A 111662-nucleotide genomic window follows, 5' to 3' on the forward strand; every position below is an offset into this window, starting at 1 on the left:
TCTATCGGCGGTGGACCGCGCGGCAGCGGGGTTACCGGCGGGTTGTGGACAACTCGCCGGTCTGTGGATGGTGGTTGACGGGGTTTGAGGACAGGCCCTAGCGCAGGGTGTCCAGGGCGAAGGCGGCGTAGGCGGTGACGCCGTGGGGGAAGGCGGACTCGTCGAACACGACGCGGTTGGAGTGGTTGGGGGCGGCGTCGGCTGGGGTGGTGCCAGGGGTGCAGGCGCCGAGGAAGGCCATGGCGCCCGGGACGCGCTCCAGTACGTAGGACCAGTCCTCGGCGCCCATCAGGGGGTTGGGCATGGGGGAGGAGTAGTGGGGGCCCAGGACGGCTGCGGCCAAGTCCAGGACGCGGTCGGCCACGGTGTCGTCGTTGACCGAGACGGGGTAGCCGGGTGGGAAGTCGAAGGTGACCGTGCAGCCGTGGGCGGCGGCGATGTGCTCGCAGACGCGCGGGATTTCAGTGAGCATCGTCTTGCGGGTCTGCTCTGACAGCGTCCGCAGGGTGCCTTCCAGTTCGGCGGTCTCGGGGATGATGTTCGACGTGGTCCCCGCCGTGATCCGGGCGATGGTGAGGACGGCGGGCTCGAAGACGCTGATCCGCCGGGTGAGCACGGTCTGCATCGCGCCCACCATCGCCGCCGCCGCGGGGATCGGGTCCACCGCGTCGGAGGGCATGGAGGCGTGGCCGCCCCGGCCGGTGACCCGGATGGTGAACATGTTGGCGCTGGCCATCAGCGGGCCGCGCCTGCACCGCAGGATGCCGGACTCCTCCTTGGACGTGATGTGCAGCGCGAACGCCCGGGTGACCGGGGAGTCCGCCGCATCGAGCACGCCCTCTTCCAACATGTGCCGCGCGCCGTGGTGGCCTTCCTCGCCGGGCTGGAACATGAACACCACCTGGCCCGCCAAATCCGCGCGGCGCTCGTGCAGGAGGCGGGCGGCGGAGGCCAGCATCGCGGTGTGGGAGTCGTGCCCGCACGCGTGCATGGAACCGTCCACTTCGGAGGCGAACGGCAGGCCGGTGTCCTCCTGAAGGGGGAGCGCGTCCATGTCGCCGCGCAGCAGGACCGCGGGACCGGGCCTGGCGCCATCGAGGACCGCGACGACCGAGCCCACCGCCGTGCCCGTGGTCACGCGCAGGTCGAGGCCGCTGAGGGCGTCGAGGACGGCCCGCTGGGTGCGCGGGAGGGCGAGCCCCTGCTCGGGGTGGCGGTGCAGCTGCCTGCGCAGCGCCACGGTCCGCGGCTGGAGGGCGTGGGCGGCTTTTCGCAGGCCGGTGAACCTGGGATCATCCGTCAGCGGTGTCGTCATTCCTCGATACTGGCACCGAATCCCCTGGCGGAATACCGTGTGCACATGGCCGAGCAGGTGTCGGGGTTCGGGGTGGCCGTGGTCCGCGAGGACGGGCGGTGGCGCTGCGCGGCGATGGACGCCTCCGCGCTGACCGAACTGGACTCGGCGATCACGGAGTTGCGCCGGATCAGGTCCACCGGGGCGGTCTTCGGGCTGCTCGCCGTGGACGACGAGTTCTTCATCGTGCTGCGCCCCAGCCCCGGCGGCATCGCGCTGCTGCTCTCCGACTCCGCCGCCGCCCTGGACTACGACATCGCCGCCGACACCCTGGACGTGCTGCGCGTCGACCCGCCCGAGGACGTCGACGAGGTGTGGCCGGAGGGCTCCCTCGACGTCCTCGCCGACCTGGGCCTGCCCGCCGCCGAGCTGCGGGTGATCGTCGGCGAGGTGGACCTCTACCCGGACGAGCAGCTGCAGATGATCGCCCAGCGGCTCGGTTTCGCCGACGAGTACGCCAAGCACCTGGACACCATCCTCCAGTGACGCCCGAGGACATGATCCGCCTGGCGCTGGGGGCCGCCCGGCGCGCACCGGCCACCGGCGACGTGCCGATCGGGGCCGTCGTGCTCGCCCCGGACGGCCGCGTGCTGGCCGAGGCGTGCAACGCCCGGGAGGCGACCGGGGACCCGACCGCGCACGCCGAGGTGCTGGCGCTGCGGGCGGCGGCGTCGGCGTACGGGGACGGGTGGCGGCTGGCGGGCTGCACGCTGGCGGTCACGGTCGAGCCGTGCACGATGTGCGCGGGCGCGCTGGTGCTGGCCCGGGTGTCGCGGGTGGTCTTCGGGGCGTGGGAGCCCAAGACGGGCGCGGTCGGCTCGCTGTGGGACGTGGTGCGCGACCGGCGGCTCACGCACCGACCGCAGGTCACAGGGGGTGTGCTCGCTCCGGAGTGCGCGGCGCTGCTGGTCGACTTCTTCGCATCCATGTGACCCTTGTCACAGAAATGTTGGGTGTAGGCCATCCGCTGGACACCCCTTCGGCGAGGGGAACAACCCTTAGCGGGAGGAGCGTCACATGAGCATGATGGACAAGGCCAAGGACAAGGCCGAGCAGGCTCTCGGCCAGGCCAAGGAGAAGATGGGCAAGGCCACCGACAACGAGGACATGGAAGCCTCCGGCAAGGCCGACCAGACTCGCGGCGAGGTCAAGGAGACGGGCCACGACCTGCGTGACCGCGCCCAGGGCTCCGTCCAGGACATCAAGGACAAGTTCGACAAGCGCTGACCCGCCCACATCCACGGACACGCCGCTCTGTACCCTCATCGGCGGTGGCGTGTCCGAGCGGCCGAAGGAGCGCGCCTCGAAAGCGCGTGACGGGCAACCCCCGTCCGTGGGTTCAAATCCCACCGCCACCGCCATGAACTGCCAGAACGCCGGTTGCCTGATGATCAGGCAACCGGCGTTCTGTCGTCGGTCCAGCCAAGGTGGTCCTGTACGGGCGATGTCACCGGATCATTTGGTCGGCAGTCCCTGAGCCCCCTCGATTACTGCCCCGGTCAGGTCCGCCCTGCCCAGGTCCGCCCCGGTCAGGTCCGCCCAGCGCAGGTCCGCCCCGAACAGGTTCGCCCGGCTCAGGTTCGCCTCGAACAGGTTCGTCTCACGCAGGTCGATGCGGGTGTTGTTGTCTTGGTCGGGGTTGCGGCGGCCGAGGACGGTGAGTGCGGCTTGGGTGTCGTCGGTGATGGGGCGTGGCTTGTCGGGGTTGGTGTTGGGGCTGGTGGTGCGGATGAAGGCGGCGAGGACTTCGATGATGGTGGGTTGGTCGCGGGGGGAGTCGCGGGCGAGGCGTTCGAGGGCGTAGATGCCGCCGAAGCGGGCCTGGAGGTATTCGGGGCCGGTGTGGTCGAGTAGTTCGACGGCCTTGGTGAACCGGTCGGTGTACTGGCCTTGCTCGGTGAGCTGGTGTTGTTGCTGTGCCACCGCGTTCTGTTGTTGGGCGACGGTGACTTGGTCGCGGGTGGCGCTGAGGGACAGGCCGGTGAACATGGTGGCGCCCGCGACGGCCAGGGCGGTGAGGATGGCGGCCACGGCCGTCCAGTCGGTTTTCCTGCCCGCGCGGGCGCGTGCACGCGAGGCTGCGCGGAGCCCAGGTCGGGCGTGGCGTGACCCGGCCACGGGTGAGCGCACGACGACGGCGGCGGGGGCGATCCTTCGACGGTTACCGGTCACTTTCCCAAGATCGTCAGGGCGTCCGGATCGTGTCAACAGATCCGGCAGGCGTGGGCTCCCAAGATCCCGCGCCTGTGGTGGGGGTCTTTTGTGCGGACCCAACGGCACACCCTTCTACAGTGCGGGGGTGTCCCGACCAGGTGAGGAGTGGGTATGAGCGACCGCCCAGCTCGACGTGATCCGTCGAATTTGGTGGCAGCGCCGGGGTTTCGCGACTTCGTGCGGGACGACTGGGGGCCTGCCGACCGGCGGGTGCGGGTCGTCGAGGGGGCGGCGGAGGCCGCGGCGGCGCACCGGGAGCGGCTGTCGCGGGCGTTTCCCGGCAAGCGGATCGCGGTGGCGGCCGGGCGGGCGCCGGTGCGGGCCAACGACACCGACTACGCCTTCCGCGCCGACAGTGACTTCGCCTGGCTGACCGGGTGCTACGCCGAGGGCGCCGTCCTGGTCATGCACCCGGTGGGTGACGGGCACGACGCGGTGCTGCACCTGCGGGAGCCCGCGGGACCGGACGAGGCGGACTTCTTCGCCAACGCCCGCGACGGGGAGCTGTGGATCGGCGCGGCGCCGGGGCTGGCCGAGTGGTCGGCGGCGCTGGGGCTGGTGTGCCTGCCGCTGGAGGGGTTGGCGCGGTCGCTGCGCGGTCGACTGCCCGAGGTGCTGGCCGCCAAGGGCGTCGAACCCGTCCTGGACTCGCTCGTGGACGGCCACAGCGCCGAGCTGCGGACCACGCTGGCCGAGCTGCGCCGGATCAAGGACGACTGGGAGGTCGGCCAGCTGCGCGCCGCGGTCGACGCGACCGTGCTCGGGTTCGCCGACGTCGCGCGCGAGCTCGACACCGCGGTGCGCGGCGGCGGGGAGCGGTGGCTGCAGGGCACCTTCGACCGGCGGGCGCGCACCGCGGGCAACGGCCCGGGCTACGCCTCGATCGTCGCCGCCGGGCCGCACGCGCCGGTGCTGCACTGGACCCGCTGCGACGGGCCGGTGCCCGAGGACGGCCTGCTGCTGCTGGACGCGGGCGTTGAGCTGGACACTCTCTACACCGCTGACGTCACCCGGACCTTCCCGGTGGGCGGGGAGTTCAGCCCGGCCCAGCGCCAGGTGTACGAGCTGGTCCACGACGCCCACGTCAAGGCGATGGCCGAGGTCCGGCCGGGCGCGGACTACCGCGCCTTCCACCACACCGCCATGCGCGTGCTCGCCGAGGGCCTGCACGACTGGGGCCTGCTGCCCGCCTCCGTGGAGAAGTCCCTGGACCCTGACGGACAGCACCACCGCCGCTACATCGTCTGCGGCGTCGGCCACTTCCTCGGCCTGGACGTGCACGACTGCGCGGCCTCGCGCGCAGAGGCCTACCACGAGGCGAAGCTGGAGCCGGGAATGGCGCTGACCGTCGAGCCCGGCCTGTACTTCCACCCCAACGACCTCACCGTGCCGCCGGAGCTGCGCGGCATCGGCGTGCGCATTGAGGACGACCTGATCGTCACCGCAGGCGGGCACGAGGTCATCTCCGATGCGTTGCCCATCACTGTCGACGGAATCACCGAGTTTGTGCGGGGCCACCGCGGGTAGCCTCCGCCTGACCGGACTCGGGGGAGGCCGGCTGGAGTGTGGAGGACGACGTGTCGAACGACGACCGGCCGGGCAAGCACCGTGCCCCGGAGGGCGCCGAGGTGCACCCCCTGATCGACCTGGCCCGCGACCCGAACCCGGGCAAGCCGGACCACGCCGCCGACGAGGACTGATCGCGGCTCTCGACGACGCCCGCCGCCCCTGACCGGGGCGGCGGGCGTTTTTCATCGAACGGGTGGTCGATAAATGTCGGTCGCCCCGGGCATGATGTCGCCATGCGAACACATGATCGAGCGGACCGGGTCTCCGCGGCGCTGTTGGCCGCCCGCCTCGGCGCGGCCGCCCTGGCCAGGGCCCGCGGCGGCCCGGTCCATGTGCGCGACGTGGCCGACCACGGCCCGGCCGCCGTCGGGGCGGCGGTGGCCGCGGCGTTGACCAGGGCGCTGGGCGAGCTGTGGGACCGCGGCTGGACGCCCGCCGACGTCGCCGCCGCGGTGCCCCGCCACGTCGCCGACCTCGCGTTGGACGCCGTCGCCGCCGACACCGCCCGCCACCCCGCGGCGCACCTGCACCCGCGCTGGCTGGCCGAGTCCCGCGAGCTGGCGTCGGTGTGGTGGCGCCGGGGGGAGCCGCACCTGCCGCAGTGGGCCGCGCGCGCCCGGGTGCCGCTGGCCGAGGCGGTGGACCGGGTGGTCGACGTGCTCGCGGTGTTCGCGGGCCTGCCCGCGCTGCCCGCCCTGCTGCCGCCGCCGGGCCGTCCCGGGCCGTCGGAGATCGCGGGCGTGGAACCCCGCGTGCTGGCGCGGGTCCGGGCGCTGCTGGCCAAGGCCGAGTCGACGGCGTACCCGCAGGAGGCGGAGGCGCTCTCGGGCAAGGCGCAGGAGCTGATGGCCCGGCACGCCTTCGCCGAGGCCGCCCTGGACGAGCGCCCGCAGCGCGCCGCCGCGAGCCGGATCTGGCTGGAGCAGCCGTACCTCTCGGCCAAGGCGCAATTGGTCGACGCCGTGGCCTGCGCCAACCGCTGCCGCGCGGTGTTCTACCCCAAGCTGGGCTGCGTCGTGCTGGTCGGGCACGAGACCGACCTGGAGATCGTCGCCGTCCTGTCGGCGTCGCTGACCGTCCAGGCCACCCGCGCGCTCGCCGCCGCCCCCGGCCGCACCCGCGCCTACCGCAACGCCTTCCTGACCGGCTACGCCCACCGCATCCGCACCCGCCTCGACCTGGCGACCGCGACTGTCACCGACGCCCGCGCGCTGCCGGTCCTGGCCCGCCGCCACCACGTCGTGGAGGAGACCTACGCCGCCCTGTTCCCGGGCATCCGCACCAGGCGCGGCACCGTCAGCAGCCCCAGCGGCTGGGGCGCGGGCCAGGCCGCCGCCGACCACGCCGACCTGCTCCCCGACCGCCGCCGCGTCGCGGGCTGAGAAAAGACAAGACGCCGGTCGGGCCCGACCGGCGTCTTGGTGGCGGAGGATGCGGGATTTGAACCCGCGAGGGCTTTTACACCCAACACGATTTCCAATCGTGCGCACTAGGCCACTATGCGAATCCTCCGCCGGAGAGGGTACCCGACGGCGGGACGGCGGCTCAGCACGGGGGCCCGAAGCGCGGCCCTGAGCCCTGCCCGGCGCCCCCGGGAAACGAGACCGGGAATACATCCGGTCTTCACGCCCGGATTGTCCAAACCCCTGGTAAACCCGGGCGTCGTCTTGCAGACTGTCCCCGACTCCGCGGCCGACGCATCGGGGGCCTTCCGGCCGCGAGCCATTCGATCTGGGGAAAGGAACCAACACACACATGCTCATCAGAGGATCCCGCGCGCTCGGCGCTGCCCTGCTGACCGCCGTCCTGGCGTGTGGCGCGTTCACCGCCACCACGACCGTCGCGGCCGCCGAGGCCCCGAAGACCTTCACCGCGGCGCAGGCCGACGAGCTCAGCGACCTGGTCAAGGCCGCCCGCCTCCACAGCGAGAAGCCGGGCCAGCGCAGGCTGGCGCGGCAGTCGATGGCCGTCCCGCCGCAGGACTGCCTCTACAGCCGGGAGAACGCCGACGTCACCGCGTTCCGGTACGCGGGCGGGAACCGTTACGAGACCGCGGTTTGCGCCTCCTACTGGTCTTGGGGCGCGCACAACAACAACGCGGGCCTGGCGAAGGCGAACGCCGTCGTCCTGGCCCGCGGCGACGCCTTCCCCGACGCGCTCGCCGGTGGTCCGCTCGCCACGCACGTCAACGGCCCCCTGCTGCTGACCAGCCCGACGGCCCTGCTGCCGAACGTCAAGGCCGAGATCCAGCGCGTGCTGGCCCCCGGCGGGACCGTCCACCTGCTCGGCGGCACCGGCTCCCTGTCCGCGGGCGTCAACACCGCGCTCACCTCGGCGGGCTTCAAGACCACCCGCATCGCGGGCGCCAACCGCTTCGAGACGGCGATCAAGGTCGCCCAGGCGCTGCCCGCGACGAGCAACTTCTTCGTCACCACGGGCATGGGCTTCCCCGACGCGCTGGCCGCAGGCGGTGCCGCCGCGACCCTGACGCTGGGGGCGCGGGTGGACAACGACCCGGCGACCCTGCCGTACGTGCTGCTGTTCACCAACAACACGACGATGCCCGCGATCACGGAGAACTTCGTCTACGACCGGGCCGCGCAGCTCGGCGGCGCGGTCGTGTTCACCGCGGGCGGCGCGGCCGACCAGGCGGCGGCCAACGCCTTCGGCGCCGACAACCTCGCGCTGCGCTTCGCCGGGGCCAACCGGTTCGAGACGGCCCGGATGATCGCCCAGGAGATCTACACCGACGAGATCGGCCTCGTCGGCGCGGGCGCGGGCCTGGCCAACGGGATGGACTTCCCCGACGCGCTGGCCGGGACCGCCATGCTCGCCCGCTTCGCCCAGCCGCTGCTGCTCACGCAGGCCACCGTCCTGAGCGCGCCCACCCGCCAGTTCCTGCAGGCCCACGCGGGCACGGTCACCGACGCCGAGGGCAACCCCGCCATGGCCTACCTCGACATCCTCGGTGGCACCGGAGTGATCTCCACCCCGGTCGCGGACGCCGCCTTCACGGCCTTCACGCCGGTTTCGTAAGTTCTCGCGAGAGCGCCGGGCGGGGTCGGAACCGGGCCCCGCCCGGCGCTTTGTCTTCCGTACCAAGGATTGAGAGGCACCATGCTCAGCCGACGTCGCCCCCGTGGCCGGGCAGGCGCCACCGTGCTGGCCGCGGTCATCGCCGTCGGCGGCCTGGCGGTCGGCGCGCCGACCGCGTCGGCCGACACCCCGGCGACCTGCCGGGGCGCGGACAAGGGCGCCGTGGTCCAGGCACTGCGGTACGCGGGCGCGAACCGGTACGACACCGCCGTGTGCGCGTCGCTGAGCACGTGGGCGAGCGCGGGCGACCCCGACGTGAAGCCGGAGTTCCTCGCGGGCGCGGTCGTGCTGGCCCGCGGTGACGCCTTCCCCGACGCGCTCGCGGGCGGGCCGTTCGCCACGCACGTCAACGCGCCGCTGCTGCTGACCTCCCCGACCGTCCTGCTGCCGAGCGTGCAGGCGGAGATCGAGCGGGTACTGGCCAAGGGCGCGACGGTCTACCTGCTCGGCGGGACGGGTTCGCTGTCCGCGGGCGTCGAGACCAGGCTCAGGTCGCTGGGCTACGCGCCCCAGCGCCTCGCCGGGGCGAACCGCTTCGAGACGGCCATCAGGATCGCCGAGGCGATGCCCGCCACGAGCGACTTCTTCGTCACCACCGGGATGGACTTCCCCGACGCCCTCGCCGCGGGCAGCACCGCCGCCTACCTCAACCGCGGGACGGGCACGTCGGTCCTGCTGTTCACCAACAACACCACCATGCCCGCGGTCACCCGGGACTTCGCCGTCGCGCGCCGCGCGCAGTTCGGGCGGTGGAACCTGGTCACCGCGGGCGGCGCCGCCGACCGCGCGGCCGTCACGGCCTTCGGCGCCACCAGCCTGGCCGAGCGCTTCGTCGGCCGGAACCGGTTCGAGACCGCGACGCTGCTCGCGCGGAGGTACTACGTCGAGGGCGGCTCGCTGGTCGGCGCGGGCGCCGCGATCGCCAACGGGATGGACTTCCCCGACGCCCTGGCCGCCACCAGCACCCTCGCCATCTACGGCGAGCCGCTGCTGCTGGCCCAGAGCGCCACGCTGAGCGCGGAGACCCGCCAGTTCCTCGACGACCACGCGGGCACGACCGCCACCGCGCCCGCGGTCCTCGACCTGTTCGGCGGAACCGGCGTGCTTTCCGACGTAGTCAAGAACGCGGCCGTGGCGGCGTTCACCCCGTAGCAAGGGCGCGGCTGTCGGCCTGCGCTAGGCCGCCTCGGCGTGGGCCTTCACCGCGGCGAGGGTGTGCTCGATGGACTCGGTGTTGAACCCCGGCCGGTCGGCGCGGCCGGTCACCCGGGGACCCATGAACCGGCGGATGAACCAGCTGCCGACGCGGAACCAGTGCTCGGTCAGCACGCAGCCGGTGTCGGTCGGGGTGATCTCGTAGGACCAGCGCGACACCCGCACCCCGAACGGCGTGCGCACGTCGAAGGTGAAGCGGCGGGTCGGCTCGCACTCCACGACCAGCACCCTGGTCCACCACTCCCGCGCGCCGTTGCGGTTGGTGCCGCGGAAGCGGGCGCCCACCGCGGGCCCGGTGGCGCCGTCGACCCACTGCCCGCCGACGTTCTCCGGGCTGAATCGGGCCATCCCGGGCAGGTCGGTGACCAGCGACCAGACCAGGTCGGCGTCGGCTGCCACGGCGGTGCTGCGCGAGATCGTCGGCTCCACCCGCCAACCGTGCATGGAACGGGTTCACCTGGGCAACACATGCAAAGGAATCCGGCACTGTGGGAGAACGGCTGTCGGAGTGGTCCAATAGAGTTCGCACAGTCACTGCTCGACGCGAAGGATGAAAACGTGGCAACTGGAACGGTCAAGTGGTTCAACTCCGAAAAGGGCTTCGGGTTCATCCAACAGGACGACGGTCCGGACGTGTTCGCGCACTTCTCCGCCATCGAGGCGACCGGGTACCGCTCCCTTGAGGAGAACCAGCGCGTCGAGTTCGACGTCGTGCAGGGCCCCAAGGGCCCGCAGGCGGACAAGATCCGCGTCATCGCCAGCTAGGCGGTCGCGCCGCACGACCCAGGTCACATTGCGGGGCGACGGCGCGTGGTGGACAGTTCGGGCACTTGCCGACACCGTCAGTGGAGTGCCTGTGGCCGAACTGGTCTACCCGCCCGTCGTCCTCGCCGCGAAGACGGCGTTCCGCCTGCTGGATGTGCGACTCGACATCCGGGGAGCCGAGCACATCCCGGCCACCGGCGGCGCGGTGATCGCCTGCAACCACGTCAGCTACCTGGACTTCCTCTTCTGCGGGATGGGCGCCCAGCCCGCCAGGCGCCTCGTGCGCTTCATGGCGAAACGGCAGATCTTCGCCAACCGCGTCGCCGGGCCGCTGATGCGCGGGATGCACCACATCTCCGTCGACCGCGGCGCGGGCGCGCAGTCCTACCAGGCAGCGCTCGACGCCCTGCGCTCCGGTGAGGTCGTCGGGGTGTTCCCCGAGGCCACGATCAGCCGCTCGTTCACCGTCAAGGACATTAAGACCGGCGCCGTGCGGATGGCCGCCGAGGCGGGCGTCCCGCTCGTGCCGATGGCGCTGTGGGGGACGCAGCGCCTGTGGACCAAGGGCCGCAAGCGCGAGCTGACGAAGCGGCACGTGCCCGTCACCATCCTTGCGGGCGAGCCGACGCGCCCCACGGTGGACGACGACCACGACATGCTCACGAAAGACTTGCGGACCAGGATGTCCGCCCTCCTGGACACCGTCCAGCGCGCCTACCCGGACGAGCCCGCGGGCGATGGCGACCGCTGGTGGCTGCCCGCCCACCTGGGTGGGACGGCGCCGACGCCGGAGGAAGCCACCGAGCTGGACAAGCGTAAGCCCGAGTAGTTCCGGAAGCGCTCCCAATTGGTTATCATGACCCAGGTTTCGACAATTGGTGGAAGTTATCGAAACTGTGGGATGGGACCAGCCGGCCAGGGCGATGGGCGGCTCCACGCTCCGCTGACAATGTCGTTCGTGCGGAACAGGAGAAACCCGTGTCTTTCCGGAAGTTATTCACCCGGCGCTGGGCAGCCGCCACTGCTGCGTCCAGCGTCGCGGCCACGACCGCCGCCCTGCTGGCCCTGGCCGCGCCGGGAACGAGTGCCGCAGCCACCGGCCTCGGCGGCATCGCCGAGGCCAAGGGCAGGTATGTCGGAACCGCCGTGGACCCCAATAGGGTCAGCGATGGCAGTTACGGCACGATCCTCGACACCGAATTCAATTCGGTGACGGCCGAGAATGCGATGAAGTGGGAAGCCCTGCAGCCCACGCGCGGGCAGTACAACTGGGCGGCCGCCGACGCGGTGATGCGGCGCGCCGAGGCGAACGGCCAAATGGTGCGCGGCCACACCCTGGTCTGGCACAGCCAGACGCCGACGTGGGTGCAGAACCTCTCGGCCACCGAACTGCGCCAGGTCATGATCGACCACATCACCACGGTGATGACCCGCTACAAGGGCCGCATCGCGCACTGGGACGTGGTGAACGAGGCGTTCGAGGACAACGGCAGCCGCCGCCAGTCGTTCTGGCAGCTGAAGCTCGGCGACGGCTACATCGCCGACGCCTTCCGCGCGGCCCGCGCCGCGGACCCCTCGGCCAAGCTGTACATCAACGACTACAGCACCGACGCGGTCAACAGCAAGAGCACCGCGATCTTCAACCTGGTGCAGCAGTTCAAGCAGCAGGGCGTGCCGATCGACGGGGTCGGCTTCCAGGCTCACCTGATCATCAACCAGGTGCCGGGCACCTTCCAGCAGAACCTGGAGCGCTTCGCCAACCTCGGGGTGGACGTCGCGATCACCGAGCTGGACATCCGGATGCAGACCCCGTCCGACGCGGCGAAGCTGGCCACCCAGCGCGCCGACTACCAGAAGGTGTTCGCCGCCTGCTTCGCCGTGACCCGGTGCGTCGGCGTGACGATCTGGGGCATCACCGACAAGTTCTCCTGGATTCCGGACGTGTTCCCCGGCCAGGGGGCCGCCCTGGTGTGGAACGAGAGCTACCAGCGCAAGCCCGCCTACGACGGCAGCGTCGCGGGGATGGGCGGCACGGTGCCGACATCCACGACGACGACCACCACCACTACGACCACCGGTCCGCCGCCGCCCGGCGGCTGCACGGCCGACTACCGGGTCATCAACCAGTGGTCCGGCGGGTTCCAGGTCGAGGTGCGGGTGACCGCGGGCGCCAGCGCCATCAGCCGGTGGACCGTCGCCTGGACCTTCGGCGGCGGCGAGCGCATCTCCCAGTCGTGGAACGCCGCGGTGACCACCAGCGGCAGCCAGGTCACCGCCAGGAACCTGACCTACAACGGCGCCCTGGGCGCGGGCGCGTCGACCACGTTCGGCTTCACCGGCACGGGCACGCCGGGCACGCCGACCGCCTCGTGCGGCGTCGCCTGATCCCATCGGTACACTGACATCGGACCCCGCGCGGTGCGCATCCCATGAACCTCCCCAGGGCCGGAAGGCAGCAAGGATAAGTGGGCTCTGGCAGGTGCGCGGGGTCCCCTTTATGCCCTGGTCACCAGGGACTCCGCGGTTTTCTTGATCCGCGCGACGTGCTCATAGCTGCGGACGCGGTCGCCGTGGTCGTAGACGTTGGTCGTGATCATCAGCTCGTCGGCGGCGGTCGCGCGCAGGAGGTCGGCGATGCCCGCCTCGACGGTCTCGGGCCCGCCGACGATCTGGGTGGACATGCGGTCCTCGATGAAGATCCGGTCGACGTCGGTGTAGGGGTAGGCGTCGGTCTCGGCGGGCGAGGGCATCCGGCCGGGAGTTCCCTTGCGCAGCTGCAGGAACTGCAGCGCGGCGGGCCGGGCCAGCTCGTGGGCGGTGGCGTCGTCGTCGGCGCAGATGACCGAGGCGGCGACCATGGCGTATGGCTCCCGCAGGACGGCGGAGGGGCGGAACCGCTCGCGGTAGAGCCGCAGCGCGGGCAGGGTGTTCTCGGCGCTGAAGTGGTGGGCGAAGGCGAAGGGCAGCCCGAGCATCCCGGCGACCTGGGCGCTGTAGCCGCTGGAGCCGAGCAGCCAGATCGCGGGCTGGTTGCCCAGCGCGGGGACGGCGGTGACGCCCCGGTCGTCGCGGCCGGTGAAGTAGTTGGCCAGCTCGGCGAGCTGCTCGGGGAAGTCGTCGGCCGACAGCGGCCCGGTGGTCCGCCGCAGCGCCCGCGCCGTCACCGGGTCGGTGCCCGGCGCCCGCCCGATCCCCAGGTCGACCCGCCCGGGGTGCAGCGCCTCCAGCATCCCGAACTGCTCGGCGACGATCAACGGCGGATGGTTCGGCAACATCACCCCGCCACTGCCCACCCGCAACGTCGTGGTCGCCATCGCGATGTGCGCGAGCAGCACCGCGGGCGCCGAACTGGCGATCCCGGGCATGTTGTGGTGCTCGGCCACCCAGTACCGGTGGAAGCCCAGCCGCTCGGTCACCCGGGCGAGGTCGAGGCTGTTGCGCAGAGCGGCGGTCTCACTGGACCCGCTGGCGACGGGCGCGAGATCGAGAACGGACAGCGGCACGGAAATTCCAGACACACCAGAGCCAACACCTCAGCACCCGCGGTCGTTCCCGCGGTGAGAGGATTCGGGGTCATGCGGGCGGTGTGCGTGATCGGACTGGGCCTCATCGGCGGATCGGTGCTGCGGGCGGTCGCCGCCACCGGGAGGCGGGCCTGGGGGGCCACGGCCTCGGAGGCCGACAGCAGCGCCGCCGTCGCCGACGGCTTCACCGTCACCGACGTCGACATGGCCCTGCGCCGCGCGGCGGAGGAGGACGCGCTGATCGTCCTGGCCGTCCCCCTTCCCGCCCTGGACGAGGTCCTGCGCCGGGTGGTCGCCCTGGCCCCGGCCTGCCCCCTCACCGACGTGACCAGCGTCAAGGGACCGGTGGCCGCCGCGGTGGCCCGCCTGGCCCCGGACTCCCCCTTCGTCGGCGGCCACCCGATGGCGGGCAAGTCGGTCTCCGGCTGGTCGGCGGGCTCGGCCGAGCTGTTCGCCAACGCCGCCTGGGTGGTGACCGTCGACGACGACACCGACCTGGCCCTGTGGCGCGAGGTCGCCGAACTGGCCCTGTCCTGCGGCGCCCACGTCGTCCCCACCACCTCCGCCGCCCACGACGACGCGGTGGGCCGCATCTCCCACCTCCCCCACGTGCTGGCCTCGATCCTGGCCGCCTGCGGCAACGACGGCGGCCCACTCGCCCTGGCTCTGGCCGCGGGCAGCTTCACCGACGGCACCCGCGTGGCGGGCACCCGCCCGGAGCTGGTCCTGGCCATGTGCGAGGGCAACCGCCACGCCCTCCTCGACGCCGTCGACGACGCCCTGGGCCGCCTGGGCGCCGCCCGGGGCGCCCTGGCCTCGACCGGCTCGCTGCGCGCCACCATCATGGCGGGCAACAGCTCCCGAGCCGCCCTGGACAGCCACCGCACGTCCCCCACCTGCCCGGTCACCATCTCCCTCACCGCCCCCGACGCGGTGGAAGACCTCCGCGACCTGGGCACCGCGGGCGGCCGCATCACCGCCCTGGAAGCCGACACCGCCCAAGGCGAACTCCCGGACCCCTGACCCGCAGACCCCGACCAGCAACCGCGCGATCAAGACCGCATCGGCCCTGCTTCCTGCTCACGGTCGACAGCGGCGCTGTTCACGGTCGACCAGTGGCCGCCAGGCAGGCGTTGGGCAGCACGGCATTCTTGGCTCCCGGCGCGGGCGAGGTCGTCGGCGAGCAGCCGGCCGCGCAGGCCCCTCGGCGAGCGCCCCGCTGGTCCTCAGGCCCCCGGGCGGGCCGAAAACCCCAGCTCACACCCACGTCGGCGCAGGTCTCGGCTCGGCAACACCATTGTGACCCACACCGCACTGCATTTACCGTGGCCCGGTGGATCACCCCCCCGCCCCGCCCCCCACCCCCCGGCCCCGTCGCTTAGCCGTCGCGGGCGCCTCCGTGGTGGTGATCGGCGCGGCCGTGGTCCTGCTCCGCACGCCCGCGGACACCAGCACCAGCCCCGCACCGGTCCCCGCCCCCCAGACCACGGTCGCCGACTACGCCCGCGAAGGCGTGGTCGTCCCCGGCCCGGACCGCGCGCCGACGCAGCCCGACAGCCTCACCGTCACCCCTGGGCCGAGCAGGCTCAACCTCACCTGGGGCACGGTCTCCGACGCCGCGGGCTACGAGGTCCGCTGGAACGACCAGGTCCGGCTCGTCGCCCTGCCCACGACCCAGCTCGACGGCCTGGAGAACGGCAGGCAGTACGCCGTGGAAGTCCGCAGCGTCGGCAAGTACGGCCAGCGCTCCCTGGCCACCGTCAACCAGGGCACCCCCGAACCGCGCCCGGCCGACGACTGGACCTTCGCCGACGAGTTCGACGACAACGCCCCCCACCCGACCCGCTGGCGCTTCACCAGCACGTCCAGGTGTGGCACCGCCTCTCCCGGCACCGGCGCGGACGCCCGGCGCCTGGTCGTCACCGCCCAGTGCGGCAGTGAACCGGTCTCTTTGTCAGCACGCACTCCTCTCAAGCTCACCAACGGCCCCGGCGAACTGGGCCGCTTCGTCATCGACACCGACCAGCCCGGCCTCGCGGGCGAACTGCTGATCGACCTCGTCCCCGGCCAGGTCGACCAGGTCGGCGGCTCGGCAGCCACCGCCAAGACGGGCACCCCGGGCAAAGCCCAGGATGACCAGTCCCTGCCCCCCGGCACGATCCGCGTCCGGATCGCCACCCACGCGGGCGCGGAGCCGACCACGGTCCAGGTCCTCGTCGGCCCGCGCACCCCGCGCAGGGGCACGCCGGTGCGGATCGCGCCGGCGCCCTCCGCCGGGATCGGCGTCACCGTGCGCTGGGAGGTCGTGCTGCACACCGACGGCGTCCGGGTGCTGCGCGAGGGGTCCGTCGTCGGCGCGGGCGACGTCGTGCCCGCCTGGCGGGAGGCGACCGCGGTCGTCGGCATGACCGCGGGCCGCGCGGAGGTGCGCGCCGCCGTCGACTTCGTCGGCTACCAGGGCGCGCCCACGGCCACTCCTCCCCTGATGCCCGCACCCGCCCTGGACCCCGGCCAGGTCGTCGCCCCCAGCCATACCGCGCACACGCCCTCCGGCGGGGCCAGGGTGGCCGACGTGACCGGCGCCCGCCTGCTGCTGACCCTCGTCCCGCAGAACCGCCCCGACGACCCCGCCGACGACGTCTACTCCGTGGAGATCGGCGGCAGACAGTACCCCACCGTCCCCGCGGTCGCGGGCCAGCGGCTCGCCCGCGGCGTGCGCTACCCCCTGGTCGCGGAGCTGCCCGCGGACGCCCTCGTCCTGCGCGCCGACGGGCGCACCCTGCCCCTGCGCGTGCGCGGGCCCCAGCACCCGGGGCGCGCGCCGACCCGGGTGCTGGCCGCGACCCTGGAGCTGGTCCCCCGCCCAGGCGCGGCCCTGCCCGCGCCGCCACGGCAGGACAGCCCGCAAGACCGCACCCGACCGGCGCTGGCCCGCCCGAGCGCGGTGCTGCTGGACGCCGCGGGCAGAGCGCTCACCGAGGGGACCCGGGTCCCGCGCGGACGGCTGGTGTTGGAGGTGACCCTCGACGGCATGGGCGGCCAGCTGCTGGGCGGCGAACTCGCGGGGGTGGCCGGGGTGGAGGTGTGGTTGGACCGCAACCGGCTGGCGGGCATCCCGACAGTGGCCGACGGGCCGGGCGTGGGCGGGACGTGGCGGATCGCGGTGGACACCACCGAGCTGCCCCCGGGCAGGCACAGTGTCGAGGTGCGGGCGGTCGGGGTGGACCCGCGCTCGGCGTTCGCGGTGTCGTACACGCCGTTCGAGGTCGGGTGAATCCCGCGGTGCGCATCGTCGCCTCCCGGCAATCGGAGTCTTCGTTCCGATTTTGACGATACTCGAACGCGCGTTCGATGGCCGCTGGATTTTCGGGGGTTCACTCAGGGCGAAACCGATCGCCGCCAAACAGGGAAAAGCCGGCCCGGCGCAGGAGGACCCGCGCCGGGCCGGCACTTCCCGAATCGAGCCGGACTAGCCGAAGTTCACGTCACTGCACCACATGTAGGCCTGGTCCAGGTGCGACGCCTGCCAAATCGTGAACACCACGTGGTGGCCCCGGTAGGAGCCATTGGTCTGGATGTTGAACGAGATGTTCTGCGCCGGGGCGTACCGGCCGGTCTGCGTGATGAAGTCGAGGTTGCCCCAACCAAGGCGCTGGGTGGCGGGGTTGAACCCGTTCTTGCTGACGTAGACCCGGAAATAGTCGGCACCGTGGCTGGCCTGGTCGAACAGCCGCATCGTGAAGTTGCTGCCGACGTTGGTCATCCGCCACTGGCCGGGGGTGTTCAGGGCGTTGTTGCGCGAGAGGTTGTTGCTGCACAGCGTTCCGTCGGGGGTGGCCCCCTGGAAGTTGCCGCGAAGCCCGTCCCGCAGCGCGCTCATCCAGTTCCACATGGTGTCGGAGTTGGACTGCCACGCCTGCCAGCACATGGGGTCTTGCTGCTGCATGATGGGGTTCATGTGCTGGCTGCCCCAAGCCTGGTGGCACTGGTAGGCGCGGGTGGCGGGACTGACGATGGTCCCGTGCGCCGAGGCCGTGGGGGTCCAGAGGAACATGCTGGCCAGCAGGGTGAGGACCAGGGCGGTGATGCCCCGCCTGGTGGCCGACCTGGAGGTACTGCGCATACGCATGGAGGGGTTCCGTTCTCCCGATGATTGAGCGGTGGTGATCAACAGGGAGCGCTCCCAGAGCAACCATCAGACTATACGTCACCCTCCGAAACTTCAACGAAACAGCGCGTACTCGTCAGAGTCGCCGGGCGACACCCGGGTAGTCGACCACGATGCCGTCGTTGTCGATGCGGATCTCCGTGGTCGCGCCGCCGCGGGTGAGGGCGATCGTGGCGCCGTCGTCATCGAGGGCCACCGTGCGGTAGAGGTGCCGCACGACGGTCACGGACAGGTCAGGCAGCGACACCGACACCACCGGGATCTCGAACTCCCCCGCCGAGCGGTGCAGGCCGAGGTGGCGCACCGGCAGCGTGGCGAAGGTGACCGCGCCGAGGACGTCCACGGTGACCGCGCCGTCGAAATCCGCGCGCTGGGAGCTGTTGCCCTGGTCGAGGAGCCAGAGGCCGTCCTCGCTGCGGCTGAGCGACATCTGCCGCTCGTGCTCGGCGGTCGTGGTGCGCAGCAGCACCCGTCCGGCGGCGTCGCCCTTGTCGACCGACGCCTCGAACGAGGCGCTGTAGGCCTCCGCCCCGATCTGCGGGTCCGCGGCCGCGACGAGCCTGCCGTAGGCGCGCAGCCGCGCACCGCCGATGAGCACGCGCACCGACTCCAGCCGCGGCGGGTCGGCGCCCTGCCAGGTGTGCACGACAGCGGAGCGGGCAGCCTCGACCGCCCGCTCCGGCGTGATCGGTTCCGAACTCACGCCTGGTTACCTGGCTTGTCCGGGATCATGTCCTGGATCTTGTCCACCACCTGGTCGACCTTCTCGTCGTGGCCGAACTTGCCCTTGGCGAACTCCCCGGCCTTCTCCACGCCCTGCTCGATCTTGTCGCCGTGCTCCTCGACGAGCCCCTCGGCCTTCTTCTTCAGCTCGTTGAAGTCAATGCCCATCGTCAAACTCCTCCGCACTCCGGCGAGCCCTTGGGCAGGGTACCCAACCGCGCTCGCGCAGCCCATGCCGCGCGGCCCAACCTACTCATTCCCCAGGAACGCGCGAGTCGGCGAGCCCGGGCCCGCGCAGCACGGCCCGCACCGCGGAGATCTCGGCGGAAACCCTGGTCAGCGGCGGTTCAGCGGGTAATTCACCCTCTAGGGGCTTGCGCTGCGCGCGCACCGACGCGGCGGTGTCGCGGACCGCGGCGGCCAGGGCCGCGACGGCGGCGGGATCGGCCCGCCCATCGCGGGCCGCGGCCAGCACCGCCCCGGTGACCGCGTCGGTCAGCCGCTCCATCGTCATGATCACCGGCCACCACGCCGCCGCCTGGCGGCCCGCGCGGAAGGGCTCGACGAGCGACTGCTGGAACACCGTGCGCAGGTCGGCCAGCGCCCGGTAGCAGGCCCGGCGCAGCGTCGAGCGCTCCCGCGGCTCGGGCCCCAGGGCGTCGCCGAGGTAGTCGGCGAGCAGGTCGAGGGCGTCGGCGAGGTCCGCGCCGACCCGGGGCCTGCGCGCGCCCGGCCACAGCAGGTAGCCGAAGACCAGCACGATCACGCAGCCCAGCGCGGTGTCCAGCAGCCGGGCGCCGACCAGGCCCCACTCGCCCGCGTTGGCCAGGTCGAGCTGCACGATCACCAGCGGGGTGACGAACGTGCTGAACATGCCGTAGTTGCGCACCTGCCCGATCGGCAGCCCGATGGCCACCACGGCGACGATGAGGACCAGCAGCCACGGGCTCGGATCGATGGCCAGCACCGCGGCGCCCAGCAGCACCCCCGCGACCGTGCCCAGCCCGCGCAGCACCGCCCGCCCGAACACCGACCCGAAGTCCGGCTTGAGCACGATCGCCACGGTCAGCGGCACCCAGAACGAGTGCTCCAGCGGCAACAGCTCCCCCGCCAGCACAGCCAGCCCGACGCAGAGCGCCAGGCGCAGCACCAAAGACCACGTGACCGCGCCCAGCGCGACGGTGTCCCACCACTGTCGGACCCGCTCGCCCAGCGGACGGGCGTCGGCGCGGTGGTCGGTGTCGTCGTCGCCGCGGCGGAACTCCGCGACCGCGCGCAGGCCCGCGTGCAGTTGGCGCACGGCGGGACCGGCGTCCGCCGGGGCCTCGGGCGGCTCGGCCAGCGGCTCGCGGACCCGGATGCGCAGGGCGGCGTCGAACAGGTACGAGGCGACCGCGGGCGGCGCGGGGCGGCTCGCGTTGACCAGGGCGACGGCGGCCTCGATGGCCGGCGTGGTCTCGGTCAGCAGGACGAACAGCCGCCGGTACGAGCGGTCGCGGCCCGCCAGCCGGGAACGGGCCTCCAGCAGGGCGTCGTAGGCGCGGTCGAGGGCGCTGGTGAGGCCGCGGCGGGCCTCGCGGGCCTGCTCGGTGCCACTGGCGGCGAGCATCGCGGCCAGCTCCTCGTAGACCGCGGCGACGGCGTCGCGTTCCACCGCGGCTCCGCTCACCGGCCACGCCGCCAGGGCGAGCGCGGCGGCCAGCAGGGCGCCCGCGGCGAAGCAGCCGGTGGCCAACCAGGGGTCGGCGGCCTGCCCGGTCCCGACGACGGCGAACACGAGCAGTTGCAGCCCCGCCATGGACGCGGTGCTGCCCGCCGCGCTGATGAACGCCGAGACCGCCGCGATCACGACCAGCAGCAGCCACGCGGGCTCGACGAGCGTGCCCAGCAGGTAGCCGAGCGTGCCCAGCAGCGCGGCGGCGCCTATGCGCTGCGCTCGGTAGCCGTAGGGCCCATCGGCGTCGGCGAAGGTCACGCACAGCGCGCCGATGGAGACGAGCACGCCGATCTGCCCGTGTCCCAGCGCCAGCCCGACCGCGATCGGCCCGGCAAGCGCTATCGCGGCGCGGATGGCGCGCTTCCAGGGAATGGGGACCGGGTTCTGCGTCAGCAGTTCGCGGAGCCAGTGCGGGGCGGCCACATCGGTCACGGTCCGACCGTAAACGCCCGAGTCCCCGCCCGGATGACCGGACGGGGACTCGGGGACGCGATTGGCTACGCGGCGGACTTGCGGCGGCGCTGGTAGATCAGCGCGCCCGCACCCGCGCCCAGCAGGCCGAGGCCCACCAGGATCGGCACCAGGATGCTGGCGCCGGTGTTGGGCAGCTCGTCACTCGGGACCGGCGCCGGGGCCACCGAGGTGGTCGTCGGCGGCGCGGTGGTGACCGGCGCGGTGGTCGTCGTCGGCACGGTGGTGGCCGTGGTGGTGGTCGGCGGCACGGTCCGCGCGACGGACCAGACGCCCTTGGCCATGGCCTCGACCTTGGTCTCGGCGGACTGGGCGACGATCAGCGACTGCGCGGGGTGCTTGGCGTAGTCCTCGCCGACGAACAGGCGTCCGACGTCCACCTTGGACAGCGTGGTCAGCCCGAAGGTGCCGTTGCCCGCCTCGGCGTCAGCCGGGATCTTGAGGAACAGCTTGGTGCCGTCGTCGATGTCGGTGACCTTGACCTCGTTGCCGTCGGCGTCGGTCAGCTGGACACCCTCGGGCAGCTCGCCCAGGATCTTGGTGATCTGGCCGTTGGTGGTGACGGTGAACGGGCCCACCAGCTCACCGGTCTCGCCCTCGACGGTCTCGGGGTTGATCTCCAGCACCGGGGTCGGCTGCATGCCCTGGTCGACGGCCTCGGTGGTCAGGTACTCGTAGAGCGCCCAGATGTCCTGGTTGGCGTCGTCGCGATCGGACGGGTCGTCCTTGTCCAGCTCGACGCCGTCGCTGAAGTGCCAGATCGCGGCCTGGGTGGCGGAGACTGCCTCGTGCTGCTCAAGGCCGTCCTGGCTCCACCCGAGGTCCAGCTTGTTCAGCTCCGCGATGTTCTTGACCGGGAAGCCGTGGTGCAGCACCCAGTTGAGCTTGCCGCGGTTGACGTGGAACGGGGAGTTGGCGTTGGGGTAGCCGTCCCACGGGACCTCGACCATGTCCTGCTGGTCGGTCGCGCCCACGTTGATCTCTACACAGTAGACCTTCAGGTGGCCGCCACCGTGCATGTCCAAATGGAGCAGCGATGCCTGGTAGGCGCCATCGCGCCCGACGATGTTCAGGCCGACGCCCTCGACCTTGTTGTCCTTGTCCAGGCGCCCCTTGGCGGCCTCGGCCACCGCGGGCAGCGCGGCCGTCCCCACCAGCAGCGCGGTCGCCGCGAGCGCGGCCCCCACACGACCCAGCTTGCCCATCGACTGTCCTCTCAAGTCACTTGGCCATCAATTGATCAGCTCACCCTGTGATCAACTCTGTGATCAACTCTCTGCGGGGAATGATCAATCGTTCCGGCGAGGCGCACTCTACTGAGCGGACAATTAGTCACTTCTCCGGGGTCTGCTTCATCGGAATTGAAACAGGACGCTCACTCGAATGGACCACGCGACACCATGGGGCATCGGCGGGAAGTGTCCCCGCGACCTGCGCTCGGCGGCTAAGGTCGCCTCGTGCAGGGGTGGCAGGAGGAACCGATCTGGCACGGCGAGGAGAGCCCGCCGGATCGAGACCCAACCGTGACGGATACCCCCTCGACGCTGCCCGCGATCATCGGCATCACGGCGATCATCGCAATTGTCGGCGCGGTCATCGCAATAGTGGTTCTCCACGGCGGCGGCGAGTCCGGTGTCGCCGTTCCCGCACCTCAGCAGACGACCGCGCCTCCGGGCGCCATCGACATCGACAACCAGGCCGCGCGTCTGTCCTACCGAGTCCCGCAGTCCTGGACGCCGATGCCCGACGCCGCTCCCGAGGTCCTGGGCGTGGAGTTCACCGGGGCGGCGAGCTTCGGGCTCTACCCGTGCGGCGGCGCGGAATACAGTCGTGCTTTCGCTGTCAGCGCGGCCGTGCAGAGCAGCGGTAATGCCGAACTGTCCCCGCGCGCCACCGCGGAGCGCTTCGCCGCCGAATTCGCCGCCACCTATTTCACCGGGGCCCGCCCCGGGACCGTTGAGGCCGGGACCGCCGAGATCGACGGCCACGCGGCCGTCCTGGTCACCCTGCCGCTGGAGATCGACGCCGAGGACCCGCTGTGCCAGGCGACCGGTGGACTCATCTCCGTGGTGGCCGTCGACCTGGACAACGCCGCCTCGGCCGACAAGCCCGGGGTGGCCATGCTGGTGATCGTCAGCGACAGCGAGGGCGGGCCCGACGAGCCCGCCCCGCTGCCCGAGGACGACATCCGCTCGGTCATCGCGAGCGTGCGGGTTCGTTAGGACCAGGCGCTGACCACGTCATCGAGCACCGACAGCGGGAGCATCCCGTTGCACAGGACGACGTCGTGGAAGGCGCGGATGTCGAAGTCCGCGCCCAACCGCGCCTCGGCGGCGCGCCGGATGCGCTGGATCTCCAAGCGGCCCACCATGTACGACAGCGCCTGGCCCGGGTACGCGATGTAGCGGTCGACCTCGGAGTTGATGTCCAGCGCCGCGAGCGGGGTGTTCTCCCGCAGGTAGGCGACAGCGCGCGAGCGGCTCCAGCCCTTGGCGTGCAGTCCGGTGTCCACGACCAGCCTGCCCGCGCGCATCGAGTCCATGGCGAGCATGCCGATGCGGGCCAGGTCGTCGGAGTACAGGCCCATCTCGTCGGCGAGGCGCTCGGTGTAGAGGCCCCAGCCCTCGGAGTAGGCGTTGACGTCGGCGATGCGCCTCAGCAGCGGCAGGTCGGTCAGCTCAAGGGCCAGAGTGAGCTGGAAGTGGTGACCGGGCACGGCCTCGTGGAACGCGGTCACCTCCGACAGGAAGCGGTCACGCTCCTCGGCGCGGTCGGTGTTGGCGTAGTAGACGCCCGGGCGCAGCCCGTCCAGCGACGGGGCCATGTAGTACGCGGCGGGCGCTCCCGCGGCCTCGGTCGCGGGCACCGGCTCGACCTGGCAGCGCTGGCTGGGCAGCCTGCCGAACCACTTCGGCGCCTCGCCCTCGGCGCGCTTGATGGCGGCGCGGGCGTCGTCGAGCAGCTCGTCGCCGTCGCGCCAGCGCAGCGCGGGGTCCTCGATCAGGCGCTGGAAGATCGCGGCCTGGTCGCGGGTGCCGAACAGGCGCTCGCCCAGCTCGGCGTACTCCTCGCGCAGCGCGGCGATGAGGTCGAGGCCGGTCTGGTGCAGCTCCTCGGGGGTGCGGTCCGTGGTGGTGTGCACGCGGGAGAGCGCGGCGTAGGCGGCCTCGCCGTCGGGCAGCGCGCACAGGCCGGGGCGGTCCTCGGGCCTGCCGTGCGGGGCGATCTCCTCGACCAGGGCCTGGCGGTAGCGGGCGAAGGCGGGGCGCACGACCTCGGCGACCACGCGCTCGCGCTCGGCGGCGAAGCCCTTGTCCTCGCCGGTGAGGGCCTGGGACAGCAGCGGGTCCGGGGCGCCCGCGGCGAGGTAGCGGTCGACGTGCGCGGCGGCGTTGTCGACCAGCCGCCGCACGGGCACGCGGCCCGCCGTGATGCCCTCGCGGTGGCGCGCGGCGACGGCGTCGAGGTAGGCGGGGATGGCGCGCAGCCGGGCCAGGTAGGACGCGGCGCGGTCGGCGTCGGGGAGGGCGACCATCGGCAGGAACGACAGCAACCCGGAGGCGGGCCCGACGAACAGGTCGGTGACGGTGTACTCGGTCATCCTCGAGTCGATCCGGTCGATCACCGACCCGGCCTGCTGGGCGACGACCTTGGCGGTGATCGCGGACTGCCCGCTGAGGCCGGTGAGGGCCGCGGCCCGCGCGGCGATGTCGACGGCCAGCGCGCGTGCCCTGGCCTCGGCTTCGGCGGAGGGGTCGCCGAGGCGGTCGTCGTAGCCGGGCACGCCGATCAGGGTCGCGTTGAGCGGCTCGGTGTCGAAGACCAGCGCGGTCAGCTCGTCAGCCAGGGCCGTGGCCGGGTCATCCGCAGATGTCATGCGGCGACATTACGTAGTTGGTCGTCACACGGCGACAAAGGGCCCTACGAACGCGCCTCCTCTTGGGCGCGCCAGCGATCCATCACCTGGCCCAGTTCCTTCTGGATGAAGATGAAGAACCGGCGGGTCGTGGCCAGCCGCTCGGCGGCCGGACCGCTCTCGCCGAGCGCGTCGATGCCCTCGCTCAAGGCGGCCGACCAGTTCTCCAGGAGCTTGTCGCGGTTGGTGAAGGCCTCCATCCAGGTGTGGTCGCTGACCATGTAGTGATCGCGGCGCTCGCCGGGCTCGCGGCCCCTGGCCACCAGACCGACCTGCTCCAGGTAGCGCACGGCCCCGGAGACCGCCGCCGGGCTCACTGTCAGGGCCGCGCTCAACTCCGTCGCGGTCATCCGGCCGGAGTCGGTGGCCATCAGGCAGGCGAAGACGCGGGCGGGCATGCGGGCCATCCCGCCGTCAGCGAGCAGCAGGGCGAAGCGTTCCACGAAGCGCGCGATCGCCTGCGGGTCCTTCTCGGTCACAGCCACCTCCGCCGACGATATTAACGCTTTCCTAACGTTCACAACTTTGTGAACGCAGAGTAAGTTCTGAACATGACCACCGCAATCTCGGTGTCCGGCCTCGTCAAGACGTTCGGCCCGACCCGCGCGCTCGACGGTCTGGACCTGACCGTGCGAACCGGTGAGGTCCACGGCTTCCTCGGCCCGAACGGCTCCGGGAAGTCCACCGCCATCCGGGTCCTCCTCGGCCTGCTGCGCGCCGACTCCGGGCAGGCGAGCCTGCTCGGTGGCGACCCGTGGCGCGACGCCACCGCCCTGCACAGCAGGCTGGCCTACGTCCCGGGCGACGTCTCGCTCTGGCCCACCCTCTCCGGCGGCGAGGTGATCGACCTGCTCGGCCGCCTGCGCGGCGGCCTGGACAACCGCAGGCGCGACGAGCTGCTGGAGCGCTTCGACCTCGACCCCCGCAAGAAGGGCCGCACCTACTCCAAGGGCAACCGGCAGAAGGTCGCCTTGGTCGCCGCGCTCGCCTCCGACGTCGAGCTGCTGATCATGGACGAGCCCACCTCCGGACTCGACCCGCTGATGGAGTCGGTCTTCCAGGAGTGCGTGCTGGAGGAGCGCGACCGCGGGCGGACCGTCCTGCTGTCCAGCCACATCCTCGCCGAGGTGGAATCGCTGTGTGACCGGGTGAGCATCATCCGCCTCGGCCGCACGGTCGAGACCGGCACGCTGTCCGAGCTGCGCCACCTCACCCGCACGACCATCAGCGCCGAGCTGGCCGGGCCGCCGAACGGGCTGGCGGGACTGGCGGGCGTCCACGACCTGGAGGTCCGGGGCAACCACGTGTCCTTCGACGTGGAGACCGCCGCGCTCGACGACGCCCTGCGCGCCTTGTCCGAATCCGGCGTGCGGGCCCTCACCAGCCAGCCGCCGACCCTGGAGGAGCTGTTCCTCAGGCACTACCAGGACGTGCGGTCATGAAAGGCACCCTCGCGCTCGTCCGCCTCGCCCTGCGGCGCGACCGGGTCATCCTGCCCATCTGGATCGCGCTGCTGGGCCTCGTGCCCGCCTCGACCATCGCCGCCTACGACCAGCTCTACCCCGACGCCGCCTCCCGCGCGGCGCTGGACATGAGCGCGGGCAGCAACCCGTCCATCGCCGTGCTGTACGGCAAGGCGTACGACCTGAGCACCGCGGGCGGCTTCACCGCGTGGCGGTACGGGCTGTTCCTGGCCCTGTTCACCGCGCTCATGGCGATCTTCACCGTCACCCGGCACACCCGCGCCGAGGAGGACAGCGGGCGCCTGGAGCTGCTCGGCTCCGCGGTCGTGGGCCGCTACGCCGCGCTGAGCGCGGGCTTCGGGGTCGCGGCCGGGGCCAGCCTGGTCATCGGCGTGCTCATGGCCGCGGGCCTGACCAGGGCGGGGCTGCCCGGCGGGCCGTCGTTCCTGCTCGGCCTCGGGGTGGCGGGCACGGGCACGGTCTTCGCGGCGGTGTCGGCGACGACCGCGCAGCTCACCGAGTACGCCCGCTCGGCCAACGGGCTGGCCACGACCGCGCTCGGCGTGGCGTTCCTGCTGCGCGGGGTCGGCGACTCCACCGTGTCCCTCGGATGGCTGTCCTGGCTGTCCCCGCTGGGCTGGCCGCAGCTGGCCCAGCCGTACGTCGAGGACCGCTGGTGGGTGCTGGTGCTGCCGGTGGGCGCGACGCTGGTCTTCGGCGCGCTGGCGTACTCGCTGGTCGTGCGGCGGGACCTGGGCGCGGGCCTGCTGCCGCAGCGGCCGGGTCCGGCGCGGGCCCCGGCGTCGCTCAACGGGCCGCTCGGGCTGGCCTGGCGCCTGCAGCGCGGCGGCCTGCTCGGCTGGACCGTGGGGATGGCGCTGGTGGGCGCGGTCTTCGGGTCGATCGCCAGCGGGGTCACCGACCTGGTGGGCACCAGCGAGCAGGTGCGCGAGATCTTCACCAGGATGGGCGGCTCGCAGGCCCTCGTCGACACCTTCCTCGCCGCGATGGCGAGCGTGTTCGGGGTGCTGGCCGCGGTGTACGGCGTGCAGGCCGTGCTGCGGATGCGCGCCGAGGAGGTCGCCGTGCGGGCCGAGCCGGTGCTGGCCGCGGGCGCGGGACGGCTGTCCTGGCTGGGCTCGCACCTGGTGTTCGCCCTGGGCGGGCCCGCCGTGCTCCTGGCCGTGTCCGGTCTGGCGATGGGGCTCGGGCACGGGCTGCGCGCCGGTGATGTCCCGCTGCAGGTCGGCCATGCCTTGCAGGGCACGCTGGCGCAGGTGGCCGCGGTGTGGATCGTCGTCGGGGTGGCCGCGCTGCTGTTCGGCGTGCTGCCGAGGGTGTCGGTGCCCGCCGCGTGGGCGGTGCTCGCCGCCGTGGTCCTGCTGACGCTGTTCGGGCCCGCGTTGCGGCTCGACCAGTGGGTGATGGACGTCTCCCCGTTCACCCACGTGCCGAAGATCCCCGGCGCCGAGCTGACCGTGGCGCCGCTTCTGTGGCTGGCCGCGGTGGCCACGGCGCTGCTGGCCGCGGCGCTGACGGCGTTCCGGCGGCGCGACATCGGCTGAGCGCGCGGAGAACCGCGGAGTCCTGGGGGCTCCGCGGTTCTCCCCTGTGCGGGAATGCGCGGTCCGGCTTCTCAGTTGACCCGAACGGGTGGCGACGGCCTATAGTTTGCCTAGCTAACAATCCTTGGGGGGTCCTTCGGGTGAGCGCGGTGTCCACGGTGTCCAAACCACCCACGCTTCCCCACGAGGTGTGGGTGATCATCGCCGCGAACTTCGTGATCGCGGTCGGGTTCGGCCTCGTCGCCCCGGCGCTGCCCACCTTCGCCCGCGGTTTCGACGTCAGCGTCACGGCCGCGTCCATCGTGATCAGCGCGTTCGCCGTGGCCCGTCTGGTGTTCGCGCCGGCGGCGGGTCGGCTGGTGACGGTGCTCGGCGAGCGCTGGGTGTACATCGTCGGCCTGCTCGTCGTCGCGGTCACCACGGGGGCGTGCGCGTTCGCCACGGAGTACTGGCACCTGCTCGCCCTCCGCACGCTGGCGGGCACCGGGTCGACGATGTTCACCGTCTCCGGCATCGCGCTGATGATCCGGCTGACCCCGGCGCCGCTGCGCGGGCGGGCCTCCGGGCTCTGGGGCACGAGCTTCCTGCTGGGCAACGTCGCGGGTCCCATGGTCGGCGGCGGGCTCATCGCCATCTCCCTGCGCGCGCCGTTCCTGGTCTACGCGGCGTCGTTGCTGCTCGCGGTGCTCATCGTGTGGTTCTCGCTGCGCAAGTCGACCCTCATGGCGCCCGCGGGCGATGACGCCGTACCCGCCATGTCGCTGCGCGCGGCCCTGCGGGACAGCGGGTACCGAGCGTCGCTGATGTCCAGCTTCGCCAACGGGTGGGCGGTGTTCGGCGTCCGCACCGCGCTCATTCCGCTGTTCATCACCGAAGTGTTGCGGCGCGAGGACTCCTTCGCGGGCACGGCGCTGGCGCTGTTCGCGGCGGGCAACGTCGCGATGCTGCTGGTGTCCGGGCGGCTCTCGGACCGGATCGGGCGCAAGCCCCTGCTCATCGTCGGGCTACTGGTGGCCGGGGCCTCGACGGTGTGGGTCGGGTTCACCGACTCGACGCTGGAGTTCATCCTGGCCACGATCGTCGCCGGGTTGGGGACGGGGGTGTACGCGCCGTCGCAGCAGGCCGCGGTGGCCGACGTCCTGGGCAAGGCGCGCGGCGGCCAGGTGCTCGCGGTGTTCCAGATGAGCGCCGACGTGGGCGCCATCCTCGGTCCGATCATCACCGGACTGCTCGCCGACAAACTCTCCTTCACCGCCGCGTTCGGTGTCACCGGCGCAATGCTGCTGGTCGCGGCACTGGTGTGGTTGCCTGCCAGAGAGACCATGCCGCGGCCGTCGGATCATCCGCACCCGACGCCGGAAGAGGCGGTCGGAGTGGAAATGCCTGCCAAGCCCGCGGAGTAAACCGCCGAACGTTTCCATCGCCGGTGTGGATCACTACTCCATTGGTGCGCATTCACCGCGCTCTGCCAGGATTGGTCTGCGGAGCGGGGAATGCGGTGAGACCCTTGGGGGTACCTGCTGGGCACACGGGCAGGTAGGCGGGTGACCTCTATGGCGACCACGATGCTCTGGATCGCGGCGGGCGTGCTCATCGTCCTGTTCGCGGCATGGCGGCTGCGCCGCGCGAACCACGCAGTGGAGACAATCCTGCGCGAGGAACGCGAGCGCGCCGACCTGGAGCCCGCCGCGGTTCCCGACCCCGAGCCCCAGCGGGCGGGCAGGAACCGCAAGTACCGCTGAGCGATTTGTGGACAACTCCACCCCCTGTGGACAACTTCTCCGGCGGTCCGGCGATCCGCCCTAGCGTGGCGGCATGGCATTCACCTTGGAACACACCGCGACCCACCGGACCACGACCTACACCCTGACCGTCACGGCGCACGACGACGGCCACGTCTCCCTCGACCTGCTCGGCCTGACCGACGCGGACGGCATCGTCGCCAAGGGCGATCTGAGCCTGCCGCCCGGCGGCGCCGCGCAGGCGTCGAAGCTGCTCACCAGGGCGTTGACCGCGATCAGCGCCCTGGAGGGCAGGCGCCGCGTCGGCTCGGCCCCGAACGCCCACGCCCCGTGGGACCACGACCAGGACGCCGCCCTGCGCGGCGCCTGGCAGAGCTACCCGGAGACGACCCCGGCCACGTCGGCGATCCGGGAACTGGCCACCGCGCGACAACGCTCCCCCGGCGGCATCCGCGCCCGCCTGTCCCGCCTCGGCTGCGATCCGGACGTGCCCGGCCGGATGCTCAGTCCCGAATCGGCGAGCCTGCTCGGCCGGACCACCACCTGAATGGAGTACATCCATCCCCAGGCGATCCACAGCTTTCTGTGGATCGTCTGGGATTCCCCTCCGCCGGACCGCTGGGAGCCTCCACAACGCCAATAAAAGTTCACCCGAGCACCCTCGACACCGCGGTGGCCGAGATCAGCGCCGCCGCCTCGCGGTTAATCAGTGGCTGACGGTTGCAACCCTCCGCTATCGTCAGCCCCATGACCGCAGTCGAGTTCCCCATCCTCGGCACCGAGCCGCTCCCGGTGGAGTTCGCCAACACCCTCTACGGCAGCGGCGACACCCTGACCGACTTCCTGCGCACCCCCGAGTGGACGTCCCTCTGGTTCGCCGAGGCCACCCCCGACCCGCCCCCCGTCAGCGACGCCCGCGCCCGAGCCCTGCGCGACTGCGTCCACCGCCTGCTCACCGCCAAAGCCGACGCCCACCCGCTGAACCCAGCCACGGTCGCGACGTTGAACACCTTCGCCGCGGCAGCCCCCACCACCCTCGCCCTGCACCAAGACGGCGCAGGCGATTGGAGCCCCACCTGGACCGACACCGTCACCGGTGAGCCCGCCCTCCTGGGCCGGATCGCCACCTGCGCCATCGAACTGCTGACCGGCGCCGACGCCACCAACCTGCGCCGCTGCCCGGCCCCCGACTGCGGCCTGCTGTTCGTCAAGAACCACTCCCGCCGCCGCTTCTGCCACCCCTCCTGCGGCCACCGCGACCGCCAAGCCCGCTATTACCGCCGACACTCCCGGGACAACCGATGATCACCTGGCGCACACTCACCCCCGCCGACTTCCCCATGCTCGCCCAATGGCTGGCCGCCCCCCACGTCCACCGCTGGTGGCACCACGAATTCACCCCGGAAGCCGTGGAACGCGACTTCGGCCCCACCTACCGCGGCGAAGACCCCTGCGAGGACCTGGTGGTCCACCTCGACAACACCCCGGTCGGCCTACTCCAACGCTCCCGAATCGCCGACTACCCCGAGGACTTCGCCGAACTCTCCACCGCCGTCCCCGTGCCCCCCGACGCCATGTCCATCGACTACTTCATCGCCGACCCCGCCCTCACCGGCAAGGGCCTGGGCACCCAGATCATCCGCACAGCCGTAGAACACACCTGGCAAGACCACCCCAGAACCCCAGCCATCATCGTCCCCGTAGTAGCCGCCAACCCAGCCTCCTGGCGAGCCCTGGAAAAAGCAGGCGCCACCAGAATCGCCACCGCCAACCTGGCACCCGACAACCCCATCGACGACCCCAAACACCACATCTACCAATTCGACCGGCCGTCATAGCGTGGCCAGCATCGTCATGGGAGACGACCTTGCCTTAACAAGAATAAACCGCAGTCAGACCGAGGTCCGACTGCGGTATCCGTATGGCGCGCCCGAAGGGATTCGAACCCCTAACCTTCTGATCCGTAGTTCCGGTTACCTGGTGCTGGCCAGTCCGCGCCAGTCCCGCCAATCCGGATAAGTCCAGGTCAGAGGCAATGAGAGTCCGCGCCAGTCCAATCCGTACCGGCTGGTTCCGGAACGTTCGGGCACCCTTCGGGCACCCACAGAGAGACCTCTCAGTCCGAAAAGGACATCCGATCAACCAGCACACCGGCCCGGTCGAGCGCCACTCCCGGGTCGGGCATCGGACTTCTGAGAGGTACCCAAGTTGACCGACCGCCCACCTACCCTGGACGTGCACGCGGCGCTGGACAGCGCCGACGAGACGCAGCTCCGCGCCGTGATCGACGCCCACGGCGACCGAGCCATGTGGGAACGTGAAGCCCGCATCGCCACCAACCCGCAGAGCGCCGCGGTCGCCAAGGCGGCTCTGGCAGAGGTCCCCGCCGTGACCGCCATGGAGGCGCTGGCCGCGACCACCCGCCTACTGACCCTGATGACCGGCCGCCGGTGGATCACGATCCTGCACGCCCGCGAAGACGGAGCCACCTGGGCCGAAGTCGGCGAAGCAATGGGCACCGACGCCGAAACAGCACGTTCCTGGAACGCCGACAACATTGCGGCCCAGCGACGACACCTGCCCGACTGGCACGACTCGTCGCGAGCGGAGGCCGTCCTGTGAGCCCCGGAACGTTTAGCGGCACACCCCTGGCCCGCGGCCCGATGGGCGGCGACAGCTACACCCAGGTCCACCGAGGCGTCTTCCGCGACCCGCGCCTGTCCGCCAAGGCCAAGGGCATCTTCGGCCTCCTATCAACCCACACCGACGGCTGGCAGGTCTCCATCGAAACCCTGGCCGCCGACATGCGCGACGGCCGCGACGCCATCCGCACCGCCCTCCGCGAGCTGGAGACCCACCACTACCTGATCCGCGCCCAGGAGCGCCGCGAAGGCGGTGCCTTCGGCGGCGGCGCCTGGTTCTACACCGACCTACCCGCCCAGATCCGTGCCCTGGGCATCACCGACGACGCACTGATCGCCGAAAAGGTCACGGAGGCGTTCACCGAGTGGCAAAACACCAGATCACGGCCGACGACGAATAACCCGTCATCGGTTCTGACCAGCGAAAACCTCAACTTGCCCACAGGCTCTGTGGACAAGCGGCCCGTTCGATCACGTTGGCCCAGGTCGGGACCGACGACGGGTTTCCCGCCGACGGACAACCCGCCAGCGGTTCAGCCGCCAGCGGCAAATCCGCCCTATAAGAAGAGAATTGATCAGAAGACCATCAGCAGGCAGTCAGACGCCTCCGCCGAACACACCGCCGCTGTCTGCCTGCCTGACGAACCTCCGGCCGGACAGACCCCACCAGACACCCCCGGCTCACGCGTCCTGCGGACCTTGCGGCTAGCACGCCCGGTCACGACACAGATCGTCCGGCAGCACCATGCCGCAGTGACGGCACTCCTGGAGACCTCGCCCGAAGCCGAGCTGATCGCCCACCTGGAGCGCGAGACCACCGGAGACCAAGTAACCAACCCACTCGGCTTGCTCGTCGCGGTGATCCGCAGCACCGGCCCCTACCTTCGCAACGACCGTCCCGGCACGGACGCCCACCGTCCGCCGCTGCCCCCGCCATGCGGGCGATGCGATGCTCGCCCAACCGACCACCCCGCCGCCCGCATGATCACCACCCAGTCGCGGCCACCACGTCCATGCCCTCGCTGTCACCCATCGACCTTCAAGGCGGCCCACCGTGGCTGACGCAACCATGACCAACGGAACTCTGGTCGACGCAGTCCGCACCCGAGTAGCCGACGACCTGGCCCGCACCGGCGTTCGCCCCGGCCGCCGCCGACTCGCCCGCGACCTCGGCGTCACCGAGCACGCAGTCCGCCAAGCCCTCGACGCACTCGCCGCCGAGCAGAAGTCCCGGCACCAGCCTTCCGACGTTCTCCGCTCGGGCGCCACCCCATCCGACGCCCCAGCAGGCGAGGACACACCCGCCCACCTGACGCCCAACCCGCCCGGGCGGCCGACGGGCGAACCCGAGCCGTCCCACGCCCACCCGCCGGTTGTTGTTGATCACACACCGGGCGAGCCGATCACGGAGACCGCAGCCGCCCGCGCCCGTCCGGGCGGCCGAGTGCACCCGGCACGGCGCTGGCCGCTCTTGCTGATCGCCCTCCCGGCATTCGTAGCGATTTGGGGCGGTTGGGTCGGTCTCGGCCGGATGGCTGGCTTCGGCCCAGTCGAGCCGCTGCCTGGCATCGCCACCTTCACGATCGACCTGGCGATCACGCTTCCGATTAGTGTCGAGGTGTACTCGGCCTTCGCACTCTCGGTGTGGCTCAGCGGTCGAGCCCACGGCCAGGCCGCCCGCCAGTTCGCCTCCTGGTCGGCGCTGTCGTCCCTACTGGTTGGTGCCGCCGGTCAAGTGGCGTACCACCTGATGGAGGCCGCCGGGACCACCGTGGCTCCGTGGTGGGTAACCGCTGTGGTCGCAACCCTGCCGGTCGGCACTCTCGGCATGGCCGCAGCTCTGCATCACTTGATCGCCGAGGGCTCCCGCATCGACGAGGCTGGTCAATAGCGGTCCGATGGCGGTGCTCTGGACGACGGACCGGGGCACCGCTACGGCGATCGCGGTGAGCGCGTCTCGACCGGTCCGTTTGTCACTTCACCTGGGACTTGGGGTGGCTAACTGGCCGCTGTCTTGGACCAGCGAATACATCGGATGCCGTGGTGATCAGTCCTCCACCCGTCTGCCGAACACGCATACGGTGTCGGCCTCCGTCAACGCGGTTCGACCACATTTGCTTGCGCTTGAGACTGTGCTCGCAACTCCTCCGCCCAGGCCCATGCCTTGCTGGGGTTGCGTAGGTAGAACCGGTGCCGGGAATCGCCATGGGGGATCGGTGTCAACAAGCCGAGGGTGACGAGAGCACGGAGCGATCCCTGGAGGTTGCTGATGGTGACGTCGAGGCGGTTTGCAAGATCGGTGAGGGAGACGAAGCCGTCGTCGGTGTCGAGCACCGCAAGCATGACCTCAAGGCGGTAGCGCTGCCCGAAGGCGGCCTGCGACATCTCCCGCAGATGGACCCGATCTAGTGAAGCCATGCGATCGAGCTTACGACATTTTCTTACGAGCTTCTCGTAAGATCAGCCTGCAGGCAGACTGTGGCGCTGAACAGGAGTGTGTGATGGCTGGTCGTTCGACGATCGAGTGGACCGAGGTCACCTGGAACCCAACGACGGGCTGCGATCGGATCTCTGCGGGTTGCGACAACTGCTACGCGTTGGCGCTGGCAAAGCGCCTTAAGGCGATGGGGACCGAGAAGTACCAAACGGACGGCGATCCAAGAACGTCAGGGCCTGGTTTCGGAGTCGCGCTGCATCCGGACACACTCGACCAGCCCTACCACTGGCGGAGTCCGCGGGTGGTCTTCGTTAACTCGATGAGCGACTTGTTCCACGCCAAGGTGCCGTTGACCTTCGTCCGGCAGGTGTTCCAGGTGATGGCGAACACTCCGCAGCACACCTACCAAGTTCTGACCAAGCGATCAGCCCGCCTTCGCAAGCTCGCCGGTAAACTGGACTGGCCGCCGAACGTGTGGATGGGCGTCAGCGTGGAGGACTCGACCAAGGTAAGCCGCGTCGACGATCTCAGGGAAGTACCGGCAGCAGTACGCTTCCTGTCGTGCGAGCCGCTCTTGGGCCCGTTGCCGAACCTCAACCTGAACGGCATCGCGTGGGTCATCACCGGTGGCGAATCTGGGCCCAACGCTCGTCCGGTTGATTCGGCCTGGGTACGAGAGATTCGGGACGCGTGCTTGAATTCTGAAGTCGCCTTCTTCCACAAACAATGGGGCGGACGCACACCGAAGGCAGGCGGCAGGGAACTCGACGGCCGAGTGTGGGACGAGATGCCCCAATTGGTGGAAGCTGGCCGAACCTCTGGATGACCGGGCCCAATGTCACGCCCGCCAAATGGACTGCTTCTCGATCACGACCTTGGTGTCCCGCGGCCTCACAAGTCCGTGCTTCGAAAGCCGTTCCCAAGCCTTCTTGAGGTGCTTGCCCTCGGCGAGACCTAGGGTGGCCCCGAAGATCAATGCCATGTCATCACACACGTTTACGTGGCCACGAGTTCGAACGAGCTGTTCAAGGTTGGCTTCGATCTGGCCGGTCCATTCCTCGTGCCGCTGCCGCTCAATCCGCTCGTACTCGCCCTGGGTGATCTCCGGTATCAGCGCTCCACCGAAGAGGTCCCCCTGATCGCCTTGCGCTTCCAGTGCCAAGCGCTTGCTCAGTGCGATTTGGTGGTTGTTCTCACGCCAAGTCGCGTTGGCCTTGGCCGCAGCTTCGGCTATACACCACCTCCCGTGCGGATGGAAGGTGAAGTGCACCAACCAGTACACCGGTATGTCTTGCTCTGGAGTGTTCCTTACCGGAATCAATGTAGCCTGACACTTTCCCTTAGAAACTGCGCGTATCCGTTCGTTGACCACAGCACAAAGTCGTTGTGCGTACCCGTTGACGAGCTCTTCCACAGCTCGCCCTCCGGAGGAGTGCTTCAAGTAAACCTGACGCCACCAAGGACCACCTAAGACCGCGTCTAGCCGATCGAGGGTGGTTTGCTGCTGTCCGGTGGGCGACTCTGTATTTAGGAAACCTCCTGCCCGGGAGAACGCCATCGAGATAAAGTTCAGCAGGATCTCGGTCTTGCTGCCCCATCCCTTACGGGGACGGGTAAGAACTCTTACAACTTCGTCAAAGCTGGGACCCAAGCCATAAGGGTCGATGAACATGAACAGCGGATCGTCACCTGCGAACTTCAACGCTTCGCCCAAGTGGGCACTTGCCTTGCCCCGTTGAGCTCGCCACTCCGCTCCCTCCGGCATGTTGGCTCGTAGCACAGCTTCAAGTCGCAAGTGGCTGTCAGGTCGCGCCTCAACGAACACGGACGCAATATTCCTGTGCGCAGCACCAGAGGCACCGAGCATCCCCGATACGTTCCGAGCGATCAGGAGTGGACTGCCTGGCGTCCCATCCTCGTACAGGCCCGGACCCGCATGGGTGTCGACATAGACGAGACGCTTGCTGGTTTCCGTCGAGGCAGTCTTCCCAGCGAACTTCGGAAAGTAGTTCTTTAGCAGCGCATGCTTAAACACTGCGGCCGACTTCTTGGAAACGAAGAACGGGTCCCCTACCGCTTCGTTCGCTGAACCGGTCTCGCCACCGAGTTCGTAGTCGACCAACTCCTCGACGGTCAGACCGTCCGTCGAGGCACCGTCCCCTATCTCAGCTCCACGCTCGTCCGCGCCCATCTAGCCCACCCTTCACAGGGTTCGTGACCGACGTATGACTCTCCGCACCCGCCACGCTACGCACATGTGTTCCCGATTCGCCAGAATGGAACGCACTCCGTGCGCAGTCAGCGGCCTATCGAGTGACAGGCGTCGGCCCTATTGCCTACTTCTGCGTCTCGCGCTGCCGACGACCAGCAGCTCGTGCGGCAAGACTCGACCATGGTGGCTGCTACGCGTAACAGGAACCTAGATAAGCCGGGTTATCAGTAGCAAGCACCTGCAATCTAGTCTGCGTCCTCGTACTCTCCGGGTGGACGGAAGACTGACCGTGGAGGTGTGCTGTGGAGAACGCGGCGCCTACGTTGACGTTGCAGGACGTCGCGGATCTTGCTCGTGTCCGTCGTCCGGTCGTGAGCATGTGGCGCAACCGGCCGCGCGTCCGCGGTCTGCATGTGCCCTTCCCCGAACCTGTCGAGGTCTCGGGTGGGACAGAGCGGTTCCGTCGCGAAGACATCGTCGAGTGGCTGGAGCGCACAGGCCGGGGTAACAACCCCGAGGCGAATCTCGACGCACCAGCGTTAAGCGTGCCCGATGACGTGCCCCTGGATGAACTCGTCACGTGGCTCTGCCTCGCAGTATTGACGGGGGAGGAACTGGCGGAGACGACAGCGGAGAACCGCATCACCCTGGCGCGCGGTGTCGATCCCGACGACCGAGTGCTGTTCCGCGAGGTGGAGGCTTCCGTGCCGGCCGTCTGCACGCTGCGGTTCATCAACGACCTGGTTGAGGCGTCGTACGGCCCGCGCGAGGCACTCGACCGGCTGGACCAAGGAAGGGCCGCGCGGACGCTGGGCACTCGTGATCTCACCTCCGACGCAGTCGACCTCATCCACGCCGTCGCCGAAGCCTGTGCCCTCCACCTCGGCTCCGAGGGCGTGCCGCTCGTGCACGTCGGCCCGGCGTCGAGCGTGACGCTCGCGCTTGCCGACACCTTCACCCATCTCGTGGTGCCCGGCGGCACTCCGGAGTTGCGGGACATCAGACGTAGGGCGGCGATTCGCGAGATCGAGACCGTCGACGACGCGGCAGGCCCTGGCGTCCGAGTGCTGTCGGCTATCGGCAGGCCCGTTGACGAGGTGCTCGACCTGGTCGACAACCTCGTGCTCGATCTCGGCGAGGGTGAACTCGCGGTCGTCGTCGGCCCGGCTGGCGTTCTGTGTGACGAGCTACAGGGAGAGCAGGAGCGGCACCGAGCGCAGACTCTCCGCTCGGAGAGCCTCGCCGTCGCGCTGCGCCTTCCTCGGGGCATGTGGCGTGAGGCGCACCGGCAGGCGCTAGGCCTGTGGGTCTGCGCGACTGGAGGGGCAATGCAACGGCCGTTGGTCGCCGACTTGGCCGCGTTCACCCGAGAGGAGCTGGACCTCGGCGACCTCGCCTCCGACGTGACCGGCGTGCTGGCTTCCGCGCGAGGTCGTGCCTTCCGCTATCTTCGCCCGCACGACCTCCCGCCGATCCTGAGTGCCCGCACTGTCGTCGTGCCCCGTGGGGTGCGAGCACTGCGGCTCGCGACGACGGAGATCGAGCGGCACCTCGCCGTCATTAACACGGCCACCCTGGTGACGAGCGAGCCGATCCAGCCTTTCGACGTGCTGGCCGAACGCGCCTCCGGCGCGATGCTGCTGCGCAGGCGGTCACTGGGCGAACTGAAATACCTGGGACACGTGCGGGTGCTCCGCGGCAGCCGGATCGACCACGGTCACGACAATCCTGCTGGTTCCGTCGCGGTCCTGTCCGCGACCGAGCCACATGGCACTGCGCGCCTCGACCCGTTCGATGCGGCGCGGCTGTACCCGCGTGCCGTCCGAACAGATCCAGGGGACGTGGTGTTCGCGGAACGGCCACGCCCCATCGCGAGGGTCGACGACCACGGCGGATCGCTGGTGGCCTCTCCGTCGAAGATCCTCCGGATCGATTCGCAAGCTGGGATCGGCCCCCACGCGGTGGCGGCGATCATCAACCGGCTGCCGAACGAGCCCACAGAGTGGCAGACCTGGAGCGTGCCGATCCTCGACACCTCCGAGGTGGAGCAGTTAGAAGAGGCGCTTCTCGCCGCGGCGAACCACGAGACCACCCTCCGGCGGCACCTGGACGCGACGCGGGATCTCGTCACGGCCATGATCGGCGGAGTCGCCGCAGGCGCAGTGACTCTCACGACGCGAACAACACAGTAGGAAGGACGGGCAGCATGCCCCCCCGCACGAAGAAGGAACCGTCGGCACCGTCGACCTTGAAGGAGCTGAAGGACACCCTCTGGAAGGCTGCCGACCGGCTCCGCGGCTCGCTGTCCGCGAACCAGTACAAGGACGTCATCCTCGGCTTGGTGTTCCTCAAGTACGTCTCGGATTCCTATGACGAACGCCGCGAGGCCATCCGCGCGGACCTGGCGGCCGAGGGCTACGACGAGGAGCAGATCGCCGACCTGATCGACGACCCTGAGGAGTACCAGGGATACGGGGTGTTCGTCGTACCGGAGGCCGCACGCTGGTCCTATCTGGCCGAACACGCCAAGGGCCTGCCCGCTTCCGGCGCCGAGCAGGCCAGGACGATCGGCTGGCTCATCGACAACGCGATGGACATCGTCATGCGCGCGAACCCGACGCTGCAAGGGACGCTGCCCCGCCTGTACAACAAGGACAACATCGACCAGCGACGCCTCGGCGAGCTGATCGACCTGTTCAACAGCACCAGGTTCAGCCGCCAGGGCGAGCACCGCGCCCGTGACCTTATGGGCGAGGTCTACGAGTACTTCCTCGGCAACTTCGCCCGCTCGGAAGGCAAGCGCGGTGGCGAGTTCTTCACCCCGCCCAGCGTCGTCCGGGTGATCGTTGAGGTGCTGGAGCCTTCGCGGGGCCGTGTGTACGACCCGTGCTGCGGCTCGGGCGGAATGTTCGTGCAGACGGAGAAGTTCATCTACGAACACAATGGCGACCCGAAGGACATCGCCATCTACGGCCAGGAGAGCCTGGAGGAGACTTGGCGGATGGCGAAGATGAACCTCGCCATCCACGGCATCGACAACAAGGGCCTCGGGGCCCGGTGGGGCGACACGTTCGCCCGTGACCAGCACGCGGACGTCCAGATGGACTACGTGATGGCCAACCCGCCGTTCAACATCAAGCACTGGTCACGCAACACCGAAGACCCACGCTGGAAGTTCGGCGTCCCACCCACCAACAACGCCAACTACGCCTGGATTCAGCACATCCTGTACAAGCTCGCCCCAGGCGGCAGCGCTGGCGTGGTTATGGCCAACGGCTCGATGTCGTCGAACTCCAACGGCGAAGGCACCATCCGCGCCCAGATCGTCGAGGCCGACCTCGTCTCATGCATGGTCGCGTTGCCGACACAACTTTTCCGTAGCACCGGCATCCCGGTCTGCGTCTGGTTCTTCACCAAGGACAAGGGCGCCGGCAAGCATGGCGCGGTTGACCGATCCGGTCAGGTGCTGTTCATCGACGCCCGCGAACTCGGCTACATGGTCGACCGCGCCGAACGCGCCCTGTCTAACGAGGACATCGCCAAGATCGCTGGCACCTACCACGCCTGGCGCGGTACCCGCTCCGCCGCGCAGAAGAACCTGATCTACGAGGACATCCCTGGCTTCTGTAAGTCGGTGGGCATCCCCGACATCAAGGCCGCCGACTATGCGCTTACTCCGGGCCGCTACGTCGGTGCCGCTGAGATCGAGGACGACGGCGAGGCCATCGACGATAAGATCCAACGCCTCACTAAGGAACTGCTGGGTGCCTTTGATGAGGCGGCCCACACGGAGAAGACCGCCCGTCGGCAGTTGGAGCGTCTGTCGTGACACAAAAGAAGGTTAGCGATTTGGTCGCCCAGCGAGTACTGCTCGTGGAAGACGGAAACCACGGCGAATACCGGCCCCGCCCGGACGAATTCGTCGAAATCGGGGTGCCCTTCATTCGGGCCGCCGACATGTCGAGTGGCACTATCGACTTCGTCGGTGCTGGCAAAATCAACGCAGTCGCCCGGATGCGAATCCGCAAGGGTATCGGGAAGCCGGGAGACGTAATTCTCTCCCACAAGGGAACCGTTGGGCGCGTCGCAGTGGCGCCCATGAATTCACCTGGCTTCGTGTGTTCACCGCAGACCACGTTCTGGCGTTCGCTCGACCCCACGGCGCTCGATCAGCACTATCTCCGGTACGCCATGCAGTCCCCGAGCTTTGCACGCCAACTTGAGGTGCTGAAAGGTCAGACTGACATGGCACCCTACGTGAGTCTCACCGATCAGCGGTCCATCAACCTCGAATTGCCGTCGATCAGGGAGCAACGGGCCGTCGGAGAGGTCTTGGGAGCACTCGACGACAAGATCGCAGCCAACGACCGGGTTCTACACCTATGCGTGGAGCTCTGTGATGCCAAGTTCGCACACGCGGTCAACGGTATTCTACCTAGCGATAAGACCTTTGACGAAATAGCTAGCGTAAGCGGAGGCGGAACACCAAAGACCGCGGTCGAGGATTACTGGAATGGTGACATCTTGTGGGCAACCCCGACTGATGTGACCAGCCTCCCCGGCCCTTACCTATTTTCTACAGGCCGGATGATCACTCAGGCGGGGCTAGACTCGTGCGCCTCGACCCTATACCCCCGAGGTTCAATCTTGATGACGTCGCGAGCGACTATTGGCGCTTTCGCCATCGCGCAGTCACCGATCGCAGTAAATCAGGGCTTCATCGTCGTCAATGCCAAAGATTCCAGGTACCAACTTTGGCTCTTTCATGAGATGCGCGCACGCGTCGCCGAGTTTGTCAGTCACGCCAACGGTGCAACTTTCCTCGAACTCAGCAGGGGCAGGTTCAAGCAGTTCCGGGTTCGGACCCCTGATGTGGGGATTGCGCTTAGCTTCTCGCAAGAAGTTGAACCACTTCATGCGCACGCCTCGCAGATTATTAGGGAGTCGAAGAAGATTGCGAATGTGCGCGATGAGCTACTACCCCTACTGATGTCTGGAAAAGTCCGTGTACAGGACGCAGAGAAAGTCGTGAAGGGGGTCGTGTGATGGAGGGGCGATCGGGGTTCAGTGAGGCGGACTGGGAAGGCATTGCGCTGGAGGCGCTAGCTGAGCAGGAGTGGCGGTCGCTCCCTGGGACCTCCATCGCGCCGGGCGCTGAGAACGGTCGGGCGTCATGGGACGACATCGTGCTTCCTGGGCGGATGCTGGCCAAGATGCGGGAGTTGAACCCGCAGGTGCCGGCGGAATACCTGGAGCAGGCGATGGCGGAGATCGTCCAGCCGACCTCACAGGACGCGATCGCCGAGAACGACCGGCTGCACCAGATCTGTACCCAGGGCTACCGCGGGATCAGCTACATCGACGCCGACGGCGTCGAGCAGAATCCGACCATCCGGCTGGTCAGTCACCAGGTCGGTGACAACGAGTTGCTCGCGGTCAACCAGGTCACCGTCCGCACGGCGGAGGTCGAGCGCCGCTTCGATGTCGTGCTCTATCTCAACGGCATGCCGGTCGCGATCTTCGAGCTGAAGCAGGCGGGCGCGGCCAAGGCTGACCTGGACGCGGCGCATGCCCAGTTGGCAACGTACCTGCGTGAGTTCTCAATGGCGTTCCGGTTCGCTGTGGCGACCGTGATCAGCGACGGGATCACCGCTCGCTACGGCACGCCGTTCACACCCCTGAACCACTACTCGCCGTGGAACGTCGATGATGACGGCAAGCAGGTGAAGCTCGGCGAACCGCTCGATGACGTGCACCTCGGCACCGAGTTGGAATTCCTGATTGAGGGCGTGTTCAATCCGGAGCGGTTCCTCCAGTTACAACGGAACTTCACCGCATTCGACGGCGGGGCAGAGGGGTACGCGAAGCGGATCGCCAAGCCTCACCAGTACTTCGCGGTCACCAAAGCGGTGGGCTCGACCGTCGCCGCCGTGGAGAGCAACGGCAAGGCCGGGGTCGTGTGGCACACCCAGGGGTCGGGCAAGTCGATGGAGATGGAGCTGTACGCCCACCTTGTGGCCGCACAGCCCAAGCTCAAGAACCCGACCATCATCGTGGTGACCGACCGCAAGGAGTTGGACGGGCAACTGTTCGAAACCTTCAACCGGTCCTGCCTGCTGAGCGAGTCCCCGATCAAGGTGACGACCCGCGCGCAACTACGCGACGAGCTGGCCAACCGGGCGACGGGCGGCATCTACTTCACCACGCTCCAGAAGTTCGGTCTCAGCAAGGCCGAGAAGGACGCCGGGCTGGATCATCCGCTGCTGTCGGACCGCCGCAACATCATTGTCATCGCCGACGAAGCCCACCGCAGCCACTACGACGACCTTGACGGCTACGCCCGCCACCTCAAGGACGCCCTGCCCAACGCCGCGCTGATCGCGTTCACCGGAACGCCGATCTCCTTCGACGACCGCAACACCCGAGAGGTGTTCGGCGACTACATCGACATCTACGACCTCACCCGTGCGGTCGACGACGGCGCCACCGTCCCGGTCTACTTCGAGCCACGCCTGATCAAGGTCGGGTTGACCAAGGACGTCAGCGAAGAGGATCTCGACCGGGCCGCGGATGAGGCCACTCTCGGGCTTGACGAGGTGGAACGCGCCAAGATCGAGAAGTCCGTTGCCGTGATCAACGCCGTGTACGGGGCACCCGCACGGCTGGAGGCATTGGCCGCCGACATCGTCCAGCACTGGGAGACCCGCTCGGAGCAGATGCGCAAGTTCATCGGCTCCCCCGGCAAGGCGTTCATCGTCGGCGCGACCCGGGAGATCTGCGCCCACCTCTACGACGAGATCATCAAGCTCAAGCCGGACTGGCACCACGATGCCGTCGATAAGGGCGTGATCAAGGTCGTCTACTCCGGCTCGGCTCAGGACGTCATGCCGGTGGCCAAGCACATCCGACGTGATGGGCAGAACAAGGTCATCCAGAAGCGGCTCCGCGACGCTGACGACGAGCTCCAGATCGTCATCGTCAAGGACATGATGCTCACCGGCTTCGACGCGCCACCGCTGCACACGCTGTACCTCGACCGCCCTCTCAAGGGCGCGCTGCTGATGCAGACCCTGGCCCGGGTGAACCGCACCTTCCGCGGCAAGCCGGACGGCCTGCTCGTCGCCTACGCGCCGCTGGCGGACAACTTGAGCAGGGCACTCTCCGAGTACACCGATACCGACAGGGCCAAGAAACCAATCGGCAAGCACGTCGACGAGGCCGTCGACCTCACCACTACGCTCATCGCCTCCCTCGACGGGCTGTGCGCCGGCTACCCGTGGCGGGAGAAGCTGGATGGAGGCCCGAAGAGCTGGGTCAAGGCCGCCTACGGGCTCACCAACTACCTGCGCTCACCCACCACCCCCGGCAACCAAGTGCCAGAAGGCGAGGAGACGCTCGGCGACCGCTTCCGCAAGCTGGCCAACCAACTGGCTCGTGCGTGGGCGCTGTGTTCGGGCAACCAGACCCTCGAACACCTCCGGGTCACGGCAAGGTTCTACGAAGAAGTCCGCGTGTGGATGGGCAAGTTCGACGCCCAACAGCGGCAGGCCGAGGGCAAGCCTGTGCCGGAGGAGATCCAGCGGATGCTCTCCGCGCTGGTGGCCACCTCGACCGCTTCTGGTGAGATCATCGACATCTACAGCGCCGCCGGCTTGCCGAAGCCGTCGCTGTCCGACCTGGGCCCGGAGTTTCAGCTCAAGGCCCAATCGGCGTCGAACCCGCACCTCGCCATCGAGGCGTTGCGCGCCCTGCTGGTTGAGGAGTCGGATCACGTCACGCGGCACAACCTCGTGCGTCAGCGGGCGTTCTCCGAGCGAATCGCCGAGCTGATGCGCAAGTACACCAACCAGCAGCTCACCTCAGCTGAGGTGATCGCCGAGCTCATCGAACTGGCCAAGGAAGTCGCCGCGGAGGGCAACCGCGGCCAGCACTTCGATCCGCCCCTGTCCCACGACGAGCTGGCGTTCTACGACGCGGTCAGCACCAACGAGTCCGCCGTTGAACTCCAGGGCGACGACGTGCTTGCCCAGATCGCACGCGAACTGGTGGCGGTCATGCAACGCGACGTCAAGACCGACTGGACGGTGCGAGACGACGTCCGGGCCAAGCTCCGATCGTCGATCAAACGGCTGCTCGTGAAGTATAAGTACCCGCCGGACAAGCAGCCTGAAGCCATCAGGCTCGTGATCGAGCAGATGGAGGCAATGGCGCCCCGCTATGTCTCGAAGGGCAACGGAACCCGAGCCAACGCGTCCTCAGACTGAGAACGTGCGCACGATGGCGGACACGGTTGGCAACAGCGCGGCGTCGAGTAATCAGATTGCTTCCAGCCGTACGCTCGAGGGAGTGACAGCACGGTCCAAGATGACGGTGACAGTGGGACAACGTGCGCCACGGGCTTTGATCGACGACCTCGGCCGATCGGTATCGATCAACGGATCAAGTCAGGGCAGGCGCCTTACTGAACCGCGCCCGGCGGCGGTGACGAGGACACCGAGGCCTTGGTGAAGGGGCTCTGTACCGGGAGCTGGCGGAGAAACTGGCTGCGAAGGCCACGGATGCGTCTCAGGTGTTCCTATTCATTTCGCCGTCTGACGGTGGGGCCGCTGTGCAGCACTTCTTTGTGGCTCCGCTGGCCAACTTGGACGAGTCGCCCCGGAGCGGCCCGGAGCTCAGCGACCCGTCGCGCGGCGGGTATGACCTGGACCGAGCCGACTCCGGGAGACGATCTCCGTCGATTGACCGATGTGATGTGACGCCGCCAGTGCCAAGCCCGATATTGGTCGAACCGGGTTCCGAACGGTTCTGTGAGATTCAGGGCGACAGCACGAGGCAGCTATCCTGCTTATCAATGAACATTCCGGTGTGCGGCGCGGTAACCAGGGCGCCAGCGGAGTAGGCGTCGATGCGTGGCTGGTGAAAGCGGTCGCGATCCCACACGGTGATCTGACTGCTGAACCGCTCGGCAAGGTGCTGAGCGGCGGGACCGTGGCCGATCGCGCCGAGTTCGGAAAGCCGTTCGGGCCCATCGAGACGGCGGTGGGTCATGTAGGCGATGCTGGTGCCGTCGGTGATTGCGGGGGTGCGGATGGGGATCACCGGGGTGCATAGGCCGCTCGTGACGGCTTCCTTGTCGGCGGCGATGCGGCAGGTTCCGGGGTCGATCGCGGTGAGGTTGAGCCACAGACCGTCGAACGGGTCCTGAGGGCCGACGGTGACACCGGACCACACGGTTGTCTTGGGCTGCTCCAGCACACCGCGCAGGGCGGCGGGGTCGATGTCCTGGTCGACGTCGAAGTAGAGGCTGACCAGCCCGTCGGTGTCGATGGTGCCACTGTGTTCGCCTTCCTGGCCGATCATGGGGACGAACCCGCAGAGGTCGATGCGGTCGGAGATGAGGCGGTCGCCGTCGCGGACGAACGCGACGCTGCGGGTCTGTCCGCGCCAGCGCAGGGGCACGACCAGGCGCCCGCCGGGGACGAGCTGTTCGCACCACGCAGCGGGCAGGTCCCAGGCGCCGACAGTGATGATGATCCGGTCGTAGAGGCCGTTCTCGGGTGCGCCGAGCGCGCCGTCGCGGGTGATGACCTGGACGTGGTGGTTGCCGGTGGCGTCGAGGCCGCGGCGGGCTCCGGCGGTGACCTCGTCGTCGATGTCGACGGTGGTGACGCGGCCGTTCGGGCCGGTGAGCTCGGCGAGGAGGGCAGCGTTGTAGCCGGTGCCCGCACCGATCTCAAGGATGTTGTGGCCGGGGTGGACGTCGAGTTGGTCGAGCATCATCGCGACCACCGTGGGCACCGAGGCGCAGCTGAGGGCCGAGCCGTCGGCAGCGCGTTTGGTTATGACCGCGATGTCGGCGTAGGCGTCAGCGACGGTGGCCTCGGGCACGAACTCGTGGCGGGGCACGGTGCGCATCACGGCTTCGACCGCACGACTGCGGGCGTATCCGGCCTGCTTGATGTTGTCGACCATGGCATCCCGCAGCGTCTCCGGTGCGCTGTCGGTGGTGGTGTTCATCAGGCCCTTCCGGTTGGTTGGTGTGATTGTGCAGGTTTGGGGGGTGCTCATCCGGGCAGCAGCAGGCATAGGTCCCATCGGGTGGTGTCGGACCGGCTGGTGTCGAGGGTGTGTTGGACCAGCCGCATCCCGGCTTCGCCTTCCAGCAGTCCACCGCTGCGGGGTGGGCCGTCGTGGTGCAGGCGCCGGTCGAATTGAGCACGCAGGGGTGGCAGTTCGGTGGCGAGGCCGCTGCCGGGGACAGCGTCGGCGGCGGCCCTCCACGTGGTGAGGATGAATCCGGCGAAGCCGTGGCAGAGCGTGTTGTCGTGCAGGAGTACGAGTTGCTGGTTGTCGGTGACGCACCCGACCAACGCCTCCTCCACTTGGTGTTGTCGTTGATGGTCGCCGAGGGCAAGTGCGGCGAGTTGCTGGGCGCGGGCCTGCCCTGGTGTGCCGTAGCACCAGGACGGGCGCTGCGGGCCGTGCTGGGTAATGGCTCCGGTTCGCTGCTCGTGCAGGGTGATCCTGCCCGGCCACCAAGCGGTACGCCCGGTGCCGACCCGGCAGCGGTCGAACCAGTCCCTGATCGTGGTCATTGCCGCCTCCTGGCCGGGCACGGTGATGCCGTGGCGCATGGCGGTGGCCAGCAGGGCGAGCGGCCCGGCCGCGCCGTGCGCGAGTCCCAGGTTGCCGTGCCCGCCCAACCAGGCGTCCGCAGGTCGATCGTTGGGAGGTTCGGCGGACCACCAGCCGGGCAGAGTGTCACCGTCGACGCAGATCGGTTCCGTCAGCCTGACGAGGTAGGCGAGCACGTCGCAGAGCAGGTCGGGGTGTCGGTCGCGGTGCAGCAGGTAGGTGCCGAGTCCGGTCAGGCCGCTGATCAGGTCGAACTCTCGGATCGCGGGCAAGCCACCAGTGTCGATGCGATCATGCGCGGTTTGAAGGCGTTGGCGGGTGAGCGCAACGGTGTGATCGTCGAGGGATTCGAGTGCTCGGGTGTAGGCGGGTTGACGGGCTGTGTGCAGGGCGAACGCGACCGCCGGTGTGCCCCGATACAGGCTGGCGACGTCGGGGTGCGCGCTCACGGTCGTGCGGGTCATCCGCTTCGCCCACTGGTGTGCGACCGCTGGAGAGGTGGTTCCGGCGAGTGCCTGCGCGAAAGGAAGCAGCGCCATCCCAGCCGCGCCGTCTCCGAGTGAGTCCGGGTGAACGGTGTTCATCAGCCGGTCCTGTGTCGGGCAGTCCAGGCCAGCGCAGCGTGGCGGGCCAGTCGCCTGCACCGGTCCTCCCGGTCGCGGTCGAGGCCGATCAAGCGGTTGTGGTGCATGTGCAGCAGCGCCTCCACCGCGACATCGACCGCCTCGCCGACGGCCAGGTGGGGACGGTATGCGTTGAGTGCGGCCGTCCTGGACTGCCAGGTTGCGGTGAGTTCGCCATCCCATCCCGCGGGCGACTCGGCTGCGTCCTCACCCAGCAGGGTGGTGGCCTGGGCCACGACAGCCCTGTCGATCGCCGGGCCGGGTGGGGCAGGGCGTCCGGTCAACCACCGCATCGCGGCCGCAGTGTCGCCGAGCAGCCCTGCGACGGTCGCGGTCATGTTGAGCGCCGCGAGTGCGTCGTGGGACAGCGTCTTGTCGGGCAGGTGCCGCAGTTGGGCGGCGACAGCGCGGGAATCGGCAACGAACACCGCCTCGGCCGCGGCCAGCGCTGGGCCGTGACCGTAGCGGCCGATCTCTGGGTAGTACGTGTCGATCACCATCCGCCCGATGACCTTGTCGGCCCGGAGCTGGTGCGCCCAAGCCCCGAGCGCGGGCAGCACAGCCGCATAGGTCTGCGGTTCGGAGGTGCTTAGCCGAAGCCGTAGGTGGTCGGTCTCGGCTGGGCTGCGGTAGCGGATGAACCACCACTCTGGGCTGTCCAGCTCGGCGAGGAGACGGGGCAGGTGCTCGGTGATGAGCTCGTCGATCCGGTGCGGGTGGGTGTGGAGCTTCGCGTTGAGCCAGGTCGTGCCCGGCGCTGCCGGGAACTGGCCGTGCCCGGTCAGCGGAGGCCGCGAGACGGCCGCCGGTGCGGGCGCGGGCGGCTGGGTGGTGGCCAGTGGGATCACGATCTCGTGAGCGTGACCGTCGCTCCACCCGTAGTCGGCCGGGCCGGTGGCGGTCTCTGTGAGGGACGCGTCGTCGTGGCGGGAGAGATGGGCGCGCAGGATCGCCGCGTGCGCGGCAACGGCGAGATCCAGCCGCAGGGCCCGGTCGTCGTCGGCGAGTTCGACCAAAGCCGGACACCGCCATCGTTGGCGCCACTTCTCCAGCGCGGTTGTGAACTCGTCGAGGTCCGCTCCGATGGGCAGGTCGGTGACGGTGAGCCGCCATCGGGCCGGGGCAAGGATGGCCCGGCCGAACCGCACTCGGGGCAGGTAGGGCAGCCGATACGCGGCTGGTCCCCAGTCGAACCGGTGCCACGACGCGCCCAGGCCGCGTGCGAGGTGGATAAGGAACCGGGCCAACGGGGGTGGTTGCCTGGCCAACGCAAGCCCGTGGAACACCTGCGGTTCCACGACGCGCTGCCGGGACATGCTGACCAGGTGCAGACCGTCCCGCGTGGCGGTGACCGCCAGGTCCTGCACTCCGATCAACTGCTCCTCGGGACGGCGGTGCTCGCCGAGAGACAGCACATGCGGCAGGTAGGCGGGGACGCGGCAGATGTTCTCCGCGTGCGCGTAAGCGGGTGGGAACGACAGCTGAACCGGCAGTGCCCCATCCACGCCGGTCGGCGTGGCGGCGAACACCTCGCGCAGCCGCGAACCGGCGGTGATTGCGGCGAAGCGGGAAGTGAAGGTGCCGAATCCGCGAGCCGGTCCCACGGTGAGCAGATAATCGCCCTGGTCGATTGCCTCCGCGCTGGTGGCGTGGATGCGCGCGGCGATCTCCACGTGAGGCGCGAAACGCGGCTCGCGAAGCGCGGGATCACCTACGGTCAGTGAGGCGATCGCATCGTCGTCGAGAACGACTTCACTGCTGCCATCGGCCAGCGTGGTCCATGCCAGTGCCAGAAGCGCATAGTCACGAGGGGAACCGGTGGCAGTGCGGGCAGGGAAGACGCTGCCGGGGTACCCGGCCGGGTAGCCGAGCCCGCTGTCCGGGTCGACGACCTCGGCAAGCGGTACCAGCGTTCCTGTTCCGTACCGGTCGCAGAACGCGGTGTGGTAGTCGCGCCACGCGGGCTCCCCGGTCGGTTGCGTGCTGAGCCGGGCCAGCGCGCTGGCAGCGGCCTCCATCTCCCGGACAAGGTGGTCAGGGACGCGCACATCGCAATCCAGTTGTAGATCCACTGCCAGCGGGGTGCGCCCGCCGCTGGCCAGCGCTCGCATCCGGGTAGCGAGTTCGGCCCTGATCCTGGGCCGATCATCTGCGGCGGTGGTGGAGTGGTTGTGGCGGAACAGGGCCGTCTCGATCGCTCGTAGCTCTGCGATGGTTGGAGCAACCGCGGGCAGGTCCTCCGCGCCCGCTTCGTGAAGCCGGTCCAGCAGGTACTCCAGCGGGTCTGGGCAGGTCAGAGGTGCCCTCAGGCTGCTGATCAGGAATCCCTGGCGAACCAGCTCAGCGAGCAACATGACCGTCGCCGCCTGCGTAGCGGCCGGGAACATCTCGGCCAGCCTGCTCATCAACCCGCTGAACCCGATCGGGGCGGCGGCTGCCTCGCGGACGGCGGCGACCGCCCGGGTGTGCCGAATGCTGACTGTGCCAGCCCCTGCCGGTGCTTCCAGGCGGGAGCCCCGCCGATGCGCGAGGTCGGAGAACACGACGTCCACCCGCTCCAGCAGCTCGGTGTCTACCGAGAGCTGGTCGATCACCTCAGCTAGCCACTGTGCGTCCACGCGGGCGACAGGCCGGTGCACAGCCCTCCAGCGGGCCGAGGCAGTACCACCGATGGTTGCCGGGGCAACCCCGGCGAACAGTCCGAACGGCGTGTGCCTGCTCCCGGCCCGCAGCAGGTAGCGCACCACCGATGTGGTGGCCCGCCGGATCTGTCTCGCGGACAAGGTATCCAGGGAGTCCAGCCGAGCGGCCAACCCGACGCTGGCGACCCGGACGGCCTCGGCGAACTCCGGCCGTCCCCACACACGGTCCAGCCAGTCCCGGCACGAACGCGTGTCGGGCAGGTCAGGCCAGTCATCGGCGGGACCGTCCAGTGGAAAGGCGGCGGCCCGCAGCAACGCCGCGCCACTGTGCCGGTAGAGCCGCGAACGTCCGGTGTGCACAGGGTCCTCCCGTCTTGCCAGTGAGAGTTGAGTTGCCGCCGGGCCGAGCTAGCTCGGCAGCACAAGTCAGGTCAGACCGTGCTGGTGCACGCCGATGCGCACGTGCTGCCGCAACCGTCGTCGGTGGCGCACGGCGCGTCCGGGTTGCCGGGGACCAGGTCGGTGGCGATGGTGACGTCGAGGTCGAAGTCGTCCAGCGTGGTGCTCATGAAGGGTCCTTTTCGTCGGTTCTCGTCGATCTGTTCCCACCGGCCCGCGCAGCGCGCGAGCCGGAAGTCGTATCGGACGCACCGCGCCGCCCCGGGCGTCTCGTCGGTCTGGTTCCTGGCAGGGAAGGAAACGGTCAGCTCGGTCGCTCGGAAACCCAGGTGCCTGGAGGCCCTGCGATCGGCTGTTGCGGTATCGGTGAGGCGGGGAACAGCGCGCAGAAGGTCGCGACGCAGCAGTCCGGGCAGAGCAGTTCGGGCACCAGCGGCCGGTGCAGCCACACCTCGCCGATCGGCAGTCCGCACATCGCCAGTGGCGGCCCGACCGGCCACACGGCGTGGACGCGGCCCGCGTAGAAGGTCCCGCCGGGCCGGTTGGTGCCCCACAGCAGCGCCGGAGTGCTCGACATGCTCGCTCCACTCGTCAGGTACGAGACACCGGACTCGCGATCGCTGCCTGGCCTGGCCAGGCCCCATGCGGTTCGCGGCCGTGGACCTGCCGGAACCGGGTGAGCATCTGCATACCGGCCACGGTCAGCCGGGCTGGGCAGTCCCTCACCACGACGGGGTTCCCCGTTCGGGGAAGCTGGACTTCGATGTAGCCCGCCCTGCACAGGCGCAGCAGCGCCGCGAACACGCCAGGCGTGAGGTCGGCACCGTCGGCACGGCGCGGGACCGTGTCAGCTGAGACGATCTGATCAGAGTTGACCAGGTGCAGGGCGGTGTGCCGATCGGCGCTGTAGCTGGCGGTACCCGCAGCAAGTCGTGGCATCCTCTTTCCGTCCTCTCGTCGACGTTCGGCCCGGCCCGGCGCTGGGATCACCCCCGGTCGTGCTGGCAGGCGCACGATGGCTGTTGACCTGGCGTAATGACCTCTACGAGTTCACCAGTCGGCTGGGGTGGAAAGCGACCACAGCAGGTATCCACTGTTGGGTCAGACCAGGGACATTGGAGGGACATCTCTGATCTGCCGCTGCAATAGGCCCTACCGTGGTCCTGTGGCACCCGACGAGCCTCGTGTACAGAACTCCGTGCTGATTGCCTTGCGCGAGCGGGCCGGGCTGTCCCAGCAGGATCTGACCGACGAACTGACCAGCCTCGCCGCCACCCGGTACGGCAAGCACCCGCAGATCACCCGCAAGACGATCGGCCGATGGGAACGCGGCGAGGTCGCCTGGCCACAACCCTTCTACCGCCGGCTACTGGCCGAGTTCTTCAGCTGCGCGGGAGACGAACTCGGCTTCCGCAGGCCGCGCCCAGTACGACCCGAGCACGACCCGGCCGAAGCGATCGTCGCGCCGCCGACATTCGCCACCGCGCCCATGGACGCGGAGCCGCATGTAACGCGTAACCAGGACGAATGGCGACAGGTTCGCGCGGCCTTAGGCAGGCACCGCCGCAACCTCGCCGTGCTCGCCGAGTCGCTCTACCAAGACCACCGCATCCCAGGGATGAAGAACACCGGTGTCATCAGCTCACCTGCCTGGATACCCGACACCCCTGTGCCACTGGATGAAATCACCCTGACGTTGGACTCCCTCGTGGCAGATCCAACGATCAGCGGGGATGAACCGGAAAGTGCCTCGGTGCGCCCGCTGGCCCATGCTGACGCCCGGTATCGGCGATACCACCGAGCCATCCGCGACCTCGCCCCGCCACGCCTGTTCGAGAACCGGCTGTGCTTTCGACTGGTCGGACTCGACTGGGCCTATCCCGAACCCCGGATGAGCTTCGGCGAGATGTGCTTCTTCGACGCGGTCGACACCAACGAGGCCTTGGCCCATGAGTTCGCCGCCCACCACCTCGCGCTCGACGGCGACAGCGAAGCCGTCATGTCCCGCGCCTCCATACGCCGTCTGCCCTTCCGCAAGCTGATCGCAGACCCCTTCGACCTGAGCCGCCGTCCGCTCATGGGAGCCATCGGCACCCTGACCATCCGAGGCGGCGAAAGCCCGAGCGTCGTACTCCACCAACGGGACTCCGTCAGCGTCGCGGGCGGCGGCGGGATGGCACACCTGCTGCCCGCAGGCATCTTCCAGCCCTCCTCCGTCATCCCCGCCGCCATCGCGGCCGACTTCTCGATCTGGCGCAACATCCAGCGCGAGTACGCCGAAGAACTGCTCGGCCACGACGAGTACGACGGCTGCGGGAAGCCGATCCGGTACGACAAGCTGGAACCGTTCACCACGATGGACCAGGCCCTGCGAGACGGTCGTATCCGCGTGTTCTGCCTCGGCGTCACGCTCGACGCGCTCACTCTCGCTGGAGACATCCTCACCGTCGCGGTCATCGCCCCGGACACCTACGACGAACTGTTCGCCAACGCTGTCGCAACCAACTCGGAAGGGTCGATGCCCACACGAGCCTTCCCCTTCGAGGAGAACACGCTGACATGGCTCACGGAGTCCAAGCGGCTGTCTCCCGGTGCGGCAGCGGCACTACACCTCGCTTGGACCCACCGGAAGCATCTGCTCGATTAGCCGCGGCTCTGCAGAGCGCACCGGCTCCCGTGCGCCGTTGGCCTGCCGCTTCAGCCCAGGCAGCAAGCTAGAGAACAGGCCGCCTGATGGCCGCCGAGCCGACACCGCGGCTGCGGCACCGACATGGCCGCCGTGCACCTCATGGGTCGTCGCTGACAGCCAGCGACTCACCCTGGCGAAGGGGATGGCTATCGACCCCGGCGGGGCGGAGCGGCGGGGCTGGTCGGGGGCCGCCAAGTCCGCGTCCCATCGGGCGCCCTTCGCGGTGGTCTCATCGCAGGTTGATGGGAAGGCTGCGGCTCGGGTTCATGGGCAGGTGAGGTTCGTGCGGGGTGGTGTTCGAGCAGGTACGCGGCAGTGTTGATCTGTTCGCAGGCAGCAGCGCGGATGTTGCGTCGGTCGGCGGAGTCGCGCAGCGCGGTGACGACTAGGAGCACGACGGCGATGCCGAGCGCGAGCATCGCCGCACCGGAGTGTTCGGTGCGTGCGGCGGCTCGTGCGAAGTTCGTGAGCGCGCGGACCGCTTGGAGGTGACGGGTTTCGGCGAGCGGAGGGCGGCGTGCTGGCAGTTGCGCGGCGCGCGCGAGGTAGGTGTGGGTCTCGACGAGAACGACTGTGGTGTCGTGCGGTGCAAAGGCGAGAGCGATGTCGGCGGCACGCTCGGCGATTCGGTGCCAGGTGTGCGCGTCCGCGTCGTCGAGGGTTGCGGTCACCTTGCGGATGGCGGTCTGGCCCAGTTTGGTGAGCGTCCTGAGGTCATCGGCAGGTTCAACCGTCAGAGAGACATAGCGGTGTTCGCGCCACACCATGTGCTGTAGGCCAGTCAGCAGGTCGCTGTTCCAGCGCTCACGCAGCCGTGGCAACGACAGGTCGCGACGCAACGTACTGCCGCCGAACCACACCGGCTCCTGCTCATCGACCGCAGGGACGAGCGCGACCTTGTAGCCGGTGACGGCAGAGGCGCTGTCGAGTGGGTGCGCGGCCAGCAGTACGCCACGGCCGCGCAGCGACTGCACGAACTCGATCTCCGACCGCGTCGTCGCCGCTGCGGCGGCGACAAGTTCGCGCAGCTGCTCACGCTCGGTGGGTATGCCGGTGTCGGTGGCGCGAGCGAGTTCGCGGCGGCTGGTGGCGCTGATCGCCCCCTGCCCAGCGGGAGCGGTCGCGGTCCAGTCGTGTTGGTCTTCGACAATGCGGCACCAGTCTCGCCAGCGGAGGAAGTCGCGATGGAGGTTCGCGGTGTCGCCGTTTGCGCGAACGATGTTGACTACCAAGTGGACGTGATCATTGCCGTTGGCGGACGGTCCGTGGTGCACGGCGACCCATCGGCATCCGTTTCGGCCGTGGTCGTCGGCGGCCAGTCCCAGGGCGGCGATGCCGGATTCGGCCAGGTCTCGCCACTGCTCATCTGGCAGGCGCGAGCGTTCACCCGTGGCGGGGTCGACAGGTAGATCGGCGGGTGGCAGGGACAACACGACGTGGTAGACGTGGCCATTGTCGACGTTGACGCCATGACCGGTCATCAAGCCGTCGAGCTGCGAAGCCAAACGGGAGCGTCCTGTCGGTGTGCTGGCAGAGTCAGCCAGGTCTCCGCCCAGCGGATGGTCACGCACCCACTCCGGCGCCCAGGCGGCCACGACGTGCGGGTCTGTGTGCTCGTTGGCACGTCCGGGGCCGAACAGGTAGCGCAGCAAACCCTTGGTGTCACTGCCACGACGGCCGCGCCTGGTCACCTCCGCGATCACGGTGATCCAGTCGGATCAGCGGGACGTCAGCAGGGCAGCGCGCAGAAGGGTCGCGGTCTCCTGCACGTAGGCCAGTGCCGCGGTCAGCTGAGGATCGGTCGGTGGGCGGCCGGAGTGCATTCCGGCCGCGAGCTGGTTAAGCAAACCGCCGACTCGACCCAACCGGGCCTGGGCCGTCTCCGCGTGCTCCAGCCATAGCCGCCGGTCATGCAGTGAACCACCATCCTGGTGGCGCAAGCCGCACTCCACCAGGTACCGCGGCACCGACAGTCCTACCAACTTGGCCCGCCACACCAACTCTTGGTGCACCTGCGTGGTCACCCGCACGTACACCCTTTGCGGAGCACCCCCTGGCACCCGTCGTTGTCTACGCGGCCCGTCCTTCTTTCCCATCTGCGGTCCCCCCGAACCGGCACGCGGACGAGAAGCTGAAAGCAGGAAGCACGCGGCGGCGATGTCGCTGCCGTGATGAGAACAGAAAGGATCTGGGCGCGGCGTGTCCAAAGCTGTCCCAGCGCTCACATGGCGCTTGGCAGCTCCGTCAGGAACTCGCGCCAACACCCGAAGGTCGACGACGCACCTTTCGGCGGCCCGGCTACGCCACGCAGGCTGCCGCGCAGGCCGACCTCGACAAGGTCCGAGCTCTACTGGCCCTGGGTGAGGACGAGGACGACGCCGAAGCTGTCTCGGCGATGTTGGACGAACTCGCCAAGGACGAGGCGCCGCCAGACGTGGATACCGTTCGCCGGAAGCTGCGGGCAGGCCAAGCCCTCGCCGAGCGGATGACGGTCGGCGAATGGCTCGACCGGTGGACGGCGCAAGAGGCGGGCACGCACCGCAAAGCCACCGACATCTCCTACGAGTCGCACATCCGCCTCTACCTCAAGCCCAAGATCGGCGATGTGCGGATCGACCGCCTGACCGTCGGCCAAGTCAAAGAGATGTTCAACAAGATCTGCGACGACAACGACGCGATCGAGGCGAACAACGCCGACCGGCGCGCGCTGCTCGCCCACGCGAAGCAGGCGAGCGGCCGGGCGGAGAAGCGGCGGCTACGCGCCGCCGTGGCTGAGCTGCCGCCATTCAGGCGGGCGGTCAGCCCGTCCAGTCGAAAGCGCATCCAGGCCACCCTGCGTGCCGCGCTCAACGACGCGATCACCCAGCAGGTGATCACCTTCAACCCAGCCGAGCACGTCCACATCCCGTCGAAGACACCCAAGCGCTGCCGTGGACCGCCGAACGGGTGGCCGAGTGGCGGCGCACCGGTCAGCGGCCTGGCCCGGTGATGGTGTGGACCCCGACTCAGACCGGCGCGTTCCTCGACCACGTCGCCCAGCACGACCCGGAGTTCGAGGCGCTGTGGCACGTGGCCGTGACGCGCGGCCCGCGCCGAGGCGAACTGGCGGGCCTGGCCTGGACCGAAGTCGACCTCGATGCGGCCACCGTGCAGATCAGCACGCAGCTCACCGAGGTCGCCTACGAGGTGGCCAAGGGCGACCCGAAGTCGGCGGCTGGGGAGCGCACGATCCCGCTCGACGGCGAGGCGGTGCGGCTGCTGCGGGCACACCACGCGAGGCAGAACGAGGCACGACTACGCATTGGCTCAGCCTGGGCAGGCTCCGGACGAGTGTGGACCCGCCTGGACGGCGCGGATCTGCGACCGAGCTGGCTTGGCGACCGGTTCGCCGCGCACATCGTCGCGTCAGGACTGCCGCCGATCCGCTTCCATGACCTGCGTCACGTGGCCGCGACGATGATGCTCGCCGCCAGGGTCGACCTGAAGGTCATCCAGGAGACGCTCGGCCACGAACGCCTCCAGACGACCAGCGACCTCTACACGTCGGTCCTACCCGAGCTGGCCCGCGACGCCGCCGAAGCGACCGTCGCGCTCATCCCGCGGGCACCCAGGCAAACGCTCGGGCACCCTTCGGGCACCCAAGGAGTCCGACAGTCAGAGCAATTGGAGGCAACATGACCCAGGAATAGACAAAACCGCAGCTAGACGAGGTCTCTCTGCAGTTTCGTGTGGCGCGCCCGAAGGGATTCGAACCCCTAACCTTCTGATCCGTAGTCAGATGCTCTATCCGTTGAGCTACGGGCGCTTGTTCAGTTGTCACCCGGCGGACCGAGTGTCAGCGGAGGCTCCGGGATTTGAACCCGGGAGGGGCGATGAACCCCAACCGCATTAGCAGTGCGGCGCCATAGACCAGACTAGGCGAAGCCTCCCGGGGCCCCAGGCCGCTTGGCGGTAAGACTACACAGGAGGTCTCCTGGCAGGCAAAACACCCCCCTGTCCAGAGCGACGCCGCAGGTCAGGCGGGGGTGGGAGGGGCACACCGGCCATCGCGAGGATATGGGGAGCGCGGACACACCGCACCCGCTGTGGCCGCCGCTAGAGTCGCGACTGCCACACCCAGAAGGAGGGGCAACAAGATGGACAAAGTCGTCCGCAGCGCTGCCGAGGCGGTCGCCGACATCGCGGACAGCGCGAGCCTGGCGGTGGGCGGGTTCGGGTTGTGCGGGATACCGACTGTGCTGATCAAGGCGCTGCTCGACAAGGGCGTCACCGGGTTGGACGTGACGTCCAACAACTGCGGTGTCGACGAGTGGGGGCTGGGGCTGCTGCTCCGGGAACGCCGGATCGTGCGGATGACCAGTTCGTATGTGGGGGAGAACAAGGAGTTCGCCCGGCAGTACCTCTCCGGGGAGCTGGAGGTCGAGCTGACCCCGCAGGGCACGCTCGCGGAGCGGTTGCGGGCCGGGGGCACCGGAATTCCGGCCTTCTTCACCCGCACGGGCGTGGGCACGCAGGTGGCCGAGGGCAGGGTGCCGTGGCGCTACGACAGCGAGGGCAACGTCGCCATCGCCTCCCCGCCCAAGGAGGTGCGGGAGTTCGGCGGGCTGGAGTACGTGATGGAGCACGCGATCGTGTGCGACTTCGGGCTCGTGCGCGCGTGGAAGGGCGACCGGCACGGGAACCTGGTGTTCCGGGAGTCCGCGCGCAACTTCAATCCGCTGTGCGCGATGTCCGGGCGGGTCAGCATCGCCGAGGTCGAGGAGCTGGTGGAGCCGGGCGAGATCGGGCCGGACGAGGTGCACCTGCCCGGGATCTTCGTTCAGCGGGTGGTCCCGCTGACCCCGGAACAAGCCGCCGACAAGCGCATCGAGCGCCGGACCGTCCGCCAGAAGGGGGCATGAGCCATGGCGCTCACGCGTGAGCAGATGGCGGCCCGCGCCGCCGCGGAGCTGACCGATGGCTCCTACGTCAACCTGGGCATCGGCCTGCCCACCCTGGTCCCCAACTACGTGCCCGACGACGTCGAGATCGTCCTGCAGAGCGAGAACGGCATCCTCGGCGTCGGCGCCTACCCGTACGAGGGTGAGGAGAGGGCCGACCTCATCAACGCGGGCAAGGAGACCGTCACGGTCCGCAGGGGCGCGGCCTTCTTCGACTCCGCCCTGTCCTTCGCGATGATCCGCGGCGGCAAGGTGGACGCGGCGATCCTCGGCGCGATGCAGGTCTCCAAGGTCGGGGACATCGCCAACTGGATGATCCCGGGCAAGATGGTCAAGGGCATGGGCGGCGCGATGGACCTCGTGCACGGCGCCAAGCACGTCGTGGTGCTCATGGAGCACGTCGCCAAGGACGGCTCGTACAAGATCGTCAACGAGTGCTCGCTGCCCTACACCGGCAAGCGGGTCGCGCAGCGGATCATCACCGACCTGGCGGTGATCGACATCACCGAGGCCGGGCTGGTGCTGCGGGAGCTGGCCCCTGGGGTCACGGTGGACGAGGTGCGCGCCAAGACCGAGCCCGAGCTGATCATCGAGGGCGACATCCCCGGCATGGCCGAGGACAGGTCCTAGGGCTCGACGACCGCGCGCAGCCGCCTGGCCAGTTCGGCGGAGTCGGCGGGCGCGAGCGTGAGCTGGTCGACGCCGTCGTGGCGGGTCACCGCGGTCAGGTACCGGCCCGCGGCGGTGTCGAACCAGGTCAGCGCCGGGGTGCGGCGGCCGTGCGCGGTGGCGGCCAGGCGGCCGCTGCCGCAGCGCGGGCTGGAGACCAGGGCGGCCAGGTCGCGGCGGGCGTCCCGATCGACGCCGCCGCCGCGCAGCACCCGGGTCAAGGCGGGCTCGCCCGCGTCGGCGAAGGCGTTGACGGCCTCGTGGAACAGCGCCTTGGGCACGGTGACCGCCGACCCGGGGCCGGGTCCGGTGTCCGGCAGCAGGGCGATGACCTCGGCGACGAGCCGGTCGCGGCGCACCGGGCCCACCCGGATGCGCGGGCCGGTCTGCACCGCGATCGCCCCGCCCGCCGTGCAGGCCGCGCACAGCACGCGCAGGTCGCGGCTGTCGGAGAGCAGGCCGTCGACGCTGACGTCGGGCCGGGCGAGCAGGGCCAGTTGGGCGGCGAGGTCAGGATCGACGTGGCCGCCGCCGTCGACGGTGGGGAACTCGATCGGGTAGGGGCGGCCGACCAGGCCGAGGCGGTGCCACGCCTGGGCGAACTCCACCTCAGTGATGATCACCGCAGGTGCGCGTCGAACCAGTTCAGGGCCCGCTGCCACGCCTCGGGGGCGCCGGCCTCGAACGGGAAGCGCACGACGTCGGTGGCCACCTGGGCGGCCGCGGCGGCGTCCCGCAGCTTCTCGACCTCCTCGACGCTGGGGCCCTCGGTGTTGTAGAGGCCCAGCCACGGCACGCGCAGCTCGCCTGCGATCTCCACCAGCGCGGGCAGTCCCGCGGAGAGCGGTTCCAGGATGCCGTCACCGGCGACGGTGACCGCGGCGCCGATGTCGCGGCGGGCGGCCACCACCAGGGCCACCGCCCCGCCGAGCTCGAAGCCGATGACACCGATGCGGTCGGGGTCGACCTCGCGGCGCGCCAGCCAGGCGAACCCGATGTCGGTGGCGGCCAGCACCGAGTCCCCGGACAGCGCCCTGACCTTGTCGCGCGCCTCGTCGGCGTCGATCTCGGCCGAGCCCGCGGCGCCGGGGTACAGGTGCGGGACCACGACCAGCCAGCCCTCGGCGGCGAGCCCGGCGACCAGGCCGAGCGTGGTGTCGGTGATGCCCCTGGCCTCGTGGAGCACGACCAGTCCCCCGCGCACGACCCCGTCCGGTTCGGCGTACGTCAGCCGCAGCGCGCGGCCGTCGTCGAGCCGGAAGTCCGCTGTGTGGGTCTGAGCCATGACACACCCAACCATGCTGGGGTGAACAGCAGTCAACGTGATCACCCGCTCACCGGTTGTGGCGTATTAGGTTCGAGGACAAGCGCCACCCTCACGACTAGGAGTCTCGAATGAGCGTGCGAACCCGCGCTGATTTGGCCGCCCTGCCCGGCTACGTACCCGGTCGCAGCGTTCCCGGCGCGGTCAAACTGGCCAGCAACGAGGTCTCGCTCGGGCCGCTGCCCAGCGTGGTGGCCGCGGTGGCCGAGGCGGCGGGCCGGATCAACCGCTACCCCGACAGCGCCGCGTCAGAGCTGGTGGCGCGGCTGGCGGCGAAGCTGGGGGTGGCCGAGGACCAGGTGTCGGTGGGCTGCGGCTCGGTGACCTTGTGCCAGCAGCTGATGCAGGCGACCTGCACCGCCGAGGACGAGGTGCTGTTCCCGTGGCGCTCTTTCGAGGCGTACCCGATCCTCACGCAGGTCGTGGGCGCGGGCCAGACCCGCGTGCCGCTGACGGCGGGGCACGCGCTGGACGTCGACGCCATGGCCGCGGCGGTGACCGGCAAGACGCGGGTGGTGTTCGTCTGCACCCCGAACAACCCGACCGGGACCGCGCTGACCAGGCCGGAGCTGGACCGGCTCTTCGACTCGGTGTCCGATGACGTCCTGGTGGTCATCGATGAGGCGTACCGGGAGTTCGTCGACGACCCCTCGGTGCCCGACGGCGTCGAGGTGGCCAAGGAGCAGTGGGCGCGCGGGCGCGACAACGTCGCGGTGCTGCGGACGTTCTCCAAGGCGTACGGCCTCGCGGGGCTGCGGGTGGGCTATCTGGTCGCGCCCGCGCCGGTGACCGCGGCGGTGCGCAAGACGTTCGTGCCCTTCGGGGTGAACGCGCTGGCCCAGGTGGCGGCGCTGGCGTCGCTGGACGCCGAGGACGAGCTGCTGGCCCGCTGCCGCGACATCGTGGCCGAGCGCGGCCGGGTGCGCGGGGAGCTGCTGGCGGCCGGGTTCGACGTGCCGGAGTCGCAGGCGAACTTCGTGTGGCTGCCGCTGGGCGGGCGAACGGCGGAGTTCAACGACCACTGCCTGGCGAACAAGATCGTGGTGCGGGCGTTCGCCGGTGACGGCGCGCGGGTCACGATCGGCACGCCCGAGGAGAACGACATGTTCCTCACGGCGGCGAAATCCTTCTGAAGCCAGGAAACCGGGTGCGTCCACTGTGGACGTACCCGGTTCCTAGGTGAGCAACTGGGCGATCGCGGCGAGTCCGACCACGACGATCACCCCGCGCAGCACGACCGGCGAGAGCTTGCGACCCACCTTCGCGCCGATGAGCCCGCCGATGACCGCGCCGACGGCGATCAGCCCGACCGCGTCCCAGGCGACCTCGGCGACGAAGATGAACAGGATTCCCGAGGCCAGGTTGACGATCGCGGCGAGCACGTTCTTGACCGCGTTGATCCGCTGCAGGGACTCCTCCATCAGGATTCCCATGATGGCCAGCAGCAGAACCCCTTGCGCGGCACCGAAATAGCCGCCGTACACGCCGGTGGCGAACACCGCGGCGAGCAGGCCGACGCCGCCGTGCACGTGCATCTCGGCCTGCCGCTCGCTGAGCTTGCGGGCCAGCCACGGCTGGGCGATCACGAGCACCAGCGCCAGCACGATGAGCGCGGGCACGATCGCCTCGAACGCCGCGGGCGGGAGCACGAGCAGCAGCACCGCGCCACCGAGCCCGCCGAGCAGCGACGCCGTGCCCAGGCGCAGCAGCCTCGGGCCTTGGCCCACCAGCTCGCGCCGGTAGCCGATGGCGCCGGTCACCGAGCCGGGGACCAGCCCGAGGGAGTTCGACACGTTGGCGACGACGGGCGGGTAGCCCACGGCCAGCAGCACCGGGAAGGTGACCAGGGTGCCGGAGCCGACGACGGTGTTGATGCCGCCCGCGAACACGCCCGCCAGGATGATGCCCAGCGCCTCCCAGACCGTCACCGCGCTCGTCCCATCATCGGTTGACCTTATCGCCGCCTTGGCCGGGCGCCGGAGTGAACCGTGGCACAGGGCTAGCTCGGGGTGGCCCGGAACGCGGTGAGCATCTCTTTCTCGGCGTCGTCCAGGTAGGCGCGCAGCTGCTCGGCGGCGCCTGCGCGGTCGCCGGCGCGCAGGGCCTCGACGATGGCGCGGTTGCGGCGCAGGTAGCTCTGGTGGAAGGCGCGGGGGTCGCCCATCTCGTGGAAGCCCAAGCGCAGCTCGGCGGCGACCTGGCGCATCAGCTCATCGATGCGGGGGCTGTCGGCCAGGGTGACGATCGCCTGGTGGAAGCGGATGTTGGCGGTGCCGACGTCCACCCAGCGGCCCGCGCGGGCGGCGCGCTCGCCCATGGCGACGGTCTCGGCCATGACCTCGATGCCCGCCTGGTCGGCCCGGCCGAGGGCGTTGCACTCGATGACGCGGCGGACGCGGTAGAGGTCGGCGATGTCGGCGGCGTCGAGGGAGCGGACGAACACGCCGCGGTTGAGGCGGTGCACCAGCAGCTTCTCGTGGGTGAGCAGCCGGAACGCCTCGCGGAGGGTGTTGCGGGAGACGGCGAGGGGCTCCAGGAACGCCTCCTCGGAGAGCTGGGTCCCCGGCGCGAGGGCGCCTTCCATGATCAGGTCCCGGAGCGCGCTCGCGGCCGTCTCCGCGGCGCTCGCGCGCGCGTGGCGCTTGTCGCGGACGAGTTCGGACAGCCGACCGCCAACGTCCGACACGGCACGCCTCCCTGGATTGTTCAACTGTTCACAAGTCTAATCATCCAATTGGTGGCTTGTCATATTGTTGAACAATCCTAAGACTGAACGAACCGTGGCCCGCACCTGGCGGGCCGCCGGCCGAGTGAGGTGAGTGATGAGCACAACCTCCACCGACAACCGGTTCGCCTGGTTCCGCGAGCTGCCGATCAAGGGGCGGCGCGCCTTCGTGGGCGCGTTCGGCGGCTATGGCCTGGACTCCTACGACTACTGGGTCCTGCCGCTGAGCCTCGGCGCGGTCGCCATGACGTTCGGGCTGACCAAGGGCGAGACCGGCCTGCTGTCCACGACCACGCTCGTCGCCTCCGCGGTCGGCGGCGTGGTCGCGGGAGTGCTGGCCGACCGGATCGGCCGGGTTCGCACGCTGATGCTGACGGTCCTGGTCTACGCCGTCTTCACCGCCCTGTGCGGGCTGGCGCCCAACTACGAGACGCTGCTGGTCTTCCGCGGCATCCAGGGCCTGGGCTTCGGCGGCGAGTGGGCGACCGGCGCGATCCTGGTCGCCGAGTACACCGCCGCGCGGCACCGCGGCCGGGTCATCGCGGTCATCCAGAGCTCGTGGGCGGTCGGGATGGCCCTGGCCGTGGTGGTCTACGGCGTGGTCTTCAGCCTGGTCGACCAGGAGTGGGCATGGCGCGTGCTGTTCCTCACCGGCGCCCTGCCCGCGCTGCTGGTGATCTACCTGCGCCGCCACATCGAGGACGCCCCGGTGTACACCGAGCTGGCCGAGAAGCCGCGCAACTCCCTCGCCGCGATCTTCAAGCCGGACCTGCTGCGCACCACGGTCTTCGCCGCGCTGCTCGCCACCGGCTGCCAGGGCGGCTACTACACGCTGGCGACGTGGCTGCCGTCCTACCTCAAGGAGGACCGCGGGCTCACCGTCGTCGGCACCGCGGGCTACCTGGCGGTGTTCGCCGCGGGCGCGTTCGCCGGGTACCTCACCGCGGGCCACTTCAGCGACCGGCTCGGCCGCAAGCACACCTTCCGCCTGTTCGCTGTGCTCAGCGCCGCGCTGATCCTGCTGTACACGCTGGTCCCGGCCGGGGCGGGCGGCTGGGTGCTGTGGCTGACCTTCCCGCTGGGCTTCTGCTCGTCGGCGATCTTCAGCGGTTTCGGCGCGTTCCTCTCGGAGCTGTACCCGACCAGGGTGCGCGGCGCGGGTCCGGGCTTCACCTACAACTTCGGGCGTGGCGTCGGCGCGCTCTTCCCCGCCGCGATCGGGTTCCTGGCGCAGAACTACGGGCTCGGCGGGGCGATGGCCTTCGGCGCGGCGGCCTACGGGCTGGCGTTCCTCGCCCTGTTCGGCTTGCCGGAGACCCGCGACGTCGACCTGTCCGCAAAGGACTGAGACCGTGCGCACCAGCACTCTCGCGCTGCTCGTCCTCATCGGCTGCCTGGCGGCGATGTGGCCGCTGAGCAAGGTCAAGCTGATCGGGCCGATGGCGGTGGTGGGCTTCGTCCTCGGCGTCGCCTCGACGGCCTCGGTGGTCGCGCTCGTCGGCTGAGCCCGACACGCCGGTTAATTTTCCGACATCAATTACTGATCGCCGGTAGGGTCTGCGCATGAGCGAGCGCGAGCAGGTCGTCACCGCACTGGGCCGGGCCGGGATCGTCGACGCCGTCACGTGGGCGTGGTCGTCCACGATGCGGCGGACCGCGCAGGACTACGACCCCGACACTGGGCACGACCAGGTGTGGCTCGGCCTCACCGCGCACAAGCTGTTCTGCGACCGGCTCGACCGCGTCTTCCACTGCCGCAAGTACGCCGTCGAGCCGGGCGGGGCAGGCGTCGGGCTCGACGTGCTGGGGTTGGGCCTGGCCTCCGGGGAGCTGGACGCCATGCCCGCGTCGGCGCCGGGCGCGGTGGTCCGCGCCGACGTGACCGGCTCGCCCGGCTGGCGGCACGAGCGCTGGCACTGGCTGATCTCGTCGTTCTCCTTCGGCGGCGTGCGCAAGGTGTCGTGGTCGGCGAAGACGCCCGCCAAGCAGCGGCACGCGCGGTCGACGGCGTCGGAGGAGAACACCCTGTTCACAGTGTCCGAACTGGACATCCGCGAGGCGGGCGTCACCCCGCTGGTGATCGCGCACGCGGTCAACTCCGACGTCACCGAGAGCGAGTTGCACCTCGGCAGGCCGCGCCTGGACGCGGGCTCGCCGTGGGCCTGGCTCACCCGGTTGGACGGCAAGCCCCGCGACGGCGGCGCTAAGATCACCCCGTCCGTACCCGCTTTCGGCACGGACGCGCAGGTCCAGCTCAGGACCCACCGCCGCTCAGGAACCGGGGAATGAACCTCACCGACATCGCCGCCGCGTTCGACGGGTCGCGCCTGACCCTGGGGCGGCGCCTGGCGGGCCTGCGCAAGAACGCGCTCGCGACCGCCATCGACAAAACCCCGGCCGCGGTGAGCTTCTACGAGTCGGGCACGAAGAAGCCATCCCCCGCGACGGTCGCGCGACTGGCGCTGGCCCTGCGGGTGGACCCGGTGTTCTTCCTGCCCGGCCACGTCGCCGCGTCGGCGAACCCGCACTTCCGTTCGCTGCGCTCGACCACGCAACTGGCGCGCGACCAGGCCGAGGCGTACGCGCTGATGGTCACCGAGGTCGGCGGCATCTTGTCCGGGCACGTCGACTTCCCCGCAGTGTCGGTGCCGTCCGTCCCGGTTGGACTGGACTGCGCGGACTCGGCGCCCGAGGACGCCGCCGACTACGTCCGGTCCTGTTGGGGCGTACCGGAAGGCCCGATCGCGCACACGATCCGGGCGGTGGAGGACCACGGGGTACTGACGGTGTTCACCCCGGTCCAGGCCGCGTCGGTGGACGCGTACTCGGTGACCCTGGCGGGCCGCCCCCTCATCCTGCTGAACCCCGTCAAGGACGACTACCACCGCCAGCGCTTCGACGTGGCCCACGAGCTGGGGCACCTGGTGATGCACGGGGACGAGGAGCCGGGCAACCGGATCGTGGAGAACCAGGCCCACCGCTTCGCCGCCGAGTTCCTGATGCCGCGCGCCCAGATCGCCGACCTCCTGCCCGCGCGCGCCGACTGGGCACGGCTGACGCGCCTGAAGGAGACGTGGGGCGTCAGCCTCCAGGCCCTGCTGTTCCGAGCCCGCCAACTCGGCGCCATGCGCGACGTCACGTACCGCAACGCGATCACCACCCTGTCGAGCCGAGGATGGCGCCGTCGGGAACCGGGCCCGGTACTGCCGGTTGAACGCCCCTCCCTGCTACCGCGCGCTTTGGAACTGCTGGCGGAAGCGGGCGCGGGCGACATTTTGCACCGCGAGTCCCGCCTACCAGCGCATTTGCTGGAAACCATCACCAGCAGCACCCCACCCGACCCCAGCGTCCTGCTTTCGCAGCCAGACGGCCAAACGCACCTGACACTCGTTGAGGACTCCTGAGCTTTTCAGGGAGTGCCGCGGTGCATGTTCCAGTGGTCTTTGATCCACTTCAATCTCGGCCCCGGAGCGACAGCTTGAACTTCGTCCCGTGCATCGGTCCGTATAGCGGGTAGTCGCGCACCAAATCGGTGACATCCACGGTGCACTTCTCGGGGTGAACGGCGATGTGGCCGACGTCGAACAGGCGGTGGATGTCTCGGCGCATGAGCAGTCCACCTTCCTCTTGGTGGCGTCCGTCGGCTGCGTAGCTGTACAAATGGGCGGCATCGAGGGCGTCGCGGGGCGTCGGACCGGTGAACGCGCAGGCGTCACCATACTTGGCGAGCAGATCGTTCCGGAACGCTCCTTGGCCGATTCGTACACGCACAACTGCCGTCCGGTGGCCGCCACTGATACGCCTGCTCATTGCCACCTCGAACGGCGTCATGCGATCTTCCGCCGCCGTGGTTCCAAGGGCCGCTTGGAACCGCTCGAAGTCAAGCTCTCGAATACTCAGCTGCGAGTTGGGTGACAGGCACAGTTTCCGCAGCTCCTCGGCGGCGAGCCTGCCACCGAGGTCAATCCAGCCCGCATCGTGCCTCGTGCGGAATGTCGTGACCTTGCCCTGAAGTCGAAGAGGATCGTCGAACTTGTGAGCGCACCCGTCACAGCGATAGATGGGCAACGTGTTGGTGCGGCGTTTGATCCTGGCCTTCTCACACCGCGGACAGCGGAAACGCGTCTTTTCCACGTCGTGTTCGACCTGGATGCCATCGATAACAGAGGCCCCAACAGGCTTTTCTTGTCCCACAGCACGATGACATCGCCTGATTGCGGTTGACCGGAGTTCGCAACCGTGCTGTCCCAGCTGTAGTGCGCCGAAGGCAAATCATCATAGCCGTCGTTACCCGCATGTTCACGATCCTCACCAACGGCAAGCATCAGCCAAGCCTTGTTGAATGCGGGAAGGGCAAGTCTTTCACCAGGCACGTCGGCAAACGTACCGCAGCGCGCAAGATGTTTCCCGGCATTCAGGGAACGTACCGCGATACACCGCGCAGGTTCGCCGAGTCAAGGCAGCCACCACGACCTTGAGTGAACCAGTGAATGCCCCGGGTCACGTCGCAGCAACGGCCCCACGAGACCCGGAAGTGGACAGGCCGCGAAGTCGTCCATCCGGGACCCGCTTGAGCCTCGCCGAGCGCTCAACAAAAGTGAACGGAAAACACCAGCACGGCCGCTGCACTCCAGCTCAACAAGTGTCGTCCTCGCGCACGCGGGTCGCTCCCGTGTCTCGTCGGTCCCGGCGAGGGCGCGGCACCTGTCGCCGCCGCGGCGCCGCTCTTGGCCGCCCAAGCGCGGCTGCGCGGCTTCGTCGTCCCCGCGCGAGGTTGCTCCATCAGCTACAGAAAGAGCCTTTTGTAGCGGAGAATCGTCCCCGCGCACGCGGGGCTGCTCCTGACTCACCGGATGCGTTGCGCCCTCCGGGTTGTCGTCCCCGCGCTGCGGCTGTCCGATCACTTGGCATAACGGTGACCAGGTGATTCGCGGTCGTTGCTACACCCATGGCTACACCGAAGGGTGTCGATCCTCCGCAAGGGAGGGTCGACACCCCTTCTGAGCTGCGGAGGCGGAGGGATTTGAACCCCCGGACGGTTGCCCGTCTTCCGCTTTCAAGGCGGATGCATTCGGCCGCTCTGCCACGCCTCCTGGTGGGGTCAAGAGTAGAGGTCGGGGTCAGGTCAGGTCGAGGTGGGCGATCACGCGTTCGAAGAGGGCGGCTATGACGTCTTGTTCGGCGGGGGTCATGAGGTCTACGAGGTGTTCGCGGACGCCTTCGACGTGGGTGGGGGCGGCGGTGCGGAGGGTTTCGAGGCCGCGGGGGGTGATCTCGGCGATGACGCCTCGGGCGTCGTCGGGGCAGTTGTCGCGTTTGACCAGGCCGGACTTCTCCATGCGGGCGATCTGGTGGGACAGCCTGCTCTTCGACGACGCCACCTGGCCTGCCAGGTGGCTCATGCGCATGCGGCCGTCGGGGCGCTCCGACAGGCGGACCAGGACCTCGTAGTCGGCCAGGGCTATGCCGTGGCGGTCCTGTAGTTCGCGGTTGAGTTGTTGGCGCAGTAGTTCGCTGCCGATGACGTAGGCGCGCCAAGCCCGCGCCTCGGTCGGACCCAACCAGCGTGGTTCAGCGCTCACCGACGTCACCGGACCAGGTTACGTGCCGAGAGGCTGTCCGGGAGGTCGCTCGGCAAGGTGGCCCGCTAGGCGTGGCGGTCGGGGGCAGGCCCGCCAGCAGGGAGCGTTCGCGCTCGACCCCGGCGGCGCGCATGTCGACGGAGACGACCGGGGCGCCGATCAGCAGGTGGGCGGTCAGGGCGGTGTCGACGGGGCTCACAGCTGCTCGCCGTGGCCACCGGTGGCCGGGTTGAGGTGGGCGAGCAGGGCCGGAGGTCAGCGAGGGCGGGGCTGACGCAATGGGCGACCAGGGACCGAAGGCCGGCGAGGTGTGACTGGGCGCAATGGTCGGGGCTGCGGCGCTCCAACGGTAGATCATGGCCATCGGGTCACGTTGAGGGTGAGGCTGGCGCAATGATCGGAACCACGGCGCTTCAGCGGCGGATCATGACCATCGGGGGCACGTCGAGGGGAGCTTGCGGCGTTGCTCGATGGGTTGGCCGCTTGGTCGCGCACTCGAACAGAGTGGCTCGATGTGGAAATTGTTCACTTCCGGCAGTGGTTGTCACCGACGGTGTGCCGCGGTTGCCCTACTGGGTGGCGGTGGCGATTTCGGGGGTGGCCAGCCTCGTGGGGAGGGCGGCCTGCGGGCGTGCATTGGGCGTCGTCCGAGGTGGTGACCGTCTCGGGCGGACTGGGGATTGTCCCTTTCGGACAGTGACGGTCAGGTTCACCGTTTCAGGTGCGACCAAAGGGTTGTGCAAGCCGGCATACAGGCGCAAGATGGGTGGTGGCTGGCCCGAGTGGACGCGGGTGCACAAGCCCGCAGTGCACCCACCGCTGGGCCCGCCGATGGAAGGGTCAGGTGGTGCCGTGCCGGATCGAGAGACACATCATTCGTAGTGGTACTCGGCTACTGCAACCCCGCGAGCGGCGTGATCCGCATCGAGCCGATCGCGACTGTGGAGCAGTGACGGACCGGTTGTCCGGGCGTCGCCGCGCGTGTGGCTGCGCGGGGCCCGCTCACCCGACGCCGTTGAACCTGGGCATCGGAAGCGGCCTCTGCGCCTTCCGCCAGGCTCCGCGCCGGACCGGCGGACTGCCACTACGACACCGTGGGAAACCTGGGTGCGGCCCCCGACGGCGGGCCGCACCCAGGCATGTCGGGTTAAGGTTTCCGGCGGGCGTTCCGGCCGGGCGCCACACCGACGGCCAGCGGAGTGGACCGTGGAGTTCGACGACAACGTAGCGCTCGACAGTTCCCAGGTACAGGACATGCGCGGGGCAGGCGGCGGCGGGGTCGGCGGCCGGGTCGCGCTCGGCGGCGGCGGTCTCGGCATCGTCGGCATGCTGATCTACTTCGTGCTCTCCCAGCTCGGCGGGCTCCCGGCCGACGTGCCGCAGAGCACCGGGGACGCGGCGGCGGGGCAGCCGGTCAGCAGTTCCGACCTCAGCGCGGAGTGCCGCACCGGCCGCGACGCCAACACCAAGCCCGACTGCGCCCGGGTGGCGATCATCAACTCGATCCAGGACTACTGGGCCGACGAGTTCGCCCGGTCCGGGCGCACGTACAAGCCCGCGGACACCACCTTCTTCCGCGGCGGGGTCAACACCGCCTGCGGCAGCGCGACCTCCGACGTCGGGCCGTTCTACTGCCCCGCCGACCAGGGCATCTACGTCGACCTGCAGTTCTTCGACGAGCTGAAGTCCCGCTTCGGCGCGCAGGGCGGCATCTTCGCCGAGGCGTACGTGCTGGCCCACGAGTACGGCCACCACGTGCAGAACCTCCTCGGCACCTCCTCCAGCGTCGGCAGGGAGACCGGGCCGACCTCCGGCAGCGTGCGCCTGGAGCTGCAGGCCGACTGCTACGCGGGCGTGTGGGCCAACCGCGCCACGACCACGCCCGCCGAGGGCGGCAAGCCGCTGATCCGCAACATCACCCAGGACGACGTCAACCGCGCCGTCGACGTGGCCGAGCGCATCGGCGACGACTTCATCCAGGAGAAGATCGGCGGCGGCAAGGTCGACGAGTCCCAGTTCAGCCACGGCTCCAGCGCCCAGCGCGAGCAGTGGTTCCTGACCGGGGTCAACACCGGCCAGCCGACCCAGTGCGACACGTTCGCCGCCCGCGACCTGGGCTGAGACAGCGAGAAGCCCCCGCGGTCAAGCATTGACCGCGGGGGCTTCCTCGCTTGTTAGGCGACGTCCTGGTTGTTGTGGATGCAGCCAGGGCCGGCGTTGCCGCCGTGGCCCGCGAGGCGCACGTCGTCCTGGACCATCTGGGTACGCATCATGGACTTCTGGGCCATGCGGGCCTCGGCGCGGGCCGTCTTGGCCGCCGCGGCCTGCTTGGCGGTGGCCCTCGGCGGGACGCCGTTGATGTCCTCGGTGCTGATGCCGTAGGACGCGGTCACCCACGCCATGGCGTCGGAGTTGCGGTCCAGCGCCACCCGGTCGATGTTGCCGAGGTTGTCGCACTTCAGGTGGTAGCAGGGGTCGTAGGCGACGCCCGCCCGGCCACCCCACTTCGCCGCTTGGGCCTCGGTCTTGATGCCCTCGGCGCCGGTGAACAGGCCACCGGAGGGGATGCCCTGGGTGATGAACTCGCGGTAGTCCGAGCGGCCGGTGAAGTCCGAGCCCTCGGTCGGGGTGCCAGTCGTCTCCAGGAAGTCGACGAAGGCGGCCTCGATCTGCGCCGAGCCGTAGGGACCCGCGCCTGCGCCGGTGGCGTCGGAGTCGTCGCCGTCGTAGACGAAGTGCGCGGCGTTCGGGGAGCCGATCATGTCGAAGTTCAGGTAGAGCGCGATGTCGAGCTGCTGCTCGAAGGTCAGCGACTGCACGTACTTCGTGGAGCCGACAATGCCGACCTCCTCGGCGCCCCACCAGCCGAAGCGCACCGCGTTGTTGACCCGGGGCGAGCCGCCGAGCTGCAGCGCGGTCTCCAGCAGACCGGCGCTGCCGGTGCCGTTGTCGTTGATGCCGGGGCCCACGGTGACGCTGTCGAGGTGCGCGCCCGCCATGACCACGTTGTCCTTGCGGCCGGTGGTGGTCTCGGCGATGAGGTTGTGGGTCGTGCGGTCCTCGGTGACCGCGCGCAGGTCCAGGGTCACCGAGCCGCCTGCGGCGGCCAGCGCGAGGCCGTCGGCGCGGGTGATGCCGCCGGAGGGCAGCCGCGCGGCGTCGGCGGCGCCGAGGGTGCCGTTGACCATGCCGTCGACGTTGTTGTAGACGAGCACGGCGACTGCGCCCGCGTCGAAGGCGGCCTGGCCCTTCTGGGCGAAGGAGCACGAGCCGCGCTGCGCGAGCGCGATCTTGCCCGCCGCGGCGGTGTAGTCGCTCGCCTCGCAGCCCGGGGTGGCGTCCACCGCGGCCACGGCGAGCGGGGCGGTGACGCCGCCGACCGGGGTGGAGAGGCTGTAGGTCATGGCCGTGACGGGGATGGTCCGCCCGCCCGCGGTGAGGGACTGGGCCAGCGGCTGGAAGAAGGTGAACGGGAAGGACTGCCTGGTCACGTCGTACCCGGCGGCGGTGAGCTTGTCCTCGATGTAGCCGATGGAGGCGTCGTAGCCGGGGGTGCCGGAGGCGCGGGTGCCGCCGTTGCGGTCGGCGATGCGCTGCAGGGCGATGAGGTGGCGGTTGACTCCCGCTCCCGTCACCTTCTTGACCAGGTTCCTGGCCAGGGCGGGGCCATCCGGGAGCGTGGCGGACGCGGTCGGCGCGGCCACGGACGGAATCGTGGAGAACACGAGCGCACCGGCGGCCACGATCACGGCGGCGCCGACGCGAAGCGTCTGGGGTTTGGGCATACAGGTCCCTTTGCTCGAAATGAGTGCCTGCCGGTGACCGCCCCGACGCGATCCGTGTTCCGGCGAGAGCTCACCCTCACGCGATCAGCGCCGCCGGTCAAGCCTTGTTCATTACCAACCGCGCGGTCAAAGGATATGTAATAAAGACACGACTCCACAAAAAGAACTCCGCGCCGCCAAGTGGGCGACGCGGAGTCTTTTTGTTTGCTCCGTTAGGAGGTCGCGGCGTGCGAGTGGCCACCGTCGTGGTTGCCCGCGTTGCTGTTGATCACCGAGAGGCGGTAGGCCGCGCGGCTGTCCTTGACCGACTTGGCGGTCTTGGACGCCCTCGGCGGGACGCCGTTGATGTCCTCGGTGCTGACGCCGTAGGACGCGGTCACCCACGCCATGGCGTCGGAGTTGCGGTCCAGGGCGACGCGGTCGACGTTGCCCAGGTTGTCACACGCGGAGTGGTAGCACGGGTCGTAGGCGACACCGGCCTGCCCGCCCCACTTCGCCGCCTGCGCCTCGGTCTTGATGCCCTCGGCGCCGGTGAACAGACCACCGGAGGGGATGCCGTTCTCGATGAACTCGAAGTAGTCGGAGCGGCCGGAGAAGTCCGAACCCTCGGTCGGGGTGCCGGTCGTCTCCAGGAAGTTCACGAACGCCGCCTCGATCTGCGCCGAGCCGTACGGGCCCTCGCCCGCGCCCACGGCGTCGGAGTCATCGCCGTCGTAGACGAAGTACGCCGCGTTCGGGGAGCCGATCATGTCGTAGTTCAGGTACAGCGCGATGTCGAGCTGCTGCTCGAAGGTCAGCGACTGGACGTACTTGGACGAGCCGACCAGGCCCAGCTCCTCGGCGCCCCACCAGGCGAAGCGGATGGAGTTGTTGACCCGCGGGGAGCCGCCGAGCTGCAGCGCGGTCTCCAGCAGGCCGGCGCTGCCGGTGCCGTTGTCGTTGATGCCCGCGCCGAGCTCGACGCTGTCGAGGTGCGCGCCCGCCATGACCACGTTGTCCTTGCGGCCGGTCTTGGTCTGGGCGATGACGTTGCGGGAGGGGCGCTCCTCGATGTGGAAGCGCATGTCCACGGTGGCCGAGCTGCCGTTGAGGCCGAACAGGGTGTCGCCGTCGGCCCGGCTGACGCCGCCGGTCGGGACCACGCCGTCGGTCACGGTGACGTTGGAGAGCGGGCCGTCGACGTTGTTGGCGATCAGCACCGCGACCGCGCCCGCGGCGTGGGCGTTCTTCGCCTTGATCTCGAAGGTGCACGCGCCGCGGCGGATCAGGGCGACCGCGCCGGTCATCGGCAGGCCGTCGAAGTCGGTGGCCTCACAGCCGGGGGTGGCGTCCTGCGGGACGGCGACCAGCGGTCCGGTCACGCCGCCCACGGGCGTCTGCGGCGACTCCTCCATCGCGATGGCCTCGACCTTGGTGGCCCCGACCTGGGCGTAGGCGGCGTCGAACACCTGCACGGGGTAGGTGAACTCCGGCGTCGACACGTCGTAGCCCGCGGCGCGCAGCTTGCCCGCGACGTACTCGACGCTGGCGTCGTAGCCGGGGGTGCCCGCCGCGCGCGACCCGCCGTTGCGGTCGGACAGGCGCTGGAAAGCGATGAGGTGGCGGTTGACGCCGCTGACGGTGACCTTCTTGACCAGGTTGCGGGCGAGCGCGGGCCCGTCGGGCAGGTCGGCCTGCGCGCTCGCGGGCACGGTGGTGAAGGTGAGACCGGCGCACGCGGCGAGCAGGACGGCGCCCGCCCTGAGTGGGGTCCGGGTAGACGACATGCGAACTTCCCTTCGTGGGGGGTGGATCATGCCGGCGCGTTCCCCGAAGCGGCATTTCCGGCGAGCGTGACTCTCGCTCGGAAATCGCCTCTGGTCAAGAGTTCGCCTGCGACTGTGACCGGACCGGCTTGGTATTACCGTTGAGCCCATGCAGGCGATCACGATTGTCGAACCCGGCGGGCCGGAAGTCCTGGTCTGGTCGGCGGCACCCGATCCGGCGCCCGGTCCCGGCGAAGTATTGGTACGCGTGGCCGCGACGGCGGTGAACCGCGCGGACCTGTTGCAGCGCAAGGGTTTGTATCCGCCCCCACCGGGGTCGAGCGGCATCGTCGGGCTGGAGTGCTCGGGAACCATCGCCGAGGTGGGCGCCGGGGTCACCGGCTGGGCCGTCGGCGACGAGGTGTGCGCGCTGCTGGCGGGCGGCGGATATGCCGAAATTGTGCCGGTTCCGGCCGCCCAGCTGATGCCTGTTCCGTCCGGTGTGGACTTGGTGACCGCCGCCGCGCTGCCGGAAGTGGCCTGCACGGTGTGGTCCAACGTGGTCCAGACCGCGCGGCTGGGTGTCGGGGAGACGCTGCTGGTGCACGGCGGCGCGGGCGGGATCGGCACCCACGCGATCCAGCTCGGGAAAGCGCTCGGCGCGACGGTCGCGGTGACCGCCGGTTCCGCCGAACGGCTCAATCGATGCGCCGAACTGGGGGCCGACATCACGCTGGATTATCGCAGCGCGGAATTCGAGAAAGAGGTCGCCGCCGACGTCATCCTCGACAACATGGGGGCCAAATACCTCGCCCGCAATATCGCCGCGCTGAAACGGGGCGGGCGGCTGGTGGTGATCGGGATGCAGGGCGGGGCCCGCGCGGAGTTGGACATCGCCGCGGTGCTGGCGAAGAACGCGACGGTGACCGCGACGAGCCTGCGCTACCGGCCGGTCGCCGAGAAGGGGGCGATCTGCGCCGCGGTCGTCGAGCAGGTGTGGCCACTGGTCGAGGCCGGGGCGGTGCGGCCGGTCGTGCACGAGGTGCTGCCGATCGCCAGGGCCGCCGACGCGCACCGGATGCTGGAGGACGGCGGGGTGTTCGGCAAGCTCGTCCTGGCGGTGTGACCCAGGGCGTTGGCTGTGTGTCGGCGTGGCGCCGGAGCCGGTCTCGTACCGGGTTGTACGGGGCCGTCGCGGCCAGGCGCGTCGAGACGTGGTGAACGTTCCGGGGCTATCTGAGCGCGGCGACGAGCTGGTCGACCTCGACCGCGGTCGTGTAGTGGGCCAGGCCCACCCGGACCGCGCCGCCGACCTCGCCGACGCCGAGGGTGGCGAACACGCCGGAGGGGGTGTCGTCGGCGAAGGCGCAGATGCCGTGCTCGGCGAGGTGGTCGACCACCTCGGCCGCCTTGCGGTCGGCGACGGTGAACGCCAGCGCGGGGATTCGGCGCATGGCGTCGCCGATGACCATGACGTGGGAAAGCGAGCGCAGGTCGCTGATCAGCCGGGACAGCAGCCCCGCCTGGTAGCTCTTGGCCGAGCCGAGGGAGACGGCGATGCGCTCGCGGCGGCTGCCGGTGGCCGCGTCGTCGAGGTCGGCGAGGTAGTCGACGGAGGCGACCAGCCCGGCCAGCGGCGGGTAGGCGTGGCCGCCGAGCTCGAGCCTGCGGGGGCCGGTGGCGCGCGGGTCGAGGGAGCTGGCGGGCAGCCGGTCGAGGACGGCGGGGTCGGCGAAGGCCAGCGCGGCCACCGCGGGCCCGCCCCACGCGCCCGCCGAGACGGCGACGACGTCGGCGCCCAGGGCGGCCATGTCCATGGGGACGTACGGCGCGGCCGAGGAGGCGTCGACGACGACGAAGGCGCCCGCTTCCTTGGCGTAGGAGATGATTCTGGCCAGGTCGGGGCGGGTGCCGACCGCGCCGGAGGCCGCGGTGACCGCGACGACCTTCGTGCGGTGGGAGATCAGGTTCTCGTACTGCCACGCGGGCAGCTCGCAGGTCTCGATGTCGATCTCCGCCCAGCGGACGGTGGCGCCCGCGCGCTGGGCCACGCGCAGCCACGGGGCGGTGTTGGCCTGGTGGTCGAGGCGCGAGAGCGCGACCTCGTCGCCGATGAGCCAGCCATCGCCGAGGGACTCGGCGAGGCGGTCGAGCAGGACCGCCGGGTTGGGCCCGAGGACGACCCCGGCGGCGTCGACGTTGACCAGGTCGGCGACCGCGCGCCGGGCCGCGTCCTCGATGGCCTCCGCCCGCTGGGAGGCCGGGAAATTGCCGCCGGGACCGGACACGGGGGCGCGCAGCGCGGTGGAGACGGCGGTCGCGACCTGTTCGGGAACCTGCATACCGGCGGGCGAGTCGAGGTGCACCCAGCCGTCACCCAGCGCGGGGAACAGCCCGCGAATTCGAGCGACGTCGAAGGCCATGCGCAACACCGTACGCAGGTGTGCCATGGGTCGTTTCGCGGGTCCGCGGGGCGGATACCCTGCCAACCATGAGCCAGCCCGGACAGCCCGACGAGACCAGTCACGTGATGGTGGTGGGGCCGGACGGCTCCCCACTCGGCACCGCCCGCCTCCCCGGCGAGAACGGCGAGGGCGGGGAATCGGTCGGCGACATGGTGGAACAGCCCGCCAAGGTCATGCGCATCGGCACGATGATCAAGCAACTGCTGGAGGAGGTCCGCGCCGCGCCGCTGGACGAGGCCAGCCGCAACCGCCTGCGCGAGATCCACACCCGCTCGATAAAGGAACTGGAGGAGGGCCTGGCCCCGGAACTCCGCGAGGAGCTGGAGCGGCTGTCGCTGCCGTTCACCGAGGAGAACACGCCGTCGGACGCGGAGCTGCGCATCGCGCAGGCGCAGCTGGTGGGGTGGCTGGAGGGCCTCTTCCACGGCATCCAGACCGCGTTGTTCGCCCAGCAGATGGCCGCTCGGGTGCAGCTGGAGCAAATGCGCCGTGGCCTGCCGCCAGGTACCCAGGGCGCGGCACCGGAGGGTCCGCACCTGCGCGGGACCGGCCAGTACCTGTAGCCGCGTCTAGAGGTCGATCGCGTAGAAGTCGAAGCCGTCTTCCGCGGGGCGTTGGGTGGGGCGGTAGCCCGCGCTCGCGAACAGCCTGCGGGAGGCGGTGTTGTCGCGGTGCACGCGGGCCAGGACGCGGGTGTCAGTGAGGTGGTCGTGGGCGGCTTCCAGCACCGGCCTGGCCAGGCCGCGGCCTCGGGCTTGGGGGGCGAGGGTGATGCTGACCTCGACCTCGCCGGGGGCGGTCGGGTCGAAGCGGATGACGGCGATGGGGGTGCCCGATTCCTCGGCGATGAGCAGGTGGCGGGTGGTGAGCGCCGTGGCCAGCCAGGTCTCGTGGACGGCTTGGGGCACCAGGTCCTGGTTGACCGACCAGTGGCGGGTGACGGGGTCGTTGCGCCAGGCCAGCAGGCGGTCGGAGTCGGCTGGGGTGGCTGGGCGGGTGGTGAGGCCCGCGGCGGCGTTGAGGATTCGACGGGCGCCGTGGCCGTCGACGGTCTTGGCGGCGGCGCGGGACAGGGCGGCTCGGGCGGTGGGGGTCGTGAGCAGGTGGCGCAGGGTGGCGGTGGCGGCTTCGGTGTCGGTCAGGTCGCCCAGGGGGGCGGCGAGGGCACGGTCGGTGGCGGCGGTGTAGCCGGGGAGCTGGTTGTCGGCGGCGACGACCAGGGCGGTGGGGACGGCCAGGCAGCACAGTTCCAGCAGGGTCACGCCCGCGGCGCTGATGACCAGGTCCGCGGCGGCGAACAGGTCCGGCAGGTCGGGGCGCGGGGGGCTGACCTCGATGGTGGCGCCCGGGCTCGGAGTGCCCGGGTCTAGGGGGGCGGCGGAGATCGCCAGGACGTCCATGGGCAGCGCGGTCGCCCAGAGGGCGGTGAGGGCGGCGGAGACGGTCCCGGCCATGGCTCCGCCACCCATCGCGACGACCACCCGGGGACGGTCGCGGGGCTCGCGGGCTCGCTGGGAGTCGGTCACCGCCCAGGGCTCGCGGGCTCGGTGGGTGCGAGCGGTGCGGATGGCGGCGCGGAGGGGGGCGTAGGCGGGGCCGCGCAGGACCAAGGGGGAGCCGTCGTCGGGGCGGGGGGCGGGGGCGAGGTTGCAGTCGACGACGACGTCGGCTCGACGGCGGCCGTAGGGGCCGTCTTCGATCGAGACCAGGTGGGTGTCAGGTAGGGGGATGTGGCCGTAGTGGTCGACCAGGACGATGTCGGCCGGGGTGAGGTCCGGGCGGATCTCGACGCCCAGTTCGGTGAGGCGGGTGGTCAGCCAGGCGGCGCCGGTCAGGGTGCCGGTGACGGTGACCGTCCAGCCTCGGGCGACGGCCTCCTCGGCGACGGCGACACAGCGCGAGAGGTGGCCGACGCCGATGGCCGGGCCCGCGTCGACGCGCAGGAGCAGGGTGGTCATTTCTTCTGCTCGACGTGGGCGTTCAGCGCCGCCAGGTCGGGGTGGGCGCGCAGGTGTGCCACGACGGCGCGCCAGTCAGTGTGGCCGACGGCCGCCACCACGCCCTCGATGACGGCGGCGTCCTCGGGGGTGTCCAGGGTCAGGCGCAGGTCGGCGGCGCCGGGCTGGAAGACCACGCCCGCGCACCGGTACGCCGGGTCGGTGTACACCCCAGCGGTGACGTGCTCGCGGTGCGGGCCCTCGGGGATGGCGGCCTGGGCGCGCAGGACGTCGGCGCGGACGACCTCGGCGTCGTAGCCGCGCGGGAGGGTGCGCACCAGGGTGTCGCTGACGTAGTGCAGCCCCGGATCGGAGCGCCACAGGCCGATGACGGCGTCGAGCACCGCGGGGTCGTGCAGGGGGCAGTCGGCGGTGAGCCGCAGGACGGCGTCGCACGGGTGCTCGTCGAGCGCGGCGACGAACCGGGCCAGCACGTCGTCCAAGGGACCCCTGACCACCTCGGCGCCGAGCGCGGCGGCGGCCTCGGCGACCGGGTCGTCGTCGGGCGCGGTCGAGGTGGCGACGATGACCGAGTCGGCGGAGGAGTCCCGCGCGGCCCGCACGACCCAGGCCAGCACCGAGCGTCCGCCCAGGTCACGCAGGACCTTGCCGGGCAGCCGGGTGGAGGACATCCGTGCCTGGATGACGGCGTTCACGCGCACGGGTGCCATGATGGCCCACCGCGAGGGGCGGTCGACGCGGAGGTTGAGATGACAGTGCTCGACGGTGCCAGCATCCTGCTGACCGGTGGGACGGGGTCCTTCGGCAAGGCGTTCATCGCCCACGCCCTCGCCGAGCTGAACCCGGCGAAGGTCATCGTGCTCAGCCGCGACGAGCTCAAGCAGTACGAGGCGCGCCAGCTCTTCGGCGACGACCCCCGGCTGCGCTGGTTCATCGGCGACATCCGCGACCGCCGCAGGCTGGAACGCGCCATGCGTGGGGTGGACTACGTGGTGCACGCCGCCGCCCTCAAGCAGGTGGACACCGGCGAGTACAACGCCTTCGAGTTCGTCCAGACCAACGTGCACGGCTCGCAGAACGTCATCGAGGCGGCGATCGACTGCGGTGTGCAGCGGGTCGTGGCGCTGTCGACGGACAAGGCGTCGAGCCCGATCAACCTCTACGGCGCGACGAAGCTGTGCGCGGACCGCATGTTCATCAGCGCCAACCACTACGCCGCCGGGCACCCGACGCGGTTCGCGGTGGTGCGCTACGGCAACGTCATGGGCTCGCGCGGCAGCGTGATCCCGTTCTTCCGCCAACTCGCCGAGCGCGGCGAGGAGCTGCCGATCACCGACAAGCGGATGACGCGGTTCTGGATCACCCTGCCGCAGGCGGTGCAGTTCGTCGTGGACTCCTTCGAGCAGATGCACGGCGGGGAGCTGTACGTCCCGCGCATCCCCAGCATGCGGCTGGTCGACCTCGCGCGGGTGATCGCCCCGGACAGCCCGATGCGGGAGATCGGCGTGCGGCCGGGCGAGAAGCTGCACGAGGAGATGATCGCCCCCGACGACGCCCGCCGGACGGTCCTGCACGGCGACCGCTACATCGTCATGCCGCACATCGCGGGCTGGGGCTACCAGCCGCCCACGGCCGGGGTGCCGGTCCCGGAGGGGTTCGCCTACCGCTCGGACACCAACGACCTGTGGCTCAACGACGACGACCTGCGCGTCCTGGTCGAGCGGCATGGCTGACCCGCTGCCGTACGGGCGCCAGTCGGTCGACGCCAGCGACATCGAGGCCGTCGCGGCCGTCCTGCGCGGCGACTGGCTGACCACCGGCCCGGCCGTGACCCGGTTCGAGGCGGACCTGGCCGCCTGGGCGGGCGCGCCCGCCGTGGCGGTCACTTCGGGCACGGCGGCGCTGCACGTGGCGTACGCCGCCGCCGAGGTCGGCCCCGGCGATGAGGTCGTGTGCACGCCGATGACGTTCGTCGCCACCGCTGCCTGTGCCGCCCTGCAGGGCGCCAAAGTGGTGTTCGCCGACGTCGTGGACTCGACGGTGACCCTGGACCCCGAGGCGGTCGGGGACGCGGTGACCAGCCGGACCAAGGTGGTCGCGGCGGTGGACTACGCGGGCCACCCGGCGGACTACGCCGGACTGCGCGCTGTCGCCGGGGACGCGCTGCTGTTGGCCGACGCCGCCCACTCCGTAGGCGGGACGTGGCAGGGCAGGCCGGTGGGCACGCTGGCCGACCTGACGACGTTCTCGTTCTTCCCCACCAAGAACCTGACCACCGCCGAGGGCGGCGCCGTGGTCACCGCCGACGAGAAGCTGCTGGAGCGCGCCCGCCGCTTCCGCAACCACGGCCTGGTCCGCGACAAGGCGCTCCAGCGCACCCCCGACGAGGGCGGCTGGCACCAGGAGGTGCACGAGTTCGGGCTGAACTACCGCCTGCCGGACGTCCTGTGCGCGTTGGGCAGCAGCCAACTGGCGCGCTTGGCGGCGTTCAAGGAGCGCCGGGCGGCGGTGTTCGCCCGGTACGGCGCGGGTTTGGCCGACGTCCCCGGGCTGCGTCTGCCGGTGTGCCTTCCCGGCGCGGACCCGGTGTGGCACCTGTACGCGGTGCAGGTCCTGGAGGGCAGGCGCCGCGCGCTGTACGACCACCTGCGCGGGGTCGGCATCGGCGTGCAGGTGAACTACATCCCGGCGTACTGGCACCCGGTGTTCGAGGACCTGGGCTACCGGCGCGGGCAGTGCCCGGTTGCGGAGCGGTTCTACGCCGAGGAGCTGTCGCTGCCGATGTTCGCCGACCTCACCGACTCCGACGTCGACCGCGTGATCGGTGAGATCCGGGACTTCTTCGGCGCCTGATCCGAGGCCGGCAGCGTCGACGACGGCAACACCCAGACCGCTCCCGAGCTGCTTAGTCCAAAGAGGACGATATCAAGCGCCTGAAGGCCACAGTGGACGCTTGAACCCTTGAGTGAAGCTCAACCAAGCCTGATTCTGGAAGACGAGGTGACCGGTCTCGGGGCTCTTGGAGTCACGCACGTCTACCACCTCACCCACTGCGACTTCGACGCATTGAGCGCCGCTACCGCTGTAACTGCTCGTCTTCCAACGGGCGCCAGGTGGTATCTCGTCGCGGGGTTCCATGTTCGCCCCTTTCTATAGCTCGGCCTTGATGGCTCGCAGCAGCTCAGCCAGTGCCAAGAGCCGGTCGATCTGCTCGCCCAAGACGATGGGGAGATGTTACACAACGAAGGTAGCTGTAGTCACGGCGTCTGACCTGCGCAAACAGTGACGCCCCCGACTTTGGCCGGGGGGCATCGACGTGTTCAAGGTTGCTTGGTGAAAGTGACCAGTCTGACCACAGCGTCACGGGTCACTTTTAGTGTTACAACCGGTCGCTTAGTGTCCCGCACAGCCGACAGGTCTTGCCGAAGTTCCACACAGTTGGTCGTGCTTCCCGAACGAGACGACTTACGCCACTGCATCTCATGTCCTCCCTAGGTACGTTCTGACCATATCTCGACTTGCAGCGGGTGAAAGTGCGATGTCATCGAGCACACGCAAGGTTCGGAAGTACGGCTTGACTTCCTGATCATGAAGGTAGACGCCACCCTCCATCAGCTCGACGTGCACGACCGGGGAGACCTCTGAGAACTCCATGAGCAACCAGGAATGAAGCAACGCGGCGTACGCCTGGCGCTCCGGGACTATCCGGACGAGCACACCCCGGTCATATGCCTTGCTTAGGTGCCCTAGCTGGTCGCTGAAGGCTTGCGCGCCCCCGAAGGGTGTTCCTAGTGCCGCCTCACCGACATAGGCCGTGTAGTCGACGGTGCCTAGGACTTCCTGCCGCCGGAGTCGAGCCATCCAACGTGTCTCTACGTCCATAGGGTCGACACCATCGGCGATCATGAAGCCTGCCGCGTAGGCGTGCGTCTGCAACAACCCAGGAATGAGGGTGACAGACCAGTCTGTGAGCGCCGTTGCTCCTGCCTCATAGCTGACCAGGGCGCCTAGTTCCCTTGGTACGCCTGGCAAAGGACGGTCCCACCAACCAGCCGAGTTGCCAGCCTTGGCCATCTCGATGAGTTCCGTTCGAAGATCAACCGAGACCCGGTAGACCGCTAGCAGGGTGGCCACGTCTTCAACGGTGACCTTGCGCTTGCCTGTCTCGATACGGCTCTGAGTGCTGGGCGACCATTGAGCAAGCTCCGCTGCCCGCTCAAGGCTGAGGTTCTGTCCCTGCCTGATGGTTCGGAGTCGTGCGCCAAGGACGCGATCCCTGGCCAGAGCCTGTTTCGACATCTCGTCACCTTTCTCACCCTGCACAGGTCAGCGGCCTGTCTCCAAGAAGCCTACCTTTCAGACAGAAGGCAGAGCGATGACAGAAGGGCGACATCGTGGGCCTGATCGCTCAACGCAACGTCGAGGTCCGGCACGTCCTGCAAGTGGACGGTCTCAAGCCAACGCAGATGGCCGTGGTGGCTGCCTTCCCGAGCCCTGCAGCCCACCTGCGACCAGTTCACAAACGCTGACGCTCGCGTTTTGCTACCGGTATCGAAGTGATGACCTTTTGAGAAGGAGGAGCAATGACTGATCACTTGAAGGTGTACGCGGGGCCGAGCATCGAGGACGGGTACCCCCTGCGTTACTACCCCGTAGACGACGGCAAAGTGGTTTTCGTCCTCGGCGGGGGCGGGCGCGCGGATGACGTCGAGGTCATCTACAGCCGGCAGAGCCTGGAAGTGTTCGTGGGGCTGGCCAACGCCGCTCTGGCCGAACCGGCCGACAGCAAGTAATCCGCTTGGGCGGACGCAATGACTGAGGGCGGCTGCCATCTCGGACGTGACGACCAAGGTGAATCGAATGACAATCCTTCTGCCTGGCAGGCAGGCCATGACCGCGCGTGTCTGCCAGGCAGAGGTTTACCAGTGATCAGAAATTCAGGTGAGCGTGGTGGGGTTTCGACGCGGAGGAGCGGGAACAGTGGCCGTGAAGATGTCTCTCAATCCCTCGGCAGCGCGCCGCGTGCTGCGGTACGAACTTGAGCGCTTGTGCTCACAGGCAAATGTGACCCACCGCGAGATGGGACAAAGGCTCGGCACTTCACGAGCGTCCTTCTCCCAAATGCTCGCGGGAAAGAACCTGCCGAACAGGCCCGCCGTGGAGATTATCGCGCTTCATCTGGGCGCTACGGACGAGTTGCCGAATTTGATCAGACTATGGGAAGCGGCCAGGTTCAGCAGCGAGGCGGCGGCTGCCGCCTCGGATGAGTGGGACGCTTTGGCGACGGGACTGACAGGATTGGCACGGACTGTAGATGTCTACAGCCCGCACGCCATCTGCCCGATGTTACAAACAAAGGCATACGCACAGGCCATGACTTCCGCCTTGGCGGCGATCGTACCGACCATCCGCGTTGATGACCACCTTCAGCGGCAGCAGTATTTCCAGTCCATTCTGACAGACGTCGAAAATCCGGCCCACTTGTGCGTGACCTTGGATGAAGGCGCGTTAACCAAGCCCACGATTCCTCGTGCGGTAATGGCTGAGCAATACGCATATCTTCTCGATCTGGCCAGCTCGCCAAAGGTCACGATGAGAGTGATCCCCAGCAAGGTCAACGAACACTCAGACGTCGCCGTGACAGCGTTCCGGCTTCTTCATCGGAAGCACGGAACCGTGGCGATTCTGGAGACTTCACACACCGTGCAGGTACGCGAAGACCAGCGAACCGTTGAAGCCGTAGAGCGCATGTCGCAATACCTGCTTTCCTTGGCTCAAGACCCGGATCAGACGCGGGAGTTGATCTCCGGGTTGGCCGATAAAGCTCGCGAGCAGTTTTCCACCACCGACTCGCCCCCGGGACGGACCACAACCCGCTGAACCGCAAGGAGTACCTGCTGAAAGTGGTCCGGAGGGTGGGCTAGATCAGGTCCCAGGTGAGCGCGGTCCCCCGCGCCGCATCGGCGGTGAAGGCCCGCCCCAGGACGGTGTCCAGCTCACCCGGGAGCAGGCCGCCCGCGGGGCGGATCGACCGGACGTTCTCGCGCGTCACCCGGTCCCCCGCCCGGACGTCGGCCACCACGTACAGCGACCGCCGGAACCGCAGCCCTTCGCGCTCGCTGGCCCGCGGCCCGATCCGCTCGGCGCCGAGGGCCGACCACGCCCGTTCGCTCTCCACCACCAGCGACGCCAGCTCGGCGGGCTCGAGGGAGAACGCGCTGTCGACCCCGCCGTCCTCCCGGGACAGCGTCACGTGCTTCTCGATGACGCAGGCGCCCAGGGCGACGGCCGCCAGCGGCGCCCCGATCCCCGGCGTGTGGTCCGACAGCCCAACCAGCGTCCCGAACGCGGCCGAGAGCAGCGGCAGGCCGCGCAGGTTGCTCTCCGCCGGGTCGGCCGGGTACGACGCGGTGCACCCCAGCACGACGAGCTGGTCGTTGCCCGCGGCCCGAGCCGTCTCCACCGCGGCGGAGATCTCCGCGACCGACCCCATCCCGGTGGAGATGACCAGCGGCTTGCCGGTCCGGGCGCACAGCTCGATCAGCGGCAGGTCCACCAGCTCCGACGAGGCGATCTTGTACGCGGGCGAGCCCAGGGACTCCAGCAGCTCGACGGCGGTCGGGTCGAACGGGCTGGAGAACACCGTCAGCCCCAGCTCCCGCGCCCGCGCGAACAGCGGCTCGTGCCACGCCCAGGGCGTGTGGGCCCGCTGGTAGAGCGAGTACAGCGTCTCCCCGCCCCACAGCTCGTGCCCGTCGGAGACCCGGAACTCCGGGCGGTCGACGTCAATCGTGATCGTGTCGGCGGTGTAGGTCTGCAGCTTCAGCGCCTGCGCGCCGGAGGCCGCCACCGCCTCGACGATCGCCAGGGCGCGCTCCAGCGAGCCGTTGTGGTTGCCCGACATCTCCGCGATGACGAAGGGGCGGTGTCCGGGACCCACCTGGTGGGTGCCGATCTGAACCGATGTCATGCGCGAAACGCCTCCTAGCTCACCGGTCGGCGACCTGGTCTTCCAGCCTGCCGAGCCGCTCCTCGTACTGCGCCACGCCGGTCAGCCGGACGCGGATCTGGGCGTGCTCGCGGCGGATCTCCTCGATCAGCGAGCGGGCCTGCCCCAGCTCCGCCCCGTCGGCGACGGGCGTGCCCGCCAGCAGGTCGTCGACCGCGGCGAGGCGGGCCTCCAGCGAGGCTACCTGCGGGATGACGCGCTCCAGCTCGTTGGCCGTCCAGCCCTGCAGGCGCTCGACCTCGTCGAGGCGGCGGCGGTGGTCGTCGATGCAGGCGCCGTGGTGGTGGCCCTGCTCATCGATGCGGCGGTCGACGGGGACCAGCCGTTGCTCGATCCGGAAGTCGATCAGCCGCGCGAGCCGGTCGGACAAGCGCTTGCGCAGGACGATGACGGCGGAATTGACGGTCTCACGCATGGGGTTCCCACTATCAGCGAAGCAGCCGGGTGCGGCTGGTCTTGGTCCACGAGTCGAGCAGCCTGCCCTCGGCGGCGATGCGGTGCTCGGGCCCCACGATGCACGAGTCCCCCGCCGCGTGCTCCCACGCGGTCTGGTTGGGGTCGTCGATGAAGGAGAAGCCGGTCAGGAGCAGTTCGGCCATCGGGAAGGAGGTCCTGGCGATCCAGGCGGCCATCGTGCCGGTGGTCGCCCACGCGGCCTCGGTGCGCGAGGCGATGCCCACCGCGTCGGACAGCGGCAGGGTGACCTCGCGGTTGGAGACCGGCACCAGGCCGAGGTCCGGCGGCCACCACGCGGGCAGCATGTCCGGCTCCCAGTGCAGCCTGCCCGGCTCCACCATGAGGTAGAGCCTGCGCCGGTAGTCCCGGAACAGCCACCTCGTGGCCCGGACCGCGCGGTTGAACACCACCACGTGGCAGCGGGTGCCCACGGTGGGCTGCCCCTCGTCCAGCACGAACCCGTTTACCCGGATCACCAGGTCACAGGCATCGATGGCCTTGGCGCGGTCCTCGTCGGGCGTCAGCGGCATGTTGCCGACGACGGCGACCGAGCGCGGCTCGGGGTGCTCGGCGTAGGCGTCGAGCAACTGCGACAGCAGGCTCGGCGCGCCGGAAGTGACGGGGACCACGCGCGGAAAGCTACCAGGACAGGCGGATGATTCAGGAGGGGCGAGGCGGGCATTCCCACCCCATCGACCGCGCGCACAACCGGGTGACATCCCGCCGGTACGCTCGTGCCTCGTGCAAGCAACCACCGTGATGGAGGAGCCGCCGGTGACTGTGGCCCACGCCGGGCGGAACTTCCCGGCGGCCTTCGCCGACATCCGCCGCGGCTTCGCCCAACGGGAACTGTGGGCCCACCTGGGCTGGCAGGACATCAAGCAGCGCTACCGCAGGTCGGTGATCGGCCCGCTCTGGATCACCCTGAGCATGGCGGTGACCGCCGCGGGCCTCGGCCTGCTGTACTCGCAGCTGTTCGACACCCCGATCGGCACCTTCCTGCCGTACCTGACCGTCGGGTTCATCGTCTGGAACTTCATGCTCGGCTGCCTGGTCGAGGGCTCCGACACGTTCATCTCCAACGAGGGCCTGATCAAGCACCTCCCCGCGCCGCTGACGGTCTACGCGCTGCGCACGGTGTGGCGGCTGACCCTGATGTTCGCGCACAACCTGCTCGTCTACTTCGTCGTGCTGGCCATCTTCTTCGGCGACCTCGTCACCGACGGCTACCTCCTGAGCAGGGGCGGCACCCCGCAGCCCGGCCTGGACTGGTCGATCATCTGGGCCGTCCCCGCGTTCTTCATCATCGCGGTCAACGGCACCTGGGTGGCGCTGCTGCTGGGCATCATCAGCACCCGGTACCGGGACATCCCCCAGGTCATCGGCGCGCTGACGCAGCTGCTGTTCTTCCTCACCCCGATCGTGTGGCCGGTTGATGTGCTGGCGCAGAAGTTCGAGCAGACTGGCAGCTGGCAGATACTGGTCGCCGAGCTGAACCCGATGTACCACTTCGTGCAGATCCTGCGCGCCCCGCTGATCGGCAGCGCGCAGAGCTGGCACCACTGGGCGGTGGTGCTGGGCATCACCGTGGTCGGCTGGGCGCTGGCGCTGCTCGCGATGCGGAATTACCGTGCGCGTGTTTCCTACTGGGTCTGAGTGAGGCTGGACGACATGGTCAGCATCGAGGTTGCCAACGCCTCCGTGGACTTCCCGATCTTCGACGCCAAGACCCGCTCGCTGAAGAAGGCGGTCCTGGGCAAGGTCGGCGGCAAGATCGGCACCGAGGCACGGGTCCCGATCATCGAGGCGCTGCACGACATCAGCCTCACCCTCAAGGAGGGCGACCGGGTCGCCCTCGTCGGCCACAACGGCGCGGGCAAGTCCACGCTGCTGCGGCTGCTCTCGGGCATCTACGAGCCCACCAGGGGCACGGCGCGCATCCAGGGCAAGATCGCCCCGGTGTTCGACCTGGCCGTCGGGATGGACTCGGAGATCTCCGGCCTGGAGAACATCATGATCCGGGGCCTGTTCCTGGGCATGTCCCGCAAGCAGATGGAGGCCAGGGTCGAGGACATCTCCCAGTTCACCGAGCTGGGCGACTACCTGCACCTGCCGCTGCGCACCTACTCCACCGGCATGCGCGTGCGCCTGGCGCTGGGCGTGGTCACCTCGATCGACCCGGAGATCCTGCTGCTCGACGAGGGCATCGGCGCGGTCGACGCGGCGTTCATGGCCAAGGCGAGGGACCGCCTCGTCGACCTGGTGCGCCGATCCGGCATGCTCGTCTTCGCATCGCACTCCGACGACCTGCTCTTCGAGCTGTGCAACACCGCGATCTGGATGGACGAGGGCCGGGTCAAGATGCACGGCTCCCTGCGCGAGGTGCTGACGGCCTACAAGGGGCGCGACCCGTTCGAGCACATGAGCAAGGAAACCCTGGAAAGGCTCGGCCAGACCGGATGAACACCGACGCGCAGCTCCCCGCAGGTTCGGTCGTGGCCGTGGTGGTCACCAGACACCGTCGGGCGCTGCTCGCCGACTCGCTGAAGATGGTGGCCGCCCAGACCCGCCCGCCCGAGCACCTGATCGTGGTGGACAACGGTCCAGACGACCCGGCGCGCGACATCGTGGAGTCCTGCGGGCTGCCCTTCACCTACCTGCCGTCCCACCGCAACCTCGGCGGGGCGGGCGGGTTCGCGCTGGGCATCCTGCACGCGCTGGCGCTGGGCGCCGAGTGGGTGTGGCTGGCCGACGACGACGGCCGACCCGCCGACGAGTCGGTGCTCTCGGTGCTGCTGGAGGTGGCCGAGAAGCGCGCGCTGGCGGCCGTCTCGCCCGTGGTGACCAACATCGACACCCCCGACCGGCTGGCCTTCCCGCTGCGCAGGGGGCTGACCTGGAAGCGGACCACCCGCGAGCTGGGCACCGACTTCCTGCCCGGGATCGCCTCGCTGTTCAACGGCGCGCTGTTCCGGGCGTCGACGCTGGACGTGGTCGGCGTGCCGGACTACCGGCTGTTCTTCCGCGGCGACGAGGTGGAGATCCACCGGCGGCTGGTCCGCTCGGGGCTGCCCTTCGGCACGTGCCTGCGGGTGGCGTACCTGCACCCGGACGGGTCCGACGAGTTCAAGCCGATGCTGTTCGGCAAGCTGCACGCGCAGGACCCGGAGAACGCGGTGAAGCGGTACTACACCTACCGCAACCGCGGTTACCTGATGGCGCAGCCGGGGATGCGGCGGATCGGGCTGCTGGAGGTCGTCCGCTTCGGGCTGTACTTCCTCGGCACCAAGCGCGACCCGAAAGCGTTCCTCGACTGGCTGAGGCTGGTGCGCAAGGGGCGGCGGGAGCAGTTCTTCCGCATCTGAGGTTGCGCCGGTAGCTGATCCGCTACCGGCGAACCCGGCTTGCCCCGCGCCGACAAGCGTGATCGAGTCGGGGCATGAGCAATCACGCGCTGATCCTGCACCTGGCCTCCGGTGGCGAGCCCCTCGTCTTCGCCCTGTCCGAGAAGGCCGCCAAGAGCCTGGCGGGCAGGCTGACCGTCCTGATGAGCTCCGGCGGCGTCGACAACCCCGAACTCGCCGACGGCAGCACCGTCTCGGTCAACTTCGGCCTGGTCGCCACCGCCCACCTCGACGCGCTGCCCGCCCACACCCGCGTCTACGGCAGCGCGAAGGGGGCCACGCACGGGTTCGGCACGTGAGCGCCTGAGGGCGCCACCTGAAGCCGCCTACCTGAAAACAACAGTGCGGAGCATCACGAAGTTGATGGCGGTCGCCAGGCCCTGGGCGACCGCCCAGGCCACGGCGTACGCCAGGGGGAACTCCGGCAGCAGGGTGAGCATCGCGGCGTTGGCGCCGACGTTGACGAAGAACGTCGTGGTGTAGAGCAGGGCGAACCCGCCCGCCTGCGCGGCGCCGCCGGAGCGGGCGCCGGTGAAGGTGAAGCGGCGGTTCAGGAAGTACGCCGTCGTGGTGCCCGCGATGAAGCTCAGCGCCTTCGCCGCGTGCACCCACAGGTCGGTCTGCAGCAGCAGCCAGTACACGCCGAAGTCGACCACGGCGCAGAACCCGCCGACCAGGACGAAGCGCACGAGCTGCTGCACGAGCCCGTGTCGAGTGGTGCTGACCTCGGTCACCTTGGACGTCCCCTCGCTCCCCGACGCGCCCCCAGTCTAGGCGCGCGGCCCGACTACCCTTGGGTCGGTGGACACGTTCGAGACCCGCACGCTGACCGGCTGGGGACGCACGGCGCCCTCGGCGTCGCTGGTGGCCGCACCCACGACCGCCGAGGCCGTGGTCGACGCGGTGGCCAAGGCGAACGGGCGCGGGGTCATCGCCCGCGGGCTGGGCCGCTCCTACGGCGACCCGGCGCAGAACGCGGGCGGGCTGGTCGTGGACATGACCGGGCTGCGGCGCATCCACTCCATCGACGCCGACAGCGGGCTCGCGGTGCTCGACGCGGGCGTCGACCTCGACCAGCTGATGCGCGCGGCGCTGCCGTTCGGGCTGTGGGTGCCGGTGCTGCCGGGCACCCGCCAGGTCACCGTCGGCGGGGCGATCGGCTGCGACATCCACGGCAAGAACCACCACTCCGCGGGCAGCTTCGGCAACCACGTGCGGTCGATGGACCTGCTCACCGCCGACGGGCAGGTGCGCACCGTCACCCCGGACACCGACGCCGAGCTGTTCTGGGCGACCATCGGCGGGATGGGCCTGACCGGGATCATCCTGCGGGTGACGCTGCGGCTCAAGCACATCGAGAGCGCGTACTTCGTCGTCGACACCGACCGCACGTCCTCGCTGGAGGAGACGCTGGAGCTGTTCAGCGACGGCTCGGACTCCAACTACGACTACTCGATGGCGTGGTTCGACTCCATCTCCACCGACGGCCGCCTCGGCCGCGCGGTGTTCTCCCGCGGCTCACTGGCCACTGTGGACCAGCTGCCGAAGAAGAAGCGCGCCAACCCGCTGCGCTTCGACGCCCCGCAGCTGCTCACCCTGCCCGACGTGTTCCCCAACGGGCTGGCCAACAAGCTGACCTTCCGCACGCTCGGCGAACTCTGGTACCGCAAGGCGCCCAAGCGAGGGCGTGGCCAGATCCAGAACCTGACCGCGTTCTACCACCCGCTCGACCTCTTCGGTGAGTGGAACCGCGCCTACGGCACCAACGGTTTCCTGCAGTACCAGTTCATCATCCCGTTCGAGGAGGACGCCGCGCTGCGCCACATCGTGCGCCGCGTCGCCGAGTCCGGGCACGTGTCGTTCCTCAACGTGCTCAAGCGGATGGGCGACGCGAACCCGGCGCCGCTGTCGTTCCCGCGTCCCGGGTGGACGATCACGGTGGACTTCCCCATCGTGGCGGGGCTCCAGGCGTTCTGCGACGAGCTGGACGAGCTGGTGCTGGGCGTCAACGGGCGGCTGTACCTGGCGAAGGAGTCGCGCACCTCGCCGGAGACCATCCACCGGATGTACCCGCGGCTCGACGAGTGGCGCAAGACGCGCCAGGCCGTCGACCCGGACGGGCTGTTCACCTCCGACCAATCGCGAAGGCTGGGACTTTGATCAACGCAGTGGGCACCCCGCAGTCGATGCTGCTGCTCGGCGGCACCTCCGAGATCGGCCTGGCCATCGCCGAGCGCTACCTGGCCCAGGCGCCGCTGACGGTCGTCCTGGCCGCGCGGCCATCGCCGCGGCTGGACGAGGCGGCCGAGAAGCTGCGCGGCCTCGGCGCCACCGTGCGCACGGTGGCCTTCGACGCCCGCGACACCGACAGCCACCCGAAGGTGATCGATGAGGCGTTCGCCGAGGGCGACGTCGACCTCACCGTGGTGGCGTTCGGCCTGCTCGGCGACCCGGAGAAGGCCTGGCAGGACCACGCGACCGGCGTCGAGCTGGCGCAGGTCAACTACACCGCGCCGGTGTCGGTCGGCATCGCGCTCGCCGAGCGGCTCAAGGCCCAGGGCCACGGCGCCGTGGTGGCGCTGTCCTCGGTCGCGGGCGAGCGGGTGCGCCGGTCCAACTTCGTCTACGGCTCCACCAAGGCGGGCTTCGACGGCTTCTACCTCGGCCTCGGCGAGGCGCTGCGCCCGCACGGGGTGAGCGTGACCGTCGTGCGCCCCGGCTTCGTGCACTCGAAGATGACCGCCGGCCTCAAGCCCGCGCCCATGGCGACCACCCCGGACAAGGTGGCCGAGATCGTGGCGGGCGCGGTGCGCGCGCGCAAGGACCTGGTGTGGGCCCCGGCACCCTGGCGGGTGGTCATGTCGGCGCTGCGCCACGTGCCTCGCCCAATCTTCCGCAAGCTGCCCATCTGAGGCGTTAGCATCGGGTCCGGAGTGGAGGGGGACCACGATGGCCGGGGACGACGCGCTGAACAACATGATGCGGCGCTTTGCGGAGCAGGCCGCCAAGGCCGCGCAGCTCAAGGAGAGCATCAGCAGGCTCAAGGGCAGCGCCCGCAACACCGACGGCTCGGTGACGGTCACCGTCGCCCCGTCGGGGGCGGTGCTGGGGCTGAACCTGTCGCCCGCGGCGATGAACAAGTCGCACACCCAGCTGGCGCAGGAGATCATCGGCACGATCAGGGCGGCGACGCAGCAGGCCGCGGCGGCCATGGAGGACGCCGTCCGGCCCGCTCTCGGCGACGAGCACTACCAGCGGTTCCAGGACGCGCTGCGGGCCCACTCCCCCGCCGTCGACGGCCTGGGCCCGACCACCCCGCCCGCGGCGGCCACCCTGCCGCAGCCGGGCGCCCCGCAGGCCGAGCGCCCGTCCCGGCGGCCGAGCGACGACGAGGACTTCGGCGGCTCCATCTTCGGGAACCGGTCGTGACCGGGTTCGGCGTCGGCGGCGGCGCCCTGCTCGCGCACGCCGAGGGCTCCACCGCCCAGGCGCGGAACTTCACCGGGCTGGCGTCCCTGCTGGAGCAGGCCCGCGTCTCCGACGACTGCTTCGGCCCGATGTTCTTCGTCCTCAACGACATGTACTACGACGCCCTGCGGGAATGCCAGGGCATGGCGACGCAGGCCGCGGAGTACCTGGAGCAGGTCGCCACCGCGGTGCGGGACACGGCGGAGGCGTACGGGGAGACCGACTCGGCCAACGCCTCGGGCCTGGACAAGGTCGAGACCGGGGTGGGCGGCCTCGGCGCGCTCAACAGCGCGGGCGACTCCACCCGGCGCGGCGACGTCGAGCAGGCCGCGGGCTACGGCAGCAGCGGCGCGGACGCCTACCTCAGCGCCAGTGCCCAGGTGCGCGACCCCGGCACGCCGGTCGAGGCGGCCTTCGCCACCTTCAACGCCCGCATGGCGCAGATCGACGCGGTCACCAGCCCCGGCCAGGCGTTCGTGGACAACGGCCTCGGCTTCCTGATCTCCATCGTGATCAGCCCGCTGGTCAACTTCGTGCTGGAGCCCGCCCTCGGCGACCCCGAGCAGATGCGCGGCACCGGCAAGGGCTGGGAGGGCGTCGGGGACTGGCTGGAGCGCGCGGCGAACCGGGAGAAGGAGCGGGCCGAGGGCACCGGGCAGGCGTGGACCGGCGAGGCGGGCGACGCCTTCCGCGCCGAGATGGCCGAGTTCAGCCAGGGCGCGCTGGCCCTGGGCGGCGACATCAGGGGCCTCAAGGCGCTGCTGGAGACCGGCGCCGACCTGTTCGACACGTTCGTGCAGGTCGTCATCGACATCATCCAGGAGTTGGTGATCGGCCTGATCATCGAGTGGCTGGCCGCGCTGGCCGCCTCCTGGATCACCGCGGGCGCGTCGGTCGGGGTCGCGGGCGCGATGACCACGGGCCAGGTCGCCATGACCGGCTCCCGCCTCGGCAGGCAGGTGCTCAAGCTCCAGAAGAAGCTCTACGAGCTGTTCAAGGAGCTGGAGCGGTTGATGGTGATGCTGCGCAGCGGCCCGCTGCGCGGCATCCTCGACCGGACCAGGAGCATCGGCGAACTCCCGTTCGTCGGTAGGGCGTTCAACCGCAGCAACCCGGTGCTCGGCGCCGCGCACAGCTTCGACCCGACGACCCTGGCGACCAAGTCGGGCTTCACCATCATCGGCAAGGGCGCCACCGGGCAGGAGGCGCTGGCACAGCGGGCCGTCAGCACCGGGCTGGGCTACCTCGGCCTCGGCGGCACGACGGCCACCGGCACCGCCGTCTTCCGCGGCACCCTGGAGAACGTGCCGGGCGCGGCGGTGGAGTGGGGCGCGAACCGCGCCTACGAGCACGCCCAGGACCCCTCCAGCGCCGAGGAGCGCCAAGCGGCTCAAGAGCGCGGCTTCACCCTGGACGAGTGAGCATGAGAATCCTCGACTACCTGGGCCCGGTCGCGCACGCGCGGGCCACGCTCGCCGACGAGCCGGTCTTGTGGGCGGCGTTCTCCAGCGGCCACCACTTCGACGTCCGCGGTGTCGGCGTGGACGGCAAGCCGAGGCGCGGCCTGGGGGTGCGGGCGGCGACGGGCCTGCTCGACGCCATGGGCGAGGGGCCGGACCAGGCGTCGAACGTGCCCGCGGACGTCGTCGTGTTCGGGGACGGGCAGTGCGAGGCGCTGCGGCTCACCCAGGACCGCCTCCCGCACGAGGGCGGTCCGTTCGTGTGGGCGCTCACCCCGCTGCGGATGCACGTCGCGGAGCTGCTCACCCCGGAGAAGCCGGAGCATCAGGGCTTCCTGAAGACCTGGTTCCCGACCTCGACCGGCGTGCCCGCCCTGCTGCGGGAGACCCGGCCGCTGGTGGACATCCCCGCGAGCGCGATCAGCGGGTTCCAGCCCGCCGACCGCAAGGGCAGGGCGGGTCTGCGCATGACGCTGGTCGACGGGTCCGGCGTCGACCTGTTCTTCCGGGCCACCCGGCTCGGCCAGGACACCGACCCCGACCAGTACGCGCGGCTGCTGGCGCTGAGCCAGGGAAGGGCCGACCAGTGGACGTGATCGGCTTCGACGAGTGGGCCGCGCCGGGCGAGGAGCTGCGGCTGGCGTTCCCGCCCCGGCAGCGCGGGATCGGGTCGCGCATCGGCGGGCGGACGCTGGTCCCGCACCCGGTGCCCGCGGACGCGCCGGAGACGGTCACCATCAAGGCGGACCGGCCCGAGCCCGCCGAGTGGACCGCGCGCGGGGAGTTCCACGGCGCCGACTGGGTCGAGGACGACGCGGTGGGCTGGTGGGCCGAAGCCGCCGACCCGGCCCACGACGCGGCGCGGGCGGCGGGCGCCATCGCGGCGGGCCGCGACCTGGCGGGGCTGTTCGTGACCGACCGGCGGGTCGCCGTGGTGCTCCCGGACAAGCTGCTCGCCGCGGCCAAGGCGAAGAAGGGCTTCCTGGGGCGGACCGTCGGCGGGCTGCTGGAGAGCACCGACTGGTTCTACGGCGACACGCTGGTGTCCCTCTGGGAGACCGACGCCCGGCGGCTGCGCGGGTACTCCCAGGCGATGGTCGGGCGGGGGTTCCCGTTCACCCGGCTGGCACGGTTCGACTTCGCCGACGGGTCGGCGCTGTCGGTGCGCAAGTACCCGCACGACATCTGGCGCTAGCGCCCTACAGGAAGACCGAGAGCGCCAGGCAGGCTATCCAGCTCAGGCCGAGGACCTGCAGGACGCGGTCCTTGAGCGCGATCTCCTCCGGCTCGCCCGCGTTGCCCTGGTCGACGTCGACGGCGTAGCGCAGGACGGCGATGACGAACGGGACGATGGAGATGACCGCCCAGACGGAGTTGCTGGAGCTGTCCTCGCGGAGCTCGAAGGCCCACAGGGAGTACGCGGTGATCATGATGGCGGCCGAGGTGGCCCACACGAACCGCAGGTAGCTGGCGCTGTACTTGCGCAGGGACGCGCGGATCTCGGCGCCGGTCTTCTCGAACAGCACGACCTCGGCGTAGCGCTTGCCGGAGACCATGAACAGCGAGCCGAACGCCGCCACCAGGAGGAACCACTGCGACAGGGTGATGTCCGCGGCGACGCCGCCCGCCATCGCGCGCAGCAGGAAGCCCGACGCGACGATGCACAGGTCGACCACCGGCTGGTGCTTGAGACCCAGGCAGTACCCCAGTTGCACGGCCGCGTAGACGCCCAGGACCACCAGCAGCTGCCAGCCCGCGAGCAGGCCGACCGCCATCGACGCGGCGAACAGCACGGCCGCGCCGACGTAGGCGAGCGGGACGGGGACCACGCCCGCGGCGATGGGGCGGTTGCGCTTGGTCGGGTGGGCCCGGTCGGCCTCCACGTCGATGGCGTCGTTGACCAGGTACACCGCCGAGGAGACCAGGCAGAACGCGGCGAAGGCGATGGCCGCGTCGACGAGCACCGCGCTCTCGAAGATCCGGCCCGCGGCGAACGGCGCCGCCAGGACCAGGACGTTCTTGACCCACTGGCGCGGGCGCGCGGTCCGGACCAGCCCGCCCGCGAGGTTCCCCTTGGCCGAGGTCGTGGTGCTCATCGCCTGCCCCGCAGCCGCCGCCGCAGCACCGTGCCGACCAGCGCCCCCAGCGCCGACCCCGCCAGCACGTCGCTGGGGTAGTGCACCCCGAGGACGAGCCGGGAGAGCAGCATCGGCGGCACCAGCACCGGGACCAGCGGCTTGCCGGTCAGCCCGGAGAACAGCACCGCGGCGGCCGTGGTCGACGTGGCGTGCGAGGACGGGAAGCTGAGGTTGCTCGGCGTGCTGACCAGCACCTTCACCGCCGGGTCGAGCGGGCGCTGCCTGCGCACGACCCGCTTGACGGCGATGGAGGCCGCGTGCGCGGCCACCACGCCCGCCGAGGCGACCAGCCAGTCGCGGCGCCTGCGCTTGTCGACGGCCGCGCCGATCAGGCCCAGGGCGAACCAGCCCGCGCTGTGCTCGCCGAAGTGCGAGAGGCCGCGGGCCGCCCTGACCACGGCCGGGCCGCCGATGGCGCCCTGCACGCCGGCCAGCACGGCGGTCTCCCGCGAGGACGCGGTGCGGTCCACGGGCCTTCCCTTCGCAGGAGGTACCGGTTCGATCGGCAGGGCGGCCATGGCGCTCAGGCGTCCAGCGAGCCCTCGAGCGGGGCCCCCTCGGTCAGGTGCGGGGCGATCTTGTTGTCGAAGACCGACAGCGCCGCGCCGATGGCCATGTGCATGTCGAGGTACTGGTAGGTGCCCAGCCGCCCGCCGAAGAGCACGTTGCGCTCGGCGGCCTCGCGCTTGGCCAGCTCGCGGTAGCGGGTCAGCTTGTCGCGGTCCTCGGGGGTGTTGATCGGGTAGTACGGCTCGTCGCCGGACTCGGCGAAGCGGGAGAACTCCCGGACGATGACCGTCTTGTCGCTCGGGTACGTCGTGCGCTCGGGGTGGAAGTGCCGGAACTCGTGAATCCGGGTGTAGGGCACTTCCTCGTCGTTGTAGTTCATGACCGAGGTGCCCTGGAAGTCCCCGGTGGGGACGACCTCCATCTCGAAGTCCAGCGTGCGCCAGCCCAGCTCGCCCTCGGAGTAGCTGAAGTAGCGGTCCAGCGGTCCTGTGTAGACGGTCGGGGTGCCCGCCGGGATCTGCGCGCGGACGTCGAAGTAGTCGACGCCGAGCCGGACCTCGATGTTCGGGTGCTCGGCCATCTTCTCCAGCCAGGCGGTGTACCCGTCGACGGGCAGGCCCTCGTAGCTGTCGTTGAAGTAGCGGTTGTCGAAGGTGTAGCGCACGGGCAGGCGGGTGATGATCGCCGCGCCCAGCTCCTTCGGGTCGGTCTGCCACTGCTTGGCCGTGTACCCGCGCACGAACGCCTCGTAGAGGGGGCGGCCGATCAGCGAGATCGCCTTCTCCTCCAGGTTCTTGGCGTCGGCGGTGGGGATCTCGCTGGCCTGCTCGGCGATGAGCGCGCGCGCCTCGTCGGGGGTGTGCGAGCGGCCGAAGAAGGAGTTGATCAGCGCCAGGTTCATCGGGAAGCTGTAGACCTGCCCCTGGTACTTGCAGAACACCCGGTGCTGGTAGTTCGTGAACTCGGTGAACTGGTTCACGTAGTCCCACACCCGCTTGTTCGAGGTGTGGAACAGGTGCGCCCCGTACTTGTGCACCTCGATGCCGGTCTCCGGCTCGGGTTCGGAGTAGGCGTTGCCCCCGATGTGGGAGCGCCGCTCCAGGATGAGCACCCGCTTGCCCAGTTGGGTGGCCGTGCGCTCGGCGATCGTCAGGCCGTAGAAACCGGAGCCGACGATGACCAGGTCGTAGCCGTCGTAGTTAGTGCCGTTCGTGTCTGCCACCGCGTTCACGGTTGGTCAGGCTACCCGCGCCACGCACAGTGCCCGCAGTCCGGCCACGCAAGCGGGCCCGGCCCCGCGTCGCCGCGGGTCCGGGCCCGTTTCCCCCGTACACGTCCCCTCCGGCATTTCTGCCGCCACCTCTCCAGACGCGCGGACGGGCAGCCGGTTGCCTCAGCCCGCCGGTTTCCCCGACGCGAACCCGCCCAGGGTGGGCAGCACCTCGGCGGCGACCCGCTCCAGCACCGTCTCCCGGCCCGCGTACACGCCCTCCGACCTGGGCCAATGCGTCACCACGTCGGTGAAGCCCAGGGCGGCGGCCTGGCCGACCTGGTCGGCGAAAGCCTGCTCGCTCGTCAGGGAGTACAGCGGCGCGGAGTCGAGGTTGAGGTAGCGGTCGACGCCCTCGCGGGCACGGCCCCCGGCGGCGAGCACCTCGTCGAAGCGCGCCGAGAGCTCGGCCACCCCGCGCCACCACGCCGCCAGGTCCTCGGCCCCCGGTGGACCGACGGTGACCCAGCTCTGGCCGAACCGGGCGGCCACCGCCATCGCCCGCGGCCCGTTGGCCGCGACCAGGAACGGCACCCTCGGCCGCTGCACGCAGCCGGGCGCGCTGCGGGCGTCGACCGCGGTGTAGTACCGCCCGGCGAAGTCGGTGCGCTCGCGCACCAGCAGGGCGTCGGTCAGCTCGACGAACTCGGCGAAGCGCTCGGCCGCCTGGCGCCCGGTCAGCTCCGGCTGACCGGAGACCGCGAGGTCGTAGGCGCCCGGGGTGCGGGTGCCCGCGCCGACGCCGAGGCAGAAGCGCCCGTCGGAGATGTCGTCGAGGGCCAGGACCTGGCGGGCGAACGGGACCGGCTGGCGGACGTTCGGCGAGGCCACGAAGGTGCCCAGGCGCAGTCTCCTGGTGACCCCGGCCGCGGCGGCCAGGGTCGGGACCGCGTCGAACCACGGGCCGTCGACCAGGCTGCGCCAGCCGACGTGGTCGTAGGTCCAGGCGTGGTCGAAGCCGTACTCCTCGGCGCCGCGCCACTTCGGCTCGGCGGCCCACCAGCGGTACTCGGGAAGGATCACAATGCCAACGCGCACTCACCCCACCTTACTGAGAGTCGCTCGGGGAGGATGGGGCACGTGGACAAGCCCCAGCTGATCGCCTCCGACGTCGACGGCACCCTGCTCGATCCCTACGAGCGGGTCACCGACCGCACCGCCGCCACCATCGGCAGGGTGCTGGCAACCGACACCCCCTTCGTGCTGGTCAGCGGCCGTCCGCCGCGGTGGATTCCGCCGGTGGCCGAGATGGCCGGGCTCCAGGGCCACGCGGTGTGCGCCAACGGCGCGATCGTCTACGACATCACCGAGCAGCGGGTGCTCTCCGTGCACGGCCTGGACGCGATGACCCTCTGGGACGTGGTTCACACCCTGGAGAAGGCGCTGCCCGGGATCAAGGTGGCCACCGAGCGCGCCGAGGTCGGCCCGGACCTCGGCGGCGACGCGTTCGCCACCGAGCCCGGCTACTCCAACCCCTGGGGCGACGCGGAGAACAACGTGCGCCCGCGCGCGGAGGTGCTGGGCCACCCCGCCAGCAAGCTCCTGGTCCGCCACCAGGGCATGACCAGCGAGGAGATGGCGATGGCGGCCACCGAGCTGCTGCGCGAGGCCGTCGACGTCACCTTCTCCACCAACCGCGGGCTCATCGAGATCTCCGCGCCCGGGGTGACGAAGGCCCTGGGCCTGGCCGAGGTGGCCGAGCTGACCGGGGTCGCGCAGAGCGCGGTGGTGGCCTTCGGCGACATGCCCAACGACATCGAGATGCTGCGCTGGGCCGGGCACGGCGTGGCGATGGCCAACGCGCACGCCGAGGTGCTCGCCGCCGCCGACGAGGTCACCGCGCCGAACTCCGAGGACGGGGTCGCGCTCGTGCTCGAACGCTGGTTCTGACCCGAGACGCGGATGGGCCCGCCCCCCAGCCGGGAGGCGGGCCCATCCGCGTGTTCGGCTACCGCTGGAAGACCTTGCGCCAGGACTCCACGGAGGTCAGGTCCCCGAAGGCGTCGCGGTACTCGGCCTTGAGCCGGGGCCACTCGGTGATGAGCCTGCGGTAGGTCGTGGCGGCCTGCTTGGACAGCTCCCGGAACTGCGCGGGGTCGCGGCGGCGGAAGGCCACCCCGCTGCCGTCGGGGTTGGACACCGTGGCGCTGTCGAGGTTGCCCAGCAGGAACCACAGCGCCTTGCCCGCGGGCACGTTCACCTGGGGCCGCTCGGCCGCGGCGGCCTGGGGGGCGCGCAGGTTGTGCAGCACCGCCTTGGACGCGCGCGCGGCGATCCGCACCGGGTGCACCGGCGGGCGCAGCAGGTTCTCCGCGTGCAGGGCGTCGAGCGTGGGCGCGGGGAACGCCCCCGCCGAGGTCTCGGTCTGGGCGTCGGCGAACTGCTTGCGCAGCGCCAGGATCTCCGGCAGCGTCGTGGCGAGGGTGTCGAACATCCGGTCCGGCCCGGCCATGAAGTCCTCGACGGCCTTCAGCTCGACGGCGACGGTGGAGTACTCCATCGACAGCAGCCTGCGGATGGTGGCCCGCAAGCCCTGCTTGAGCAGCGTCTTGCGCAGGTCGTGGTCGGTGTAGAGCGCGGCGACGACGAGCCGGTTGCGCAGGTGGTAGTACGCCGTCCAGTCCGAGTTGTCGTTCTTGTCCGTCCACGGCATGTGCCAGACCGCCGAGCCGGGCAGGGTCACCGTCGGCACGCCGCGGTCCAGCGCGCGCATCGAGTACTCCGCGTCGTCCCACTTGATGAACAGCGGCAGCGGCAGCCCGTTGCGCTCCACGACCTCACGCGGGAACAGGCACATCCACCAGCCGTTGTACGAGGAGTCGACGCGCCGGTGCAGCTCGCGGGTCTCGCGCAGGGAGTGGGCGCCGAAGTCGTGGTCGACGACCGCGCCCGGCGCGGCCCGCCACACCATCGCGCCGCGGTCGACGACCTCTCCCATGGTGTGCAGGCGGGCCTTGGCCTGCAGGTTGAGCATCTGGCTGCCGACGATGAGCGGGTTGGTCGCCGCGGCGGCGAACGCGCTGGCCCGCAGGATCGAGTCCGGTTCGAGGGCGATGTCGTCGTCCATGAGCATGACCTGGTCGGCGTCGCTGTTCTCCAGCGACTCGAACAGCCCCCGGCTGAAGCCGCCGGAGCCGCCCAGGTTGCCCTGCTCGATCAGCTCCAGGCGCCCGTCGAGGGCCTCGCGCGCCTCGGCGAAGCGCGGGTGGTCCTTGACCCGCTTGCTGCCCTGGTCGGCGACGAACACCTTCGCCACCAGGTCGAGCACCTTCTGGTCCTCGGAGAGCGCCAGCAACGAGGTGACGCAGTCCTCGACCCGGTTGAAGGTGGTGGTGGCGATGGAGAGCTTGCGCGGGGGCAGCACCAGGGCCGTGGTCCACGCCGCGTCGGTGATCTCCATGGCGGTGTCGTCGGTGAAGACGTCGAACCAGATCCAGCCGCCGTCCTCGAACGGGGCCAGGTCCACCGGCAGGGCCAGCTCGACCCACTCGGCGCCGGAGCGCACGGCCTCGCCGCGCACGTGCACCTGGTCGCCGTTGGGCTTGGAGCGGTACATGTCGACCCGGCCGCCGCCGCGTGCCCGCAGGCGCAGCGTCACCTCGGTGACCCGGGTCCAGCGCTTCCAGTAGCTCGCCGGGAACGCGTTGAAGTAGGAGGCGAAGGACACCCTGGCCGATTTGGGCACCGTGACCGCGAACCGCGAGGACACGTGGCTGTGCACGGTGCCCGGCTCGTCGAGGTACAGCGGGCGCACATCGACCGGTTCGGCGTCCCTGGGCAGGATCACCCGCTGCAGCACGCTGTGCTGGTCGGTCACGTCAACTCCTCCGCCAGGCTCCTCAGCCCGGCTCGTGGACTACAGGCCGTAGAGCCGCTGCCAGTTCTCGCGGCTGGTCACCTCGGGGACGGCGGCACGGTACTCCCCGCGCAGGCGCGGGGTCTCGCTCGCCACGGCGCGGATCGCCCTGGCCGCGCGCTTGGCCAGCGCCACGGTCATCGCGCGGTCGCGCTTGCGGAACCGCACCCCCTCCTGGGAGGCGTCGGTCACCACCACGGAGTCGAACTGCGAGGTGTGCCACCAGGCCGAGTCCGCGGCGGGCACGATGCCGGTGGCGTGCACACTGCGGCCCATCGCCAAATAGATCAGGCGCTTGAGCAGCACGAGCCGGTTGAGGCTCGGCTCGGGCCCCGCCTTGATCATCGGCGGGACGCCCTCGATGTCAGCGGGGCTGTGCAGCACGGTGTCGGGGTACCGCGCGCGCTCCTTGCGGATCGCGGCGGCGGCCGCGGCGCCCCCGTCGGCGAAGATCTCCGGGCCGCGCAGGAAGTCCTCGACGGCCATGATGACCGTGACGGCCAGGCCGTACTGCATGCCCAGCAGGTAGCGCACCACGCGGGCCATCAGCGAGCGGGCCACGACCAGCGGGTCGGTCTCGGAGTGCAGCGCGGAGACGACCATGGCGTTGCGGACGGCGAAGTACTCGTTCCACTTGTCCGCGTCCTTCCAGTCGAAGTCCGCGTGCCACACCGCCGCGCCGGGCAGGGTGACGGTGGGGATGCCCCGGGTCCGCGCCCGGTAGCCGTACTCCACGTCGTCCCACTGGAAGAACAGCGGCAGCGGGAAGCCCAGCTGCTCGACGACCTCCGAGGGGATCATGCACGACCACCACGCGTTGTAGTGGGCGTCGACGCGCAGGTCGCCGCGGTTGGGCTTGCCCAGCGGCAGCCCGTCCTCGTCCTCGGCCTCGGCGAGCAGGTCGACGTCGTCGAGGCCGCCCTTGACGACCTTGCCCGGCACCAGCCCGGCGAAGTCGGCGTACTCCGCGCCCGCGAGCAGCTTGGTCGGGTGCAGCAGCCGCAGCATCTGCCCGCCGACGATGGTGGGCGCGCTCGTGCGCGCGGCGAAGGCGCTGAGCCGGACCACGATCTCCGGCTCGCACAGCACGTCGTCGTCCATCAGCAGCACGTTGGCGGGCTTGCCCGCCTCGGTCACCTCGTACATGCCGCGGCCGAAGCCGCCCGCCCCGCCGAGGTTGGGCTGGCGCAGGTAGCGCAGGCGCCCGTCGAGGGCCTTCTCCGCGTCGGGGAAGGCCGCGCGCGACTCGACCAGGTCGCTGCCCTGGTCGACGACGTAGACGTGCTCGATGAGCTGGAGGGCCTCGGGGTCCGACGACAGCGCGCCGAGGGTGGCGACGCAGTCGTCGGCGCGGTTGAAGGTGCAGATCACGATGGAGGTCAGGCGCCGCTCGGCGGGCGCGGCGACGGTCCAGGCCAGCGACTCCACGACCAGCGCGGCGTCCTCGGTGGCCAGGTCGACCCAGAGGAAGCCGCCGTCGAGGAACATCGTCAGCCTGCCGGTCAGCCGGACGGTGGCGCCGCGGGCGCCGTCGACCACCTCGGCGGCGACCGTGCGGGTCTCGCCGTTGGTGTCGGAGGCGACCAGGGCGACCTTGCCCGAGCCGGTGACGGTCAGCTCGACGACGACCTCGTCCACCACCGTCCAGCGCTGCCAGTAGCTGGCCGGGAAGCGGCCGAAGTAGGTGTCGGTGGTGACCTGCGAGTGCGGGTTGACCGTCAGCCGGGTCCGGGTGCGGGCCGCCGACCCGGCCACGACCTCGGCGTACAGTTCGTCGGGCACCACCGTCGCCGGTCCGGTGAACAGACCGCGCTGGGCGGGGAGTCTGCCCTCCCCGGTCGTGGTTTCCGCGGTCTCGCTGGCTGCCGAGGTGCTACCGGGCATGGGTCTTCTCAGTCCTCCGCCGATCGATGGGCCCCGCTGGGCAGGCGATCGCTCGATGTCGAGATGTCGGTGTCGCGGCTCCCGCCCGCGGCGCCCGCGCGGTGCGAGCACCCCACGGCGCCGATCACGTGCGGCCAACACAGGTTACCCGCTCGGGACTCGGGCGCAGCGTGAGCCTGGGGACAGGCTGCGCGCGCGGGGCTCGCGCGCACGGCTACCCTCAGCGGTGAACGTCCGGCCGCCCGGCACGGCGGCCACCACCATTCGGAGGAATCGTGACCGACTGGTCCGACGTGTGGCTGGTCGTCCCCGTCTACAACGAGGGCCAGGTCATCGCCGACGTCGTCCGGCACGCGCGGCAGACGTTTCCCAACGTCGTCTGCGTCGACGACGGCAGCGCCGACGACTCGGCCGCGCGCATCAGGACCACCGGCGCGCACCTGGTGCGCCACCCGGTGAACCTGGGCCAGGGCGCGGCCATCCAGACCGGCGTGGAGTACGCCAGGGCCCAGCCGGGCGCCGCGCTGTTCGTCACCTTCGACGCCGACGGCCAGCACCAGGTCGAGGACGTGGTGCGGATGCTGCGGCGGCTGCGCGCCGAGGACGTCGACATCGTCGTCGGGACCCGGTTCAAGGGCACCGACACCAGCCACATCCCGTGGATCAAGCGGCTGGTGCTGCGCACCGTCGTCCTGCTGAGCCCGCGCACCCGCCGCCTGGGCCTGACCGACGCGCACAACGGGCTGCGCGCGTTCAACCAGACCGTGGCGCAGCGCGTGAACATCCGGCTCAACGGCATGGGCCACGCCTCGGAGATCGTGGAGATGATCGACCGGCACGGCTGGCGGGTGACCGAGGAGCCGGTGACGATCCTCTACACCGAGTACTCCATGTCGAAGGGGCAGTCGCTGATCAACGGCGTCAACATCCTGTTCGACTCCGCCCTCCGCACCGGTTCGAGGCGCTGACGTGATCATCCAGATTCTGCTGATCCTGGCCGTGGTCGCCCTGCTGATCAGCTTCCTGCGCCACCACGGCAAGAGCCGCACGGCCGCCGGGGTCAAGATCGGCTTCGCGCTGTTCATGGTCTTCGGCGTGATCGCGGTGCTGGTGCCATCGGCCACGAGCGCGCTGGCCAACCTCGTCGGCGTCGGCCGCGGCACCGACCTGCTGCTCTACGGCACCGTGGTCGCCTTCGGGTTCGCCACGATCAACACCTACCTGCGGTTCAAGGAGCTGGAGCACCGCTACGCCAAGCTGGTGCGCGCCATGGCCATCCAGGGCGTCGAGCGACCCGAGGACCGCCCTAGCGCCTGAAGTGGTCCACCGTGCGGCGCACGCCCTCGGCGATGTCGACCTCCGGCTTCCAGCCCAGGTCTCGGCGGGCGAGCGTGGCGTCCAGCGCGGAGGCGCGCAGGTCGCCGAGCCGGGCCGGGGCCCGCTCGGGGTTGTCCTCGACGCCCACCGCCGCGGCCACCAGGGAGTGCAGCTCCCGGTCGGAGACCTGCACGCCGGTGCCGATGTTGTAGCGGGTGGCGCTGCCCCGCTCCCCCGACGCGGCGACGAACGCGGCCACGACGTCGGTGACGAAGACGTAGTCGCGGGTGTTGCCGCCGTCGCCGTAGAGCCGGGTGGGGCGGCCTTCGAGCAGGGCGTTGGCGAAGATCGCGACCACGCCCGCCTCGCCGTGCGGGTCCTGCCGGGGGCCGTAGACGTTGGCCAGGGCGAGGTGCGTGCAGTCCAGGCCGTAGAGCTGCTGGTAGGTGTTGAGGTACAGCTCACCGCTGATCTTGCCCGCCGCGTACGGGGACTTGGGGTTGACCGGGGTGTCCTCGGTGACCGGCAGCGAGGTGGGGGTGCCGTAGATGGACCCGCCCGAGGAGGCGAAGACGACCTTGCGCACGCCCGCGGCCCGCGCCGCCTCGGCCAGGTTGACCGTGCCCAGGACGTTCTGGGTGGTGTCGAGGATCGGGTCGGCGACGCTGATCCGGACGTCGATCTGGGCGGCGAGGTGGAAGACCACCTCCGGCGCGGCGTCCTTGAGCACCCGGTGCAGGTCGGGGCTGGTCACGTCGACCTCGTGGACGGCGACGCCGCCCGCGACGGCGGCCAGGTTCTCGCGGCGGCCGCGGGTGAAGGTGTCCACCACGGCGACCTCGTGGCCGTCCCGCAGCAGACGTTCGACCAGGGTGGACCCGATGAACCCGGCACCGCCGGTCACGAGAGCGCGCATGCGCCCATCATGCCCTGGCCAGGACCTCCGTCGGGGACGCCCCCACATCGACGAACGCCCCCATGAGGTCGACGGTGGCGTGCACCCGGCCCGCCTGGTTGTAGACCAGCGTCAGGTCGCGGGGGGACATGCCGACGACGGCCGCGTTGGCGACCGTCCGGCCGAGCGGGACGTGCACGGTGGACACGTCGGGGCGCGGGGTGTCGGCGTTGCCCCACACGGTGAGCCAGGTGGTGGCGTTCGGGTCGATCCCGGTCACGTTCAGCAGGACGCCGGTCGTGGTGGGGGGCACGGCGTCGGAGACGGAGAAGGCCACCCTGGACCTCGCGGGGATCGGCAGGCCGGGCATCCCGTTGGGGTAGGGCCGCCTGCTGTCGTACTCGCGGACCGGCACGCGCGCGCGGAACGCCGAGCCCGAGCCCTGGGTGTAGTAGCCCGCCAGCTCCATGACGACGTGCGTGCGGCCCAGGTGGTTGTAGATGTCGACCGAGCGGCCCGCGCCCACGGCGACGGTGACCAGGTTGGCCCGCGTCTCCCCGGCGACGACGTTGATGCTGGACGCCGTCGGCCGCGGGCGCCCGGTCGGCCACGCGACGAGGTGGGTGGCCGAACTCGGCTCGGTGGCGATCAGGTTGAAGGTCACCGCGACGGCGTCGGCGGGCAGCGCGCCGCCGAGGCTGACGGTGCGGGAGGAGGCCGGGCCCAGCGACGTGCCGGACCGGGTGTCCAGCACGCGGTGCTGGGTCACGCTGTGGAAGCCCGCGCCCGCGCCGCTCTGGTAGTAGCCCACCAGGTCGGCGATCACGTGGGTGGACCCGGCGGCGTTGTACAGGTCCACGCCGCGGATCTGGTTGACGCCGACGGTCACCTGGATCAGGCGGTTCTCCCTGGCCCGCAGGGTCAGCGTCGGGCCGACCCGCTGGGCGCCGACCGGGGACGCGGTGAGGTGGGTGTCCGCCGTCGGGTCGGAGCCGGTGATGTTGAGGACCACCGCGCTCGTCCCCGCGGGCACCCGCTGCGAGAGGTCGGCCCGCAGGGTCGCGCCGGGGCCGATCGGCCTGGCGCCGCGGGTGTCGAGCACCCGGAGCGAGTCGACCGGGACGAACCAGCCCGGCTGGAAGTCCGGGGGTGCCGTGTCCGCCAGCGCCGCCTGCGGCAGGGCCGTGGCCGTGACGAGCAGGAGCAGGAGCAGGGCGATGAGTCCGGTTCTGGCCATGGGCAGGGTCTCCCGGGAGCAAGCGTGCGAGGTCCCGACCGGCGGGAACTCGCACGCTATACCACTCGTGGCGGCTGTGGTGCCGTCAATCGGCGTAGGGCTCGGGTGGTTCCGCCGTCGTGGGGCGGCGCCTGCCGCGACGCCGGCGGCCTAGGCTGTGGGCGTGCGGACTGTGGTGGTCGTCGGTGGCGGGATTCTGGGGTTGGCCACGGCTCATGAGCTGGTGGAGCGCGGGTTCCGGGTCACGGTGCTGGAGAAGGAGCCCGGCTGGGCCGCGCACCAGACCGGGCACAACTCCAACGTGGTGCACGCGGGCCTGTACTACGCGCCGGGGTCGTTCAAGGCGCGGATGTCGGTCGCCGGGAACAAGTCCATTGTGGACTTCGCCAGGGAGCACGGGGTTCCCGTCAGCGTCTGCGGGAAGCTGGTGGTGGCCACCGCCGAGTCCGAGGTGCCCGCCCTCAACGCCCTGGCGGAGCGCGCCCGGGCGAACGGGGTGCCCGCCCGGCTGGTCTCGGCGGCCGAGGCCCGGGAGTGGGAGCCGGAAGTCGCGTGCGTGGCGGCACTTCGGGTCGAGAGCACCGGGATCATCGACTTCCCCCGGGTGTGCGCGGCGCTGGTGGGGCTGCTGGAGTCCAAAGGGGCCGAACTGCGGCTGAACACCGAGGTGTTGGGGATTCGGGCGCGGGGCGCCACAGTGGAGGTTGCCACCGGGGGCGAGGTGCTGCGGGCGGACGCGCTGGTGAACTGCGCGGGCCTGCACAGCGACCGGATCGCGCGGATGGCCGGGGTCCGGACGCGAGTGCGGATCGTGCCGTTCCGCGGGGAGTACTACGAACTGCGGCCGGAGGCGGCCGGGCTGGTCCGCGGGCTGATCTACCCGGTCCCCGACGCGAGCCTGCCGTTCCTCGGGGTGCACCTGACGCGGATGCTCGACGGGAGCGTGCACGCCGGGCCGAACGCCGTGCTGGCGCTGCGGCGGGAGGGCTACCGCTGGCGTGACTTCTCCGCGCGGGACCTGGCCGAGACGCTGCGGTTCCCCGGCACGTGGCGGCTGGCCCGCCGCTACGCCTACCCGGTGGGCCTCGACGAGGTGCTGCGCTCGCTGAGCGCCAAGCGGTTCGCGGCCAGCCTGGCGAAGCTGGTGCCCGCGGTGTCCGAGAAGGACATCGTGCGGGCGGGCTCCGGGGTCCGGGCGCAGGCGATGCTGCCCGACGGGACGCTGCCGCAGGACTTCCTGATCGAGACCGCGCCGGGGCAGGTGCACGTGCTCAACGCGCCGTCCCCGGCGGCGACGTGCGCCCTGGAGATCGGGCGGCACGTCGCCGACCTGGTCTAGACGGGCTCCAGGACGTCCTTGCCGAGGAAGGGCCGCATGGCCTCGGGGACGACCACGGAGCCGTCGGCCTGCTGGTGGTTCTCCAGGATGGCCACGATCCAGCGGGTGGTCGCCAGGGTGCCGTTCAGGGTCGCGGCGGTCTGGGGCTTGTTCTGCTCGTCGCGGTAGCGCACCGACAGGCGGCGGGCCTGGAAGGTGGTGCAGTTCGACGTCGAGGTCAGCTCGCGGTACGCCTGCTGGGTCGGAATCCAGCCCTCGCAGTCGAACTTGCGCGCCGCGCTGGCGCCGAGGTCGCCGGTGGCCGTGTCGATGACGCGGTACGGGACCTCGATCTTGGCGAGCATCTCCTTCTCCCAGGCCAACAGCCGCTCGTGCTCGGCCTCGGCGTCCTCGGGCCTGCAGTAGGAGAACATCTCGATCTTGTCGAACTGGTGCACGCGGATGATCCCGCGGGTGTCCTTGCCGTAGGACCCCGCCTCGCGGCGGAAGCAGGTCGACCAGCCCGCGTAGCGCTTGGGCGCGCCCAGGTCGATGATCTCCTCGGCGTGGTACCCGGCCAGGGCCACCTCCGAGGTGCCGACCAGGTACAGGTCGTCCTCGGCGAGCCGGTAGATCTCACCGGCGTGCGCGCCCAGGAAACCGGTGCCCGCCATGATCTCCGGGCGCACCAGCACCGGCGGCACCATCAGGGTGAACCCGGCGGCGGTGGCCTGCGCGGCGGCCATGTTCAGCAGGGCCAGCTGCAGCTGCGCGCCCACCCCGGTGAGGAAGTAGAACCGCGAGCCGGACACCTTCGCCCCGCGCTCCATGTCCAGCGCGCCCAGCCGCACCCCGAGGTCGAGGTGGTCGAGCGGGGTGAAGTCGAACTCCCTCGGCGTGCCGACGTGCTCCAGGACGGCGTAGTCGTCCTCGCCGCCGACCGGGGCGGCCGGGTGCACCAGGTTGGACAGGGCGCGGTGGCACAGCTCGAAGGCCGCCTCGGCCGCGGACTGCTCGGCCTCGGCGGCCTTGACCTCGGCGGCCAGCTCCTTGCCCTTGGCGATCAGCGCGTCGCGCTCCTCGCCGCGGGCCCTGCCGACCTGCTTGCCGAACTGGCGCTGCTCGGCGCGCAGGGTGTCGGCGCGGGAGATCGCGGAGCGGCGCTTCTCGTCGGCGGCGAGCAGGGCGTCGACCGCGGCGGGGTCGTCGCCGCGGGCGCGCTGGGAGGCGCGCGCGGTCTCCGGGTCGTCGCGCAGAACCTTGAGGTCAATCACAGGGGGTGAGGGTAGTCGCAACCCCCCGGGGCCGTCCTAGGAGATGGCGACCGCGACGATGAGACCCAGGGCGAGGTGCACCGCGGCGACCACGACGCTGGCCGGGGCGAAGCGCTCGTCCTCGATGGTGCTGCCGACGTCGAGCTTGGTCACCCACTCCAGCGTCCGCACCGCGAGCACCTGGGCGATGATGCCGATCAGGCCGAAGACCACCGAGGTGATCAGGCCCGCGGTCAGGTCGCTGGCGGAGAAGTAGATCGCCACGACGATGATCAGCGCCATGCTGAGCATGCCCGAGGCGGTCACGATCACCGCGTTGGGCCGCCCGGAGCGGACCAGGTCGGAGAGCTTGCCCGGGGTGGTCCAGTCGATGGCGTAGAACCCGATCAGCATGAGGACCAGGCCGACGATCGCGTAGAGCGCGATCGCGCCGATGCCGCGGGCCATGTCGCTGCCGAAGTTCTCCGGCAGCGCCAAGCTGGCCGCCGTGGCGAGAGTGCTGGTCACTGGTCCTCCATGGACGTGCTCATACGGTTGGGATGCGGTGCGGAACGAAGGCGGCGCCGTCGTCGGTCACCAGCCCGGCGGTCTCGCGGATGCCCAGACCCGCGGCGTGGTCGCCGACGATCCACGCGCCGAGGGCGGGGCGGTAGCCGTCGAACTCCGGCAGCGGGTCGAAGGCCTGGTAGACGAAGCCCTCCGCGCCGTAGACACCGCCGGTGCTGGTCTCATAGCCCGGCGCGACGATCTGCACGTTGGCGCCCTCGCGGCCGAGCTTGGGCTTGCGGACGTACTCGGTGAGGATGCCGGGCTGGTCGATGAAGGCGGGCAGCAGGTTGGGGTGGCCGGGGTACATCTCCCACAGCACGGCCAGGATCGCCTTGTTCGACAGCAGCATCTTCCACAGCGGCTCCACCCACAGCGTCGCGGGCAGCGACTCGACGACGCGCCTGCCGAACTCCTCGCCGACCATCCACTCCCACGGGTAGAGCTTCATCACCGTGGCCATGGGCACCTCGGCGAGGTCGACGAAGCGCGCCAGCTCGGCGTCCCAGCCGATCTCCTCGATGGCCAGGCCCACGGTGTCCATGCCCGCCTCGGCCGCGGTCTCCTGCAGGTAGGCGGTGGTGATGTGGTCCTCGCCACTGGAGTCGGCGCCGGACCAGGTGAAGTGGATCTCCCGGGAGGGCAG

At 70.1% G+C, this 111662-nt stretch carries 110 protein-coding genes, 5 tRNA genes and 1 other RNA gene (1 of these 116 only partly in view); 62 read left to right on the top strand and 54 right to left on the bottom strand.

Annotated features, from left to right (window positions below; translation table 11 throughout):
* Nucleotides 1-97 precede the first annotated feature (97 nt).
* Nucleotides 98-1315 carry a M20 metallopeptidase family protein gene (locus tag ACTG9Q_RS00280; protein ID WP_455570500.1) on the bottom strand — a complete coding sequence of 406 codons (1218 nt, stop codon included), beginning with the start codon at nt 1313-1315 and terminating at the stop codon, nt 98-100.
* Nucleotides 1316-1354: 39 nt separating this feature from the next.
* On the opposite strand from ACTG9Q_RS00280, the gene ACTG9Q_RS00285 reads away from it, so the two are divergent.
* The 4 genes from ACTG9Q_RS00285 (at nt 1355) to ACTG9Q_RS00300 (ending at nt 2715) form a co-directional block, all read left to right on the top strand.
* Nucleotides 1355-1840, top strand: a complete 486-nt coding sequence (locus tag ACTG9Q_RS00285) for a tRNA adenosine deaminase-associated protein (RefSeq protein WP_455570501.1) — start codon at nt 1355-1357, stop codon at nt 1838-1840.
* A gap of 11 nt (nt 1841-1851) precedes the next feature.
* On the top strand, nt 1852-2286 hold the full coding sequence (locus tag ACTG9Q_RS00290) for a nucleoside deaminase (protein ID WP_455571284.1): 435 nt from the start codon (nt 1852-1854) through the stop codon (nt 2284-2286).
* Nucleotides 2287-2371: 85 nt separating this feature from the next.
* Nucleotides 2372-2581 (top strand): CsbD family protein, encoded by a 210-nt coding sequence (locus tag ACTG9Q_RS00295; RefSeq protein WP_455570502.1) that lies wholly within the window; start codon nt 2372-2374, stop codon nt 2579-2581.
* 43 nt (nt 2582-2624) lie between these two features.
* A tRNA-Ser gene (locus tag ACTG9Q_RS00300) sits at nt 2625-2715 on the top strand.
* Between the two features lie 94 nt (nt 2716-2809).
* On the opposite strand, the gene ACTG9Q_RS00305 is transcribed toward ACTG9Q_RS00300, so the two are convergent.
* Nucleotides 2810-3385 carry a pentapeptide repeat-containing protein gene (locus ACTG9Q_RS00305; protein ID WP_455570503.1) on the bottom strand — a complete coding sequence of 192 codons (576 nt, stop codon included), beginning with the start codon at nt 3383-3385 and terminating at the stop codon, nt 2810-2812.
* A gap of 360 nt (nt 3386-3745) precedes the next feature.
* Between ACTG9Q_RS00305 and ACTG9Q_RS00310 the strand changes: the two genes are divergently transcribed.
* The 3 genes from ACTG9Q_RS00310 to ACTG9Q_RS00320 all read left to right on the top strand — a co-directional run bounded on the left by ACTG9Q_RS00310 (nt 3746) and on the right by ACTG9Q_RS00320 (nt 6519).
* Entirely contained in the window at nt 3746-5095 is a 1350-nt protein-coding gene (locus ACTG9Q_RS00310) for an aminopeptidase P family protein (RefSeq protein WP_455570504.1), read from the top strand.
* Between the two features lie 50 nt (nt 5096-5145).
* The gene (locus ACTG9Q_RS00315; protein WP_455570505.1) at nt 5146-5268 is read left to right on the top strand and encodes a hypothetical protein; all 123 of its coding nucleotides are present in this window, start codon (nt 5146-5148) and stop codon (nt 5266-5268) included.
* A 102-nt stretch (nt 5269-5370) separates the two neighbouring features.
* Nucleotides 5371-6519 (top strand): DUF2786 domain-containing protein, encoded by a 1149-nt coding sequence (locus tag ACTG9Q_RS00320; RefSeq protein WP_455570506.1) that lies wholly within the window; start codon nt 5371-5373, stop codon nt 6517-6519.
* Between the two features lie 40 nt (nt 6520-6559).
* Here ACTG9Q_RS00320 and ACTG9Q_RS00325 read toward each other — a convergent pair.
* A tRNA-Ser gene (locus ACTG9Q_RS00325) sits at nt 6560-6649 on the bottom strand.
* Between the two features lie 243 nt (nt 6650-6892).
* Here ACTG9Q_RS00325 and ACTG9Q_RS00330 point away from each other — a divergent pair.
* Nucleotides 6893-8173, top strand: coding sequence for a cell wall-binding repeat-containing protein (locus ACTG9Q_RS00330; RefSeq protein WP_455570507.1), 1281 nt, complete (start codon nt 6893-6895; stop codon nt 8171-8173).
* A gap of 81 nt (nt 8174-8254) precedes the next feature.
* The gene (locus ACTG9Q_RS00335) at nt 8255-9385 is read left to right on the top strand and encodes a cell wall-binding repeat-containing protein (RefSeq protein ID WP_455570508.1); all 1131 of its coding nucleotides are present in this window, start codon (nt 8255-8257) and stop codon (nt 9383-9385) included.
* A gap of 24 nt (nt 9386-9409) precedes the next feature.
* On the opposite strand, the gene ACTG9Q_RS00340 is transcribed toward ACTG9Q_RS00335, so the two are convergent.
* A complete protein-coding gene (locus ACTG9Q_RS00340; protein ID WP_455570509.1) occupies nt 9410-9877 on the bottom strand; it encodes an SRPBCC family protein in 468 nt (155 codons plus the stop codon).
* A 129-nt stretch (nt 9878-10006) separates the two neighbouring features.
* On the opposite strand from ACTG9Q_RS00340, the gene ACTG9Q_RS00345 reads away from it, so the two are divergent.
* From ACTG9Q_RS00345 to ffs, 4 genes are all read left to right on the top strand, one after another.
* A complete protein-coding gene (locus ACTG9Q_RS00345; protein WP_455570510.1) occupies nt 10007-10213 on the top strand; it encodes a cold-shock protein in 207 nt (68 codons plus the stop codon).
* A 91-nt stretch (nt 10214-10304) separates the two neighbouring features.
* A complete protein-coding gene (locus tag ACTG9Q_RS00350) occupies nt 10305-11042 on the top strand; it encodes a lysophospholipid acyltransferase family protein (RefSeq protein WP_455570512.1) in 738 nt (245 codons plus the stop codon).
* Nucleotides 11043-11191: 149 nt separating this feature from the next.
* A complete protein-coding gene (locus ACTG9Q_RS00355; protein ID WP_455570513.1) occupies nt 11192-12598 on the top strand; it encodes an endo-1,4-beta-xylanase in 1407 nt (468 codons plus the stop codon).
* A gap of 17 nt (nt 12599-12615) precedes the next feature.
* Nucleotides 12616-12712: signal recognition particle sRNA small type (gene ffs / locus ACTG9Q_RS00360), an RNA gene on the top strand.
* Here the strand turns inward: ffs and ACTG9Q_RS00365 are convergent.
* Nucleotides 12709-13722: an LLM class flavin-dependent oxidoreductase gene (locus tag ACTG9Q_RS00365; protein ID WP_455571285.1), complete on the bottom strand. Its 1014-nt coding sequence runs from the start codon at nt 13720-13722 to the stop codon at nt 12709-12711. The two genes, ffs and ACTG9Q_RS00365, sit on opposite strands and share 4 nt — an antisense overlap.
* 66 nt (nt 13723-13788) lie before the next feature.
* On the opposite strand from ACTG9Q_RS00365, the gene ACTG9Q_RS00370 reads away from it, so the two are divergent.
* Both ACTG9Q_RS00370 and ACTG9Q_RS00375 read left to right on the top strand, forming a co-directional pair.
* Nucleotides 13789-14760, top strand: a complete 972-nt coding sequence (locus tag ACTG9Q_RS00370; RefSeq protein WP_455570514.1) for a prephenate dehydrogenase — start codon at nt 13789-13791, stop codon at nt 14758-14760.
* A gap of 310 nt (nt 14761-15070) precedes the next feature.
* Nucleotides 15071-17011, top strand: a complete 1941-nt coding sequence (locus ACTG9Q_RS00375) for a hypothetical protein (protein ID WP_455570515.1) — start codon at nt 15071-15073, stop codon at nt 17009-17011.
* Between the two features lie 195 nt (nt 17012-17206).
* Here ACTG9Q_RS00375 and ACTG9Q_RS00380 read toward each other — a convergent pair whose 3' ends face one another.
* The 5 genes from ACTG9Q_RS00380 to ACTG9Q_RS00400 all read right to left on the bottom strand — a co-directional run bounded on the left by ACTG9Q_RS00380 (nt 17207) and on the right by ACTG9Q_RS00400 (nt 22021).
* Complete coding sequence (locus ACTG9Q_RS00380) at nt 17207-17866, bottom strand: lytic polysaccharide monooxygenase auxiliary activity family 9 protein (RefSeq protein ID WP_455570516.1); 660 nt, start codon at nt 17864-17866, stop codon at nt 17207-17209.
* Nucleotides 17867-17981: 115 nt separating this feature from the next.
* Complete coding sequence (locus tag ACTG9Q_RS00385) at nt 17982-18608, bottom strand: putative glycolipid-binding domain-containing protein (protein WP_455570517.1); 627 nt, start codon at nt 18606-18608, stop codon at nt 17982-17984.
* On the bottom strand, nt 18605-18796 hold the full coding sequence (locus tag ACTG9Q_RS00390) for an antitoxin (RefSeq protein WP_455570518.1): 192 nt from the start codon (nt 18794-18796) through the stop codon (nt 18605-18607). The genes ACTG9Q_RS00385 and ACTG9Q_RS00390 overlap by 4 nt, the downstream gene beginning before the upstream one ends.
* Nucleotides 18797-18881: 85 nt before the next feature.
* Complete coding sequence (locus tag ACTG9Q_RS00395; protein WP_455570519.1) at nt 18882-20777, bottom strand: FUSC family protein; 1896 nt, start codon at nt 20775-20777, stop codon at nt 18882-18884.
* Between the two features lie 65 nt (nt 20778-20842).
* On the bottom strand, nt 20843-22021 hold the full coding sequence (locus tag ACTG9Q_RS00400; protein WP_455570520.1) for a Cys-Gln thioester bond-forming surface protein: 1179 nt from the start codon (nt 22019-22021) through the stop codon (nt 20843-20845).
* A gap of 318 nt (nt 22022-22339) precedes the next feature.
* On the opposite strand from ACTG9Q_RS00400, the gene ACTG9Q_RS00405 reads away from it, so the two are divergent.
* Nucleotides 22340-23038, top strand: coding sequence for a hypothetical protein (locus ACTG9Q_RS00405; RefSeq protein ID WP_455570521.1), 699 nt, complete (start codon nt 22340-22342; stop codon nt 23036-23038).
* On the opposite strand, the gene ACTG9Q_RS00410 is transcribed toward ACTG9Q_RS00405, so the two are convergent.
* Together ACTG9Q_RS00410 and ACTG9Q_RS00415 are read right to left on the bottom strand one after the other, a co-directional pair.
* Entirely contained in the window at nt 23035-24693 is a 1659-nt protein-coding gene (locus ACTG9Q_RS00410; protein WP_455570522.1) for a DUF885 domain-containing protein, read from the bottom strand. The genes ACTG9Q_RS00405 and ACTG9Q_RS00410 overlap by 4 nt on opposite strands.
* Before the next feature lie 44 nt (nt 24694-24737).
* Entirely contained in the window at nt 24738-25217 is a 480-nt protein-coding gene (locus ACTG9Q_RS00415) for a GbsR/MarR family transcriptional regulator (protein WP_455570523.1), read from the bottom strand.
* A 66-nt stretch (nt 25218-25283) separates the two neighbouring features.
* Here ACTG9Q_RS00415 and ACTG9Q_RS00420 point away from each other — a divergent pair, with 66 nt between their 5' ends.
* From ACTG9Q_RS00420 to ACTG9Q_RS00465, 10 genes are all read left to right on the top strand, one after another.
* Nucleotides 25284-26174, top strand: coding sequence for an ABC transporter ATP-binding protein (locus tag ACTG9Q_RS00420; protein WP_455570524.1), 891 nt, complete (start codon nt 25284-25286; stop codon nt 26172-26174).
* On the top strand, nt 26171-27760 hold the full coding sequence (locus ACTG9Q_RS00425) for an ABC transporter permease (protein WP_455570525.1): 1590 nt from the start codon (nt 26171-26173) through the stop codon (nt 27758-27760). The genes ACTG9Q_RS00420 and ACTG9Q_RS00425 overlap by 4 nt, the downstream gene beginning before the upstream one ends.
* A 140-nt stretch (nt 27761-27900) precedes the next feature.
* The gene (locus tag ACTG9Q_RS00430; protein WP_455570526.1) at nt 27901-29163 is read left to right on the top strand and encodes an MFS transporter; all 1263 of its coding nucleotides are present in this window, start codon (nt 27901-27903) and stop codon (nt 29161-29163) included.
* A 141-nt stretch (nt 29164-29304) separates the two neighbouring features.
* Nucleotides 29305-29502, top strand: a complete 198-nt coding sequence (locus tag ACTG9Q_RS00435; RefSeq protein ID WP_455570527.1) for a hypothetical protein — start codon at nt 29305-29307, stop codon at nt 29500-29502.
* 73 nt (nt 29503-29575) lie between these two features.
* Nucleotides 29576-30049, top strand: a complete 474-nt coding sequence (locus tag ACTG9Q_RS00440; RefSeq protein ID WP_455570528.1) for a hypothetical protein — start codon at nt 29576-29578, stop codon at nt 30047-30049.
* 200 nt (nt 30050-30249) lie between these two features.
* On the top strand, nt 30250-30807 hold the full coding sequence (locus ACTG9Q_RS00445) for a CGNR zinc finger domain-containing protein (RefSeq protein ID WP_455570529.1): 558 nt from the start codon (nt 30250-30252) through the stop codon (nt 30805-30807).
* The gene (locus ACTG9Q_RS00450) at nt 30804-31340 is read left to right on the top strand and encodes a GNAT family N-acetyltransferase (RefSeq protein WP_455570530.1); all 537 of its coding nucleotides are present in this window, start codon (nt 30804-30806) and stop codon (nt 31338-31340) included. Before ACTG9Q_RS00445 ends, ACTG9Q_RS00450 begins: the two co-directional genes overlap by 4 nt.
* Before the next feature lie 397 nt (nt 31341-31737).
* Nucleotides 31738-32124 (top strand): hypothetical protein, encoded by a 387-nt coding sequence (locus ACTG9Q_RS00455; RefSeq protein ID WP_455570531.1) that lies wholly within the window; start codon nt 31738-31740, stop codon nt 32122-32124.
* The gene (locus ACTG9Q_RS00460) at nt 32121-33206 is read left to right on the top strand and encodes a helix-turn-helix domain-containing protein (protein ID WP_455570532.1); all 1086 of its coding nucleotides are present in this window, start codon (nt 32121-32123) and stop codon (nt 33204-33206) included. Before ACTG9Q_RS00455 ends, ACTG9Q_RS00460 begins: the two co-directional genes overlap by 4 nt.
* On the top strand, nt 33199-34035 hold the full coding sequence (locus ACTG9Q_RS00465) for an ABC transporter permease (protein WP_455570533.1): 837 nt from the start codon (nt 33199-33201) through the stop codon (nt 34033-34035). Before ACTG9Q_RS00460 ends, ACTG9Q_RS00465 begins: the two co-directional genes overlap by 8 nt.
* A 203-nt stretch (nt 34036-34238) precedes the next feature.
* Here ACTG9Q_RS00465 and ACTG9Q_RS00470 read toward each other — a convergent pair whose 3' ends face one another.
* The gene (locus ACTG9Q_RS00470; RefSeq protein WP_455570534.1) at nt 34239-34562 is read right to left on the bottom strand and encodes a hypothetical protein; all 324 of its coding nucleotides are present in this window, start codon (nt 34560-34562) and stop codon (nt 34239-34241) included.
* An 83-nt stretch (nt 34563-34645) separates the two neighbouring features.
* Between ACTG9Q_RS00470 and ACTG9Q_RS00475 the strand changes: the two genes are divergently transcribed.
* Nucleotides 34646-35407: a DUF5131 family protein gene (locus tag ACTG9Q_RS00475; RefSeq protein ID WP_455570535.1), complete on the top strand. Its 762-nt coding sequence runs from the start codon at nt 34646-34648 to the stop codon at nt 35405-35407.
* Nucleotides 35408-35419: 12 nt separating this feature from the next.
* Here ACTG9Q_RS00475 and tcmP read toward each other — a convergent pair whose 3' ends face one another.
* Nucleotides 35420-36772 (bottom strand): three-Cys-motif partner protein TcmP, encoded by a 1353-nt coding sequence (tcmP, locus tag ACTG9Q_RS00480; RefSeq protein ID WP_455570536.1) that lies wholly within the window; start codon nt 36770-36772, stop codon nt 35420-35422.
* A 323-nt stretch (nt 36773-37095) separates the two neighbouring features.
* Here tcmP and ACTG9Q_RS00485 point away from each other — a divergent pair, with 323 nt between their 5' ends.
* From ACTG9Q_RS00485 to ACTG9Q_RS00500, 4 genes are read left to right on the top strand one after another with little or no spacing between them, the layout of a single operon-like run.
* Complete coding sequence (locus tag ACTG9Q_RS00485; RefSeq protein ID WP_455570537.1) at nt 37096-38985, top strand: hypothetical protein; 1890 nt, start codon at nt 37096-37098, stop codon at nt 38983-38985.
* 14 nt (nt 38986-38999) lie between these two features.
* Nucleotides 39000-40622, top strand: coding sequence for a class I SAM-dependent DNA methyltransferase (locus ACTG9Q_RS00490; protein WP_455570538.1), 1623 nt, complete (start codon nt 39000-39002; stop codon nt 40620-40622).
* Nucleotides 40619-41839, top strand: coding sequence for a restriction endonuclease subunit S (locus tag ACTG9Q_RS00495; RefSeq protein ID WP_455570539.1), 1221 nt, complete (start codon nt 40619-40621; stop codon nt 41837-41839). Before ACTG9Q_RS00490 ends, ACTG9Q_RS00495 begins: the two co-directional genes overlap by 4 nt.
* A complete protein-coding gene (locus ACTG9Q_RS00500; RefSeq protein ID WP_455570540.1) occupies nt 41839-45057 on the top strand; it encodes a type I restriction endonuclease subunit R in 3219 nt (1072 codons plus the stop codon). The genes ACTG9Q_RS00495 and ACTG9Q_RS00500 overlap by 1 nt, the downstream gene beginning before the upstream one ends.
* 550 nt (nt 45058-45607) lie before the next feature.
* On the opposite strand, the gene fxlM is transcribed toward ACTG9Q_RS00500, so the two are convergent.
* From fxlM to ACTG9Q_RS00525, 5 genes are all read right to left on the bottom strand, one after another.
* Nucleotides 45608-46810: a methyltransferase, FxLD system gene (fxlM, locus tag ACTG9Q_RS00505; protein ID WP_455570541.1), complete on the bottom strand. Its 1203-nt coding sequence runs from the start codon at nt 46808-46810 to the stop codon at nt 45608-45610.
* 47 nt (nt 46811-46857) lie between these two features.
* On the bottom strand, nt 46858-48012 hold the full coding sequence (locus ACTG9Q_RS00510) for a lanthionine synthetase C family protein (RefSeq protein ID WP_455570542.1): 1155 nt from the start codon (nt 48010-48012) through the stop codon (nt 46858-46860).
* Nucleotides 48012-51053 (bottom strand): lantibiotic dehydratase, encoded by a 3042-nt coding sequence (locus tag ACTG9Q_RS00515; RefSeq protein ID WP_455570543.1) that lies wholly within the window; start codon nt 51051-51053, stop codon nt 48012-48014. The genes ACTG9Q_RS00510 and ACTG9Q_RS00515 overlap by 1 nt, the downstream gene beginning before the upstream one ends.
* A 71-nt stretch (nt 51054-51124) precedes the next feature.
* Nucleotides 51125-51262: an FxLD family lanthipeptide gene (locus ACTG9Q_RS00520; protein ID WP_455570544.1), complete on the bottom strand. Its 138-nt coding sequence runs from the start codon at nt 51260-51262 to the stop codon at nt 51125-51127.
* A 134-nt stretch (nt 51263-51396) separates the two neighbouring features.
* A complete protein-coding gene (locus tag ACTG9Q_RS00525) occupies nt 51397-51669 on the bottom strand; it encodes a hypothetical protein (RefSeq protein WP_455570545.1) in 273 nt (90 codons plus the stop codon).
* A 588-nt stretch (nt 51670-52257) separates the two neighbouring features.
* On the opposite strand from ACTG9Q_RS00525, the gene ACTG9Q_RS00530 reads away from it, so the two are divergent.
* Entirely contained in the window at nt 52258-53739 is a 1482-nt protein-coding gene (locus ACTG9Q_RS00530) for a helix-turn-helix transcriptional regulator (RefSeq protein ID WP_455570546.1), read from the top strand.
* Nucleotides 53740-53927: 188 nt separating this feature from the next.
* On the opposite strand, the gene ACTG9Q_RS00535 is transcribed toward ACTG9Q_RS00530, so the two are convergent.
* Both ACTG9Q_RS00535 and ACTG9Q_RS00540 read right to left on the bottom strand, forming a co-directional pair.
* Nucleotides 53928-55484: a relaxase/mobilization nuclease domain-containing protein gene (locus ACTG9Q_RS00535; RefSeq protein WP_455570547.1), complete on the bottom strand. Its 1557-nt coding sequence runs from the start codon at nt 55482-55484 to the stop codon at nt 53928-53930.
* Between the two features lie 15 nt (nt 55485-55499).
* Entirely contained in the window at nt 55500-55877 is a 378-nt protein-coding gene (locus ACTG9Q_RS00540) for a plasmid mobilization protein (RefSeq protein ID WP_455570548.1), read from the bottom strand.
* A gap of 302 nt (nt 55878-56179) precedes the next feature.
* Between ACTG9Q_RS00540 and ACTG9Q_RS00545 the strand changes: the two genes are divergently transcribed.
* Nucleotides 56180-56770, top strand: coding sequence for a tyrosine-type recombinase/integrase (locus ACTG9Q_RS00545; protein ID WP_455570549.1), 591 nt, complete (start codon nt 56180-56182; stop codon nt 56768-56770).
* A complete protein-coding gene (locus ACTG9Q_RS00550) occupies nt 56728-57459 on the top strand; it encodes a site-specific integrase (RefSeq protein WP_455570550.1) in 732 nt (243 codons plus the stop codon). Before ACTG9Q_RS00545 ends, ACTG9Q_RS00550 begins: the two co-directional genes overlap by 43 nt.
* Nucleotides 57460-57510: 51 nt before the next feature.
* Here the strand turns inward: ACTG9Q_RS00550 and ACTG9Q_RS00555 are convergent.
* Together ACTG9Q_RS00555 and ACTG9Q_RS00560 are read right to left on the bottom strand one after the other, a co-directional pair.
* Nucleotides 57511-57586, bottom strand: a tRNA-Arg gene (locus ACTG9Q_RS00555).
* Between the two features lie 34 nt (nt 57587-57620).
* Nucleotides 57621-57710, bottom strand: a tRNA-Ser gene (locus ACTG9Q_RS00560).
* Nucleotides 57711-57917: 207 nt separating this feature from the next.
* Between ACTG9Q_RS00560 and ACTG9Q_RS00565 the strand changes: the two genes are divergently transcribed.
* Nucleotides 57918-58682 (top strand): CoA transferase subunit A, encoded by a 765-nt coding sequence (locus tag ACTG9Q_RS00565; RefSeq protein WP_455570551.1) that lies wholly within the window; start codon nt 57918-57920, stop codon nt 58680-58682.
* Nucleotides 58683-58685: 3 nt separating this feature from the next.
* A complete protein-coding gene (locus ACTG9Q_RS00570; protein ID WP_455570552.1) occupies nt 58686-59351 on the top strand; it encodes a CoA transferase subunit B in 666 nt (221 codons plus the stop codon).
* Here the strand turns inward: ACTG9Q_RS00570 and ACTG9Q_RS00575 are convergent.
* On the bottom strand, nt 59348-60013 hold the full coding sequence (locus tag ACTG9Q_RS00575; RefSeq protein ID WP_455570553.1) for an ESX secretion-associated protein EspG: 666 nt from the start codon (nt 60011-60013) through the stop codon (nt 59348-59350). The genes ACTG9Q_RS00570 and ACTG9Q_RS00575 overlap by 4 nt on opposite strands.
* Entirely contained in the window at nt 60010-60675 is a 666-nt protein-coding gene (locus tag ACTG9Q_RS00580) for a dienelactone hydrolase family protein (RefSeq protein WP_455570554.1), read from the bottom strand. The genes ACTG9Q_RS00575 and ACTG9Q_RS00580 overlap by 4 nt, the downstream gene beginning before the upstream one ends.
* A gap of 110 nt (nt 60676-60785) precedes the next feature.
* On the opposite strand from ACTG9Q_RS00580, the gene hisC reads away from it, so the two are divergent.
* Complete coding sequence (gene hisC, locus ACTG9Q_RS00585) at nt 60786-61847, top strand: histidinol-phosphate transaminase (protein ID WP_455570555.1); 1062 nt, start codon at nt 60786-60788, stop codon at nt 61845-61847.
* A gap of 42 nt (nt 61848-61889) precedes the next feature.
* Here the strand turns inward: hisC and ACTG9Q_RS00590 are convergent, their stop codons facing one another.
* Together ACTG9Q_RS00590 and ACTG9Q_RS00595 are read right to left on the bottom strand one after the other, a co-directional pair.
* Nucleotides 61890-62642: a sulfite exporter TauE/SafE family protein gene (locus tag ACTG9Q_RS00590; protein WP_455570556.1), complete on the bottom strand. Its 753-nt coding sequence runs from the start codon at nt 62640-62642 to the stop codon at nt 61890-61892.
* Between the two features lie 71 nt (nt 62643-62713).
* The gene (locus ACTG9Q_RS00595) at nt 62714-63400 is read right to left on the bottom strand and encodes a GntR family transcriptional regulator (protein WP_455570557.1); all 687 of its coding nucleotides are present in this window, start codon (nt 63398-63400) and stop codon (nt 62714-62716) included.
* 136 nt (nt 63401-63536) lie between these two features.
* Here ACTG9Q_RS00595 and ACTG9Q_RS00600 point away from each other — a divergent pair, with 136 nt between their 5' ends.
* Genes ACTG9Q_RS00600 through ACTG9Q_RS00615 form a run of 4 tightly spaced genes read left to right on the top strand, consistent with a single transcriptional unit; the run spans nt 63537 to nt 66843 of the window.
* Complete coding sequence (locus tag ACTG9Q_RS00600; RefSeq protein ID WP_455570558.1) at nt 63537-64787, top strand: MFS transporter; 1251 nt, start codon at nt 63537-63539, stop codon at nt 64785-64787.
* A gap of 4 nt (nt 64788-64791) precedes the next feature.
* Nucleotides 64792-64944 carry a hypothetical protein gene (locus ACTG9Q_RS00605; protein WP_455570559.1) on the top strand — a complete coding sequence of 51 codons (153 nt, stop codon included), beginning with the start codon at nt 64792-64794 and terminating at the stop codon, nt 64942-64944.
* Nucleotides 64945-65002: 58 nt separating this feature from the next.
* Nucleotides 65003-65728 carry a hypothetical protein gene (locus tag ACTG9Q_RS00610; RefSeq protein WP_455570560.1) on the top strand — a complete coding sequence of 242 codons (726 nt, stop codon included), beginning with the start codon at nt 65003-65005 and terminating at the stop codon, nt 65726-65728.
* A complete protein-coding gene (locus ACTG9Q_RS00615; protein ID WP_455570561.1) occupies nt 65725-66843 on the top strand; it encodes a helix-turn-helix domain-containing protein in 1119 nt (372 codons plus the stop codon). Before ACTG9Q_RS00610 ends, ACTG9Q_RS00615 begins: the two co-directional genes overlap by 4 nt.
* Nucleotides 66844-66892: 49 nt before the next feature.
* On the opposite strand, the gene ACTG9Q_RS00620 is transcribed toward ACTG9Q_RS00615, so the two are convergent.
* The 4 genes from ACTG9Q_RS00620 to ACTG9Q_RS00635 form a co-directional block, all read right to left on the bottom strand.
* Complete coding sequence (locus tag ACTG9Q_RS00620) at nt 66893-67633, bottom strand: HNH endonuclease (protein WP_455570562.1); 741 nt, start codon at nt 67631-67633, stop codon at nt 66893-66895.
* Nucleotides 67634-68447: 814 nt separating this feature from the next.
* Nucleotides 68448-68532 (bottom strand) — tRNA-Ser (locus ACTG9Q_RS00625).
* A 27-nt stretch (nt 68533-68559) separates the two neighbouring features.
* Nucleotides 68560-69030, bottom strand: a complete 471-nt coding sequence (locus ACTG9Q_RS00630) for a MarR family winged helix-turn-helix transcriptional regulator (RefSeq protein WP_455570563.1) — start codon at nt 69028-69030, stop codon at nt 68560-68562.
* Complete coding sequence (locus ACTG9Q_RS00635; protein WP_455570564.1) at nt 69011-69220, bottom strand: hypothetical protein; 210 nt, start codon at nt 69218-69220, stop codon at nt 69011-69013. The genes ACTG9Q_RS00630 and ACTG9Q_RS00635 overlap by 20 nt, the downstream gene beginning before the upstream one ends.
* Nucleotides 69221-70227: 1007 nt before the next feature.
* On the opposite strand from ACTG9Q_RS00635, the gene ypfJ reads away from it, so the two are divergent.
* Nucleotides 70228-71142 carry a KPN_02809 family neutral zinc metallopeptidase gene (gene ypfJ / locus ACTG9Q_RS00640; protein WP_455570565.1) on the top strand — a complete coding sequence of 305 codons (915 nt, stop codon included), beginning with the start codon at nt 70228-70230 and terminating at the stop codon, nt 71140-71142.
* Nucleotides 71143-71195: 53 nt separating this feature from the next.
* Here ypfJ and ACTG9Q_RS00645 read toward each other — a convergent pair whose 3' ends face one another.
* Complete coding sequence (locus ACTG9Q_RS00645) at nt 71196-72806, bottom strand: M28 family metallopeptidase (RefSeq protein WP_455570566.1); 1611 nt, start codon at nt 72804-72806, stop codon at nt 71196-71198.
* A 212-nt stretch (nt 72807-73018) separates the two neighbouring features.
* The gene (locus tag ACTG9Q_RS00650) at nt 73019-74572 is read right to left on the bottom strand and encodes a M28 family metallopeptidase (protein ID WP_455570567.1); all 1554 of its coding nucleotides are present in this window, start codon (nt 74570-74572) and stop codon (nt 73019-73021) included.
* Nucleotides 74573-74720: 148 nt separating this feature from the next.
* Between ACTG9Q_RS00650 and ACTG9Q_RS00655 the strand changes: the two genes are divergently transcribed.
* The gene (locus ACTG9Q_RS00655) at nt 74721-75677 is read left to right on the top strand and encodes an NAD(P)H-quinone oxidoreductase (protein ID WP_455570568.1); all 957 of its coding nucleotides are present in this window, start codon (nt 74721-74723) and stop codon (nt 75675-75677) included.
* A gap of 106 nt (nt 75678-75783) precedes the next feature.
* Here the strand turns inward: ACTG9Q_RS00655 and ACTG9Q_RS00660 are convergent, their stop codons facing one another.
* On the bottom strand, nt 75784-76974 hold the full coding sequence (locus tag ACTG9Q_RS00660; RefSeq protein ID WP_455570569.1) for a cysteine desulfurase-like protein: 1191 nt from the start codon (nt 76972-76974) through the stop codon (nt 75784-75786).
* A gap of 68 nt (nt 76975-77042) precedes the next feature.
* Between ACTG9Q_RS00660 and ACTG9Q_RS00665 the strand changes: the two genes are divergently transcribed.
* The gene (locus ACTG9Q_RS00665; RefSeq protein ID WP_455570570.1) at nt 77043-77579 is read left to right on the top strand and encodes a bacterial proteasome activator family protein; all 537 of its coding nucleotides are present in this window, start codon (nt 77043-77045) and stop codon (nt 77577-77579) included.
* A 6-nt stretch (nt 77580-77585) separates the two neighbouring features.
* Here ACTG9Q_RS00665 and ACTG9Q_RS00670 read toward each other — a convergent pair whose 3' ends face one another.
* Both ACTG9Q_RS00670 and ACTG9Q_RS00675 read right to left on the bottom strand, forming a co-directional pair.
* On the bottom strand, nt 77586-78974 hold the full coding sequence (locus ACTG9Q_RS00670; protein ID WP_455570571.1) for a GNAT family N-acetyltransferase: 1389 nt from the start codon (nt 78972-78974) through the stop codon (nt 77586-77588).
* Nucleotides 78971-79684 carry a cytidylyltransferase domain-containing protein gene (locus tag ACTG9Q_RS00675; protein ID WP_455570572.1) on the bottom strand — a complete coding sequence of 238 codons (714 nt, stop codon included), beginning with the start codon at nt 79682-79684 and terminating at the stop codon, nt 78971-78973. Before ACTG9Q_RS00675 ends, ACTG9Q_RS00670 begins: the two co-directional genes overlap by 4 nt.
* Before the next feature lie 39 nt (nt 79685-79723).
* On the opposite strand from ACTG9Q_RS00675, the gene pseB reads away from it, so the two are divergent.
* Entirely contained in the window at nt 79724-80707 is a 984-nt protein-coding gene (gene pseB, locus ACTG9Q_RS00680; RefSeq protein ID WP_455570573.1) for a UDP-N-acetylglucosamine 4,6-dehydratase (inverting), read from the top strand.
* A complete protein-coding gene (locus ACTG9Q_RS00685) occupies nt 80700-81827 on the top strand; it encodes a DegT/DnrJ/EryC1/StrS family aminotransferase (RefSeq protein ID WP_455570574.1) in 1128 nt (375 codons plus the stop codon). The genes pseB and ACTG9Q_RS00685 overlap by 8 nt, the downstream gene beginning before the upstream one ends.
* A 72-nt stretch (nt 81828-81899) precedes the next feature.
* On the opposite strand, the gene ACTG9Q_RS00690 is transcribed toward ACTG9Q_RS00685, so the two are convergent.
* The 3 genes from ACTG9Q_RS00690 to ACTG9Q_RS00700 form a co-directional block, all read right to left on the bottom strand.
* Nucleotides 81900-82112 (bottom strand): DUF397 domain-containing protein, encoded by a 213-nt coding sequence (locus tag ACTG9Q_RS00690; RefSeq protein ID WP_455570575.1) that lies wholly within the window; start codon nt 82110-82112, stop codon nt 81900-81902.
* A 182-nt stretch (nt 82113-82294) separates the two neighbouring features.
* Nucleotides 82295-82453, bottom strand: coding sequence for a DUF397 domain-containing protein (locus ACTG9Q_RS00695; RefSeq protein WP_455570576.1), 159 nt, complete (start codon nt 82451-82453; stop codon nt 82295-82297).
* 1 nt (nt 82454) lies between these two features.
* Nucleotides 82455-83273 (bottom strand): helix-turn-helix domain-containing protein, encoded by an 819-nt coding sequence (locus ACTG9Q_RS00700; RefSeq protein ID WP_455570577.1) that lies wholly within the window; start codon nt 83271-83273, stop codon nt 82455-82457.
* Nucleotides 83274-83557: 284 nt separating this feature from the next.
* Here ACTG9Q_RS00700 and ACTG9Q_RS00705 point away from each other — a divergent pair, with 284 nt between their 5' ends.
* Complete coding sequence (locus tag ACTG9Q_RS00705; protein ID WP_455570578.1) at nt 83558-83767, top strand: hypothetical protein; 210 nt, start codon at nt 83558-83560, stop codon at nt 83765-83767.
* Nucleotides 83768-83954: 187 nt separating this feature from the next.
* Complete coding sequence (locus tag ACTG9Q_RS00710; protein WP_455570579.1) at nt 83955-84854, top strand: DUF5753 domain-containing protein; 900 nt, start codon at nt 83955-83957, stop codon at nt 84852-84854.
* Between the two features lie 40 nt (nt 84855-84894).
* Here the strand turns inward: ACTG9Q_RS00710 and pseI are convergent, their stop codons facing one another.
* The 3 genes from pseI to ACTG9Q_RS00725 are packed head-to-tail and all read right to left on the bottom strand — an operon-like array spanning nt 84895 to nt 87035.
* Nucleotides 84895-85944: a pseudaminic acid synthase gene (gene pseI / locus ACTG9Q_RS00715; protein ID WP_455570580.1), complete on the bottom strand. Its 1050-nt coding sequence runs from the start codon at nt 85942-85944 to the stop codon at nt 84895-84897.
* Nucleotides 85945-85963: 19 nt separating this feature from the next.
* Complete coding sequence (locus ACTG9Q_RS00720) at nt 85964-86398, bottom strand: hypothetical protein (RefSeq protein WP_455570581.1); 435 nt, start codon at nt 86396-86398, stop codon at nt 85964-85966.
* 13 nt (nt 86399-86411) lie between these two features.
* Nucleotides 86412-87035 carry a hypothetical protein gene (locus ACTG9Q_RS00725; protein ID WP_455571286.1) on the bottom strand — a complete coding sequence of 208 codons (624 nt, stop codon included), beginning with the start codon at nt 87033-87035 and terminating at the stop codon, nt 86412-86414.
* Between the two features lie 163 nt (nt 87036-87198).
* Here ACTG9Q_RS00725 and wzm point away from each other — a divergent pair, with 163 nt between their 5' ends.
* The 4 genes from wzm to ACTG9Q_RS00745 all read left to right on the top strand — a co-directional run bounded on the left by wzm (nt 87199) and on the right by ACTG9Q_RS00745 (nt 90142).
* Nucleotides 87199-88095, top strand: coding sequence for a galactan export ABC transporter permease subunit Wzm/RfbD (gene wzm, locus ACTG9Q_RS00730; RefSeq protein WP_455571287.1), 897 nt, complete (start codon nt 87199-87201; stop codon nt 88093-88095).
* Between the two features lie 15 nt (nt 88096-88110).
* Nucleotides 88111-88902 (top strand): galactan export ABC transporter ATP-binding subunit Wzt/RfbE, encoded by a 792-nt coding sequence (wzt, locus tag ACTG9Q_RS00735; protein ID WP_455570582.1) that lies wholly within the window; start codon nt 88111-88113, stop codon nt 88900-88902.
* Nucleotides 88899-89804, top strand: coding sequence for a galactofuranosyltransferase GlfT1 (gene glfT1, locus ACTG9Q_RS00740; protein WP_455570583.1), 906 nt, complete (start codon nt 88899-88901; stop codon nt 89802-89804). Before wzt ends, glfT1 begins: the two co-directional genes overlap by 4 nt.
* 74 nt (nt 89805-89878) lie before the next feature.
* On the top strand, nt 89879-90142 hold the full coding sequence (locus ACTG9Q_RS00745) for a hypothetical protein (RefSeq protein ID WP_455570584.1): 264 nt from the start codon (nt 89879-89881) through the stop codon (nt 90140-90142).
* Between the two features lie 27 nt (nt 90143-90169).
* Here ACTG9Q_RS00745 and ACTG9Q_RS00750 read toward each other — a convergent pair whose 3' ends face one another.
* On the bottom strand, nt 90170-90577 hold the full coding sequence (locus ACTG9Q_RS00750) for a GtrA family protein (RefSeq protein ID WP_455570585.1): 408 nt from the start codon (nt 90575-90577) through the stop codon (nt 90170-90172).
* 67 nt (nt 90578-90644) lie between these two features.
* Here ACTG9Q_RS00750 and ACTG9Q_RS00755 point away from each other — a divergent pair, with 67 nt between their 5' ends.
* The 6 genes from ACTG9Q_RS00755 to ACTG9Q_RS00780 are packed head-to-tail and all read left to right on the top strand — an operon-like array spanning nt 90645 to nt 95966.
* Nucleotides 90645-92003, top strand: a complete 1359-nt coding sequence (locus tag ACTG9Q_RS00755) for an FAD-binding protein (protein ID WP_455570586.1) — start codon at nt 90645-90647, stop codon at nt 92001-92003.
* The gene (locus ACTG9Q_RS00760; protein ID WP_455570587.1) at nt 92000-92755 is read left to right on the top strand and encodes a decaprenylphospho-beta-D-erythro-pentofuranosid-2-ulose 2-reductase; all 756 of its coding nucleotides are present in this window, start codon (nt 92000-92002) and stop codon (nt 92753-92755) included. Before ACTG9Q_RS00755 ends, ACTG9Q_RS00760 begins: the two co-directional genes overlap by 4 nt.
* 37 nt (nt 92756-92792) lie before the next feature.
* Nucleotides 92793-93272 (top strand): YbaB/EbfC family nucleoid-associated protein, encoded by a 480-nt coding sequence (locus tag ACTG9Q_RS00765; protein WP_455570588.1) that lies wholly within the window; start codon nt 92793-92795, stop codon nt 93270-93272.
* On the top strand, nt 93269-94732 hold the full coding sequence (locus tag ACTG9Q_RS00770) for a WXG100 family type VII secretion target (RefSeq protein WP_455570589.1): 1464 nt from the start codon (nt 93269-93271) through the stop codon (nt 94730-94732). The genes ACTG9Q_RS00765 and ACTG9Q_RS00770 overlap by 4 nt, the downstream gene beginning before the upstream one ends.
* The gene (locus ACTG9Q_RS00775) at nt 94729-95367 is read left to right on the top strand and encodes a hypothetical protein (RefSeq protein WP_455570590.1); all 639 of its coding nucleotides are present in this window, start codon (nt 94729-94731) and stop codon (nt 95365-95367) included. Before ACTG9Q_RS00770 ends, ACTG9Q_RS00775 begins: the two co-directional genes overlap by 4 nt.
* Nucleotides 95358-95966: a hypothetical protein gene (locus ACTG9Q_RS00780; protein ID WP_455570591.1), complete on the top strand. Its 609-nt coding sequence runs from the start codon at nt 95358-95360 to the stop codon at nt 95964-95966. The genes ACTG9Q_RS00775 and ACTG9Q_RS00780 overlap by 10 nt, the downstream gene beginning before the upstream one ends.
* A 4-nt stretch (nt 95967-95970) precedes the next feature.
* Here ACTG9Q_RS00780 and ACTG9Q_RS00785 read toward each other — a convergent pair whose 3' ends face one another.
* The 4 genes from ACTG9Q_RS00785 to ACTG9Q_RS00800 all read right to left on the bottom strand — a co-directional run bounded on the left by ACTG9Q_RS00785 (nt 95971) and on the right by ACTG9Q_RS00800 (nt 99727).
* Nucleotides 95971-96867 (bottom strand): decaprenyl-phosphate phosphoribosyltransferase, encoded by an 897-nt coding sequence (locus ACTG9Q_RS00785; protein WP_455570592.1) that lies wholly within the window; start codon nt 96865-96867, stop codon nt 95971-95973.
* On the bottom strand, nt 96864-97427 hold the full coding sequence (locus tag ACTG9Q_RS00790) for a phosphatase PAP2 family protein (RefSeq protein ID WP_455570593.1): 564 nt from the start codon (nt 97425-97427) through the stop codon (nt 96864-96866). The genes ACTG9Q_RS00785 and ACTG9Q_RS00790 overlap by 4 nt, the downstream gene beginning before the upstream one ends.
* Nucleotides 97428-97432: 5 nt before the next feature.
* Nucleotides 97433-98650, bottom strand: coding sequence for a UDP-galactopyranose mutase (gene glf / locus ACTG9Q_RS00795; protein ID WP_455570594.1), 1218 nt, complete (start codon nt 98648-98650; stop codon nt 97433-97435).
* A gap of 162 nt (nt 98651-98812) precedes the next feature.
* On the bottom strand, nt 98813-99727 hold the full coding sequence (locus tag ACTG9Q_RS00800; protein WP_455570595.1) for an LLM class flavin-dependent oxidoreductase: 915 nt from the start codon (nt 99725-99727) through the stop codon (nt 98813-98815).
* Nucleotides 99728-99769: 42 nt separating this feature from the next.
* On the opposite strand from ACTG9Q_RS00800, the gene ACTG9Q_RS00805 reads away from it, so the two are divergent.
* Nucleotides 99770-100579: an HAD family hydrolase gene (locus ACTG9Q_RS00805; protein WP_455570596.1), complete on the top strand. Its 810-nt coding sequence runs from the start codon at nt 99770-99772 to the stop codon at nt 100577-100579.
* A 58-nt stretch (nt 100580-100637) separates the two neighbouring features.
* Here ACTG9Q_RS00805 and ACTG9Q_RS00810 read toward each other — a convergent pair whose 3' ends face one another.
* Together ACTG9Q_RS00810 and ACTG9Q_RS00815 are read right to left on the bottom strand one after the other, a co-directional pair.
* Nucleotides 100638-102506: a glycosyltransferase gene (locus ACTG9Q_RS00810; protein ID WP_455570597.1), complete on the bottom strand. Its 1869-nt coding sequence runs from the start codon at nt 102504-102506 to the stop codon at nt 100638-100640.
* Nucleotides 102507-102545: 39 nt separating this feature from the next.
* Nucleotides 102546-104429 carry a glycosyltransferase gene (locus ACTG9Q_RS00815; protein ID WP_455570598.1) on the bottom strand — a complete coding sequence of 628 codons (1884 nt, stop codon included), beginning with the start codon at nt 104427-104429 and terminating at the stop codon, nt 102546-102548.
* 275 nt (nt 104430-104704) lie between these two features.
* Between ACTG9Q_RS00815 and ACTG9Q_RS00820 the strand changes: the two genes are divergently transcribed.
* Together ACTG9Q_RS00820 and ACTG9Q_RS00825 are read left to right on the top strand one after the other, a co-directional pair.
* Nucleotides 104705-105397, top strand: coding sequence for a glycosyltransferase family 2 protein (locus tag ACTG9Q_RS00820; protein WP_455570599.1), 693 nt, complete (start codon nt 104705-104707; stop codon nt 105395-105397).
* Nucleotide 105398: 1 nt separating this feature from the next.
* On the top strand, nt 105399-105746 hold the full coding sequence (locus ACTG9Q_RS00825; protein ID WP_455570600.1) for a DUF2304 family protein: 348 nt from the start codon (nt 105399-105401) through the stop codon (nt 105744-105746).
* On the opposite strand, the gene ACTG9Q_RS00830 is transcribed toward ACTG9Q_RS00825, so the two are convergent.
* Both ACTG9Q_RS00830 and ACTG9Q_RS00835 read right to left on the bottom strand, forming a co-directional pair.
* Nucleotides 105736-106662, bottom strand: coding sequence for an NAD-dependent epimerase/dehydratase family protein (locus ACTG9Q_RS00830; protein WP_455570601.1), 927 nt, complete (start codon nt 106660-106662; stop codon nt 105736-105738). The two genes, ACTG9Q_RS00825 and ACTG9Q_RS00830, sit on opposite strands and share 11 nt — an antisense overlap.
* A 7-nt stretch (nt 106663-106669) precedes the next feature.
* Entirely contained in the window at nt 106670-107878 is a 1209-nt protein-coding gene (locus ACTG9Q_RS00835; protein WP_455570602.1) for a hypothetical protein, read from the bottom strand.
* 163 nt (nt 107879-108041) lie between these two features.
* Here ACTG9Q_RS00835 and lhgO point away from each other — a divergent pair, with 163 nt between their 5' ends.
* Complete coding sequence (gene lhgO / locus ACTG9Q_RS00840) at nt 108042-109217, top strand: L-2-hydroxyglutarate oxidase (protein WP_455570603.1); 1176 nt, start codon at nt 108042-108044, stop codon at nt 109215-109217.
* Here lhgO and serS read toward each other — a convergent pair.
* From serS to ACTG9Q_RS00855, 3 genes are all read right to left on the bottom strand, one after another.
* Nucleotides 109214-110470: a serine--tRNA ligase gene (gene serS, locus ACTG9Q_RS00845; protein ID WP_455570604.1), complete on the bottom strand. Its 1257-nt coding sequence runs from the start codon at nt 110468-110470 to the stop codon at nt 109214-109216. The two genes, lhgO and serS, sit on opposite strands and share 4 nt — an antisense overlap.
* A 36-nt stretch (nt 110471-110506) precedes the next feature.
* Entirely contained in the window at nt 110507-110917 is a 411-nt protein-coding gene (locus ACTG9Q_RS00850; RefSeq protein WP_455571288.1) for a DUF350 domain-containing protein, read from the bottom strand.
* Between the two features lie 79 nt (nt 110918-110996).
* A protein-coding gene (locus tag ACTG9Q_RS00855; RefSeq protein WP_455570605.1) for a glutathionylspermidine synthase family protein crosses the window boundary here: on the bottom strand, nt 110997-111662 show its 3' portion. The gene runs 501 nt beyond the window's last position; the window shows 666 of its 1167 coding nt (coding positions 502-1167); its start codon lies off the right edge, out of view; it ends in the stop codon at nt 110997-110999.

Source organism: Actinokineospora lacus, from assembly GCF_053813445.1.

Excerpts from the sequence above, each read along its gene's own strand:
- ACTG9Q_RS00335 (WP_455570508.1), top strand. The coding sequence starts at position 8,255 with ATGCTCAGCCGACGTCGCCCCCGTGGCCGGGCAGGCGCCACCGTGCTG.
- ACTG9Q_RS00615 (WP_455570561.1), top strand. The coding sequence starts at position 65,725 with ATGAACCTCACCGACATCGCCGCCGCGTTCGACGGGTCGCGCCTGACC.
- ACTG9Q_RS00685 (WP_455570574.1), top strand. The coding sequence starts at position 80,700 with ATGGCTGACCCGCTGCCGTACGGGCGCCAGTCGGTCGACGCCAGCGAC.
- ACTG9Q_RS00785 (WP_455570592.1), bottom strand. The coding sequence starts at position 96,867 with ATGAGCACCACGACCTCGGCCAAGGGGAACCTCGCGGGCGGGCTGGTC.
- ACTG9Q_RS00500 (WP_455570540.1), top strand. The coding sequence starts at position 41,839 with ATGGAGGGGCGATCGGGGTTCAGTGAGGCGGACTGGGAAGGCATTGCG.
- ACTG9Q_RS00645 (WP_455570566.1), bottom strand. The coding sequence starts at position 72,806 with ATGCCCAAACCCCAGACGCTTCGCGTCGGCGCCGCCGTGATCGTGGCC.
- ACTG9Q_RS00835 (WP_455570602.1), bottom strand. The coding sequence starts at position 107,878 with ATGGCCAGAACCGGACTCATCGCCCTGCTCCTGCTCCTGCTCGTCACG.
- ACTG9Q_RS00445 (WP_455570529.1), top strand. The coding sequence starts at position 30,250 with ATGACCGCAGTCGAGTTCCCCATCCTCGGCACCGAGCCGCTCCCGGTG.
- ACTG9Q_RS00490 (WP_455570538.1), top strand. The coding sequence starts at position 39,000 with ATGCCCCCCCGCACGAAGAAGGAACCGTCGGCACCGTCGACCTTGAAG.
- ACTG9Q_RS00580 (WP_455570554.1), bottom strand. The coding sequence starts at position 60,675 with ATGGCTCAGACCCACACAGCGGACTTCCGGCTCGACGACGGCCGCGCG.
- ACTG9Q_RS00450 (WP_455570530.1), top strand. The coding sequence starts at position 30,804 with ATGATCACCTGGCGCACACTCACCCCCGCCGACTTCCCCATGCTCGCC.
- ACTG9Q_RS00650 (WP_455570567.1), bottom strand. The coding sequence starts at position 74,572 with ATGTCGTCTACCCGGACCCCACTCAGGGCGGGCGCCGTCCTGCTCGCC.
- ACTG9Q_RS00815 (WP_455570598.1), bottom strand. The coding sequence starts at position 104,429 with ATGCCCGGTAGCACCTCGGCAGCCAGCGAGACCGCGGAAACCACGACC.
- ACTG9Q_RS00280 (WP_455570500.1), bottom strand. The coding sequence starts at position 1,315 with ATGACGACACCGCTGACGGATGATCCCAGGTTCACCGGCCTGCGAAAA.
- ACTG9Q_RS00665 (WP_455570570.1), top strand. The coding sequence starts at position 77,043 with ATGAGCCAGCCCGGACAGCCCGACGAGACCAGTCACGTGATGGTGGTG.
- ACTG9Q_RS00790 (WP_455570593.1), bottom strand. The coding sequence starts at position 97,427 with ATGGCCGCCCTGCCGATCGAACCGGTACCTCCTGCGAAGGGAAGGCCC.
- ACTG9Q_RS00600 (WP_455570558.1), top strand. The coding sequence starts at position 63,537 with ATGAGCACAACCTCCACCGACAACCGGTTCGCCTGGTTCCGCGAGCTG.
- ACTG9Q_RS00420 (WP_455570524.1), top strand. The coding sequence starts at position 25,284 with ATGACCACCGCAATCTCGGTGTCCGGCCTCGTCAAGACGTTCGGCCCG.
- pseB (WP_455570573.1), top strand. The coding sequence starts at position 79,724 with ATGACAGTGCTCGACGGTGCCAGCATCCTGCTGACCGGTGGGACGGGG.
- wzt (WP_455570582.1), top strand. The coding sequence starts at position 88,111 with ATGGTCAGCATCGAGGTTGCCAACGCCTCCGTGGACTTCCCGATCTTC.
- ACTG9Q_RS00440 (WP_455570528.1), top strand. The coding sequence starts at position 29,576 with ATGGCATTCACCTTGGAACACACCGCGACCCACCGGACCACGACCTAC.
- wzm (WP_455571287.1), top strand. The coding sequence starts at position 87,199 with ATGGAGGAGCCGCCGGTGACTGTGGCCCACGCCGGGCGGAACTTCCCG.
- ACTG9Q_RS00400 (WP_455570520.1), bottom strand. The coding sequence starts at position 22,021 with ATGGGCAAGCTGGGTCGTGTGGGGGCCGCGCTCGCGGCGACCGCGCTG.
- glfT1 (WP_455570583.1), top strand. The coding sequence starts at position 88,899 with ATGAACACCGACGCGCAGCTCCCCGCAGGTTCGGTCGTGGCCGTGGTG.
- ACTG9Q_RS00330 (WP_455570507.1), top strand. The coding sequence starts at position 6,893 with ATGCTCATCAGAGGATCCCGCGCGCTCGGCGCTGCCCTGCTGACCGCC.
- ACTG9Q_RS00370 (WP_455570514.1), top strand. The coding sequence starts at position 13,789 with ATGCGGGCGGTGTGCGTGATCGGACTGGGCCTCATCGGCGGATCGGTG.
- hisC (WP_455570555.1), top strand. The coding sequence starts at position 60,786 with ATGAGCGTGCGAACCCGCGCTGATTTGGCCGCCCTGCCCGGCTACGTA.
- ACTG9Q_RS00295 (WP_455570502.1), top strand. The coding sequence starts at position 2,372 with ATGAGCATGATGGACAAGGCCAAGGACAAGGCCGAGCAGGCTCTCGGC.
- ACTG9Q_RS00655 (WP_455570568.1), top strand. The coding sequence starts at position 74,721 with ATGCAGGCGATCACGATTGTCGAACCCGGCGGGCCGGAAGTCCTGGTC.
- ACTG9Q_RS00705 (WP_455570578.1), top strand. The coding sequence starts at position 83,558 with ATGACTGATCACTTGAAGGTGTACGCGGGGCCGAGCATCGAGGACGGG.
- ACTG9Q_RS00425 (WP_455570525.1), top strand. The coding sequence starts at position 26,171 with ATGAAAGGCACCCTCGCGCTCGTCCGCCTCGCCCTGCGGCGCGACCGG.
- ACTG9Q_RS00510 (WP_455570542.1), bottom strand. The coding sequence starts at position 48,012 with ATGAACACCGTTCACCCGGACTCACTCGGAGACGGCGCGGCTGGGATG.
- ACTG9Q_RS00660 (WP_455570569.1), bottom strand. The coding sequence starts at position 76,974 with ATGGCCTTCGACGTCGCTCGAATTCGCGGGCTGTTCCCCGCGCTGGGT.
- ACTG9Q_RS00850 (WP_455571288.1), bottom strand. The coding sequence starts at position 110,917 with ATGGCCCGCGGCATCGGCGCGATCGCGCTCTACGCGATCGTCGGCCTG.
- ACTG9Q_RS00290 (WP_455571284.1), top strand. The coding sequence starts at position 1,852 with ATGATCCGCCTGGCGCTGGGGGCCGCCCGGCGCGCACCGGCCACCGGC.
- ACTG9Q_RS00690 (WP_455570575.1), bottom strand. The coding sequence starts at position 82,112 with ATGGAACCCCGCGACGAGATACCACCTGGCGCCCGTTGGAAGACGAGC.
- ACTG9Q_RS00675 (WP_455570572.1), bottom strand. The coding sequence starts at position 79,684 with ATGGCACCCGTGCGCGTGAACGCCGTCATCCAGGCACGGATGTCCTCC.
- ACTG9Q_RS00320 (WP_455570506.1), top strand. The coding sequence starts at position 5,371 with ATGCGAACACATGATCGAGCGGACCGGGTCTCCGCGGCGCTGTTGGCC.
- ACTG9Q_RS00380 (WP_455570516.1), bottom strand. The coding sequence starts at position 17,866 with ATGCGTATGCGCAGTACCTCCAGGTCGGCCACCAGGCGGGGCATCACC.
- pseI (WP_455570580.1), bottom strand. The coding sequence starts at position 85,944 with ATGACATCGGTTCAGATCGGCACCCACCAGGTGGGTCCCGGACACCGC.
- ACTG9Q_RS00830 (WP_455570601.1), bottom strand. The coding sequence starts at position 106,662 with ATGCGCGCTCTCGTGACCGGCGGTGCCGGGTTCATCGGGTCCACCCTG.
- ACTG9Q_RS00525 (WP_455570545.1), bottom strand. The coding sequence starts at position 51,669 with ATGTCGAGCACTCCGGCGCTGCTGTGGGGCACCAACCGGCCCGGCGGG.
- ACTG9Q_RS00570 (WP_455570552.1), top strand. The coding sequence starts at position 58,686 with ATGGCGCTCACGCGTGAGCAGATGGCGGCCCGCGCCGCCGCGGAGCTG.
- ACTG9Q_RS00670 (WP_455570571.1), bottom strand. The coding sequence starts at position 78,974 with ATGACCACCCTGCTCCTGCGCGTCGACGCGGGCCCGGCCATCGGCGTC.
- ACTG9Q_RS00475 (WP_455570535.1), top strand. The coding sequence starts at position 34,646 with ATGGCTGGTCGTTCGACGATCGAGTGGACCGAGGTCACCTGGAACCCA.
- ACTG9Q_RS00720 (WP_455570581.1), bottom strand. The coding sequence starts at position 86,398 with ATGCGTGAGACCGTCAATTCCGCCGTCATCGTCCTGCGCAAGCGCTTG.
- ACTG9Q_RS00700 (WP_455570577.1), bottom strand. The coding sequence starts at position 83,273 with ATGTCGAAACAGGCTCTGGCCAGGGATCGCGTCCTTGGCGCACGACTC.
- ACTG9Q_RS00520 (WP_455570544.1), bottom strand. The coding sequence starts at position 51,262 with ATGAGCACCACGCTGGACGACTTCGACCTCGACGTCACCATCGCCACC.
- ACTG9Q_RS00745 (WP_455570584.1), top strand. The coding sequence starts at position 89,879 with ATGAGCAATCACGCGCTGATCCTGCACCTGGCCTCCGGTGGCGAGCCC.
- ACTG9Q_RS00390 (WP_455570518.1), bottom strand. The coding sequence starts at position 18,796 with ATGGGCATTGACTTCAACGAGCTGAAGAAGAAGGCCGAGGGGCTCGTC.
- ACTG9Q_RS00610 (WP_455570560.1), top strand. The coding sequence starts at position 65,003 with ATGAGCGAGCGCGAGCAGGTCGTCACCGCACTGGGCCGGGCCGGGATC.
- ACTG9Q_RS00565 (WP_455570551.1), top strand. The coding sequence starts at position 57,918 with ATGGACAAAGTCGTCCGCAGCGCTGCCGAGGCGGTCGCCGACATCGCG.
- fxlM (WP_455570541.1), bottom strand. The coding sequence starts at position 46,810 with ATGAACACCACCACCGACAGCGCACCGGAGACGCTGCGGGATGCCATG.
- ACTG9Q_RS00410 (WP_455570522.1), bottom strand. The coding sequence starts at position 24,693 with ATGACATCTGCGGATGACCCGGCCACGGCCCTGGCTGACGAGCTGACC.
- ACTG9Q_RS00695 (WP_455570576.1), bottom strand. The coding sequence starts at position 82,453 with ATGCAGTGGCGTAAGTCGTCTCGTTCGGGAAGCACGACCAACTGTGTG.
- ACTG9Q_RS00765 (WP_455570588.1), top strand. The coding sequence starts at position 92,793 with ATGGCCGGGGACGACGCGCTGAACAACATGATGCGGCGCTTTGCGGAG.
- ACTG9Q_RS00470 (WP_455570534.1), bottom strand. The coding sequence starts at position 34,562 with ATGGCTTCACTAGATCGGGTCCATCTGCGGGAGATGTCGCAGGCCGCC.
- ACTG9Q_RS00540 (WP_455570548.1), bottom strand. The coding sequence starts at position 55,877 with ATGGGAAAGAAGGACGGGCCGCGTAGACAACGACGGGTGCCAGGGGGT.
- tcmP (WP_455570536.1), bottom strand. The coding sequence starts at position 36,772 with ATGGGCGCGGACGAGCGTGGAGCTGAGATAGGGGACGGTGCCTCGACG.